The sequence below is a fragment of the Shewanella halotolerans genome (assembly GCF_019457535.1).
Taxonomy (GTDB): domain Bacteria; phylum Pseudomonadota; class Gammaproteobacteria; order Enterobacterales; family Shewanellaceae; genus Shewanella; species Shewanella halotolerans.
In genome coordinates, this window is sequence record NZ_CP080417.1 from 3,111,845 (window position 1) to 3,227,187 (window position 115,343).

The following is a 115,343-nucleotide window of genomic DNA, read 5'->3' on the forward strand; positions in this document are numbered from 1 at the left end:
GGTGCGACCTTCAAGTCCATAGCAAATACTAATACAGGTAGACGTAACGACCTTTAAGGGCTCTTAATCCCCCTTCGCCACCAGCCCGTGCGCCCCAAACACGGACAATAAAAAACCCCGCATTCTCATACGGGGTTCTTAGATTCAGAATTCATGGCTTAATCGTTAAGCTCTGAATCCCTATCCATGTTCTCAGTATTCTCTAACCACAAGGCGTTGATGATACCGAAAGAACACGCCAGCAAAATGCCTAATATCCAAGCAAAATACCACATAGTGTCGGCTCCTGTTAGTAAAGTGACGTCTTGTTGTCTTCGATGTAGCTACGGCTCAAGCGACCAAACATCTTGAAGTAAGTCCAGATGGTGTAGCTTAGCACGATAGGCACGAAAATCGCGGCCGCCCAGGTCATCACAGTCAGTGTCATGTGACTCGCTGTGGCATCCCACATGGTCAGGCTCACGTTTGGCTCAAGTGATGATGGCATCACGAACGGGAACATGGCCGCGCCGCAGGTCAGGATCACCATAGCCACCGCCAGCGAGCTGAACAGGAAGGCGAAACCAGAGCGGTTGAAACGACTCGCCAGCAGCGCCAGTACAGGCATGGCGATACCCAGGATTGGGAACAGCATGGTCACTGGGTACTTGTCGTAGTTGGCCAGCCAGGCACCCGCCTCTACCGCAACCGTCTTAAGGGCTGGGTTAGATGCGCCGTGGGTGTCGATAGTCGAGGTGACAACATAACCGTCGATACCATTGGCTAGCCATACACCGGCCAGGGTGAAGAGCACAGCAACCAAGGCCGCAGCCACTTGGGTCGCCGTCGCTGCACGTACGCGCAGCTCGCCTTCTGTCTTCATCTGTAGCCAAGAAGCGCCCTGCATGATGATCATAGACACGCTCACCAGACCGGCCAGTAGGCCAAATGGGTTAAGCAGGCCAAACAGACCACCGTGGTAGGTTGCACGCAGATACTCGTCGAAGTTAAACGGCACGCCTTGCAGCAGGTTGCCGAAGGCCACGCCTATGATGAGCGGCGGAACGAAGCCACCCACAAACAGCGCCCAGTCCCAAGCCTTACGCCATCTTGGATCTTCGATCTTAGAGCGGTAATCGAAGCCCACGGGACGCAGGAACAGGGCAAACAGCACCAACATCATGGCCACATAGAAGCCAGAGAAAGAGACCGCGTATACCATAGGCCAGGCGGCAAACAGGGCGCCACCGGCTGTGATCAACCATACCTGGTTGCCGTCCCAGTGGGGGGCAATCGAGTTGATCATAATACGGCGCTCGGTATCGTCCTTACCTATGATAGGCAGCAAGGCACCCACGCCCATGTCGAAACCGTCGGTGACGGCAAATCCGATGAACAGCACACCAATCAGCGCCCACCAGACAAATCTTAATATTTCATAATCAAACATAATGAGATCTCCGGTTTAAGCTTCTAGGTTTTCAAAGTGATAACGGCCCGTCTTGAGACTGCTAGGTCCCTTACGTGCAAACTTGATCATCAAGAACAGCTCAATCACCAGCAAGACTGTGTAGAAGAGCGTGATAGAGATGATACTGAACCAGAGATCCGCAGCCGTTAGGCTAGACGCCGACATGAAGGTTGGCAGCACCTCAGAAATGGTCCAAGGCTGACGACCGTACTCGGCCACGAACCAACCACACTCGATGGCGATCCAAGGCAGTGGCAGACTGTATAGCGCCGCCTTAAGTACCCAAGGCTTCTCTTCGATCTGATGACGTGTGCTCTGCCAGAAGGCCGCCGCAAACACGAACAGCATGACAACACCCAGGCCAACCATCACACGGAAGCTCCAGAACATAGGCGCAACCGATGGGATAGAGTCTTTAGCCGCGGCCTTGATCTGCTCTTCTGTCGCATCGACCACATTGTCTGTGTAACGCTTCAGCAGCAGGCCATAACCCAGGTCGACTTTTGCCTCCTCGAAGGCGGCACGCAGCTCAGGGGTTTCCTTGCCGGCGCGCAGCTCGGTCAACATGGCGTAAGCCTTCATACCGTTGCGAATTCGCTCCTCGTGTTCGACGATAAGGTCGCGGATACCTGTCACCTCTTCATCGATAGAACGGGTGGCGATGATACCCATGGCGTATGGGATCTTGATGGCGTAATCGGTATGCATGGTTTCCTGATTCGGGAAACCCACAGCGGTAAAGGCTGCAGGTGCAGGTTCTGTGTGCCATTCGGCTTCGATAGCCGCTAGCTTAACGCGCTGGGCCTCACCCACCTTATAGCCTGACTCGTCACCCAGTACGATGACCGACAGGATAGACGCCATACCGAAGCTTGCCGCGATGGCAAATGAGCGACGGGCAAACGGCAGATCACGCTTCTTTAGGATGTAGTAAGAGCTGATGGCCAGAACAAACATGGCGCCAGCCACATAGCCAGAAGCCACGGTATGAACAAACTTCACCTGCGCAACCGGGTTGAACAGGACTTCGGCGAAGCTGGTCATCTCCATACGCATGGTTTCGTAGTTGAACACACTACCTACTGGGTTCTGCATCCAGCCGTTGGCAACCAAGATCCACAGCGCCGACATGTTCGAGCCCAGCGCAACCAACCAGGTGACCGCCAAATGTTGACGCTTGCTGAATCTGTCCCAACCGAAGAAGAACATACCCACCAGGGTAGATTCGAGGAAGAAGGCCATCAAGCCTTCGATAGCCAGCGGCGCACCGAAGATGTCACCCACATAGTGAGAATAGTATGACCAGTTAGTCCCGAACTGGAACTCCATCGCCAGACCTGTGGTTACGCCCAGGGCGAAGTTAATACCAAAAAGCTTACCCCAGAACTTGGTCATATCTTTATAGATCTGCTTATTGGTCATCACATAGAGTGATTCCATAATGGCCAGCAAGAACGCCAGCCCCAAGGTCAAAGGTACAAACAGGAAGTGATACATAGCTGTCAGCGCAAACTGTAAGCGCGAGAGCTCTACAACCTCTTCAACAATCATCAGTGACTCCTTAGGTGGTGCGATCATTCTTCAAGGTTAGATCCCCATCAACCCGGAAAAATGCCTATTTAGGAATTTTATTATTCAAGTAATTTGTCAGACCCGTGTCTCACAAACCGCCAAATTTTAACTTTTTGCCTCGCTCAAGCGTCGCTGACGCTCAAAAAGGCCCTCTCACCCCGGTTTTTGAGAGGCGGCTCACAAAACCCTTTGGTTTTTAAACCCCCGTCGCAGAAAACGGCCGAGAAAATCAATTTAAATTATTTTTTTCAAAAACTTACAACAAGGCATATCAAACGTACCCTAAGCATTTTATACCATTCAAAATTGATTCAAATCAATCAAACACGGCGCGGATAGTGGGTTTTGCGGACGGCGCCACACTTCACCCGGCAACACGCTTGCCAAAACATTATAAACGTGATAGGAAGTCATTAATTTTTGATAAAAAGGCTATTTTTAGCAAATTTCAGCCCACATCGCGCAAAATGCAATATTTAACAAGATTTAACAAATTCAGAGTCAATATATGTAACCCAAAACCAATACGCGACCAACAACACAAGCCAACAAAATCAATGATATATAAAATTAAAAACATCGACACCACACCAACAATACTTATTACTGATTAAAAATTCTAATGCGAATTTGAAGTTTTAATCGTTTGTTCCCTAGGCGGCATTTGCTTACTATATGCCTGTGTTAAGGAGACGGCTCAATCAACCCGGTGAAGTTGCCCGGCAAGCCACACTCCGCTCACATCATTAATCACTGTGTGGAGAATCCGTTATGAAAAACCTATTTGATCGTCTAGTTAACAGCTACAAGCGCACTTTTGTTGAACTCTATACTGCAAGAGAGCTGTAAATAGCGCCTTAACCCCGTCATTGCTTGAAGTTTTGTTAGCGCAAAACGGCCACCGTTTTCTTCTCGAAGGCGGTGGCTTTTTACTTTCTAACGACTTGGTTTAGATGATTTTAGATTAGTTTAGCAGACGCTAAATAAATAATATCGCCTTTTAGCGATTTTCCGGGCAGATCCCATTAAGCGTGATTTGCGCGAACTAAAGGAAAAAACCGTCGATACCCCTACTTTATGGCTATTTAGCAGTTCAGGATGTAATAAAGTAGGGCTAAGTGCATGTATCTGTGTGGGTTTAAACTAACTCTTTATGGGTATAAAAAAAGGACCTCGAATTTTCGAGGCCCTTTTTGCATCAATTAAACCGCCAAGCTTAGGTTAACCTAATTTAGCGCGAACGTTTCTGAACATTCTCATCCATGGGCTATCTTCGCCCCACTCGTCAGGATGCCAAGAGTTCGCCACGGTTCTAAACACACGTTCAGGGTGCGGCATCATGATGGTGACGCGACCGTCTGTGCTACAGATACCGGTTAAGGCGTTTGGTGAGCCGTTAGGGTTCTCTGGGTACTGCGTCGCTAGCTGGCCATGGCCATCGACGAAGCGCAGCGCGATAGTGCCAGACGCCTCTGCGGCGGCCAGCGCCTCAGGCGATGCAAACTCGGCGCGACCCTCACCGTGCGATACGGCGATCGGCATACGTGAGCCTTCCATGCCTTCGAAGAAGAAGGATGGGCTCTTCTGCACTTCCACCAGGCTGAAACGCGCCTCGAAACGCTCGGAGCGGTTACGCACGAAGTGTGGCCAATGCTCGGTACCCGGAATGATATCTTTCAGGTTAGAGAGCATCTGACAACCGTTACATACCCCGAGGGCGAAGCTGTCGTTACGCTCGAAGAAGCGGCTGAACTCTTCACGGGCACGGCCGTTGAACAGAATCGACTTGGCCCAACCTTCACCGGCGCCCAGTACGTCACCGTAAGAGAAGCCACCACAGGCCGCCAGGCCCTGGAACTCTTCGAGGCTGATACGGCCAGAGAGAATGTCAGACATGTGAACGTCGCGACTCTCGAAGCCGGCGCGGTCGAAGGCGGCGGCCATCTCAAGGTGAGAGTTAACCCCCTGCTCACGCAGGATAGCCATCTTAGGCGCTGTGCCCTTGAGGATATAAGGCGCGGCGATATCTTCGCTCGGGTCGAATTTGAGATCCACGGTCAAGCCTGGGGCATCGGCCACCTGCTTGAGCTTGAACTCTTCCTCGGCACACTCAGGGTTGTCACGCATCGCCTGCATGCGATAGGTGGTCTCGGCCCAGATGGTACGCAGCTCGGTGCGTGATTCGGCCAATACCTCGGCCCCTGCATCACGGATGATGATGCTGTCGCCAGCCACTGGCTTGGCAACCAGATGGCAAGCCACACCGGCCGCCTGATACTGCGCCTTGATAGCCTGGCTATCGGCTGCACGTACCTGGATCACGGCGCCCAGCTCTTCGTTGAACAGACGCTCTAAATGAGTGCCCGTCAGCGCGCTGAGATCCACATCCAGACCTGTGTTACCGGCAAACGCCATCTCAACCAGCGTCGTGAATAGACCACCGTCACTACGGTCGTGATAGGCCAGCAGCGCCTTATCGGCCACCAACGCCTGAGTCACCTCGAAGAAGCCGCGCAGCAATGCCGCATCGGCTAAGTCTGGCGCCTTGTCGCCCAGCTGACCAAATACCTGCGCCAGACATGAGCCGCCCAAGCGACGCTCGCCCTGGCTAAGGTCGACCAACAACAGCTCGGTGTCACCCTTGTCGCTTCTCAGCTCTGGGGTTACCGTCTTACGAATATCTTGCACCGCACCGAATGCAGTGATCACCAGCGACATAGGCGAGGTAACCGTCTTATCTTCGCCGCCGTCCTGCCAGGCCGTCTTCATCGACATCGAGTCTTTACCCACTGGGATAGTGAGATCCAGCTCAGGACACAACTCTTCGCCCACGGCCTTGACCGCCTCGTACAGGCCTGCGTCTTCACCCGGGTGACCCGCGGCAGACATCCAGTTGGCCGACAGCTTGATACGCTTGAGTGAGCCGATATCACTGCCGGCGATGTTCATGATAGATTCGGCTACCGCCATGCGCGCCGAGGCGCCAAAGTCCAGCAGTGCCAGCGGTGTGCGCTCGCCCATAGACATTGCTTCACCGCTGTAAGAATCGAAGCTAGATGCGGTCACGGCGCAGTCGGCCACAGGTACCTGCCAAGGACCAACCATCTGGTCACGATTCACCAGACCGGTAACCGTGCGGTCACCGATAGTGATCAGGAAGGTCTTCTCGGCAACGGTTGGCAGACGCAGTACGCGGCGCACCGCGTCTTTCAGCTCGATGGTCTCTTGTGCCAGCGCAGGCGAATCTGCCTTTTGCGACACCACGTCACGGCTCATCTTAGGCGCCTTGCCTAGAAGAACCTCTAGCGGCAGATCGATAGGCTTGTTGTCGAAGTGCTCATCTGACAGGGTCAGGTGACGCTCCTCAGTCGCCTCACCCACCACGGCAAATGGCGCGCGCTCACGCTCACAGATGGCGGTGAACAGCTCGAGGTTTTCCGGCGCCACAGAAAGAACATAACGCTCCTGCGACTCGTTACACCAGATCTCCAGCGGGCTCATGCCAGGCTCGTCCGATGGCACGTTGCGCAGCTCGAAACGACCGCCGCGTCCACCGTCGTCCACCAACTCAGGGAAGGCGTTCGACAGACCGCCCGCACCCACGTCGTGGATAAATTGAATCGGGTTGGCTTCGCCCATCTGCCAGCAGCGATCGATCACTTCCTGACAGCGACGCTCCATCTCTGGGTTGTCACGCTGCACCGAGGCGAAATCGAGGTCTTCGCTCGACTGGCCAGAGGCCATAGAAGATGCCGCGCCGCCGCCCAGGCCGATGTTCATCGCAGGGCCACCCAGTACGATTAGCTTGGCGCCGACGGTGATCTCACCCTTCTGCACATGCTCTTCGCGGATGTTACCCAGACCACCGGCAAGCATGATCGGCTTGTGATAGCCACGTACCTCGACGCCGTTGTGGCTCGAAACTTCCTGCTCATAGGTACGGAAGTAGCCCAGCAGCGCCGGACGACCAAATTCGTTGTTAAAGGCCGCACCGCCCAGTGGGCCTTCGGTCATGATATCCAGGGCGGTCACGATGCGATCAGGCTTACCATAATCGCCTTCCCATGGCTGTACGAAGCCTGGGATCTTAAGGTTTGATACGCTAAAGCCGGTGAGGCCAGCCTTAGGCTTAGAGCCACGACCGGTTGCGCCTTCGTCGCGGATCTCACCGCCTGAACCTGTGGCCGCACCCGGGTATGGGCTGATGGCCGTCGGGTGGTTGTGGGTCTCCACCTTCATCAGGATATGCATAGGCTCCGTGTGATAGGCGTACACCCCGTTTGGCTCGGGGAAGAAACGACCGGCGACAGAACCTTCCATCACGGCGGCGTTATCTTTGTAGGCAGATAACACGTGATCTGGGGTCTTCTCGAAGGTGTTCTTGATCATCTTGAACAGCGATTTTGGCTGCACCTCGCCGTCGATGGTCCAATCGGCGTTGAAGATCTTGTGACGGCAGTGCTCCGAGTTTGCCTGGGCAAACATCATCAGCTCGACATCATTAGGGTTACGATTCAGACGCTGGAAGTTCTCTACTAGGTAGTCGATCTCATCCGGCGCCAGCGCCAGACCCAGTTTAACGTTGGCCGCTTCCAGTGCCGCCTTGCCTTCACCCAGCACATCGACGCTGGTAAAGACCGCAGGCTCGGTGCGGGCAAACAGGCTGCTCGCCTGCTCGAAATCTGGCAGAACCACTTCGACCATGCGGTCGTGCAGCAGGCCAAGCAGCTGCTTCTGCTGGGCGTCGTCCAGATTATCGGCCTGAACATAGTAGGCGATACCGCGCTCTAGGCGCTTGACCTTGTTCAGGCCACAGTTATGAGCGATGTCGGTCGCTTTCGACGACCATGGAGAGATGGTGCCCGGACGTGGCGTTACGAAGTACAAGTTGCCTTGGGGCGCATGTGCTTCAATCGCAGGTCCATAGGTTAACAGTTTGGCCAGCTGCTGGGTTTCGCCAGCGTCCAACGCTTCTGTTAAATCGGCTAAATGTATGAACTCAGCATAGATATCTTGTACTGGAAGCGCCGCACTCTGACAGGCCTCCATTAGCTTTTGGACTCTAAACGCTGATAATGCAGGGGCTCCGCGGATGATCTCCATCACGTCTTTTCACCTTATTATTTATAATTGCAGGGTCAGATCTGGCGCTATTATAGGGAAATGTGGGGCACAAATCATCCGTAGCATGGCTTCAAAACAGCGTTTCCCTCGATTTATTATCACCATAGCGCGAAAACAGCTTTACGTAACAAAGAAACTGGCGCGGCGCCAAATTCATGCCCCATACTTAAGCTGGCAAAACGCTAAAATCATCCAACAAAAAACAACCAAACTCTGCCGACATAATCGCCATTATTGCCTTTGACCAGCTTGTGATATAATCATCGGCCGCGTTTTATAAAACGGATTAAAAAATAGTAACTTAATGAGAAGTTTCCTGCTGATTCTATTCTGTGTATCGCTACTGACAGCTTGTCAGGGCGAGCGGGTGGACGCAGCAAAAACGGTTGAAACCCAGCCGAAAACCCAGCTCAATGTGGGCACTCTCTACGGCGCGCAGATCTATGTCACCACGGGTCAGGGGCCCGCTGGCTTCGACTATGAGATGGCCGAGCGCTTCGCCAAACATCAGGGCCTCACGCTCAACATGCAGCCCTACCCCACCATCAGCGATCTCTACCAGGCGATGCGAAATGGTGAGATAGACCTGATCGCCGCAGGGCTCGCCGATACCCAGAGCCGCCGGGAGCAGTTCAGGCTGGGGCCGCCGCTCTACTATGTTAATCAGGTGCTGGTCTACAAACAGGGCGCCAAGTACCCAACGGATGTGAGTCAGCTGGATGACAACATTACCGTGATCTCAGACTCCTCCTTTATCGAGACCCTGGCAGAGATGCAAAAACTCTATCCCGAGCTGGTTTGGGATCAGCAGTGGGACAAGGACAGCGAAGAGCTGCTGGCGATGATCGCCCGCGACGAGATTAGCTACACCATCGCCGATTCGACCACCTTCGAGATCAACCGCCGCTACATGCCTGAGCTTAGGGCCGGACCTGTGTTACGAGAGGGACAGGCCGTGGTCTGGCTGCTGCCGCCAAACGGCAGTGATCAGCTGATGAGCGATCTGCTTAGCTTCTGGCATCAGGAAAAAAGAGCCGGCACCCTGGCCCACCTGAACGAGAAATATTTCGCCCATGTGAAGCGCTTCGATTATGTGGACACCCGCGCCTTCCTGCGGGCCATAGATAGCCGGCTGCCCAAGTACCGCGACAACTTCGTCGAATATGCCGGCGATCTCGACTGGCGTAAGCTGGCGGCGACCGCCTATCAGGAGTCCCATTGGAACCCCAATGCCCGCTCGCCCACAGGTGTGCGCGGCATGATGATGCTCACCCTGCCCACCGCCAAGCAGATGGGGATAGACAACCGTCTCGACCCGGAGCAGAGCATTCGCGGCGGCGCCAAATACCTGAGCGACATTCTCAATCGTCTGCCTGAGTCGATTCCGGAGAATCAGCGCATGTGGTTTGCCCTGGCCTCCTACAACATAGGCTATGGCCATGTGGAAGATGCCCGCAAGCTGGCACAATCTATGGGGCTGAATCCCAGTGCCTGGCGCGATCTGAAAAAGGTATTGCCCCTGCTGCAGAAACGTAAATACTACAAGCAGACCCGCTACGGCTATGCCCGAGGCAGCGAGGCGGTTCACTACGTGGATAACATCAGGCGCTACTACGACACCTTGGTATGGATTGACAATCAGAATCAACAATTACAAGATGAGGTGATGGAAGCGCAACAACAAACGGCCGAAAAACAATCACAAAGCGAGATTTCTGCCGCGCAGCCCAACTAGATATGACGCGGCCTGTGATTATCTGGGTAACGGCCTAACGGAGGTTCATCATGAGAAAAAAAACCTTAAACAATCTATCTTCACGGCGAAGAACCCTGCTTAAGATACGCCACCAGCACACCATCAACCGACAGAAGCAGTTCTTCACCTTCATCAAGCAACCTGGCAGCCTGAGTCCAATCGACTAATCAAGGCTCAACCAAAACAAGCGAACAACTCATAAAAAAAACAAGGGCCTATTGCCCTTGTTTTTTTTCTGCCATTTTAAGTGCCTTCTTCTCCTGACGCCGCCGGCGAAAGAAGGCGCTGAGCTGCTGGCCGCAATCCTCGGCCAGCACCCCAGCGGTCACCTCCAACTGATGATTAAATGCGCTGCTGCGCACCAGATCCACCACGCTACCGGCCGCGCCCGTCTTGAGATCCGCCGCGCCAAACACCAATCGACCAATTCTGGCATGCACCATGGCACCAGCGCACATGGCGCAGGGCTCTAGGGTCACGTAGAGGGTGGTATCCAGCAAACGATAGTTTTCCACCACCTGGCCCGCGGCACGAATGCACTCCATCTCGGCGTGGGCACTGGCGTCATGGCGGCAGATACTGAGGTTGAAGCCTGTGGCAATCACACTATCATCTTTCACTAGGAGGGCGCCCACCGGCACCTCGCCCCGCAACTCGGCCTGGGCGGCCAGCGCCATGGCTTGGCGCATATAGGCTTCATCTTTTACCGCCTGCTCATCCAGGCTGGTTTGCTTCTCTATCGGGTTACTCATCTGATCTCTATCGTTTCGGCCCAAAAGGCCGCTGCCTCGTCAGCGTTAACGGCTTACTCTACTAGCTGGAACCTAATGCCACTCAAATAAAAAAGGGCATATCGCTATGCCCCCTTTCTATCTCTCAACACATCTTATCGCGGGATTATTCCCACTCGATGGTTGCAGGTGGCTTACCTGAGATATCGTAAACCACGCGAGAGATGCCGTCGATCTCATTGATGATACGGTTTGAGACTCTGCCGAGGAAATCGTATGGTAGATGTGCCCAATGCGCCGTCATGAAGTCGATGGTTTCCACCGCACGCAGGGATACTACCCAGTCGTACTTACGGCCATCGCCCATCACGCCAACACTGCGAACCGGCAGGAAGACGGTAAAGGCCTGGCTCACCTTGTTGTACAGGTCGGCCTTGTGCAGCTCTTCAATGAAGATAGCATCGGCGCGGCGTAGCAGGTCACAGTACTCTTTCTTCACTTCGCCCAGTACACGTACCCCAAGGCCTGGGCCAGGGAATGGGTGACGGTAAAGCATGTTGTACGGCAGACCCAGCTCGAGACCTATCTTACGCACTTCATCCTTAAACAGCTCACGTAGCGGCTCGACCAGACCCAGCTCCATATCGTCTGGCAGACCGCCAACGTTATGGTGTGACTTGATCACGTGGGCCTTACCGGTAGCACTGCCTGCAGACTCGATAACGTCTGGATAAATGGTGCCTTGAGCCAGCCACTTGGCGTTAACGCACTTGCGTGACTCTTCGTCGAAGATATCGACAAACACCTTGCCGATGATCTTACGCTTGGCTTCTGGCTCGGCTTCACCGGCCAGCGCGTCGAGGAAGCGCGATTCGGCGTCGACATGAACGATATTGAGGCCGAAGTGGTCGCCGAACATCTCAAGTACCTGGTCGGCCTCGTTCAGACGCAGCAGACCGTTGTCCACAAACACACAGGTCAGCTTGCTGCCGATAGCACGGTGTAGCAGCATGGCCACAACAGAAGAATCGACACCACCAGACAGACCCAGGATAACCTCGTCATCGCCGACCTGCTCCTTGATACGAGCAACCGCGTCTTCGATGATAGAAGAAGGTTTCCAGTTGGCCTCACACTGACAGATATCCAGAGCGAAATGCTCCAGCATACGCTTGCCCTGACGGGTGTGAGTCACCTCTGGGTGGAACTGAACGCCGTAAAAACGCTTCTCTTCGTTGGCCATTGCGGCATAAGGACAGGTGTCTGTCTTAGCCACAGTCACGAAGCCTTCAGGGATCTCAGAAACCTTGTCACCATGGCTCATCCAGACGTCAAGCAGCGCCTTGCCGCTGTCGCTGACCGCATCTTCGATGCTCTTGAACAGTTCAGATGCCGCCTGAACTTCTACCTGGGCATAACCGAATTCACCTTCGCCTACGCCTTGGATCACCTTGCCCCCCAGCTGCTCTGACATGGTCTGCATGCCGTAGCAGATGCCGAGTACTGGTACGCCGGCGTTAAACACATATTCAGGTGCACGAGGCGAGTTGTCGGCGGTGACGCTCTCTGGGCCACCGGCCAAGATGATGCCGTTAGGCGCAAAGGCTTTGATCTGCTCTTCAGACACATCCCAGGCCCAAAGCTCACAGTAGACACCGATCTCACGGATACGGCGGGCAATCAATTGCGTGTACTGAGATCCAAAATCGAGTATGAGGATCTTATGATCATGAATGTTGCTCATGCTTTACCTTTTATCTTTCAGATTTTTCGCCAATGTCATTTATTAAGACCCGGCTTAAGAAAAGGCAGTGTATTTTTCAATGACACTGCCTGATTTCAATAATTAAGAACGGCTACGATAGTTAGGCGCTTCTTTGCTGATGGTCACGTCGTGAACGTGGGACTCACCCATACCCGCCGAGGTTACCTTAACAAACTCCGCCTTCTCATTAAGATCTTTAATGGTAGGACAACCTGTGAGGCCCATGCATGAACGCAGGCCACCCATGTACTGGTGGATGATCTCTTTGAGCTTACCCTTGTATGGTACGCGACCCTCGATACCCTCGGGTACCAGCTTGTCGGCGGCGTTATCGCTTTGGAAGTAACGGTCAGAAGAGCCTTGCGTCATCGCGCCCAGAGAGCCCATGCCACGATAAGACTTATAAGCACGACCATTGTATAGCTCAGTTTCACCTGGCGCCTCGTCGGTACCGGCAAACATAGAACCTGCCATGATGCATGATGCACCGGCAGCCAGCGCTTTAGCTAAGTCGCCTGAGAAGCGGATACCGCCATCGGCGATAACAGGAATATCTAAGTGCTTAACGGCGGCTGCAGCGTCAGATACTGCGGTGATCTGCGGCACACCCACACCGGTGACGATACGTGTAGTACAAATAGAGCCAGGGCCAATACCTACCTTAACGGCGTTCACACCGGCTTCGACCAGTGCCAGGGCGCCTTCGGCCGTGGCTACGTTACCACCGACGATCTGTAGATCTGGGTACTTGGCGCGGGTGTCGCGAATACGCTGAAGAACGCCTTCAGAGTGGCCGTGAGATGAATCGATAAGTAGCACGTCGATACCGGCTTTCACCAGGGCGTCGACACGGGCTTCGTTACCGGCACCGGCACCTACGGCGGCGCCGACACGTAGACGACCCAACTCATCTTTACAGGCGTTTGGCTTCTCTTCCGCTTTTTGGAAATCTTTAACTGTGATCAGGCCTTTGAGTCTGAAGTCACCGTCGACGACCAGTACCTTCTCGACGCGGTGAGCGTGCATCAGCTTCTGCACTTCATCCAGCGGCGTACCTTCAGGTACAGTCACCAGACGCTCTTTAGGTGTCATCACCTGGTCGACGGTGCGAGACCAGTCGGTGATGAAACGTACGTCACGGCCCGTGATGATGCCCACCAACTCATTGGCTTCGTCAACCACAGGATAACCCGCAAAGCCGTTCTTCTCGGTCAGGACTTTCAGCTGCTCAAGTGTGGTATTAGGCGTGACCGTTACAGGTTGCTGAACGATACCGGCTTCATAGATCTTTACTTGGCGAACTTGCTCGGCCTGCTGCTCTATGCTCATATTTTTATGGATGAAACCAATACCACCTTCCTGTGCCATAGCGATGGCAAGGCGCGCTTCAGTCACGGTATCCATGGCTGCAGACACGATAGGCATATTGAGTTCGATCTTTTGGGTTAAGCGAGTCTTGAGAACGGCAGTGTTAGGGAGTACGGTCGAGTGTGCAGGAACAAGCAACACATCATCAAAGGTTAGTGCTTCTTTTTTTAAACGTAGCATGGCAACATCTCCCCATGTAGGTGATATAAGAGGTAAAATATTGCGGCGGGATTATACCTTGCATATTGGGCGTGGTAAATGGAAAATAGTAAAAAAGTCGCTTTAGTAGCAAAAAACCTATGAAAATGCCGAAAAATAATGTTTACACCGTGTCGCGCCTCAATGGAGAAGTGAGGCAATTACTCGAGGGTGAACTGGGTAAAGTCTGGCTCGAAGCGGAAATATCCAATTTTTCGGCGCCCAGCTCGGGGCACTGGTATCTCACCCTCAAAGACAATTACGCCCAGATCCGCGCCGCCATGTTTAAGGGCCGCAATCGCGCCGTCACCTTCCGTCCGGCCAATGGCCAGCAGGTGTTGGTCAAGGGCGCCATCAGCGTCTATGAGCCCAGGGGCGACTATCAGCTGATCATCGACTCCATGCTCCCCGCCGGCGATGGCCTGCTGGCTCAGCAATATGAAGCCCTCAAGATGAAGCTGGCCGCCGAAGGCCTATTTGCCGCCGACACCAAGCGGCCGTTGCCGAGCAACATTCAACGCATCGGGGTGGTCACCTCGGCCACGGGCGCGGCCATCAGAGACGTGCTGCATGTACTCAAGCGGCGCGACCCCTCTATCGAGGTGATCATCTACCCTAGCCAGGTACAGGGAGAGCATGCCGATAAGTCTCTGTGTCATGCCATCATGCAGGCCAACGACAGGATGGAAGTGGATGTGTTGCTGCTCACCCGAGGCGGCGGCTCACTGGAAGATCTCTGGTGTTTCAACAGCGAAGCCCTGGCTCATACCATCTATAACAGCGCCCTGCCCGTCGTTTCGGCCGTGGGCCACGAGGTGGATACCACCATCAGCGACTATGTCGCCGACCTGCGTGCCCCCACCCCTTCGGCGGCGGCCGAGCTGTTGTCTCAGGATGCGCTCAGCAAGGCCGACAAACTCAGGATGGCCATGACACGCCTCAAGCAGGGCTGGCAACACTATGGCCTGAAACAGGCCCAGCGTTTCAGCCAGCTGCACCACAGGTTAGAGCGTCAGGATCCCAAACGCCGCCTGCAACAATATGAGCAGCGCTTTGACGAGCTGCAACTCAGGCTCGGCGCCGCCTTAACCGGTAAGCTACACCAGATGGAGCGCCGTCAGCAGTCCCTGCACGCCAGATTAAACCAGGTCTCTCCCAGCCATCAACTGGCCTTGGCCGCCAGCCGTCTGAGCCACCAGAACCAAAGATTACACAGCGCCATGCAGGCCAGACTCAACTCGGCAGAAAAATCCCTGCAATATGCCGCCCATCAGCTGGAGACCGTCAGCCCACTGGCGACCCTGAGCCGTGGCTATAGCATCACACTCGACGCACAGGGCAAGGTGCTGCACAGCGCGCAAGATGTCCGCACGGGCGATCGCCTCACTACTAAGCTGGTCGATGGCGAGGTGCAATCGACGGTAGTTTAACCCTCACATAAAAAACGCCCTTACGGGCGTTAAAATGAGTATTTAGCAACTCAATAAAATCGAAGGCCTATTTTCTCGGCCCCACAGGCACCATGATGTGCGCGTAGGGAGTGCCCTTCCACATCACATAGGGACCACCGGCATAAGGGTCTGTAGGCAGGCTGTCGAGCAAGGCGGGATCCGGCATGATGATCATCAGGTGCGGCCCTTCGACGATCCACTGATTGTCTTTGGTTTCGCCCTCGGCGTAGGGATCGGTATTGCTCGCGCCGCCATCACCGGCCAGCATATAGGAAATACCCACTGCCTTGGCCTGAAACGGCTTCTTGTTCATCCAGGCGTCGGCCCATTCCATCCAGGGCCCATCCATACACATGGGCGCCGTGCCTTGCAGACTAGGCGGGGTGGGGAAACAGGTATAGTCGACACTACCTTTTTGCAGAACATTATTGTCCCAGTCCATCACTGTGACCTTATCCCTCAGGGTTGGCGGCGCGGCATTGAGCGCGTCTTCCAGTAAGGCCTGTTTATCTGCGGCCTGGGCGGCGCCGGCCAAGAGAGCCAGCGTGGCGGCAAGCAGCAGGGGTTGTTGGTGTTTCATAACACTATCCTCAGGTGAGTTAAACTACCTTAAATACTGCACCTTTGAGTATAGTTGGCCTCACTATAAAGACTCGACTTAGTTAACGCCAGACAGCTCAACAAGCTAGATACCACAAGAGAGTAGATATATAACACTAACAAAATAGAATTTAGACGGATAAAACCTTTCTAAGAAAAGATAACAAAAAGGCCAGCACTTTGGCTGACCTTTATTAGTGAGACGGAGAAAATTATTTCTTCTTGTCTTTGATGTGACTCATCATGCGCTTGCGGCGACGCTCCTGGCTCACCGTCAGCTTCTTGGTGTTCAGGCCCTCGAACGGGTTGCCCCCTTCCTGGAAGCGTACCTGAATCGGCGTACCCATCACCTTGAGTGAACGACGGTAGTAGTTCATCATGAAACGCTTGTAAGAATCCGGCAGCTTCTTCACCTGGTTACCATGGATCACCACGATTGGCGGGTTGTAACCACCGGCGTGGGCGTATTTCAGCTTGACGCGGCGACCGTTCACCAGCGGTGGCTGGTGATCGTCCTGAGCCATCTGCATGATGCGGGTCAACATAGAGGTGCTCACGCGGCGTGTGGCGCTCTCGTAGGCTTCCTCTACCGACTCGAACAGGTGACCCACACCCGTGCCGTGCAGCGCCGAGATGAAGTGAATACGGGCAAAATCGATAAAGCCCAGACGACGGTCGAGCTCACTCTTCACGCGCTCTTTCACGTCCTGATCGATGCCGTCCCACTTGTTCACGGCAATCACCAAGGCGCGCCCCGCGTTCAGGGCAAAGCCCAGCAGGCCTAAGTCTTGCTCGGCGATACCCTCGCGGGCATCGACCACCAAGAGCACCACGTTGGCGTCTTCTACCGCCTTGAGGGTCTTGATCACAGAGAACTTCTCGACTGTCTCGTGCACCTTGCTGCGACGACGCACTCCCGCGGTGTCGATGATCACATATTCCTGACCATCGCGCTCCAGCGGGATATAGATACTGTCACGGGTCGTGCCCGGCTCATCGTAAACCACGACGCGCTCTTCACCCAGAATACGGTTCGTCAGGGTCGACTTGCCCACGTTAGGCTTACCGATAATCGCCAGCTTGATCGGCAAGTCCTGCAGACGCTGCTGCTCGGCCTCGGCCTCTTCCTCTGTATATTGACGCTCGTCGGCTTCCTCTTCGCCCTCGCCGTCTCGGGTCAGCCCCATGGCTTCGGCGTAAGGGGTCAGCGCGTATTCGATCATGTTGGTCACGCCGCGCCCTTGGGCGGCTGCCATTTGATAGACCTCACCCAGGCCCAGGGCCCAGAACTCGCCACAGGCAGAGTCGGCGTCGATACCATCGACCTTGTTGGCTACCACAAAGGTGGTCTTCTCGCGGCGGCGTAAGTGCTCGGCGATCGCCTCGTCGGCGGCCGTCAGACCCGCGCGGGCGTCGGTGAGAAAGAGCACCACATCGGCTTCTTCGATCGCCGCCAGCGACTGCTCTGCCATGCGGGTCTCGATCCCCTCTTCGGTGCCGTCGATACCGCCGGTATCCACCACGATAAATTCGTAACCAGATAGATGTGCACGACCATACTTACGATCCCGAGTCAGACCTGGGTAGTCAGCTACCAAGGCGTCTCTGGTGCGCGTAAGACGATTGAACAGGGTCGACTTACCTACGTTTGGTCGGCCTACCAGGGCCACAACTGGAATCATTTTTTTGCCTCTAATCTACAAATCTATCTGAATATCTTAAATAAAAAGCCCCCAGCACAAGGTCCAGGGGCTTTAAAAACTGTTAAAGCTCGCCTTAGGGAAGCGTAATTCTTGCTACCTTGCCGCCGCGACTCTGGACGTAGATCTTATCATCTATTACCAGTGGCTGGCTAAATAAACCTGAACTATCCACTTCGACGCGGCCCACCAGCTTGCCTGACGTGCGATCGATGAAATGCAGATAGCCTTCGAAATCGCCCACCACCAGGTAGTCTTTAAAGACCACTGGCGAGGTCAATTCGCGGTTAGTCAGCTCACTGTTGCTCCAGCTTTCAAGGCCGTTACGCTTATCGACCGCATACACGCGGCCGTGGTCATCGACCAGGTAAAGGTTCAGACCGGCCGAAGCCAACTCGTTAAAGCTAGAATATTTACGGCTCCAGACCACACGGCCTGTACGCAGCTCCATGGAAACTAGGTTACCGTTATAGCTCACCGCATAGATGTTCTCGCCCACGATAAGTGGCTTCATATCCACGTCGGCCATACGGGTAAACTCGTTCCCCCCCTTTGGCGTATAGATAGGCTGCTCCCAGGCGGCCTGACCGTTGCTTTTCACCACAACCGCGATCTTGCCATCGGCGGTGCCGACGAAGAAGCCACCTGCCTCATAGGCAGCAGAACCTGTGCCCCTTAGAGTCAGGGTTGGCAACTTGCTCTCGTAGACCCAAAGCTGTTTGCCGTCATCGACGTTATAGGCTTCAAGGGCGCCAGTGCTGGTGTGAACCACCACCACATCTTCGCCTACAGTTGGCGCCGACAGCAGCTCACCGCCCGCAGTCACATGCCAGACCATCTCGCCGGTTTCGGCATCGACGGCGCCCAGCAGGCCACTCTCACCACCGAAGAACACCTTGTTACGGGCGGCGGTAATGCCTGAGGAGAGACGCGCGCCCTTGTTCTTAGACAAGGCACCCTCTTTAAACCAGGAGCTGATCTCCAGCGACCAGACCTGCTCGCCTGTGGCTTCATCGTAGGCGGCGACTTCACCGTAACGATCCATGACGAACAGCTTGCCGTAGCGCACCGCCGGACGGATCTTAGAGTAGTAATCACCCACACCACTGCCGACAGAGGCACTCCAGCTCACCTCGGGGAAAACGCTCGCCTCAATCTGCGGCAGCGGGCTTACCGGCTCTTCCTCAACATCGTTTGAAGAACAGGCCGACAGCAACCCCAGGCTCAAGCTGCAAGCCAGTAATGTTTTGCACCAAGACTTCATGGGCAGCTTCCTTATGCCTTGTTCAGGTTATCTAGCTTCATCTGTAAGGCTGGGCTTGAAGTTGCTCCGCCATTATCCAGGGCTGACTGATAGGCGCTCTTTGCCTTGTCGGCCTCGCCTTGGCGTACCAGGAAATCACCTTTTAATTCATCACGCTGTACGGCAAACGAAGGCGTGTTAAGCTGCTCCAGAGTTGCCAGTGCCGTTGCCAGCTGACCTTGCTCTGCCTGTACGCGGGCAAGACGCAATGTCGCAATCGCAACCAGACCTTCTTCAGGCTTGCTGACCAGAATCTGCTTAAGGGCCTGCTCGGCCTTATCCAGCTCACCGGCTTCTACCGCGGCCTTAGCCACGATAAGTTGCAGCAGCGCCTGATAGCCCTGCTGACCGTCGTGGTCCTTAGCAAAGCTCTCGGCAGCTGCCAACATGCTCGAATCGGCTTTGACCGAGTTGCTGATGGTTTGGAAGGCTTCAGAGGCTTCTTCTGCCTGAGCCACCTTGTAATCTGAATAGTAGTTCCAGCTGTAAAGGCCACCCAGGCCTACCACTGCACCTATGACAATCGAGTTGCCATAGTCTTTCCAGAACTGTTTGATAGCATCGACTTGTTGTTCTTCTGTGCTATAAATTTCCACGTTTCTCTTCCTCTTTAAATCAGTTCTGCAACGTAAGCTGCTAACGAATCCTGTGCAACCAATTCTTGTTCTTTCTCTTCACGCAGATATTTAAGCGCCACCTGACCATTGGCCAGTTCAGTCTCGCCGATCACTATGGCAAGTTTGGCGCCGCTCTTATCGGCACGTTTCATCTGCTTCTTAAAGTTACCGCCGCCGCAGTGACTCATCACCTTAAGGCCGTCTACTTCACGTAACTGCTGCGCTACCTTGATGGCCGCCACACGGCAATCATCGCCCATGGCCGTAACATACACATCCACCGGGCCGGATACATCGTCGGTCAGCGCCAGTGTCTCCAGCATCAATACGATGCGCTCGAGTCCCATTGCGAAACCTACCGCCGGGGTGTCTTTGCCACCCAGCTGACCGACCAGGCCGTCGTAACGACCACCGGCCAACACGGTTCCCTGGGCACCTAGGCTGTCGGTGACCCACTCGAATACGGTGCGGTTATAGTAATCTAAACCGCGCACCAGACGAGGGTTAATTTCGTATTGGATGCCAACGGTTTCAAGTAGTTCACACAAATGTGCAAAATGGCCGCGACTTTCTTCGCCAAGGTAATCCATCAGTGCCGGAGCATCACCCAGCAGCGCCTGCACATCTGGGTTCTTGCTGTCGAGCACACGTAGCGGATTTGAATACATGCGGCGCTGGCTGTCTTCGTCCAGCTTCTCCTTATGCTGCTCTAGGAAGGCGACCAGGGCGTCACGGTAGGCCGCGCGCTCATCGGCATCCCCCAGGGTGTTCAGCTCCAGCTTCACATGCTTGCTAATGCCTAGCTTCTGCCACAGGCGATGGGACATCATCAGCACTTCGGCGTCGATATCGGCCGAGGCGATGCCATAGACCTCGACACCGAACTGGTTAAATTGACGGTAGCGCCCCTTCTGTGGACGCTCGTGACGGAACATGGGACCCATGTACCACAGGCGCTGCTCTTGATTGTAAAGCAGGCCATGCTCGTTACCCGCACGCACGGTAGAGGCTGTGCCTTCAGGGCGCAGCGTCAGCAGATCGCCATTGCGATCGGCAAAGGTATACATCTCTTTCTCGACGATATCTGTCACTTCGCCGATGGAACGTTTGAACAGGTCGGTACTCTCTACGATAGGAGTGCGGATCTCGCTGTAACCATAGGCCGCAACGGTATCACGCAACACTGCTTCTAGTTTTTGCCATAGCGGGCTCTGGGTCGGCAGAATATCGTTCATTCCGCGAATCGCTTGAATCTGTTTTGCCACTGTATCAACTCGTCCGAAATTTAGCTGTAAAAAATAAAAAAGCGCCTCGCATTATAGGCGCATCAACAATAAACGCAAAACCGGCGCGGCGCGCCAGTGAGCTGCGCCACAAACGGGGCTAAAAGCCCCATCTTCTGCGCAGCAAACAAAGGGTTATTCCGTGATATCGGTAGTCGGAATACGCGCGTCGACGCTGGCGACCTTGGCGCGGATCTTCGCCTCGAGCTGATCGACGATATGCTCATTGTCGAAACGCTCTTTCTGGCGCACGCCATCATCATAGTAGCCGCTCTTACGATTACCGCCGGTCAGGCCAATATCCGATACCAGGGCTTCGCCCGGACCATTGACCACACAACCTATGATGGAGACATCCATAGGAGTCACCACATCTTCCAGGCGACGCTCAAGCTCGTTCACTGTGGCTATCACATCGAACTCCTGACGCGAGCAAGATGGGCAGGCGATGAAGTTGATGCCGCGCGAGCGAATACGCAGGGATTTGAGGATGTCGAAACCGACCTTGATCTCCTCAACGGGATCGGCAGCCAGCGAGATACGCAGGGTGTCGCCAATCCCCTCGGCCAGCAACATGCCAAGGCCAACGGCCGACTTCACGGCGCCGGCGCGGGCGCCACCGGCCTCGGTGATCCCAAGGTGCAGCGGCTGCTGAATCTGTTTGGCCAGCAGGCGGTAGGACTCTACCGCCAGGAAGACGTCTGATGCCTTCACACTCACCTTAAACTGGTCGAAATTGAGTCTGTCGAGAATATCCACATGGCGCATGGCCGATTCCAGCAAGGCCTGCGGCGTCGGCTCCTTGTACTTGTCCATCAGATCTTTCTCTAATGAACCACCGTTAACACCGATACGGATGGGAATATTCTTGTCGCGGGCACACTCCACCACGCTGCGGATGCGCTCTTCGTTGCCTATGTTGCCCGGGTTGATACGCAGACAATCCACGCCATATTCCGCCACTTTCAGGGCGATACGGTAATCGAAATGGATATCGGCAACCAGGGGGATCTTAGTCTGCTGCTTGATCACCTTGAACGCCTCGGCGGCATCCATGGTGGGCACAGAGACACGTACGATATCGGCGCCGACATTTTCCAGTGCGCGGATCTGAGCCACCGTGGCCTCCACATCTGTGGTGCGGGTGTTGGTCATAGATTGCACGGCGATTGGCGCGCCATCACCGATGGGCACATCGCCCACATAGATGCGTGTCGAAGGGCGGCGAATGATTGGGGACTCGTTGTACATCTTAATTCACTCTTTTACTTCAAAGATTGACGGCGCTACCGACCGTCAGTCTGGCAACTCGGCCACTGGGATACTTGGCCAAATCAACTTGTTCACCATTGAGACGCATGGTCAGCGACTGAGGCGCCCCCAATATAACCTTAAACGGCGCCTGACCAAAGACATTCATCTCTTTGCCTGCCAGCTTGAGGCCATTGACCAGCACCTTGCCGTCGGCATCGGTCACCTTTATCCAGCAATCACCGCTCAGACTCAGAGCCAACACGGCATCGTCCGCGCTCTTAAGGGGTTCATCTGCTTGGGAATTTGGGTTAGTCACTTCCAGCGCTACGCCAGTCTCAGCTGTCGAGCCAGCCTCGGATGCCAGGTTTTCAGCCTGTTCGCCTGTCGGCTGTGCACTGGTAGATTGCTCCGCCATTGTTTGATCAGTCACAGCTTGATCAGGCGCAGCTTGCTCTCTTGGCATCTCGATACCTGTGCCTGCCTGTGGGTCTTGAGCTAGCATAGGCTCAGACGAGGCCGCCAGGGTCGAGAGCTCTGCAGTTTCTTCCACCGACGGCTTGGAAAGGTCTAGATCGGCCACCATGGCGGACTTTTGTACCCACCAGAGTACCAGCAGGGCCAACAAGACGAAGATGATGAGATATGTCACCAGCATCAGGCGGCCGTCTCTGGCCTGGCGCGTCGTCTTGCGGGAGAAGCTCTGCATGGTGGGCGCGCTGACCACGGGAAAGCTTTCGGCCAGGTAGGCATCCACCTTGGCCATCTCCAGCCCCAGGATACGGGCATAATTCTTCACATAGCCTTTGACATAGGTCGCCGACGCTATGTTGTCATAGTTGTCCGCCTCGAGATCTTGAACAATCGATGGGCGCAGATTGAGTTGCTCGGCCACGCTGGCTAAAGTCATCTGGCGCGACTCACGCGCCGCCTTTAACCACTGGCCCAGTGTTTCACCGGTTTCCTTTGGTTTCTCAGCATCATCCTTGAGCATATCGATTTGATTATCAGTCATTAGTGCATGCTTGCTCTATATTGCTTGGCCTCATTAGAAGCGGGAAACTTAGCCAGGAGAAGAATGCCAAATTTTCTCATCGCTTCAGGGTCATTTAGGCCTTGCTCAATTTTAATTCCCAACGCCAAACTCTGAGCCGATTCGGGCACTACTCTATGGTAACGCGCCAAGCCTTTCTTGGCGGCGGAGTAGTTCCCCAGATCCAACTCGATCTCAGACAGTTCTAATAGGGAGTTGGCACGACGCGGGTCATAATTAAGTGCCATCTCGAAGTAGCGTTGTGCTTTTTGCAGGTCACCCGACTTGCGGCTACAGATCCCCAGGTTCTCATAGCTGGAGGCCGAACGGGTGTATTTGGGCATTTTTACCGCCCGAAGAAACATCTCTTCGGCTTGATCGTACTTTGCCTGCTGGCAGAGGAACACACCGAAGTTATTCATGGAGTCGCCGCTGGCATCGCTGGCATTGATGGCGTTACGATATGCCTTCTCGGTCAGTTCTAATTCACCAACCGATTGATAGTAATAGGCTAATGCCACGTGTACATCTTCGATGTTAGGCGCAAACTCGAGCGCCTTATCCAGGTTGTACTTGGCTTGTTCGCTGTTGCCTTTCTGCAGATAGGTCAGACCCAGCTGCACCCGTTGGCGGGCGGCAGAAACATTGTCGAAGGTACGCTCTTGAACGGGCACATCTGTGCCACTGTAAGTTCTTTCAGTCACGCATCCTGACATCAGTGCCGAAGTCAGGATGACTAACAGGGTCAGTGTTGGCTTTTTGCTTAACATTCGCAAGCCTATCTAGTAGCAGATACAATAAGTTAGTTTATTGTGACTGAAATCTGACTATCTTGCATGCGTTTTTTCGCTAAACGTTTGGTTCGGTCGCGAATATCTCCGGCTAACTGGCCACAGGCCGCGTCAATATCGTCTCCGCGAGTCTTACGAACGATCACCGTCAGACCATATTCCATCAGCACCTTAGAGAATCTGTCGATACGTGAGTTCGATGAACGCCCGTATGGCGACCCAGGATAAGGGTTAAAAGGGATCAGGTTGATCTTACAAGGGGTATCCTTCATCAACTTGGCCAGCTCATGAGCCTGATCTGTGCTGTCGTTGATATGATCAAGCATCACATATTCCAGGGTCACGCGGCCGCGGTTGGCGTTGGACTTGGCCAGGTAACGACGGATCGCCGCCAGGAACTCCTGCAGCGGATACTTCTTGTTGACCGGTACCAGCACATCACGCAGCTCATCGTTTGGCGCGTGAATACTTACCGCCAGCGCCACATCCAGGTTATCACCTAAGATATCCAGCGCAGGCACCACGCCCGAGGTAGAGACGGTCACCCGGCGCTTAGAGAGGCTGAAGCCGAAGTCATCGAGCATGATGTCGATAGCCGGCATGACGTTTTTCAGGTTCAGCAGCGGCTCACCCATGCCCATCATCACCACGTTGGAGATAGGACGCTCGCCGGTCTCTTTCTGGAAACCGAGGAAGTGGGATACACGCCAGATCTGGCCGACAATCTCTGACACGGTAAGGTTACGGTTAAAGCCCTGCTGGGCGGTCGAGCAGAAGGTACACTCAAGGGCGCAACCAACCTGAGAAGAGACACACAGGGTGGCACGGTCCTCTTCTGGGATGTAGACGGTTTCGACTTCTTGACCATTACCCACGTTGATGGCGAACTTGATGGTGCCATCGGCAGACTTCTGGTAGCTGGAGATCTCGGGCGCCACCACCTCACAACGCGCGGCCAGTTTGGCACGTAACACCTTGTTGATGTTGGTCATTTGCTCGAAGTCACTGACGCCAAAATGATAAAGCCACTTCATCAATTGATCGGCACGAAATGGCTTTTCACCCATCTCGGTAAATAGCGCTCTCAACCCCTTACGATCGAGATCCAATAAATTGATCTTTTTTTCACTCATTTTGACTAACCTCAACACCAAAACCTGCCACAGGGCGGCGAATTATACAGATATCAATAAATTTTAGCCAGTAAGGAAATAGACTATGCTAGAATCCCTCCCAAGCTAATATTGGCTTGCTACCTGGAGTTGTTTTACCTCCCCCATGATAACCCTTATTGTTATTGTCTTTGTCGCTATCGGGATCTCTTTTCTCTGTAGTGTATTCGAAGCCGTGCTTCTGTCTGTTACCCCTAGCTTTATCGCGAACCTGAAAGAAACCCATCCCGCGGCGGCCGAACGTTTGAGCCACCAGAAGGAGAATGTGGAATCGCCACTGGTCTCTATCTTGACCCTGAACACTATCGCCCATACCGTGGGTGCCGCCGTTGCCGGTGCGCAGGCCGCAAAGGTGTTTGGCGATGAGATGCTGGGTGTCTTCTCGGGCGTACTGACCTTCTTGATCCTCTTCTTCTCCGAGATTATCCCTAAGACACTGGGTGCAAACTACTGGCGCAGCCTGGCTCCAAGTGTATCGCTGGTGCTTCTATGGATGGAGCGCATCACTAAGCCGCTGATCTGGATGTCACAGCAGGTGACTCGCAAGCTGGGTAAGGGCGACGATGGCCAATACATTCGCCAGGAGATGAGCGCCATGGCTAAGATAGGCCATGAATCGGGCGAGCTGGACGAGCAGGAATCTATGATTCTAACGCAGATGTTGTCGGTCAAGGAGATGCCGGTTACCGCCATCATGACGCCGAGAACCGTGATGTTCAGCGTGCCAGCGACCATGACCCAGACCGAGTTTGCCAAGCTGCATAAGAAGAGCCCCTTTACCCGTATCCCGGTGTTCGATGGCGATCGCGACAATATTCTGGGTTATGTCAACCGCAACACTATCTTGTTGTCGGAGCGGGACACGCCTCAGGCGCCTATCTCGGCGGTGCGCCGTAACCTGGTTATCGTGCCGGAAACGGCCAAGATCTTGCCACTGTTCCAGCTGATGATTAAGCGCAACACCAAGATCGCCATGGTGGTGGACGAATACGGCAGTGGCCTAGGCATAGTCACCCTGGAGGATATCATCGAGTCCCTGCTGGGCCTTGAGATTGTCGACAGCAACGACCCTGTGACCGACATGCAGCAACTAGCGAGACGCCTGTGGAAACGCCGCATGACTCATAAGGGGATACGCATCTCGGATGAGGGCTCGTCAGAAGACGACGAAGCGCCGAAGAGCGAGCCGCAAGAGGCCAGCGTCTCTGAGACAGAACCTCTGGATAAGGTGAGCAAGTAACTTGAATAAGTAACTCACTCAGCTAGCTCATGTGAGTAGCTTAAGAAAAGTTAACAAAGGGAAGCGAATGCTTCCCTTTTTCATTTAACCCCCGCTGAGGTATACTTGCCCGCCTCACAGATGGAGCCTACATGACCAACAGATATCCGCTCAAGCTTGCACACATCAACGACACCCACTCTCACTTCGATCCTTCACGCGTTCAATTTCTGCTCACCCATGAGCAACAAAGTTATGAGGTCTATAGCCACAGCGGTGGTTATGCCAGGATCGACTATCAGGTGCAGCAGGCGCGTCAGCAAGCGGCAGATGCCGGGCAAGATTTTCTGTTTCTGCATGGGGGCGACAGCTTTCAGGGCACCCTCTATTTCAATCAGTTTAAGGGGGTGGCCAACGCCGATCTGCTCAACCGTCTCGCACCAGATGCCATGGTGCTGGGTAACCATGAGATAGACGCAGGCAATCAACCGGTAAAACGGTTTCTCGATACCATTAACTTTCCTCTGCTCGCCGGCAACATGGATCTCAGCTTGGAAGATCCCTTAAAGCAAGATAGACTCGCCGGGCACCCCAAGCTATTTGATTATATTCCCGAGCGCCAGATGGCCAAGGTGCTGCTAAAGCCCCTAGGCGACAAGCAGATCGCCATCATAGGGATCACCCTGGATCAGATGAAAGAGATCGCCAGGCCAGATGAAGATACCCACTTTGCCAACGCCATAGCGACCACAGCCAACACGGTAGCCAAGTTAAAGGCCGACGGTATAGATCATATCTTGGTGCTAAGCCATCTAGGTTGGGATAAAGATAAAGAATTAGCCCGAGAAGTCCCCGGCATCAGTCTAATCGTCGGCGGTCACTCACATACCCTGCAGGGCGACTTTAGCGCTATCGGCATCAACGCCCTACCCTATGGCTACCGCGTGGAAGACACGCCTGTTTTACATGCAGGCAAGTACGCCGAAACCCTCGGGCTGTGCGACATTGAATTTGACGACAAGGGGCGTGTTACAAAGCTTGCCGGACACAACTACTTCATGCTCGATGAGCATCTGATCATCGAAGGGGAGCAAGAGGTCACCGCCGCTACCTACAACGCGCTGAAGCAGCAGCTCATGTCGCATCCTGGCGTGCTGTGGAATGAGGGATTGTGGGATGAGGAGCTAAGCGAGATTAATCAGGTGATTGCCCAGCGCTATCGCCCGGCCATCGACGCCCTGGAGCATCAGGTGCTGGGATTTGTGCCAAAAAACTTGATCCACACCCGCCTGCCCAGCAAGGCGCTGCCCCATGGCAGCGAAATCGCCCCCTGGGTCTGCAAGAGTATCTATCATGAGACCCGCAGGCTCGATCTTCAAGTGGACTTTGCCCTGCACAATGCCGGCGGCGTCAGGCAGTCCCTCAACAAGGGCACAGTGACCATGGCCGACGTGCTAGGGCGCCTGCTGCCCTTCGCCCTACCCCTGGTGAAATATCGCATCTTGGGCCGCTACCTGTATCAGACCCTGGAGTCGGCCATCAATTCGGCCACCAACAACAGCATTACCGGCACGGGCGCCGGCAGCTTCCCCTACACCTATGGCCTCAAATATTGTTATGACGGTAGGCAGCCGCTGGGCACCCGCATCCTCCAATTGGAGATCTTGACCGAAATTGCCGGCGAGATGCAGTGGCACAGCGTGATGCCTGACCGCATGTATAGCGGGGTATCCTCGGCCTACACAGCGTCGGGCAAGGAAGGCTATCAGGACCTGCTCAGAGCCGAGCAACAGGAATCCATTGAGGCGCTCACCCTGCCCCAGGCCTTCATCCTCTACATGCAGCGCGAAGAGGGGCTCCACGGCATCATGCCGCCCCATGTTTTGTATACCAGTCACCTGGAAGGCCTGTAGCTCGGTTCAAATCAGAATTAAGTTAGGCCTGAAAACTCGGGGACGTTATTAGGTTTATTTAACTGGCTTGTCTCAGTGCATAGCAAGGCTAATGCAGAAAGGCCATATAGGGAGATTAAGTAGAGAGACTAAGTAGACAGACTTAAGTAGGGAGACCTAAATAGGAGAGCTATTTAGCTGGGCTAGGCCTGAGACTTCACCAGATAGTAGGCCATAAATATTTGGCCTGCCTTTTCCTGATATCGCTTGTGGCGCAGAGTAAACCCCTCGGCCAAAAACAGTGGCCGCGACAGGCTAGAGGCATCGACGCTCAGCTCGAGCATCCCCTGCGCCGCCGACCATGACACAAGCTGGCGTAGCAGCTGACGCGCTATCCCCTGCCCCTGATATTCAGGGTGCACATAGAGACTGTCGATATATCCTCTTGAGGCATAGTGAGTCTCCACATTGATAAAACCGACGCAGCGGGGTAACCCGCTAATTAGGCTTTCTGTGTCAACGGCTAACCAGGCCTGTGAGCGGGTCAGGCGTTTATGCCAGTGATAGCCAGAGCGCGGTGCCCTGGACCAGGCGCACTTTTGCACCTCACTGTAATGAGTCTCGTCAATCGCCCGCACCGCCAGATGATAGACCTCACTGACCTGAGTGCTATATCCCTTACGGTAGGGAATTATCTTAATCATCGCCTAATCAAATCTCGCAGAGTGGCTTTTGCCAAGAGATACTGGCCGAATGACATTGGCTGAGTGACATTGGCCACTACCAATCCTTTGCCACCACTTTTAGCAAACTGGCTAGTCGTAAATTGCAGCTTATATTAGTCGCCCATCAGGCAAAAAAATAGTGCCGATAACATGTTAGCGGCACTATCTATTATGTTTAGACTCTTATGTTGAATCAGGCCGCATGGCCATCCGAGTTACTTCTTGTCGATGCGACCCACAAATAGCAGTTCGTCAAAGGTGCGATTAAGCGTCTTGCTGGTAAAGTCATTCATCCACATCTGCTCTTGAACGACAACTACGTCACCTTTTTTCACCTCTGCCTGAGGTCCAGCCGCCCAGAAGGTCTTGTCGGCTTCTTTGATCTGAACATAGGTGTAACCGCCACCGTTCATGGTATCGACCACTGTGCCCTGATGCACTACACCAGCCGCCCAAGCACTCGAGATCCCCAGGGCTAAGGTGGCCGCAGCGGCTAAACGAACTAATTTAGTTATCATTGTCATTCCTTAAGTGTTTGCCTTTAACCCCTGCATTAAAACATGGCCTTTGCCATAAATCTCTACCCGGCGTACCTAAAACAGCATTCAATGAATCAGTTTTAGATCAAGCTCTCATTCCCGAGTTTTATCCTTGAGTGCGCGGAACTAATAACGGCTTGAGCATGCCTTCGAGGCCATTGAGCTTCACCTCATAGATGAGCGCCAGCTGCTGCCCCAACTTGCCCTCAGGAAAGCCTTTACTGTGAAACCAGACTAAATAAGGCTCTGGCAGCTCGAGTAAGCGTAATCCGGCATATTTACCAAAGGGCATTTTTTGATTAATCGCCTCGATTAAGGCCTGTTGATCCATCTTAACTATCCTAACTTAACTATCCTAAATGGCTATCGGAAGGTGTCCTGGGCCCAGCTTACGTGACCTCTGGCGCCAAACCAAGGGACATTAAGTAAAAAGTGCCTTGGATAAAAAGGAGCTTGCTATAACTAGCAGTAACACTTGTTCATTTCCCGCGCGCCGCCTTGAAACATAAGGTAAATTTCCCCAGAGGCAAGCAAACCGAGTTCAAAGTTTTAGTCATTACACATATAACATTTAGAAATATAAAAATTAAATATACAAACCTTTTGAAATATAAGTAAGATGAAAGTCTTACACTTTTAAGGCATAGGCATGACAAACCAGGCAATAAAACCAACAATTAAAAAGTAACCTCATGTTTTAAAACATATTATTCGCAAGACTTTATCCCTCAAGCACTTAGCGTCAAATATCTGCCAAATAGGCCAAAACGTCAACTTAATGACAAACGCCATAATCAAAAAAAACGTCAATTTTCATGTAGTTGACCAACAATTAATTAACACCTAAATTGGAGTCATGCCCAAACAGGTGAGGTCGCGAGACAGCAGTACATCACTTGGGAACCTAACAACAAACATCGGCAATCATTGGCAGTCGAGAGGAAATAGAATGATCATTTTAGTTGGCGGTGAAAAAGGCGGTAGCGGAAAGAGCTGTTTAGCCCAAAACATAGCGGTATTTCTCACAGTAGAATGCGGCGCGTCGGTCATCATGGTCGATTGTGATCCCCAGCGGACCACCTCTGACTGGATTCAAGCTCGTAACAACAATGGTACCCTGGCCAGCATCAACTGCGTACAGCTCTACGGCAAGATACGCAACGATCTGCTCAGTCTAGAGCAACACTATGACTATGTCATCGTCGACTGTGGCGGTCAGGATAACCTGGCACTTCGCGCCACCATGTCGGTTGCCTCCCATGTGTTGATGCCACTGCGTCCTAAGCGCAGAGACTTGAAAACCGTCAGCCACATGGATGATATCGTCGCTACCTGTATGATGATTAACCCTAAGATGCGCGCATCTTTCGTGATCACTCAATGCCCTAGCCTACCAAACCAGGCTAACCGCATCTTTGAGGCGAAAGAGGTGTGTAAGACTTACGACATCAACGTGCTCGACGCCATCACCTACAGCCGAAACATTTATGATGACAGCGAAGAATCGGGTCTGTCTGTCATGGAAACTCAGCCAAAAGGCAAGGCCGCCGAGGAGATCCGCAGCATCGCCTGTGAAATGCTGCAAGCTTCGAGTGCTACAGAAATTCGCAATCGTCTCGCCGAAAAACAGATGGATAAGTTAAGGGGTAACTATGGGTCTGGCCGATCTCAAGAAAAGCTCTACGCAGTCTAGTGCCGCGAGACAAAACCGTAAGCTGCTGAATATTTCGCTCGATGCCTTGATCGATGATTTCATCGAGGATGCGACACACTATGCCGCCGGGCATCCCAGCAATGTGCAGCAGATGGCCGAGGTTATCGCCTTAGAGACGGGCTTCGATGGTGATTTTCTAAATCGCCACGCATCTCAGGCCGCCCCTAAGGTGGTGCCGAAGGGCACTGGGCCCTATCGCAAGGCGACCTTTACCCTGAGCGAGTCTGCCATCGCGCACCTCGCCGAACTAGCCAGCGGCTGCGATGTGGCTAAGTCGAAATTGATCCGTTTTCTCATCGAGCACCATTACTCGTTATCGGAAAGCGAACGGCAACAAAAGGAACAATCCATCATAGTCGATTAAATTAGTCGAATAAATTAGTCGACTAAAACTAGTCGATTGAGTTAGCGATAGCATTAATCGATAAGCTATATCCCCAGACGCGCTGGGCTCATCATCACCCAGCGCGTCGCCATTTTCGCCCCGTCTCCCTAACCTTTCTGGCAGCGACAGATTTCAGTTTCCGAACTTACGGGCTGCCAGCTTTTTTTCTCCACACCTTTTTTCTCCACGCTTTTTTCTGGCCCTAAGATTGAATTTGCAGCAAGCAACACCATATCTTGCTATATCATAGGGAGATTTTTATGTTAGCCATCTTTATTCTTGCGCTGGTCAGTTGCGCCGCCATAGGTTACATACTGTTTAAGCCAAGGTATGTCAGGTATCGCCGCGCGCAGATCGCCAAGCGGCCCTTTCCTGCCAGTTGGCGCGCCATACTCAAGCGCCGTATGCCCTATTTTCGTGCCCTACCGAGCGACCTGCAACTACAGCTCAAGCGTCACATCCAGATCTTCATTGCCGAGAAGCAGTTCGTCGGCTGCCAGGGGATAGAGATTGATGATGAGATCCGGGTAACCATCGCCGCCCAGGCTTGTCTGTTACTGCTCAATCGTGACACGGACTACTACCCTAAGCTGAAACAGATCTTGGTCTACCCTAGCCTGTTTATCGTCAGTCAGACTCAGCAAAATGGCGATGGCACCTTCTGGGAGCGCAAAAACATACTCTCTGGCGAGTCCTGGGAATTTGGCAAGGTGGTGCTCTCCTGGCATACCACCAAGGAAGACGCAGCCCAGCCCTATGATGGCCACAACGTAGTGATCCACGAGTTTGCCCACCAGCTGGATCAGGAAGATGGCCACTCCAATGGTGCGCCCATCTTAGCCGATGCCAACGACTATCATTCTTGGTCTACCGTCATGGCGCAGGAGTTCACGAAGCTGCGCGAAGACGCCAAGTGGCATCAACCCAGCCTGTTTAACTATTACGGCGCCACCAACGAGGCCGAGTTCTTCGCGGTGATCACCGAGACCTTCTTCGAACGCCCCCATGAATTTTACCAGCAGCATCAGGCCCTCTATCAACAGATGAGTCATTTTTTCAAGCTAGATCCGGTAAACTGGCATTAACGACACGAAAAAGGAGTTTTACCATGACCGTCAGACATCCCATGCTGACTTGGCTTTTGGCAGCCAGCGCCCTACTGCTGAGCGGCATTTGCCGGGCCGAGATCCCGCTAGAGGCGACTCAGACCTTAGACAAGCTACACGGCTACGCCGCCAGTGCCGATTGGGACAACTACTTCGCCCTCTATACTGAGGATGCCCACTTTATCGGTACCGATGCCACAGAAAACTGGAACATGCAGGAATTTTCCGCCTATGCCCGCCCGACAAAGGGCTGGCACTACACCCTGGTTTCCAGACAGCTCCAGCAACACGGCGACGTGATAGTCTTCGATGAGCACTTAAGCAGTAAGTCCTACGGCAACTGCCGCGGCACAGGCACTCTGGTACTGAGCCCACAAGGCTGGAAGATATTGCAATACCACCTGAGTTTTCCTATCCCCAACGCCATGGCCAAGCGGATCACGGCGCAGATTAGCGCCGCGAGTAAGGAAGAGTAGAGCTAATGCACAGAGACAGATAGGCAGAGATTGGTCAGCTGCGCGAAGTGGGTAAAGCGCTCGAAATCCACTTCAGCCAGCTTGCGATCCGAGCTGTGTCTGTCGGCGTATAACAGGCCAATCACCTTGTTATCCACCAAGATCGGCGCCAACATGAAGCCCATGGCAGAGGTGTGGCGCCTGAGTTCTTCGTCGGTATAGAGACGCCACTTTTCCGAGCTAGGGTTGTCGATAAACAGCGGTTTCTTGAGGTCGACACTCTCGGCAAACACATTCTTATCGTGATTAAGCTCGACGATAAACTCATTCTTCATCTTATCGCCGTTCTCGCCTAACACCACGCGAGGCTGCAGGCGTTTTCGGTTTGGAGAGAGCAGCATCACGGCGCAGCGATCCATGCCTATACCATCGAGCAGACCGCTCAGGGTAATGGTGATCACCTCATTAAAGTTCGCCTTGTTGATGGCGCAATCTGTGAGTTCCCTGAGCTTCTTCAGCTGCAGGTCAACATTAAACTCACGTACCTTAATGGGCTCGGCTTCGGGCTCCGCCGCCAGCGTCAATTGGTGAGTATCGGGCAAAAAGGCCACCAGCACCTTGGCGCCATAGGTATCGGCCAGCTTTCTGGTGGCGTGGCTACACTGGATCATCCGCCCCTTAAATTCATCCACCTCGAGATCCAGCATGTCTGCCGCCTGCTTGATTCGATGATTCAGCTCGGCAATATCTTTGCTGTCGCTGGCCATCAACTCGCTGATCTTGTTGGCAAGATAGATGGAGCGGATCTCAGGCGTGCGCTCATTGGGGTTAGACAGGGACTTTACCAGCACCTCACCGAGGCCCCAGTTTTTGGCTATGCCCATGGAAAGCTGGGTAAATGAGGTGCCCAACACCTCTCTGACTACGTTATTGGCTTCCTTCTCATCGGCCTGATTGAGGCGTGCATCGAGCTGCTCTGTGGTCTCGCCGCCCATGCTCCAGAAGGCACTCTCCCCCAGGTGATAGAGCAGCGCGGCGATAAACACCTCTTCTTGCAGCTCTTCATCATGGTCTTTAAGCATCATCTTGGCCAGCATGGCTGCCTGGAAGGCTCTGGCCATCAGGGTGAGCAGCCTGTGGTACACGGGCTCAGATAAGCCCTTATTTTCTAGCAGGCTACTCAGGAGTTTGGCGGTAATACAGATGTTGCGTATGGTATCGAAGCCCAGCACCACGGCCGCACGGCTTACTGTGGTGACGTGGGAGATCCCCTTGTTATAGATGGCGCTGTTGGCCACCTTAAGAATTCGCGAGGTCAGCGCATTATCATGCATCACGCTGCGGCCGAGTATCGCCAGGGAGGAAACATCATCTTTGGCTAGTTTCTCTAGGGTTTTCACCGTCGAGCTAAGTGCCGGCATCTCTTGTTCGCTGATGCGTTTGGTCCAGTATTCTGCACCTTTACCTGACATGGCAGTGTTCAATGCGTATCTACTCTTTTATATAAAGAAATAAGGATAGCGCTCGCTTGCCGGCGCCGTCTTTGATGAATTATAGGCAGAAAAACTTATAACATAACAATTACATCTGCCGCCAGTGGCAAATCACGTTTATCACCTGCACCCTATTCACATGGCGAGGATTTCATCTCTTTATCGGCTGCGGGAGCGTATTGATAAGCACAAAATAAAAAAGGCGGCTCAAGAGGGACCGCCAAAGCAAGCAAAAATAAACAAGTAGAAAGGAAAGAAAAACCTCGCACTGCACGTAGGAACACAGTGCGAGGAACAACCGCTGCTAAAGGACAGCAAGTCGAAACTTTAGAACTGCTCCTCTTCGGTAGAGCCAGTCAGTGCCGTGACCGAAGACTCACCGCCCTGGATCACATTGGTCACCTTATCGAAGTAGCCTGTACCCACCTCTTGCTGGTGCGCCACGAAGGTGTAGCCTTTCTTCGCCGCGGCGAATTCGACTTCCTGTACCTTCTCGACATAGTGCTTCATGCCTTCGCCACGCGCATAGTCATAGGCGAGGTCGAACATGTTGTACCACATGTTGTGGATACCGGCTAAGGTGATGAACTGGTACTTGTAGCCCATGTCCGACAATTCTTGCTGGAAGCGGGCGATGGTGGCATCGTCCAGGTTCTTCTTCCAGTTGAAAGAAGGTGAACAGTTATAGGCCAGCAGCTGATCTGGGTATTGCGCATGGATAGCCTCGGCAAAGCGGCGTGCCTCTTCAAGATCAGGCTTAGCCGTCTCACACCAGATAAGATCTGCGTATGGGGCGTAGGCCAGACCGCGAGAGATAGCCTGGTCGATGCCAGCATTCACACGGTAGAAACCTTCTGAAGTGCGCTCGCCTGTGATGAAGTCGCGATCATAAGGGTCGCAATCAGAGGTCAGCAGATCCGCAGCGTTCGCATCGGTACGGGCGATAACCAGAGTTGGTACGCCGCTCACGTCGGCAGCCAAACGCGCCGAAACCAGCTTCTGTACCGCTTCCTGGGTCGGCACCAACACCTTACCGCCCATGTGGCCACACTTCTTCACCGAGGCTAGCTGATCTTCAAAATGCACACCCGCCGCGCCGGCATCGATCATGTTCTTCATCAGCTCGTAGGCGTTAAGCACACCACCAAAACCGGCTTCGGCATCGGCCACGATAGGCAAGAAGTAGTCTGTGTAGCGCTCATCTTGTGGGTCAATCTGGTTGCTCCACTGGATCTGGTCGGCGCGGCGAAACGAGTTGTTGATGCGCTGAACCACTGCAGGCACAGAGTTTGCTGGATAAAGCGACTGATCTGGGTACATGGTGCCCGCTAGGTTAGCATCGGCAGCCACCTGCCAGCCCGACAGGTAGATGGCCTCGATACCCGCCTTGGCCTGCTGTACCGCCTGACCACCGGTCAGGGCGCCCAGTGAGTTAACATAACCTTTCTTAGCGCCACCATTAACCAGCTGCCATAGCTTCTCGGCGCCGCGGGTTGCCAGGGTATTTTCCGGGACAATCGAACCGCGTAAGGCCACTACGTCCTCTGCTGAATAAGGGCGACGAACGCCTGCCCAACGTGGATTTTCAGCCCAATCTTGCTTAATCGCATCAATCTGTTGTTGACGTGAAATCTGTGTAGTTGCCTTAGTCATAATCTTCTCCATCTCAGGTGTTAGCATCCAGCTCCCTCAATACCACTCACATTCAAAGGCGCTAAATAGGTTTGGGTATTACCCTTTCATTTATAAAATCATCTCGCTAGGCGTTATCGCCCTGGGTCAAAATCTCGTAGCCCGGCAGGGTCAGGAAGTCCACCAACTCGTCGGCCGTGGTGATCTCTTCCAGCAACACGGCGGCCTGGGTAAAGCTGCCATGGGTGAAACGATCCGGTCCCACCTCGAGTTTGACGTTAGCCAGCTCTTCCACCAGCATCTCCTTGAACAGCGCCTTGGTGACCAGCTTGCCGTTAGAGAGCTTCTGCTCATGCTGGATCCACTGCCAGATAGAGGTACGTGAGATCTCTGCCGTGGCGGCATCTTCCATCAAGCCGTAGATGGGCACACAGCCATTGCCACGGATCCAGGCCTCGATATATTGCAGCGCAATTCGAATGTTGAGGCGCATGCCCGACTCGGTGCGCTCGCCTTCGCAGGGCATCAGGAGATCCCTTGCTAGAATCGGCGCATCAACATCGCGGGTGATATGCAGCTGGTTGACGTGATCTTCACCTATGTATTCGTTGAAGATCCCCATAGCGGTGTCGGCCAGACCCGGATGTGCCACCCAGGTGCCGTCATGGCCATTACGCGCCTCAAGCTCCTTATCGCCGCGCACCTTGACCAGTACTGCCTCGTTCTGCGCCTGATCCTTAGCCGGAATGAAGGCAGCCATGCCCCCCATCGCCAGGGCACCACGCTTGTGACAGGTCTTGATAAGCAGGCGTGAGTAGGCGCTCAGGAACGGCTTATCCATGGTGACCGCCTGACGGTCTGGCAAGATGCGGTCGCTATGCTTCTTCAACGTCTTGATGTAGCTGAAGATGTAGTCCCAGCGGCCACAGTTGAGCGCGACTATGTTAGAGCGCAGTTCATAGAGGATCTCCTCCATCTCGAACACCGCCGGTAGTGTCTCGATAAGACAGGTACACTTAATGGTGCCCGGTGTTAGACAGAAGCGCTCTTCCACATAGGCAAACACCTTGGCCCACCAGCGCGCCTCGACATGACTCTCTAGTTTAGGAATATAGAAGTAAGGTCCGCTGCCTTTCTCCAGCAATTGGCGATAGTTGTGGTAGAAGTAGAGGCAGAAATCGAATAGTGCCCCAGGGATCGCCTCGCCATTGAAGACGACATGCTTCTCTTTAAGGTGCAGGCCGCGTACACGGGCGATAAGCACGGCAGGATCTTCATCAAGCGTATAATGCTTACCTGTCTCGGGCGCCGTGTACTCTATCTCGCCGCGCACGGCATCACGCAGATTAATTTGGCCTTGAATCACCTTGATCCAGCTAGGCGCCAGAGAGTCTTCGAAGTCGGCCATAAAGACTTTAACGTTGGCATTGAGGGCGTTAATGATCATCTTGCGATCCACAGGCCCTGTGATCTCAACACGTCTGTCTTGCAGGTCTTGGGGAATACCGCGGATCTGCCAGTCGCCGTCTCTGATGGCACGGGTCTCGGGTAAGAAATCGGGCAGCGCGCCCTTATCGATCAGTTCCTGCTTCTGCCTGCGCATCTCGAGTAGCTTAGGTACCTCTGCCGCAAACTGATCACACAAGACCTCAAGCAAACTCAGCGCACCTTCGTTAAGCACTATCTCTTGCCCCGGCACTGGCGCCCCCAGGATAGACAATCCCGTCTCTAGCTGATGTTTATTCATTACCTGTTCAGTCATCCCGATATCTCCCAAGCGCTCACTTACCGTTAATTTCAATTCTTCCAGCCTTTAACCTAAGGCCCGCCATACCTTGTAATGATGGCCATACAGCTTGAAACACCAGCAAGGGGTTACAAATGTACGTTTTGAACAAAATCTACTAACAAACTGTTGGGATTGCAACAATACGATCGTCGAGAAAATCAGCGAAAAAAGCTGAGTTACATCACAAAAAATTGGTAAGACCAAAAAGCAAATACAGACTTAAGCAGTTGTTTTTATAAAATTAATTTAAACAACAACAAATCAAGAAATGACTAAATTTAAAAGTTGTCTGACAAATGAACCAAGTCCCACACACTGAAAGTTATTACGTAAATTTATTACGTACAGTAATTTTATCGATACAGAGATTTCGCCTAGAAGCCTGACAGATAAAAAGGCGGCACGTTTTGCTTTACTTGCAAGTAAGGCCATTAAAGCCCAATAATTTCAATACCTTGAACGCAACTCTGACACACCCAAAATCAAACGCACGTTTCAATTTGACGTTTACGTAAACGACACAAAAGCAAAGCGAAATGACTTGTCACAATTCGGTAACGTTTGTCGATCAACATCACGATTTTTTTTGGTTTGCTGCAAAAAAAATCAAAAAAAAACCGAATAAATTGCATAGCTAACCCAGCAGAGACGCTTATCATGCAGCCAGGACAAGGCATCAAACTCGGCCATTCGACAAGCCTCGCTCTCCTTCTGTCGCTATTCTTCTATCGCCCCCTTCTATCGCTATCCTCCTGTCGCTAAGCAATCAGCGTAAAATGACTAACTCGCACGGTGACTAGCCGCTCAGCTTTAATATCAATAGTAATAAAAGGCAGCAAACCTAAGTTCAAACAACAAAATACTGAAGGCGAACCGCACAAGCCCTAGAGGTAAACGACTGACAACATGGAACTAGAAGCTCAGCGCAAGACGAAAGAGCTAGCCAGAAGAAGTGAACCACTCGGTAAACATCGAGTACCTGTTGCAGGAAGGCCTGATAGGCTCCCATCGATGCAAGAGGGAATCGCTAAGGATGCATAAAGGCAAAAGCTTCACTAGAAGAGAACAGCTTAGACAGCAAACATAGACTAGAGTCACTAACACCAACGAGAAGCGCGAACATCAACGAGAAGCGCTAGCGCAGACAAGAAGGACTTTCGCAAACAAGAAGGATTAGCAGAGTTAAAGACAAGTGTCGGCAAGCCAATGACTCGCCTAGGGGTAACGATTTTGAACTAAATAACGGCAAACCAGTTAGCTAAGGCTAAGCATTCACCGCATTAATGGGGGTGTCGGGCGTAGACTCCATGCTCGGGCGGTACATGACCACGCAGTTACGGCCATTGCGCTTGGCCTGATACATGGCGAGATCGACCCGCTTCATGAGTGGATCCAGGCTAAGATCCTCCTCCACACTGGTACAGACACCGAAACTGGCGGTAATGCTCAGGTCACTATAGTGAGGCTTAGTCTGAATCGACTCTATGGCCAGGCGACACTGCTTGGCGATCTTGAGGGCCGCCTGCTCATCCGTGTACGGCAAGAAGAGCGCAAACTCTTCACCGCCCATGCGCACAAACAGATCCCTGCTCTTGAGGCTCGGCGTCACCGCATCGACTACTCGCCGCAATGCCCAATCACCGGCGCTATGGCCATAAGTATCGTTGATCGACTTGAAGTGGTCTAAGTCGAACATCACCACACTAAACACGCTGCGATGAGCCAAGACATCGACGAAGAGATTTTCGGCAAAGTCTTGCCCCGTGCCTCGGTTTAATACTCCGGTCAAAGGATCTCGCTGAGAGATGCGCTTATATTTGCGCTTCTGCACAAACATGGTTGCACCAAAAATAATGAGACAGATAGAACAACCAAAGGCGATCATCAGCGCCATACTCTCGTTGTATCTCTCCAGCTCAACCACCTTTTGCTGCGCCGTATAGAGCGCCCTATCCTGGTTGAGCATCTTAATTTCACGGGTCTTCTCGGCATTCTCAAACTTGGCCATCTGATACGCATAGGCCTTTGCCTTGGTCTCATCGATATCGGCCTCACTAAGCTGCATATACTCGTCCAGATAACGATAGGCCTCCTGGTAGCTTCCCTCTAAAGCCAAGGCATCGGCCATCATCTTATAGGCGCGTTTCTTGGCGTTGAGCACGCTTGGTTCGTCCTCAACATCTATGACTTGCTGGGCGTATTGCTTGGCGCTTTCAACCTCTTTCTTCATCAAGTAGGTTTCGGCCAGCAAGGCATTAACATCGTTAATCTCTAACTGAAACTTAAATGTCTTGTACTTTGCAAGCGCTGAAAGGAACAGCTTCTCCGCTTGCTCAAGCTCGCCTAGCTTAAGGTGTGAAGTGCCCTTGCCCTTGTCGGCCATGGCAACAATAAGCGGAATATTATGTTCACTACAGAAGGTGCGGGTATCGGCAAATAACTGCTTAGCCTCATTGTAATGAGAGAGCTTTAGCTCCCCTGCCGCCAATAGCACTTGGGCATAACACTGCTCTTTCGGCGATCTGTCGCGGCTGAGTGCATAGGCCAGCGAGGCATAGCGCTTCACCTCATCATAGACTTCGAGATCCAGATAGAGGTTGGCCAACCTCAGATAAGAGGTCATCTTAATGGTCACATCATCTATCTGCTCGATACGGTCGAGATTCTTCGCCATTGCATCCAAGGCGCCCTGATAGTTCTTCATGGCGATCAGCGCTGTGGCCTGATACAGATAGATGGAATTTTGAGTTTCGGGAGAGTGGCTCAGCTGTTCGGCCTGAGTAAGTAGGTTAAAGGCGCGCTCGTAGGCACCGTTATACATCTCCTTGTTACTCTCCAGGGTCAACACCCGAGCCCTCTGTTCGCGGCTCAAGTGCTGGGTATTCTCTTTAAGGTAGGCAATTACCTCAGACGACTTGGCCGGCTCTGCAATTAAGGATGCCTTTAGCTCATCGATAACCGCGTCATAATCGACATCGCTCGCAACGGCAGATCCGCAAAGCGCTATCGAAAAGACACAAGCCAAAAATAGTCTGAGGTAATACATATAGTTTCTACGAGTTACTTGCTGTCATCTGGGTTAGTGATGATCAAATAGGATTGTACTTCGCTGGTGTCACCTGAGAGCGAATCGAGCTGCGCTTTATCACCCGACAACACCGCCTGGATCTCTTCATCCGTTAGGCCATTGGCTTTCATCACACCTTCTGGATCAGCCTTGTAAGCCTCTAACAGCGCGGCATCCGAACCTAACTTCTGAAAAAAATCGCTTAGCTTAGACATATCATTCTCCATTGTTATGTAATAACACTAGTTGCTAGACAAAAGTTTGACCACTCTAGCTTTAATCAAACTCCGTCTCATTTTTTTAACCCAATAAAGCTTCTGAAATACCGAGTTTTGCCAAAACCTTATGGTTCACCTTCAGCGGCGCCGCCGGTGGAATTAGCAAGGTAGTAATAGCAGTTAACTTGGCTTGGGGTAACGCCTTGAGTAATAAGCGTTCAATTCGAGGCGCCTGTGTCGGTAAATTGGGCGCTTCATATAAAATGACCTCATGGTCTAACGGATACCACTCGCTAAGCTGCTCAACCAAGACCTGCAAACAATCCGAGTTAGTATGAAACTTGGTGAGCGTGTGCTCTCCGGCGATGGCTATCTGCCACAGCAGCAGATGGGTGGCGGGATCCGGCGTATGACAGTAGAACATGAATTGACTGGCCTCGAAGCTCTGGTGACCAGATTGTCCAGGGTCTATCCCCACGTCGGCCCATAAGCAGGCCTCGGCTGAGATCCCCGGCTCCATCTTGGCCTCGAAACCTTCTTCGCGCGCCCGGCGAATGGCGATATGGGACACACAGGCAAACACACCTGGATGACCATACAGGGCGCACACGACCCGCTTACCCGCCCTAACCTCGGTCAATATCGCCTCGACCATCTGTTGGTAGGTATCACGACGGCTCTTAACTTCTTCACCCTGGGCATAGTATTGATGCAGTGATCGGACATCATGATTCATGCTCTCAAGCCACTGGAGGGCAAAGGCATCGGGCACCAAAGAAAAAACCACGTCGGCCAGCTCGATATAACTCTTACTCAGCACGGTTATTTGACCGCCCAGGTTAAGACCTGTGCCGACACAAACCAAACTGCCAAGCTTTTTAGATTCATCCATTCTTGCTGTATCCATTATTACCACAGGCGATATATTACCGCTAAATTCCCGGCTAACCCGGCTAATTAGTCACTATTTGCACCTAGGGCAAACCAACGCTTGCAAACAAGATGTAAATAAAATTTAACTTACCACAATTCGGGATAAAACAAATACTAACAATTAATTAGTCTGGCATTTTCATCACGACTCAGAGATTCTCCCGCGCTACTTGGACAAAATTCATTCAGGCTAGTGAAACTAATCCTTAACACACCTGTCTGAACTATTCGCCCTCCCCTTGGGCGCCCCAAACACACAGGCCTAAGCTGATACGCAGGCTAGATCCAGAAAACGGCGATAGCGCTTGTCAGCATGGGGAATGCTTGGGTATCATGGCCGACAGATTTTTAGGGAAGTAGCGCATTCAATGACCATCAAAAAACATAGTATTACTCTATTAGGCGCAGCGGCGCTGTCTCTTTCATTAAGCGCATGTAGCGTGTTCGACTGGCTGATCTATAAGCCAGATGTGCCACAAGGCAACTACATGGAGACGCAGCAGGTCGAGAAACTCAGAATCGAGATGACCAAAGAGCAGGTCGAATATATCCTGGGCCGTCCCGTATTAAGAGACAGCTTCTCGGACGACACCTGGTACTATGTCTATCACTACAAGAGTGGTCGTGACGCCAGCATCACACATAAAGAGCTGGTGCTGCACTTTACCAATGACAAGCTTTCTAAAGTCGATGGCGACTATGAACTAGCTGCAGACTTTAACACCCCGCTGGATCAGAGCTCGCTGCCAGAACTAGGCGCCGCAAAGGGTGACCTGGTTCCACTAAATCCAGAGCAGCGTCCAGATACCAAGCCACTCGTGGAAGAGAAGAAAGCACAAGAACTCAACGAAGTTAAAGAGTTTGAATAAACGCTTTAACTAATGCCAGGCTAAGTCAAACACCTTGGCATCAAGACGAAAAAAGGGTCCTAAGCATTGCTTAAGACCCTTTTTACTATCTAGTGGTTTTTTCTTTATTCTTAACTCTTAACTCTACAATGCGCCTTGCAGCCTATCCTGCCAGACGGCTTATCTGGCCTTACTTAACTCTCGATAATATTCCCAGAGGAAACAAAAACTTAACTAGCTCACCTTAGCGCCAGTGGTCTTGTTGGCGCGGCCCTCGCTCTTAGCCTTTTCGGCGCGTTGACGACGCACATCTTTGGGATCGGCAATCAAGGGGCGATAGATCTCCACTCGCTGCCCGGGTTCTAGCACCTCATCATGCTTCACCGCTCGGCTGAAGATACCTAGCTTTACCTTCTCCAGATCGATCTCAGGAAAGAAACGGCAGATATCGCTCTGCTTTACCGCCTCGATACAACTGGTGCCCGGCGACACCATGACGCTGATACGCTTCTGCTGGGTAGGCAGTGCATAAATCACTTCAACGGCAAACTTATCTTGATCGCTCATCTTACATCCTAAGAAGATTAAAAAGCTGTTATTTGTAAATCACTTTGGCGCGGCTGGTGAAGGCGGTCACCATAGAAGACATCAGCTCTTTGAACACCTTACCGAAGGCCAGATCCGCTATCGAACTGGAAAATTCGAAGTTAAGCTCGAAATCCACCTTACAGGCATCTTCCGTCAACTCGGTAAACTCCCATTGACCGTGCAGATGCTTAAAGGGGCCATTTTCCAGCGCCAGCTCAATTCGCTTACCAGGAATAACCTGATTGCGTGTGGTAAAGGTCTTGCTGATCCCCGCCTTGGAGACATCGACCGAGGCCAACATGGTCTTACCATCAAACTCGAGTACCTTACCGCCAACACAACCCGGCAGAAACTCCTTATAGGATTCCACATCGTTGACTAACTCGTACATCTGCATGGCACTAAAGCGCACTAATACGCTACGGGAAATCTTGGGCATATGACTGTTTAACCTGAAACCTTGGCCTGACACCATAAAGCAAAAAATTGATTTTAACATGCTAGGCAACACCGGTCACCTCACCCAGCACTCATGCCAAGCTCAAAAAAACACCACCTCGACCCATTTACGCAGGCAAATTAAACAAATAATCGCGCGAGCCAATTCCAAATTGGTTTACCGCGCGTATAATAGCCCTCCTATGGCTAAGAAAAACGCAAAAAAATCAAAGAACCCACCGGCGACGATTGCACGCAACAAACGCGCAAACTTCGACTATAAATTTGAAGAGAAATTTGAAGCCGGCTTATCCCTGATGGGATGGGAAGTGAAATCGATCCGAGTCGGAAAGGTAAACCTGTCTGAGAGCTATGTATTCCTCAGAGACGGTGAGGCCTACCTGTTTGGATGCACCATCACACCGCTCAATACCGCATCGACTCACGTGGTTTGTGACCCCATGCGCGATCGTAAGCTGCTGCTCAACCGCAGAGAGCTGGATAAGCTGCAGGGCCTGGTAGAGCGTCAAGGTTACTCTATCGTGCCTATCTCCATGTATTGGCGCAAAAACGCCTGGGTGAAGCTCGAAATCGGCCTGGGTAAGGGTAAGAAAGAGCACGATAAGCGCGACGATACCAAAGAGCGCGAATGGAAGATTGAAAAATCTCGTACCATGAAACATGCTGCACGATAATAATCGCTGTGATTCAGCGACTTGTCTGGCATAAAACGTACGGATAACGAACAAACGATAGTAACCCCTATGATTAATCCTTGGTAATCGAGGACGACGCGGGTTACAATCGACCTTGTACTGGGGGCGATTCTGGATTCGACAAGATTCACGAAACCCTAGGAGCATGCCGAGGGGCGGTTGGCCTCGTAAAAAGCCGCACAGTTATAGTTGCAAACGACGATAACTACGCTCTAGCAGCTTAGGCTAGCTAGCCATCTTGCTCACGTTTCTCAAATGGGCAGAGTATTAAGATGGTCACCTTTACATTTGATAGCGAGGGAACCATGTTCAGGGGTGAACCGCGAAACAGTACTGAACTCGCCAATAACAATCCTGTCTTTCGGAGTGTTGTTGGTTAACCAATAGAAAGACTAAGCATGTAGCGCCGAGGATGTAGGCTTTTTGGACGCGGGTTCAAGTCCCGCCGCCTCCACCAATAACAGAAACGAAGACGTCCTAGGACGTCTTTTTTTCTGCCTTTAAGAAAGTAAAATCAACCATTTAGCGATACCCACCCTTCCAGTAAGGACTTTTTTAGTCCGATTATATCCGGTTGCAATAGATACATCGGCGGGTACACTGAAGGTACACACACTCTATGGTGTACCTAATATGGCTAAGCAGACTACCCAATTAAGTGACACAGAAGTTAAGAACGCGAAATCTCGAGATAAGGAATATCACCTTTTCGATGGTCATGGTTTAAGATTGCGCATTAAACCGAACGGCTCGAAACTTTGGCTTTTCAACTACACCCACCCTCTTACTAAGAAACGTAATAATTTAGGCCTAGGCTCCTATCCCACAGTGTCGCTTGCTCTTGCGCGAAAAAAAGCCGTTTCAGCCAGAGAACTGCTAGCTGAAGATATAGATCCAAAAGCTCATCGCGAAGACCAAATAGCTAAAAAAGCAGCAATCATAGAGCACACACTTATCAATGTCGCCAAAGATTGGATGGAGTGTAAAAAAGAAGCTGTAACTGAAAAACATGCAGCGAAGACTTGGAGTTCTCTCGAACTGCATATTTTTTCCGATCTTGGCAAATTACCCATCAGTCAAATTACTGCACCGAAAGTCATTACAATCCTTCGGACGATAGAAGCCAAAGGACATTTAGATACAGTGAAACGCTTATGCCAGAGGCTTAATGAGATAATGGTATTTGCAGTAAACACAGGCTTGATCCACTCGAACCCATTAAGTGGTATTAAATCCGTATTTAAGCAGCCAAAGAAAAATCACCTATCGGCGATGCAGCCTCATGAACTACCGGAGCTAATGCAAGCCATAGCAAACGCGAGTATTCAAAGGTTAACTAGGCTGTTACTTGAATGGCAACTTCATACTATGACTAGGCCTAACGAAGCTGCTAGCGCAAGATGGGATGAAATTGACCAGGAAAATCGACTTTGGACTATTCCAGCCAGCAAAATGAAAATGCGACGTGCTCATCAAATCCCACTAACCGATGAAACCATTACGTTACTTGAAATACTCAGACCAATAAGTGGACACCGCGAGTACCTGTTTCCTGCAGCTCGTAATCCCAAAACTCATTACAGCGAGCAAACAGCAAACGCTTCTTTGATTCGTATGCAACTCAAAGGTCGCACTACCGCTCATGGTTTTAGGTCCCTTGCGAGTACAACGCTTAACGAACAAGGCTTCGATCCTGATGTTATAGAGGCCGCGTTAGCGCACACAGATAAAAACCAGGTTCGCAGTGCTTATAACCGCAGCGTTTATTTGGAAAGAAGAAAAGTCATGATGGCTTGGTGGAGTGAGCATATCACTCAAGCTGCGCAAGGTAATTTAAGCCTTGCTCAAAACAACACAAACTTGCGATTAATTGCCAATTAAAGAGGGATTTCATGGCTAGATATCAACTTAAAACAACGCTTACAGCCCTTCAGGCAGTTGAATTAATATTGGATAGAGACTTCGACTCAATATTAAGAAACGATCCGGATTATAAAACGGCACAGGAACTATATGAATGTTTAATTGAAGAATATGAAATTGCCATAAATTGTGCTGAAAACAGCATAATTAAGATAAGCTTACCACCGACCTTGGGGGTCTCAGATGCACAGGCATCAAAACAAAGCCTCGCAGCTTTTTTTAGACAAAATGACAACCCCAACTATGCCAAACTTATCATGCCCCAAGGAAAGAATGGTGTGACGGATGATAATGGGCTTTCACATAAACCTCATGGCAATGCACTACGAAATAATAAAGTTCGAGAAGAGGTACTCGAATTCGCACTCTACGTAATCAAGAAGTTTCCTGACCAATGTGAATCTGCGGCAAAATGGGCACAAACCATAGACGAAAAAGCTCAACTAAAGTGGCCTAACACTGCTGAACCCCCTCTAAGTCGAGCGACCATCGAAAAGTTAATAGGTAAAGCATTAAAAATCTGAAACTAAATTTAGTTTCAGAAACTAAATAAATACCGTCAGAAATCAGCGATATGTCCATCGTATTCTTCATCCGTCCAAGCAAAATTGCTAACATACGGAGAAGACCATGAAAGTATTAAGATTGAGAGATGTCATTCAGTTAACGGGCTTAGCGCGTTCAACAATTTATGACTACATAGCCAAAAAGCAATTCCCTAAGCCGATAGATCTTGGTGAACGAGCTGTTGGTTGGCTTGAGCACGAAATCCAAGATTGGATCCAGCAACGTATAGAAAAACGAGATGCATAACCCAGTAAGTCACTAATGTAGCCATTTGGTAAAGTTAGTGACTTTGATTGGCAAGCGTATAGCGCACACACAGGCATTGTTGGTGCGCTATAGCTTACGCTAGATGCCGCTGGATGAAAATTGCAGGTTTTTTACCCCCCTAATTTTAAGCGCGTTTACAGTAACCCTTAGGCTCAATAGGCATTCGCGCCACTCGGCAGCCTGAGGGTTTAGGGGATATTGATAATATCTTATTAGGTTTTTTATTTAGAAATTCTTGTAAGTGGATATTGCTATGTATGCAACAACGTCTAAGTACTATGAGTATCAAGGGATGTTCTGGAAAATACAAAGCGCACCATCTGGCTGTTACACACCAATGCTGAGATCAATCTGTCAGCTTTTCTTTAATATGCACAGCTACCACGCTCGACTTCTAGTCTTTAGGTTTGATTTAAGACAATCCAGCTTTACCGACAGCAACCAGCGCATCACTCGGTTTTTCAGGCGACTCAATCGTCGATTAATGACAAAGTATAAGCTTCAGCGACTGGGTTATTTTTGGACTCGAGAACAAGATAGCGCTAAAGCACAGCATTACCATTGTGTACTATTTATCGACGGCAAGTGCGTCAACTTCCCTTCAACCGTTTCGGCTATGTGTGAAGAAGTCTGGGCAAACATGAGCGGTTCATACTGGCGACCAGATAATTGCTTTTACCTAAGCCACCGGCATAATCATCAAACCATTGGCGAGGTAATTTATCGCTTAAGTTATCTTGCAAAAACACGTGGCAAAGATAAAAAGTCGCCTCAAACCAAAAACTATGGTTCAAGCCGAATCACCGCTAATCCCAAATCAGTATCGCCACGAAAAGATGTGACCCGCGCGCATTAGGATGACTCGCGACACCTGCGCAATTAATACCAAAGCACTAATGCATTACCAAGGGTCAGATTTGAAATCTGACCCTTTTAAAACAACACTCGCCTGGAACCTCCATGAGCCGCCAATGGAATTAAAGCAAACAACTGGAAAGGTTAGCTTGAATCGCCTCTACAAAGGGGCTTTCAAGGGGCTTTCAAGGGGCTTTCAAGGGGCTTTCAAGGGGCTTTCAAGGGGCTTTCAAGGGGCTTTCAAGGGGCTTTCAAGGGGCTTTCAGCCAATGATAACTATGAAACAACTCAGGTAAACTGCCCCTCATATAAACCTTTCCCTGAAAACTCAGGATATGTTGTTAGGGCTATTGGCAACAACTCAAGTTTTTGAATTTACCCGAACAAAATCTCTAAACGCCTGCCTGTGATCTCCAAATCCAGAGTCCATTAAGCCTTGTTCGTGATACTCTAGCCATCTATAAATAGCACTATCAATACCAATCTGGCCATCCAATAAACCACTTACGTAAGACTCAGGATTTGTAGTTAGATCTTCCGCATAAAACCTTTCGGCTGTTATCGCAGTCTGTTCTAACTCGCTATCAGGTATATGCTTAAGCGCAATAATTTTACTGAATACATTGGGCTTCAAATGCCTCCCTGACACATAACAATTTTGCTTCCAGGCTTGCGCGACACACGCTGCAATGTCAGCTCGACACTTCCAATATCCATAAACCCATTGTTCACAAAAGTGATATCGATAAATAGGCTTTCCTGACAGCTCACCAATTCTCTGTCTCATTAAAATGAGTGCATCATATTCATCAGCTTTATATTGAGTTGTCAGCAAAAAACCATCCACGCTATTCCCATCAGTTGACAACAATAGAGAATCCAGCCAATCGCCAAATAGCTTAGGACGTTTATAAAAATGATTTAACTCATAAAGTTCATCTGAGGCACCTTCAAGCCATTCGAGTTGGACATTAAATAATGCAGCCGCAGATTCTAATAAGTCACCGGTTAACATCTTTAGGAGTTCAGCCTCATCTTCGACTTGATGAATGGTCAGATTATGGCCAAAAAAACGTGGGATCTGGGCTCGGGCTACGCCATGCTCTTCAAAAAGTCGTATGAAACGCTGGACAGTATTAGTAACTACGGGCTCAGGCTTGCGCCATTTTTTATATCGTTCTTTGAGGGCAAAGAATGCTTCAATATCACCTAATCCAACCATGGATAATCATCCTTTTTTACTCGGTAAAATAGCCTAACTGGCAATGTGATGAAAACTGTATGCAGAGCTTAAAGCTGCCATATCACAATAATCCATCTCAAGGTCAAAAGGCACGACATGGAGCTTTAACCCCGGTTTAAACTCAAAATGAGCCAGAGATTCTGTAAAACCAATATGCTTGGGGTAAATCAGGTACAGGTCACCTTGCCCACCTATGTACTTTTCACCATAAGCATACAGCTGATACATATCCGCTTGATTTAGATTGTACTTATCTTTAGCTGTATTAAGCGACGAATCAAGCAACTTCCATTTTGTGTCCATCACGGTGATCACCCGAAATTTATCATAGACGACCAAATCAGGCTTTAGCCGGAACCAATCGCTACCATTGTGAAGAGTTAAACATTGGCTAGATGCCTGTTCTTTTAACTTTAACGCTGATGGCAGTTGTCGTCGTAATTGTTTGGCAACATAGCGTTCAAATAGCTGTTCCATCGGGAAAAGAAAAGATAAGCCATCATGCTTACCGACCATTGCTACCGGTGATTGATAACTTAAAATCAGTTCACACCATGGTTTTAAAGGACGATAGTGAGCAAGTCCTCTATCTTCCTTCCACAGCCTAAAATCTAAAGCATAGTTAGCCGATAACTCGATATCGTTAAATACGAATAACAGTTCACGAGCGAGGCGTTGATTAGCAGTCGATTTAGACCACTTCAGCACTTGCTTCAATGAAGAATTCAGCAGACGGTTTTCTGATCGATTAGCGTTATAGACATCATGAGCTACATGAAAATAATGTTGCCTACCTGGTCGCTGCCTCAATTGTTTCGCGACCTGCAGTTGTCCCTTTAAATAAGGAGACTCACGCTCAATACGTTGATACTCATTTCTAATACCTTGGCGCACCAATTTTGAAACAGCTTTTAAGAAATGCGTAATAAGTAACTCATAAAGAGGTTGTTTTAATAGTTGTAGTTGAGATTGTTGGAACTCTTCTAATGTTAACTTTTCAACAAGAGCTAACATCTTTATCAAGATTTTACGGGCCGATACGGGATCACAAGTATCAGTTGATGTTTTGGGTAAAATTTCGATTCGCGTTCTACAAGGGGTTTCTAGTACACCAACAAAATTTATAACCTGAAGTGCTATTGTGGAACCGTATCGCTTAGCTTTAACTAATTCACGCTGACTATCGCCATTGCTAATACCATTAGCCAATAACCACTCGAATGCTGACTTAGGTATTGAATGGCAATCTATGCTGTGGTTATCACCACCATTAGTTAATAGTGCATACTCCCTGACGGTGACATTATTAACCTTGCTGAGATTCATAAATGCCTTTATATGCTTCAGGGTTAAGCAATGCTGCATTGTTTCGTTGGTAAAGTCTAATGCCATCTTGTGACCAATCATTACCCATCAATGCCAATACTGAAGCGTCAGTAAACTTCTCCTCAATAAACTTCAAGCTGATATCAGATTTGAGATGATCACCTAGTGCTTGCCCAACACGCTCCCAGTCTTCAAAAAAGTATTCTTCTAACAACGGCAGTATTTCTAGCTCAAAAATACGAGCCAAACGCTCAAGGGTGGGATCATCTTTTAGTGGTAAAAAGAAGCTATGACCAATGGTATGCTCACGGTCATATAGCAGCTCGATGCGCTGATTTATCGTTTTAAGCAACTTCGCGACATCAATGCCGTCGATAACAATACCTTCAAGCAACTCATGGTTTGGCATCATCTCTACAAACTCAAACCTACGACGCAGCGCAATATCAACTTGAGCTAATGATTTGTCAGCAGTGTTCATCGTACCTATGATATGCAAATTAGACGGGACTGAAAAAGACTCTTTTGAATAAGGCAACTTCACTGATAAAGCTTCAGCGCCACCAGCACGCTTGCTTGGTTCGATTAGCGTGATCAGTTCGCCAAAGATGTTTGAGATATTACCACGGTTGATTTCATCGATAATCAAGACAAACTGTTTAACAGGTAAATTAATAGATTGAGATTTATAATCTTGAAGGCCGCAATTGCTTTTTAAATACCGCAACACGCCATCAACATACGATGGATTATAAATTCCCTTTTTACTACCAGTCCGATATAGCTGCCTTACAAGTGCAAGACTAGCAGAATAGCCATTTTGCAATGACTGATTGCTTTTGGGATAAACTAATAATGTATTCCCTCCACCATATTCTACATCAAACTCTTTTCCTGTAATCGTCTTTAATGTCATTAAACCGTCGTGACTGGCTAAGGCATCGGTAAAAATTGTTAATGCTTGATCAAAAGGATCATCAGTCTCAGTTACGCCTTCACTAGCACGTTCACAAATCTGCTTAAAAACTCCAGATTCAATCTTGTAGTTTAATTGACCACTTTCAGATTCAGCTCGCAGTCCCTCAACAAAATCTTCATAGCTAAAACTCTGGTGAAAAGTTGTAAAAACTATCTGACCTGAAGACACAAATTCATCAAATTTTGCTTTCAATTGAGTACGGGATAAACCCTTTTGTAAAAAATCGGCTTCTACAATAGTAAGCGCTTGATTGATGGTATTATAAGTTTTACCGGTACCAGGAGGACCGTACAAAATTTTATTAGTGGGGAGACTTTCAAACTTCATTTTGACTGGTTCCTCAATGAGAAAATTACTTGAGTTACTAACCCATAGCTTTTCTAGTTCTTCAGTTATCGATGGATTAATTTCAATGCCAGAGCTCTGTGGGCTCCATTGTTGTTGAGGAAAAAAACGGATCAATTCAGACTGTCTCAGCAGCCCTCTTGCTAAATCAGGTCGATGTTCTTCAACTTCAAACTCAATGTAATTACGCTTTTTTGAGCTATCGCGCCAATCTTCGTCATCAAATGATGTGCGGATAATTTCACCTGATGCAATAATACCCTTAGGTTCAACGCCTAGGCGTATTAAAAAGATACGATCACCTAATTGCGGCTGTTTTGAACTACTGGTCCATCTATGTTTATCACCTGGGTTTAAATCAAGCTGATAAGAATCAGAACCCTCTCCACCATCAGAAAAATGTTTAGGGTTCCAACTTAACAACCATGTTCGATTGACATATTCATCAGGCCATTTAGGAAGAGTTTTATGCTTCAGAGGAAACCTACTCAAAAAGCTAGCAACATAATCAGCTTCATTAAGTTCAACCAACAATTCATCAGTTAACTCTCTAGCGCTTTTAGATATGCCTTCATGATATGTTGAAGAAATAAGGACCTTGATGCCAGTTGTCTCTGGTGTTTCCAGTCTAATCAATACCGCTAAAGCTGTATTGTTACCAACAGATTTTCGTCCGCAACGGATAGGTCCACTTTTCTTACCTCTTATACAAAACCAATCAAATCCTTTTTGATGTAACATTTGAAACAATTGGCATAGTCGATATCGTGAAAGTTCATCTTGCACGTAAGCCGATATTTGAGGTTGAGCGGTAAAATGATTGAGTAAAATAGCGCATTGAAAGTTAAGCCAAAGCTTTAACCCTGCGATAGCAGCACCGTTATATGATTGACCTATATCTGCATTTTTGCCTTGAGGACTATAAAGCTTCACTAGGCTACATAACTCTGTAATTGAAGAAATAGCATAAATACTATTTCCCAGATGATCACTGATTCTGTTGAGCCCTGATTGATAATTTCTAAAGCTATTAGCAGATATACCTTTCTTTTTGAAAGGCCAATCGAGCTCTGTTTGTACCCACTCTTTGAATTTTTCTTTATCTGTCACAGCAGTCCTCCATCCACTTGAAATAGCTCTAATTTAGTTAACCTTTCAAGAGCTGAAGTTCGTCTTTATATGGCATTAAAGGCGCGTAAAGCCTGTGGTAAGCATTTCCCACTGCGCCTATGAATTGGGTAACTTTTGGAGGGTGATCGCCTATTGCAATGATATGATCACGGGCAATACCTGGATAAGGATCAATATAAACAATCTCCTTTATCCCTAATTGATATGCCTTTTTAGCACAAAGTTCACATGGGCTTGCTGTAGTAAATAATTTACCGCCTTCGATTCCCATACTGCCACTTTTGGCTAACTGTAAAAATGCATTTTCCTCCGCATGCAGTGAACGTGTATGAACCTGATTTTTTTCACCTTCTACTTCATTTTGAATACTTTTAAAACAATAGGATAAATTGTAACCTTTTAATGCATTTTCACTTTTAGCAAGGCTTCTCTCAAAATCACTAAGCTTTTGTAACGCAATAGTTCTAAATTTTTCATCTGTTCTTTCGTATTTACTATAAATAGCAGGATTAAAGTTAGCCTTTAATCCATTTAAAGATCTCAAGTTACAAGGTACTTGGCCATCTGCAACATCATTCCAACCTATAGATTTTATTGAAAAATCAGAATTAGTAACTGCTGCACCCACTTGTCTAGATATACAACCTGAATTTAACTTAGCAGAATAGGCAATTTGCATTACTCGCTCAGTAGATGTGGGAGTAACAATCCCAGGGTGTTGCATTAAACTGATATACCAAGCCAGTTGCGCCTTTAAAACATTATTATTTTGAGGTTCTTTTCTTGGATTGAACAAATGAATATCAGATATTTCTAAACATGCTTTCACGTTTTGAGTGAATAGCTTTTCGACTTCATCTTTATCTGTTTTAAATTTAGAACCACATGCACCACACTTTGTCACAGACTCTTTTCCTAGATCCCCTGACTCTTTACTATCTATACGTTTAATTTCATCATCAGTAAATTTATGCACTTTTCTTAAGTAACTAGTTCTATCTTCATTTGGCGCATTAACTGAAACTAAGTAGAACGAAGCATATCGATCTTGAAAATACTTTGCTTCATATTGATTTCTAATAGCATCAATTACAATACACGTAGATTTATTAGTCTTTTTGTGTGACCGGCGAAGAACCTTTACCACTCTATTAATTATTTCTGGTAGATAATGAAGAAATCTAATTTTGAATGGTTTACTATCATACCCTATCGATATATTACCAGCTCTTCTGATTGAATTACCTGCGGCCTGATAAAGCTTTACATATGAACCTACTCCAAAATGCTGATCGATCAGCTCTTTGATCTTTTTTGAGAAAGAGGAGTACTTTAACAGCAATGCACGAAACTCAGCCTCATCAACACATGGAATATCATTCAATTCTTGATCAAAAATATAATCAATCACTTCACTATATCTTTTCAAACTTGAAGCCCAAGAAGAAAGATTGAATTCTTTAAAAAAATTTTCAGCCTTGTCTTTTTCTATATCTAAAATAGAAACAAAAAAACTTACACAATCATCTTCTGGAGTCCGCATAAAGCTAGCAGAAATAAAATCACTAACCTTTATCGCGTAAAATCTAGGGAATTTTTCATCAGCATATTTCTTTACAATTTCATAACGATGAGTATCCATTCCCTTAAAAAATTGAGCATCATCATTACTAAGATCTTTTATTTCTGGAAATCCAGGCGATTTACTCGACAGAATATTTGCTGTTGTTGTACAGCCACTACCTGTTCGGCCAGTTAAACCAAGAAAAATAAAATCACTTCTTTGACTGAGTAATTCTTCCATAATATTTTGAGGTTCGTCCATGTAGCTCTCCTTTAAATTACTTAGTTGTTAAATAGCCTGTTCGACGAAGGCGTCGGTGAGGTGGATCTGGGTTATTTGGGCGTCACTTAAACGGGCTTTGAGCCGGTCACAAAGCGCCATTAGCTCATTGACTCTGTTTACTATAAGAGCTTGTTCTGCAGTTGAAGGGACAATGATTGGTATTGACTCAACTATTTTTTTGCTAATCTTCGGCATAGTACCTGATGTCCCAGTCATACGGTCCCACATGAATTGTCGGGACTTTGGAGAAGATAACCATATTGATAAAAACTCAGGATTCAAATTTTCCACAGTCCTTAGCTTCATCATCAAATCCGGATAAATTACACCCGCTACATCCATTTTTACTAAGCAATTACAACCTACGTAATTAGCCGAATTACCACGTTGAATTAAAATATCGCCTTTACGAAGCCAAAGGTGCGAATCGTCCCTAACTTTAATGTCTACATACTTTGTTTGGCCTAAATCAAGATAACCATATGTGGTGGCGCCCAATTTTAAGACACTAACATCAGTTTCTGTTGGAGCTTCTTTAGGTGAAAAACCATTTCTTGGACCAAAAGATAAATACTTTTTCAACTCATTTTCTTGAGCATCTACACTCCATGGCACCAACTTGCCTATGACTGCGAGTTGCAGGATGGTTTGTTTTAACTGCTCAATACTTTCTTCTGTGGTGAACAGCGTATCGAAGTGATCCGCAATCATCTGCCAGTTTTGCTCGAAATTTTTTCCTGCATTTACGTTTTTAATATCAGTGACATTTCCGCCACTCTTGGCGGTCACATTATCTTCTGCGTTTGCAGAGTTGGTTAGAGAGCCCTCAGCCGTTGTCGCAGACAACAGTAAAGAGTCTAACAGCGTTGTCACCAACACCTGATGCGCTTCAATGCTGGCTTCGGTTTGTTGCTCTAGCTGGTCGCAGAGTGCCATTAACTCATCGACTTTGGCGACGATGCGGTGTTGTTCCTTTAAAGGTGGAATGGAAACAACTAGAGGGTTTAATTTCTCAAGAGAGATATTGGCTATGTTTGTAGTTTGACTGGAGCTTCCTACTAATTCATCACGTACACTAGGAGAGCGCAAGACCATCATCAAAAAAGCAGAGTCCAATTGATATGGCCTAATTACGCTAAGAAACCCACCGAAAGATACATCGAGATTCTTCGGCAAAAAATATGTGTAAGATACTTTTCCGACTAGTTCTCGACTGTTTGCCATAGACATAACAATATCACCCACTGCGAGCATTTGCTCTTCACGCTTAACATAAGAACGCTCAACATATATCAAGTCATCCCAGTCTAGTTGGGTCTGAACATTCGCCGTTCTCAAACATGCAATTAAATTAGATTCAGGTTCATTATGTTTAGCACTTGCGGGAAAAGTAATACCTCGAATAATTGATACAAATTCACCAAGCCTTGATACTTGCCAGCCCAAGGGCAAATCATCTTTAAGGTCTTCCTCTGCAACGGGTGATAGCTTTTTACTACGTTTAATCTTCTTATCTTTGATTAACTGCGCTTTTTCTTGTGCAATACGCTCAAGCAACACTGAAGCAGGCTCATCACTTGGATCTTGAGGCACAAGCTTTCCTCGCACCGCTAACTCTAGAATTAGCTCACGCAACTTCTTAACACCGTAAAGCTCCTGTTTTTTGCTGCTACCGCGTCCAGAGGTCGATTTGGTCTTAACTGCTGAAGTCCAAATATCAATATGTTCGGTAATTAGCGTATTCATAGGAGATTGGTCTACAGCCATTATTGTTCTCCACCTTGCTTTTTATCTTGAACGGTAGAGCTAAGTGCATCACCGAGAATGCCTTTCAGTTGGTCACGCAGTGCTTTAATGTCTTGCTGCTGCTGCTGATAGTTCGCCAGTAACTCTTCAGGATCATGGCTGACGACTTCGCCTTGGTACGGATTTTTAATATCTAGGTTAAAGTTGCGTTCGATGATCTCTTCAATTGATACTTTCCAGGCCTGATTGTTTTCTAAACGGCTAGCAAAACCGTCTTCTTCGCTGCCCCACCAATCGATCTCTTGCTGGAACTCCTCAAACTTCATCGGTTTGGTTTTGCTGTAGTTCTTCACGCCTTCTGGGTAAGGGTGCTCATAGAACCACACTTCTTTGGTCGGTTGGCCTTTGGTAAAGAACAGAATGTTGGTCTTAATACCTGTGTATGGGTTGAACACGCCATTAGGTAAGCGAACAATCGTGTGCAGGTTACACTCTTCCGTCAGCATCTTTTTGATTTTGGTTTTTACACCTTCACCAAACAAGGTGCCATCAGGCAACACCACACCAGCGCGACCATCTTTATCCAATACTTCGACAATAAGCTGCAAGAACAGATCGGCGGTTTCGCGGGTTTGCATATCGCTTGGGAAGTTCTTTTCAATCCCGTCCTCTTCTGTGCCGCCAAACGGTGGGTTAGTCGCAATCACGTTGATATTGCTGTCCCAGTTTGAAAGCGGCTTGTTTAGCGTATTACCGTGCTTGATTTGTACTGGCACTTCAATACCGTGCAGCATCATGTTGGTGATGCACAGTAAATGCGGAAGCTGCTTCTTCTCGACACCGTGGATCTGCTGTTGCAGTGTTTGATGGTCGCTAGCGCTCTTCACGTAGTTATCTTTAACGTGATCGAACGAGCAAGCTAAGAAACCACCCGTGCCGCAAGCTGGGTCCATAATCTGCTCACCCAGTTTTGGATCAAGGCGATTAACGATAAAGCGGGTAACCGCACGTGGCGTATAAAACTCCCCCGCATTACCTGCGCTTTGCAGGTCGCGCAGAATTTGCTCGTAGATATCGCCAAATAGATGACGCTCTTTAGAGTCGGTGAAGTCAATTTCATTGAGCTTATTGATGATTTGACGCAGCAGTGTGCCATTTTTCATGTAGTTGAAGGCATCACTAAAGGCCTCTTTCACTACGAAGCCGCGAGGGTTGGTATCGCTTGGCGCGGTAAAATTTTTCAGCGTTTGGAATAGGTCATCGTTAACAAACTCAAGTAGTTCATCGCCGGTAATACCCTGGCTATCTGCCGCCCAATTGCGCCATAGGTATTGGCTTGGGATTGGCTCTCGGTAATCATCCAGTTCAAGCTCTAACTCTTCCTCCTGGGCATCAAACACTTTTAAGAAGAGCAACCATGACATTTGCCCCAGACGCTGGGCATCGCCATCGACACCGGCATCTTTACGCATAATATCTTGGATAGATTTGATAACTGAACTGATTGACATAGTATTCTCTTATTTGGAAACAGGCTGAGTTAGTGGATAATCAGCCCTATAACATAGCGACTTTGGTTGGCGCTTCACCTGCTGTATTGTTAAGCAGATTGCTGGTGAATTTGATAAATCTCAGCTTCTAATTCACTAATGGCTTGCTCGTATTGTTTTTTACCACCGAAGCCTTTTTTAACGATTTCACTTAAGCTGCCAATTTCGTTAAATGGCTGTACTTTGAGCACTTGCATGGATTCGATTTCTTGCACGCCAACGTCGGCATACTTTACCAGAAGATTATCTAATACAGCTTGCGCGGTTTCAGAGTATTTAGTGAAATAATTACGCTTTTTGACGTTATTTGCGCGCTCCTTGCGCGTTAATGGTGGTTGGCCGTAAACAACATGACAAATCATATCGAAGGGGTCTAGCTCTTTGCCAACTTCATCCTCTAGTGCTTGCCAGATGATACCTTCGTTGGCGAGCTCATCTATGATGGCTTGTTTACGGTCAGATTCATTCCAGCGCTTTACAAACTCATCGAGTGAAGCAAACTGCTTCGCCATGGTTTTTCGAGTGTAATCTTTAAAAGATTCGGTAACTAATTTGCCGTCGCTATCATAATATTGCACTCGCTCGGCGACTTTACTGACCGTAACACCTGATACACGGTATTTATGTACTTTGCGTGACTCGTCATCGCCCTCACTCCATTCACCATCGTCAAAACCAGCATTACCAATGTCATGTTCGTCAATGGAATCATTAATGGTATCGTCAGGCATGTCATCAGAAGTATCAGTATCGTCGCCAGGAAATTCATCGCCAATTGTGTCGATATCAACATCTTCATCTTCAACATCGGATGGCGTGACTTTAATGACTTTTTCGGGAGTGCCGTCGAATCGTTCGTCAGCAAATAGCTCAGTGGCTTTTTTGAAATCAAGAATGGTAAACCAAAGCTTGCCATATTTGTCGTCGATACGGGTGCCGCGACCTATGATCTGTTTAAACTTCGTCATTGACTGGATATTTTGATCAAGCACCACCAGCTTACAGGTTTTCGCATCAACTCCAGTTGTCATAAGCTCTGAGGTTGTAGCAATGACAGGATAAGCTTTCTTCGGGTTTATAAAGTTATCAAGTTGGGCTTTGCCTATTTCATCGTCCCCCGTAATTTTCATCACGTACTTGTCGCTTTTAGCCATTTGATCTGGGTTGAGATTAACAATAGCCCTGCGCATGCGCTCTGCATGGTCAATGTCATTACAGAACACTATGGTTTTTGCCATGGGGTCGGTGCGCTTTAAGTAGTTAGTAATGGTCTCTGCCACTAGCTGAGTACGTTCATCAATAACCATGGTGCGGTCGAAATCTTTTTGGTTATAGATACGATCTTCAATCACTTCACCATTGTTATCAATTTGGCCTTTAGTAGGCCGCCAGCCTTGTAGATCGATATCTATATCTACCCGTACAACTTTGTAGGGTGCCAAGAAGCCATCTTCAATACCTTCCTTTAATGAGTAGGTATAAACAGGATCACCGAAATAGTCTGAATTTGACACTTCCTCAGTTTCTTTGGGGGTAGCCGTTAATCCTACTTGGGCCGCACTTTTGAAATACTCGAGAATTTCACGCCAGGCGCTATCGTCAGCGGCGCTTCCTCTATGGCACTCATCGATGATGATTAAATCAAAGAAGTCTGGATCGACTTGTTTATAGGCTTTTTGGCTTTCTTCTGGGCCAGTGAGCGCTTGATATAGTGCTAAGTGAATCTCATAGGCTGGGTCAACAGTTCTACCTGTTACCTTGGTCATTGATGTTTCAAAGGGTTGAAAATCATTTATACGGGTTTGATCAACCAGAATATTGCGGTCGGCCAAGAACAAAATACGTTTCTTCGCGCGAGACTTCCATAAACGCCAGATGATTTGAAATGCGGTATAGGTTTTACCCGTTCCAGTAGCCATGACCAATAGCACGCGGTCTTTACCCGATGAAATTGCTTCTACGGTTTTATTGATAGCTTGCAGTTGATAATAACGAGGATGTTTACCACTGCCGTCGTCATAGTATTCTTGATTGATTATTGGAAGCTGCGCTTGGGTATAACCTTTCCAGGCACAGTATTTAGCCCATAAATCTTGTGGTGATGGAAAATCTTCTAAACGGATTTCGGACTCTAGGTTGTGCTCTTCGGACGTTCCAAGCTTGGTCTTATCGTGAAAGATAAAGCCATCACCGTTTGATGCAAAGATGAAGGGCACTTCGAGCAAACGAGCATAATCTAGCCCTTGCTGCATCCCCTTACCCACTTCATGCTTATTGGCTTTCGCCTCAATAACGGCAAGCGGCATACTGGGTTTATGATAGAGCACTATATCGGCCGACTTTACGGTCTTACGGACGCCTAATTGACCACGTACAATCACCTTGCCATCACGCAATTTCACCTCTTGGCGTATTTGCGTCATATCATCCCAACCCGCACTGGTAATGGCTGGCATAATGAATTTGGTGATAATGTCCGTTTCAGTCAGCTTTGCTTTGTTGATGCTCATTGTCAATCCAGGTCCTTCTTAGAAGATAACAAACACTTACAGACGATTTAGTGCCTTTCAAGATTGTGCCACAACGATGTAAGAAAACACAGGATTTGGATCAAGATAGCAAGAACAAGCAGTTACCGGCACCGAAGCGAAACATATTTTTGAGCTAGCGATTTAAGTAACAAAAAATGGGGCAACAATAGCACTTATCGTACCTGCGCGAACTTGCGCGGAAATCATGGCAGGTAGAGTTGAGTAGATTATTTAGTTAAAGCAATCACAAGCAATTGACAAAGGGCTAATCAATAACTAGGTTATATCTGAACGCGATTCACCAGTGTGATACTGAATTGGCATTTATGGAGAGTATGGACAGAAGTCCGAAACCCAAGCTTGGCCGCTTTGCTAAGAACTACACTCAGAAGAGGTAGTTGTGAATCCTGATTGAAAGCATTCCGTGATGGGAGCTTTCGGCCATAGTCATGCAGCCAATAGCAGACCAGTGGCATAAACTCAGGATCATAATTATGCCTATCAAACAAACTAAAGCAAAACCCGAAACCGCTAAATTTTACAAAAGCCTTTCTTACGAAACACTCGCTGCATCTTGGTTCCAAATGGATGGCTGGGAAGTATTTTTCCCCATGGCTGACCATGGTAGTAAAACCGACTTGGTTATTTCAGATGGAACAACCTTTCATCGAATTCAGGTGAAATCTCTCGAAACAAAAAAAGAAGACATAATGGTCCAATCTCAGTGGGAGGGTGCCGACATTGATTATGTCCTTTTCTTTTCAAGGTACGGTCAATGGGGTTACATCACTCATCCATTTTCAGGAAAGGTTAAATTGAATCAAAATGGTCATCTACGTTTCCATCAAAACTGTAAAAATTTTAATAGGATGTTTGCGCGCATTTAGCGCAATTCCCATGCAATTAAAATTTTAGGTACACCAATTGGTACACATTTTATTTTAATAGATATTAAAAATCTTAAATATCAATCAAATACCGACCAAATTCAGATGACGCCGCCCCACCAACATCAGGTTAGCGATAACCTTCAAAGGCCGCTAAGCCCTTACCATAGGGGTTTAGCGGCTTTTTTGTATCTATCGCTTTTTAAGCGCGTGCAGTAAGTCGATTTAGCGGCTTAAAATCAAAGATAAAAAAGCCCCGGCATGTGTTGTCGGGGCTTTCTCGTTATTGGTTTAAGACGCTTAGAAGCTAGATCTTAGATACCAATATCATACTTGCACATGAATCACTTAGCCTAGCACTTCACCAGCGACTGCTCGACGCTTTGCATCTGGCTGGCCAGTTGGGCGTAGTCATCCAGCATGAAGTTGATGTGTCCTAGCTTGCGGTTGGGCTTGGCGGCCTTGTTGTACCAGTGCAGGCTGGCATTGCTGCTTAGGGCATCCATTGGCGGAGCAACTACGCCAAGTAAATTCAGCATGCCGGTCTTACCTATGGCCGAGGTTGCTCCCAGGGCGAGTCCGGCGACGGCGCGAATGTGGTTCTCAAACTGGCAGGTCTGGGCCCCGAGCTGAGTCCAGTGACCACTGTTATGTACCCTAGGTGCCAGTTCGTTCACCAGCAGCTTATCGCTCACCACGAACAGTTCCATGGCGAGCACGCCCACATACTGCTGTGCTTCAAGCAGCTTGGTCATATAGCTTTGCGCCTGCTGCACCATCTCGGCACTTAATCCTCTGGCGGGCGCCATTGAGCGCACCAGAATACCGTTTTGATGTTGATTCTCGGTAAGGGGATAACAACTCACCTCACCGCTTGCACTACGCACACCGATAATAGACACCTCAGCATCGAAAGGGATCCATTGCTCGGCTAAGTAATGACCTTGTTTAAGATCAGGTTCAACGCTAGCAAGATCCTCATCACTGCGCACCACCCATTGGTTCTTACCGTCATAGCCTTCGTCGAGGGACTTTATCACCATGGGATAACCTAAGGTCTTGGCACTCTCCTCGAGGCTGACATCACAGGTAAAGGGGGCGCAGGGAATACCAAACTCGGCTAATAGCTGCTTTTCATGAATACGGCTCTTGCACTTGGCGATGCTGTCGACATTCGGTCTGATGGTGCAGTGGGCTTCGAGGGCGCGAACAAGCTCGAGATCCACCTGCTCTTTTTCGACCGTGATCACCTCGGGTTTGCCCAAGGCTTCATAGAGTGCTCTGACACTCTGCCCAGGCTGCCAGGACGCCACAGGGCCGAGGCCCTCGACGCAGCTGAGATCCGTATCAGGGCCACCATCGGCGACGAAACTGAATTTCAGCCCTAAGGGAATGCCCGCCAGCGCCATCATGCGCGCCAGCTGACCACAACCAATAATGCCGATGCGCATTATTCCACCTCCACTGGCACACCTGAGGTTTGGCTGGCACGCCAGTCACATAGACGCTGGGTCAGTTCGCTATCACCCAGGGCTAGAATTTGCGCCGCCATCAGCCCAGCGTTGAAGGCGCCTGAATCGCCAATCGCCTGGGTCGCCACCGCAACGCCTTTTGGCATCTGCACGATAGACAGCAGGCTGTCCATCCCTTTTAGCGCCTTGCTCATCACAGGCACAGCAATCACAGGCAGATGCGTCATGGCCGCCGTCATGCCCGGCAGATGCGCCGCGCCGCCGGCACCAGCAATGATCACCTCAATTCCCTCATCGGCCGCACCATGGCTGAAGCTCACCAGACGCTCTGGGGTGCGATGCGCCGAGACCACCTGTTTGCTGTAGGCGATCCCCAGGGCATCCAGGACTGTGGTGGCATTTTTCATGGTCGGCCAATCGCTCTGTGAACCCATGATGATTGCTACTCTTGCTTTATTCATACGTGCCTCTTAATTTGATAACCAATAGGTGAACAGCGCATAGGTAGGTATGCCCACCAATACGTTGAACGGAAAAGTAATTGCCAGTGAATAGGTGATAGACAGACTCTGATTCGCCTCGGGAATCGCGACCCGCATGGCCGCAGGCACCGCTATGTATGAGGCGCTCGCCCCCAGCACTGCCAGCAGAGTGGCGCCGCCGCTCGACAGCCCCATCTGTAAGCCAAGAATACTGCCCAGCAAGCCACCTATCAGTGGCATGAAGACGCCGAATGCCAACATGAAGTTGCCCATCTGCTTCAGCTCTTTTAGACGGCTGGCGGCAAGCATCCCCATCTCCAGCAGGAAGAGGGCCAGCACACCATGGAACAGGTTAAAGAAGAGCGGGGTCACTCCCTCGATGCGCTCAGCCCAGAGATAGCCGATGATCAGTGCGCCGACCAGCAGCACCAGGCTCTGGTTGCAGAACACCTCATGGATAAGCGTGCGCCACTTAAGGTTGGTGCCCGAACGTCTGGCCAGGGCGATACCCACGGCGATGGCGGGGATCTCCAGCAGAACCACAAACAGCGGGAAGTAGGCCTCATAGCTTATACCTTGCGCCTCGAGAAACGCCACGGCCACCGCATAGGTGCCTATGCTGACCGAGCCATAGTGGGCGGCAATTGAGGCCGCATCTTCAAGTTTGAGCAGACCGATATAGCGCAGAATGGGAAAGGCGATCAGCGGAATAATCAGCCCCATACCAATCACTAGCAAGGATTGTGGCAGCAGTGCCATGGAGCCATATTTTGACAGTGCCACGCCCCCTTTGAGGCCGATGGCCAGCATGAGGAACAGGGTCAGACTCTGATAGAGCGCCTTGGGAAACTGAATGTCTGAGCGGATCAGTGTGGCTAGCGCCCCCAGGATAAAGAAGGCGATGGTGATATCTAGCTGCATCTTAGGCGCCCTTTACTTGCAGGCGAGTGGTAGGCTTTACAACGCGGCGCCTATTCGAGAGCTTAGAGGACAGCTTGGCGGCGATGCAGACCAAGGTCAGTGACATCAGGCCAAGACCGACAACCAGCAGCCCCATACCGTTGTGCCCTTCCCTCATGGTGGCAAACGCCAGCGTGGTCACCACCAGGCCCACGACTAGGCTAAAGAGTGATTGTTTTTCTGCCAGGACAAGCTGAGTTAACTGTTTCATAAGATCCCCCATTTACGACTGATACCGCGAAAATTTCGGTGTTCTTTTAACTGGAGCGATCTTGCCAAAAACAATTTATATATAAAAATAGATATTTTTGTGTTTTTATATAGACAAAAATCTATATATGGAGCAACTATGTCCCTCAGACTACAGGCACATCTTGGTACCCTCAGGCAGATGGAGATCTTGCTGGCGGTCTATGATAGCGGCAGTGTCAGCGGCGCCGCCGAGACCCTGCATCTCACTCAGCCTACGATCTCTATGCAACTTAAGAAGCTCGCCGATGTGATAGGTTTCCCCCTGTATAACATAGTGGGTCGCAAGGTGGTGTTTACCGAGGCGGGGCTAGAGGTAGTTAAATCGGCCACAGAGATCCTCGACAGCTTTGCCCGGCTGGAGATGTCGCTGTCGGACATGGGGGAGCTCAAATCGGGTACCCTGCGCCTGGCGGTGGTGACCACCTCGAAATACTTTATTCCCCACCTGCTCGGCCCCTTCTGTGAGCGCTACCCCAATGTCGCTGTGCAGCTCAATGTGGGTAACCGCCAGCAGATCATCGAGCGCCTCAAACAGGGCATCGACGACTTCTACGTGTTCAGTCATCCACCGGCGGATCTCAACACAGAGAGCATAGAGTTCTTCAACAATCCTCTAGTGGCCATAGCCCAGGAGAATCATCCCTTAGTCAGTCAGGATGGCGTCTCGTTAGCCGAGCTCTGCGAGGCGCCCTTCTTAATGCGTGAAAATGGCTCGGGCACCCGCTTGGCCATCGAGCGTTTCATGGCGAAACAGGGGGTGAAGCTTAAGGTAAAGATGACCATAGAGAGTAACGAGGCGATCAAACACTCGGTCATGTCGGGGCTGGGGGTCAGCATACTCTCGGCCCATACCCTCGCCTTTGGCGGCAATACCGGACTGGCACAACTGAATGTGAAGGAGCTGCCCATCAACTCCAACTGGTATTTTCTCTGGCTTAAATCAAAACGTCCCTCGGCGATCGCTCAGGCCTTCTTGACCCATGTGGAAAGCGAAGGACGTGAGATGCTACTCACCGAGCTGGCAAAACACAGGCTTTAGGGTGTTCACACTATCATCTGGGGCTGCCAGCCTGGAACTAGCTAATAAGCTAGAATAGCTAGCTAGTTACAGAGACTGGCCATTCACAGTTAACGCAACATCTATGTTGTTGCGCACTGCGTTAGAGTATGGGCAGACCTGATGGGCCATTCTTACCAGCTCTAAGGCTTGCTCCTGAGATAACTCCTCTGATAGCGCTAACTCAACACTCAGGCCCACGGTTAGGCCGAAGCCACCTTCTGCGCGAGCGCCTATGCCCACCTTAGCGGTAACCGGCGCCTGCGTCAGCTTCACCTTGGCTTCTCTGGCCACATGCAGAACTGCATTGGAGAAACAGGCGCTGTAGCCCGCCGCAAATAGCTGCTCAGGGTTGCTCGCCTCGCCGCTGCCCCCCATCTCTTTAGGATAGCTAAGGGCAATAGACAGCTTACCGTCGTTTGTCGTCACCAGTCCGTTACGTCCGGCGCTCGCAGTGGCTTGAGTCTCATATAAAGTCTTCATGGTCTTTCCTCATTTCGAATAGGTTCATTGAAAGCAAAGTGCTTTTTGCAATTTAGAGTGCACTCTTGATTACGACTCTTGATTACGACTCTTGAGTACGACTCTTGAATACGAATAAGAATGTAATTTAAATTGCGCGCAATTCATTTTTGGTAGTTATACCTATAATTTAAATTGTGCACAACTTATTTTTTCAATTTTTCCAAAAAGGACTCGAATCAAAGACGAGCCCAAGAGGTATTTAACCGCGTGTGATCGGAGCTGAGATGGGCAGTTATGACTTGGAAAATCTGCTAAGGAGAGGATTAGAGCAACGCTTGGCCATGGCAGCTAAACGGCTGACGTTGGGATAGCCAATTTCCTGTCGTTAGTCAGATAAAGTACATTGCACTAGCCAACTTTAGTTATTCAAAATAAAGCTCCAATAAATGCTTGCTATTCAAACCTTAATTTGATTAAACTCCAAAATGTAACAACTGAGTAACATTTGTTAACACTATAAAAATAACCTCAATCAAAAGGACAAATTGATGAGCAAGCTATTCAAATTATCAACACTCGCTATTGCCACCACCTTACTGAGTCAATCGGCCCTCGCCGAAGGGATCGCCGCTAAACTGCAGATGAGCCAAGACAGCTTCAGCAGCGATCAGGACGTGATGGTCACCCTAACCCTGACCAACGAAGCAAACGTTCCGGTGAAACTACTCAAGTGGTTTACGGCGGCAGACGGTGTTGAAGAGTCGCTATTTAAAGTTACCGCTGACGGTCAAGAGCGCCCTTACCTTGGCGCCCACTACAAGCGTCCAGCACCAAGCCATAAAGACTACATCAAGCTAAAATCCGGTGAGAGCATCTCTTATCAGGTAGAGCTATCGTCACTGTATGACATGTCATCTACGGCTAACTATGAGATCAGCTATGATGTCAGCTCTATGCAGCTGTTTGCGCCAAACCCAGGCCAGGCTAAGAAACTGGCCCGCCTTGGCGTAGAAGGCATACACTCAGCCCCAGCGAGCTTCTACCTGGAAGGCCGCGAATTTAAAGGCAGCGCTAACAAGGGCAAGCCAGGCACCGGCGATGGTGGCGGCACCACACCTGACGGCATCTCTTTCACCGGTCGCTGCAGCAACTCACAGCAGAGTGATATCCTTGCCGGCCTAGCCGCGGCAAAGACAATGTCAGCCGACGCTAACCAGCACCTGGCCACGGCCAGCAGCAACTCACAACGTTACAGCACCTGGTTCGGCGCTTACAGCTCGTCTCGCTGGAACACGGTAAGCAACAACTTCAGCAAGATCGATAGCGCGCTCAACAACGAGCCACTGACCTTCGACTGTAGCTGTAAGAAGCAATACTACGCTTATGTTTACCCAACTCAGCCATACAAGATCTACATGTGTAATGCCTTCTGGTCTGCCCCAACGTCGGGTACTGACTCTAAGGGCGGCACCATCATCCATGAAACCAGCCACTTCAACGTAGTAGCGGGTACAGATGATATTGTTTACGGTCAGAGCGGTGCTAAGTCACTGGCGATCAGCGATCCTTCACAGGCGATTCAAAATGCTGACAGCCATGAATATTTTGCTGAAAACACGCCTAACTTAAACTAATCTATTTCTTATCTTTCTTGTCAATCTAAGGGCGGAATTATCCGCCCTTTTTTTTGTTTAGCTAATGCCAAGGTTAACGCCTATGTTTACGCCTTTAAGGTTTCTGTCAATTAGTCTCTTGCTACTTTGGACCATAAGTATGAATAGCCTCGCACATCAAACGCTACCCACGTGTCGCCTCATAAAGGCGGAGCAAGACAATACCCTCACCTTCGAGATAACTGCGCCGGCAAACACTAACTGGTACCTGCTGAGCTGGCACAGCCCCTTCGATGCCTGGTTTAGCAAGTTTCTGACCCTGACCGACCTGAATAACCAACAGACGCTTGAATATCAGGGCGCACTCGCTAAACGCGGCGAGCCGACTGATGAGGACTATCTGCTGCTGCCTGCGAGCGAGTCCTTAAGCGTCTCGCTGGAACTGGCGCAGGCATTTGTTATCCCTCCGGGTCGTTACCAGGCTATGCTTCGTCCCTTAACCCTCTATCAAGACCTGAGTGACAAGACGCAGAGCACTGCCCTTGAATGCCCGGCGCTCGAGGTCGACCTGCCTTAGCCTCAGATACGCATCAGCCACTATTCGCAACGGCCCTTCACAAGAGCCCTTATCTACAAAAGCACTTATTTACAAAAGCACTTATTCAAAATAGTCCAGATGCAAAAAAGCCCAGATGCAAAAAAGCCACCCTAAGGGTGGCTTTCTCGTCTCTTATGCCTTTTAGGCTTAGACCAACTTCATCTCCTGGATGATCTCATGGGCAATCTCAGGTGTGGTACTTACCGGCTTTTGATGCAGATCTGCCTTCAAATGGCCTTTTCTGTGCTTTAACGCCGCATCCAGTTTTTTGGCGGCATTAGTGATAGCAGGATACATGATATCGTCACTCCCAGAGGCTGATATCCGGCTACCTTCGTAATTGGTACTGAGTTCGACCTGAAACTCTCCGTGCTCTTTAGCAATGATGACATCGAGTGAAATGAGCGTTGGGAAATGGGTCGCGATTTTGGAAAACTTTTGATTCACATGCTCTTTTATTGAATCGGTAATATCTACGTGATGACCAGAAAGATTTATTTTCATAGGTTTTCCTTTTTAGGATGACTTCAATAATGAACTTGGGATGAGTGAAAGAAAAAACAAGGGGCTGAAGCACTTTTTTTTCAATTGACGCCTATATAAGCATGGGCGAAATCCAAGTAAATCTCCATTCAGTGTCTACTAATATGTACTCTCCATGCTGGTTAAAAGCAAGCGGCTAAAACAGGATATCAGGCATAAACAGGCGGTTTTGGCCATAAATCCCACAAAGTAAACAAAATTTAATCAATCTGTCTTTATGACGTCATCTTCATGCTAGCCCGCAAACCTAAGAGTAATTTTAGGAAACAGCTTTACATGTAAATACGAATGAGAACTTATCGCAACAAGTATAGAATAAGCTAACCCTTAGTTCATAAATTTATCCATAGTGAATACAAGCATTTCTCCACGCCTATCGTCATTCGAGCGAGACCTCTCTCCCAGAGCTTCGGTCATCGTGCGCCTGTTGGCCTCCCTGCTGGGTGGTTACGGCGTGGCGGCGCTCGTCTGTATGCTGCTGGCACAAACCCTGCCCCTTAGCCGTCTCGATGCGGTGCTTGTCGGCACTATGGTCTCCTTTAGCATCTTCGCCATGATGATCATCCGCCTCTTTAGCCTCAGGTCTCACCTGCGTGTGGTGCTGGAACCTGTGGCGCTTTGCAGCCTGCTCTACGGCCTCACACTCGTTTTAGGTTAATCCCATGAAAGAGACTTTTTTCCGCTCCATGACCTGGCTGCACACCTGGGCCGGCCTCACCGTTTGCTGGCTACTACTGCTTATCTTCTTCGCCGGCAGCCTGAGCTATTTTCGTCATGAGATCAGCCTGTGGAGCAAACCCGAACTACACCAATCTGTCTTTCAAGACTATGACCAGCAGCGAATTGGTCAACAGATCGCAGAGGGCCAGGCCTATCTGGCCGACAAGGCCCCCGACGCCGCGAGCTGGACCATCTCCTTCCCGAGTGAGCGCAAGCCTTACCTCAGCTTCGGCTGGGCAGACGAGCCTAAAAAGGGTGAGCGGCGCGGCAAGTTCCATGAGCATGTGGTCAGCCAGGATGGTCAGCAGATGATCACCGAGATCCGCAACTCCCGAGGTGGCAACTTCTTCTACCGCCTGCATTTTGATCTGCATTACCTGCCGGTGGTAGCCGCGCGCTGGATAGTGGGGCTGGCCACCATGGCGATGCTGATAGCCCTAATAAGCGGCGTGGTGATCCACAAACGGATCTTTAAAGACTTCTTCAGTTTCAGGCCGGCTAAAGGCAGTCGCTCCTGGCTCGACGCCCACAATGTCAGCGCCGTGATGGCCCTGCCCTATCACCTGATCATCACCTATACGGGTCTCATCACTCTGATGTTCATGTTCATGCCTTGGGGCGCATTGCAAGAATACGATGGCGACGTGCGCGCCTTCAGGGCCGACCTCAACCCCGCCCGCATTCAGACAAAACCCAGCAAAGAAGCGGCGCCGCTCATCGAGGCCGCTAGCCTGTTACCTCAAGTAGAACAGCTGTGGGGCGCGGCGCCGCTTAAGCAGGTAAGCATCAGCGCGCCAGGGAAAGATAACAGCCACATCAGCTTTACCCTCAACAGCGAGCAGACGGTGACAGATAGACGCAACCTGTTGATTTTCGACGGAGTAACGGGTGAACTGATATCTAAGGCTAATCCGGACAGCGCCACCTACAAGACCTACGACACCCTGATGGCGCTGCATACGGCGCGCTTTGCCGACTGGGCCTTACGAGGTTTCTTCTTCCTCTGCGGCCTACTCGGCTGCGCCATGGTCGCCACAGGCACGCTACTGTGGGCGGTAAAAATCGCCCAGAAACAACAAAAGGCGATTCAATCTGGCACCAAGCCGACAATCGGCCTCAGGCTAGTGGACGGGCTCAACATCAGCTTCATCTGCGGCCTTCCCCTCGCCACCGCAATCTTTTTCTACGCCAACCGTCTGTTGCCACTCGATATCGGCGACAGGGCCCAGCGTGAGGTGGACACCTTCTTTATCACGCTGGCGATCATCGCCCTGGTCGCCCTGTGGGATGGCCTTCGCGGCGCGAAGTCCTCACGTCGCTGGTGTCAATGGCTGTTGCTGGGTGCCCTGGCCTATGCGGCGCTGCCGCTGGTAGGCGCCGTCACCTCGGGGCAGAGTCTGCTCGCTAACATAATTGATAATCAGTGGACGCTGGTAGGCTTCGATATGGTCAGCCTGCTGTTTGCCCTGGCACTGGGATTTGCCGCCAGGCAGGTTAGGCAGTCAAAGCTAATCAATCCGCGCCAAAGTGCCACCAGCCCGAGAACAGGCACGGCAAGAGCTGGCAGGGCCAGCAGGCCCAATACAGCCGCTGCTATTCGTGAGACAAGGGACGCCAGCTTAGAGGAGGCGCGCTAATGAATATATCCATCGGCCTAGCCCTTTGCCTATCCCTTTGTTTGGCCTTTATCGCCTTTGGCGCGCTGGCACTGGCCATGTTCAGCCACTTCAAGAGCTGCTTCAAGCGCCCACCCACACAGAGGCAACAGAGGGCGCTTACCCTGACAGGCTGGGCCTCACTCGCCTTAAGCTTTCTCGCGCTGCTCGGCCAATATGAAACCGCCTACGCGACGATTTTGCTATTCGGCGTGATGAGCGCCGCGGCGCTGGCGGTTATCTTGCTGCTTAGCTATCAGGCAAAACGCCTGCCCGCTAGCATGGCCGTTGCCGCCGTACTGGCGCTGGGTGACTTTAGCCTACTTGTTTAAATTTCATTCAGCCTGGATACAGCAGCATCTGTTTATTATCTGCTCAGCAAACACTATGGCGCCTGATGACACTCCTGATAGACAGGCGCCAAACAGCAAGGGCAGATACCATGCGAATTTCACCTGCGGCGGCCTATCAGAGATGGACGCGCCAACTCCCCAGCGATAAGGCTGCGATGACCAAGAGTCGTGGTGACGATCACCATAGACAACTCGCAAACGCCGCCGAACTAACTCAAGACAGAGTCACGCTATCGCCACTCGCGCTAAAGCTAAGCGCTCTCGACCAGAGTGCTCTTAATCACAGCAGTCTTGACCACAGCACACTTGAAAAAGCGGCGCAGCGAGATGCGGCATAGCGCCTTCTAAGGTTTTCAAGCTTTCCCCAAACATATTCAAAGTTTGCTATAGTGGCCGCATTCTATTTGGCATTCCAGTGGGCCCGACAGCATGTCTTTTTCGGTTACCGTCTCTTGGCCACCAGCCACTCATGGTAGCCATCACACTGCACAAAACTCAAAGCCTCTGCAAAGAGAGCCTCTAGCTAGCGACTCTGGTACAGGCGCCAAGCAGATCAGCCGTGATCACCAGCTTAGCTTCGCCAGCGGTCAAGTCGTCGCAGGTTCGGCCGCCCCCGAGTATCTGGGTAGCCAGGATAAGATCAATCCTGAGGAGAGTCTGCTTAGCGCCCTGGCGGCCTGCCACATGCTGAGTTTTCTCACCATAGTGGAGAAGAAGCGTCTGACGCTGCTGAGTTATCGCGACGAGGCAAGGGCCGAGCTGGGAAGAAATGAAAAGGGGCAGATGGCTATCACCCACATAGCACTTACCCCTGAGGTTAAAATGGCTCATCCACTGAGCGATGAGCAGCTAGCTAAGCTGCATGCCCTCGCCCACAAACACTGCTTTATCGCCAACTCACTAGCCAAAGAGATAGCCATTGAGATAGCGCCTCGCCAAAAGTGCTAGTGCTAATGTCTCTAATGGCTAGTATCGCTAAGGGCTAGAACTGATAAGTTAGCGACAAAGCCGGGCCTTTGAAACCATAATAGATATCGAAATCGGCCAGATCTTTCTCGACCTCGACATCTATCTTGTAATACTTATAGCCCAACTCCACATCCAGAGAATCACTCAGCTGGTAATTGACCCCGGCGCTGAAATCGAACAACTGCCCCTTGGTATCCCCCAGGCTGACATAGAAATACTGCGCCCAACCAGAGAGGCTCCAGCGATCGTTAATACGGTAGCGCCCTTGCAGGCCGAGATCGGGTAGCGGCGCCGTCACCTCGGTAAGGGCGTCACTCTTGGGGTTAACGTCCACCACCTGGCACTCGTCGTCGACACAGGCGCCAATTTCACCTACAAACTGCAGCTTGAGCCACATGATATGCAGACCGGCAAGCAGAGTCAGATCGACATCCTCGCCACTGTAAAAGTTATAGCGATAGCCCAGACGCAGAATATCCACGTTAAAGATGGTGCTGATATCCGCCCCCGCCTGCACCAGGTAGGTCTGGCCCGAGTTCACCTCGGTATACTCGTAGGGCTTAGAGATGGAGCGATTGCGGGCCTCGCGATCCAGTCGTTTCCAGTCGAGATAGACGCCGTGATCTTCATTAAACCAGTAGGCCAGCTCCAGCGTAGGCAGGAGATCCTTCTCGACCAAGGCCAGATCGTTCTCGAAATCTAGGGTGAAGTCTTTGCCGAGATCTGGGTTTTGCACCACAATGCCGGAATCTGAGTTAGCGTAGAATCCGCCCAGGGTAACGGAAAATCCCTGCTTTTCGGCATAGGCTAACTGTGCTGAACCTAAGGAAATCGTACTCAATAATAGAGCGCCCAGTCGCAACAAGGCACCTGTGACGGTGCGAGCTTTGCTAACTCCATAAGTGGTTTTCATGTTCACCTTCCTGATATTCCGACCTAGCAACCTAAACTATGGCAGCGACATACCTATAAGCTAATACAATTTTTGCAGTTTGTATCTGATATAGCAGAAAAAACAGCAACAGCCGCCCATAAAAATGGAGGTTACCGACCTGGGAACTGCTTGGTCGGTAACCCCCTAAAATGGTTTGGGTTAACTTAAAGGCAAATCAAAGTGTTATTTGACGTCTTGAGCCATCCCGCTGCTTGGCATAGGCTGCGCCTTAATGGGTAGCACAGGCTCTAACTCCAGCTTCTGTTTAAGGTAATTCAGCGCCTTATTCAGCTGCGCATCCTTGCCCTTAAAGGTGGCATGTGGCAGGTTATCGACCTCGATATCAGGGCTGATGCCGCGGCCTTCCACTATCCAGCGTCCGTCCATGGCGTACTGAGGATACTCGGCAACCCGCGCCATCCCTTTATCGGTCAGCGAGTTACGACCCGAGAGCCAGACACCGGCCCCGGCCGTCTGCTTACCGATGAGCGGTGCCAGGCCTAGTGCCTTGATACCGGCAGAGAAAGTCTCGCCATCTGAATAGGTCAGCTGATCGGTCAGCACCACCAAATGACCTCGGAAGGTCTGCTGCATATTGGTGCTTGGTGTGCCTTGGGTTGGCTGCCAGAACATCCAGGCGCGGCGCAGCAGTTTCTCTATGATCCAGCTGTCGATATTGCCGCCACGGTTGCGGCGCACATCAATGATCAGGCCCTTCTTCTCTATGTTGGCGTAGAACTCACGGGCAAAGTTAGCGATATCGCCCGAGCCCATGGCATAAAGGTGCAGATAACCTATCTCACCGTCGGCCGCCTTAGCCACCTTCTGGTTATTGTTGTTGACCCAGTCCAGGTATCTCAGCTTGGCATCGACGCGGTTAGCCACCGGCAGCACGATTGTCTTAAGCGTCTCACGCTCGCGCTTGAGGGTTAGCAGCACCTGCTTGTCCGCCTGGTTGCGCAGATGGCGGGCCACATCGGCAACGTTTTCAACCGGCTTGCCGTTGATAGCCAAGATGATGTCGCCCACCTTGGCATCGACATCGACTCTGGCCAGCGGCGAAGCCTGCTGCGGCAACTCAGCATCGTTTTGATAGATATGGGCTATCTGGACCCCTTGCTTGGTCTGTAACAGGCGGGCACCTAAGTTAGCGCCCTGAGGCTGATTAGGATCCTGCGGCAGATCGCCGCCGCGCACCTGAGAGTGCAAGGCATCGAGCTCGCCCATCATCTGCATGAAGATATCGTTCAGTTCGTGACGGTCGGTCAGTCTGGCCAGCAACGGCTGATACTTGGCCTTGGTCGCCTGCCAGTCGAGGCCGCGCATCTTTTTGTCGAAGAAGGAATCTCTGTGCATCAGCCAGGCATCTTCAAACATCTGCTGCCACTCGAGCTGCGGCGAGATCGCCAGTTGCCACTGCTCTGTCTGTACCTTGGCATGGGCAAGATCTTTTGGCAGCGATTCGCCCGCATCGACGATCAGCATCTCCGCGCCGCCTTTGCTGTGGCGGCGTAGGAAGAGCTTGCTGTCATCGCCAGAGAGCGCATAGCTGGCCACATCTTCGCTGAAGGTTTCCACCTTAGGGCCGAGGGGATCAAACTTGACCCACATCAGATTGGGGGCCTGGGCGCCATCGACAGAATTTGCCAGCATATAGAGCCCCTTCTCGGTCACCTGTAGCTGGCTGTAGTTGCCAGAGGCTACCGGCACCTGCCACAGGCGCTTGCTGAGCCCCTGCCACTGAACCTGGGTCTTAGCGGGCTTTTTGGCCGCTTCTTCCTCTTTGGCCGCTGGCTGATTTAACTCATTTGGCTTACTGAAGGGGAATACCGCCTTTGGCGTCAGCGCCAGGGCGAAGATCTGCCCGCGCTTATCGAATACCGGCCCCATGTTGCGATCGCCCCAAGGCGAGGTTGGGGTGGCATTAAACTCACGGTTAGAGATGAAATAGAGCCACTGACCATCATCGCTAAAGGCCGGCGAGAAAGATTCATACTTGTCGCTGGTCAGCGCCTCAGCTCTCTCCTCTTCCAGAGAATAGAGCACTATCTGTGGTCTTAGCTGACCTCTTTCATCCTTAGTGACGGCGATGAAACGGCTGTCATTCGACCAGACCACATCGCCATAGGAGCCGAGTCCCTGACCATTGGTCAATATCTTGCTATTACGCCCCTTCTTGAGATCCAAGAGCCAGAGGTCGCCGTTGTAATCATCATGGGCAATGTAGCGTCCATCCGGTGAGAGGCTCAGCGCCATACGCAGGGCCTTGCCATCTTGGGTGAGCTGTTTAGCCTCATCGCTGCCATCTGCACTGTAGCGCCAGATCTCCTGCTCGCCCGAGGCGTCGCTGATCCCATAGACCCATTTGCCATCGGGGCTCATCACGGCGCCGCGAACCCGGTAGTCTCCAGGCAGGGCCAGCTCGACCAGACGCGATCCATCTGTGCCCGCCAGCGCCACATGGCTGCGGGCGGTGATCACCACCTTGTCGCCGCTGGGCGCCAGGCTGGTGGAGGTGGCATATTTCATCGGCTTGTTGACCCAGTGCTCACGGCGCTCAGGAAAATCTGAGGTCAGGTGAATATCCAAGGTCGACACCTGATTGCTGGCGATATCATAAAGCTTGATGTCGGCGCCCTGCTGGAACACCACACGTCCCTGCTCGAGACGAGCACCGCGTACCTTCCAGTCGCTAAACTGAGTCAGCTGACGCAGGTCTTTGCCATCTAAGCTCATGGACCAGATATTATCGTTACCGCTGCTGTCGCTGACGAAATAGAGACGGTCTTGCCACAACATGGGCTGGCGCACCGAGCCTTCATGCTCGGCGGTTAAGGGCTGAGCCTCCTGATCGCTGCCAAGCTTATAGCGCCACAGCTCTCCCTTGGCGCCGCCGCGATACACCTTGGCGTTATCGCCGGTGGCCTGCAGACCGAAGCGGGTAAAGTAGACATATTCACCGGCATCATCCACCACGCCTTCGATGGCATCGGCCAGCGGCAGATCTTGAGTGGTCAGGCTCTTAGGGTCGACGCTTCGCAGCACCCAATAGTTGGCTGGGCCGAAGGCATTATCGGTGGCGTAGAGCACCTTGCCATCTGGCGTCCAGCCTTGCACCCGCACGCGGCTGTTTTCGAAACTGACTCGCTTGGCGACGCCGCCCTGTATGGGCATCACATAGACCTCGCTCGCCCCTTCATAGTTGGCGACAAAGGCAAGCTGCTTGCCATCGTTTGAGATGGCGGCGCCTAGCTCCTGCGCCGGCAGGCTGGTAAGTCTTCTCGCCTGAGCATCGCCTAACTGCTGAACCCAGAGATCCCCTTCTGCGGTAAATACCAGGGTATCGCCATGAATCGCAGGCGAGCGGTAGTAGCCTACGTTCTGCTCGGCAGCCTGACTTTCAGCTTTTACATTTTCAGCTTGAGCGGCAAAAAGTGGTGCGGAAGAAGCGGTGCCCAATGCAATTGCGCAGCAGGCAAACAGGTGAGAGAGTTTCATAAAGCGCCCATAATTAAGTCGGATTTATTCTTATGGGGCAACAAGGTAGCAAACTTTCCTTAAATCTACAGTAATTTGTGGCTAAAGAAGTATTAGCAAATGTGTACAACTATACTTAGGCCAAAATTCCTTCTATCTCGGGTGGCTATGGGACAGGATATCGACACTAAGGTGACAAAAAAGGCGCCAGCCTCCAGTGAGCAGAGTCGGCGCATCGCCCAGTTTCTGGCGAGCCAACCCAAGGCGCTGGCGGCAAGCTATAGTCAGGCACAACTCGAGGCGATAGATAACGCCTTGCAGGGACGCAGCTGGCAGCGACACGCCATAGACAGCCGAGGCACCTTTTCCATCCCCTTTATCCCCTGGCGTTTCTACTATGTGATGCTGCTGGGGCGCAACCGCCGGGCTTTCACCCGGCGCGAGAAACGTCTCTCCAGCCTGGCGCTGTTTGGCGTCATCATCGCTTTTACGCTGGTCAGCCTGAGCCTGGGATTACTCCTCCTCTATCTGCTGAAATCCGCGTTGGGGATAGAGCTGTTCGAAGGCCACTCGCTGGGAATTTGGGATGCGGTAAAATCTTGGTTTGAATAACAAAACGGGGCACTAAGGCCCCGTTTTCAATGCTATTGTTTGTTGCTATCACTCTTTACTCTGCCGGTGAGCCTTAATCTGCTTCACTAACGCTTGCCACTGCGCATGCTGAGGATGGCTGTTATCTTCCAACCTTGGACGCTCCTTGAGCAGTCTCTGGTACAGGGTATCGGCATCACTCCACAGCTTGCTATCGACCAGCTGCTGTAGATGGTTCACCGCCTGAATATCCGATATCACCGCCTTGGCCTGAGTCGCTGCCTTTGCATCTGTTGCTGTATTAAGTTCAGTAGCACCGACTTGCTGCGCGGTTAACGATTCGAGCTCACCTTGCCCATCGGCCTGGTTCTCTGTTTTCAGATCAACAGGCGCTTTACGCGCCATCATAGGCACGGCCTGAGGGCTTACCATCTCAGCCTCTCCCGCATCAGCCTGGGCACTCAGGCCCTGCTGCACTTTCGGCTCTTGCTGCTCAGTTGGCGCTTCCTGCTCGGGCGGCGCAGCCATGCGCATCGCCTGTGGCTCGCTAGCTAGCATGGGCCGGACTTGATCATCTATGGGCGTGGGTCCATTGAGATTCAGCAGCAAGAGGCTGGATAACAGCAGCACTGAGGCGGCCGATGACAGCGGCCAGCGATAGCGGCGCCAGAAGCTGACCTGAATAACATTGGCTGACCCGCTCTGCCCGCTCTCACCAGCATGTTCAGTTAGACGTTGCTGGGCCATCGCCAGGATACGGGCATCAAGCTCTGTTGATGGCTGCTCTGTGGCCTTAGCCAGATAGAGCGCCTTTAGCTCGGCATCCGAGAGCATTTTATCGTTTTCATCTGACATTAGACTGCTCCTGCCATTTTCTGTTGCACACAGGCCTTGAGCGCCTGATTAGCATAACGAATTCGACTCTTAGTGGCCTCCATGCCAACCCCGGCGATCTCACCTATCGCCGCCGCGGTAAACCCCATCTCCACATTCAGCAGAAAGGCTTCTTTCTGCACATGGGGCAGTAGGCTGATGCAATGCTTTAAGATCAAGGCCTTTTGCTCATCCTCGAGCCGACCGTCCGGGCCGCTCTCATCGCTTGGGATGACAGCCTCCAAGGACTGCTCCTCGCCTGCCGGGTCGCTTAGGCTGTCCACAGGTTTCAACGCCCTGACATGATCGATCAGCAAGTTATGGGCGATGCGATAGAGCCAAGTAGTAAACTTGGCGCGCAGCTCATAGCCCGCGGCGGCCTTAATCACCCGGCTCCAGGTCTCTTGATAGAGATCTTCGGCCAAGGCACTGTCGCCTAGTTGACGCTTGAAATAGCGATACAGGCCACCCTTGTGTTTATGATAAAGCTGCTCAAAGGCGCCTTGATCTCCTTGGGCGTATTGCGCCATCAGGATTTGATCACTATCTGCTGTTACTTCAGATACCTGTTCCACGCTGGGACTCCCTTATACCGACTCCTCGAGCGGAGTTAGACTCATGCAATAGCTGAGTCTGCATCCCTCGACGGGGTTTGTCCATGCTTTGGCAACAAGTTGCTTCGCTTTTCAGCAATTTACGGGTATCTATCCGGGCAAGTCGCGACGCCTAGGGCGAAATCTATCCCACGCCTCAGTCATCCTAGTAGCCTTTCATCCAAGCTGTTTATCCAAGCCACTGAATAAAAGTGCCCTTCACAGCTATAGACGTTAGGAAAATGAAAAAGGGTTAAGCCTCAGTAAAAAATGAAAGCACCAAAAAAGTAATGAGAGAAATGAATCAGAGATGAGCAAGAGATAGACAAGAGGCGAGATAAAAAAACGCCACCCGAATAGGTGGCGTCTCAGGCTGATGAAGTCCCTTTATACAGGCATCAAACAGCCATTAGGCAGGCATTAAGCGTTAGCCAGCTTCTCTTGCAGCTTGGCATCTTTTGCCTGTACGGCTTCGGCCGACTTGGCGCGCTCTTCTTTTACCGCAAGTGCCAGGGCGTCATCACCAACGGCCAGCATCTGCGCCGCCAGGTAACCCGCGTTCTTAGCACCCGCACTGCCGATAGCTACGGTAGCCACAGGCACGCCGCCAGGCATCATCACTGTCGATAGCAGAGCGTCATGGCCCTGTAGTGGACCGCAATCTACTGGCACACCGATAACCGGACGTGTAGTGATACCGGCTACAGCACCTGCCAGGTGAGCCGCCAGACCCGCCGCGCAGATAAAGACCTTACAACCACGCTCTTCGGCATCGTGAACGTAAGCGTGGGTCGCTGCAGGCGTACGGTGCGCCGAGGTCACCTTGGCTTCGTATTGAATACCGAAAGTTTTAAGTACATCTAAGGTGGCTTGCATTGTTGGGAGATCAGAATCCGATCCCATGAGTACGGCAACAAATGGCTTAGTCATCTTTTATCCTTTTTGTAGGGTAAGGCTATTGTTTTGCGCGCATTATAGTCATTTTTAAATGCAGATAACAGTGATCGCCGGGATTAACCTAAGTAGAACAAAAAGGCTTAAGCAGCATTGACTTATCCTCAAAATAACCGCTCGTTATTGTACGCTGATAAAAACAGTGAGTTCTTGAGTTTAAGATAGGCAATATTTCGAGGAACAATGAGGGCATAACGGCCCCGTAGAGGCATTAACGATAGGGCATGTACCTTATTTGGGCTTCGCCCGCAGCTTAAAAAGCTGACGAAGCCCACATCTAGGGTTAACCGAAGAAGAGGCGCCACAACCAGGAGGAGTCTAGGTCTTCCTGACAGCTGCGGTACTGAGCGGCATAACGCTTAGAGCGCTTGTCGACCTTGTCGGCCACTTTGATCAACCAAGGCTTCTGCCTGTAGGTGCCTCGCTTATATCCGCCCCACCCCTCGTGATAGTTGAGATATTGATTGCGGGCATCCCACTTGGAAACCCCATTGATCTTGTGGGTCTTGTAGATAAACCAGCCCATGAAATCCATGGCATCGTCGAAGTTACTGCGGCTCGACCAGGAGTTGCCCGTCTCGCGTACATAGTCATCCCAAGTCAGCGTCTTAGCCTGGGCGTAGCCATAGGCGTCACTGGCACGGCCGATGGGGATAAAGCCCAAGAAGTACTCCATCGGCGGCGCCGCGTTGTGTTTAAAGGAGCTCTCCTGATACATCATGGCCAGGGGCACATGTACCGGCACGCCCCACTTCTCGCGGGTATCGACCGCGGCCTCATACCAGTCTCGATTCTCTTGATAGATGGCGCAGAGGTTTTCAGGGTCCTCTGGCGGTGAGGTGGCGCAGCCCTCCAATGACAGGAAGCTAACGGCAAGTAAGGCTAAGGAAATCTTTCTCATCAACAGACCGAAAACATTAAACACATTGGGCTAGTTTCACATCCTTGCAGTAGAGAAGCAATCGCCAGGCGGCAAATTTACCCCATGCTATCAATCCATTAGTTTGATTCGTTGAGGAACTCACACTCATGAGACTCCTGGGCCCACACCACGGGTTGCCAGTAGTCGGTATCCAGGCCGCGATAGATCTTGTCCTGATTAAACTGAGCCGCCAGGTGATAACGCTGATTCGCCTCCAGATGCAGCGTCAGCGTCTTGGTCTGGCGCGCCGCAAGCTTCACCTTGAGCCGCGGCGAGTCGATGAGTTCGGCCAGGGTAAACTGATACTCCCCAGGCGCGAGGCGATAGTTGGGCCTTGAGATCACAGGCTTACCATTTAGATGGGTCACCACGGCGCGGTACAAGCCCTGAGACTCATCGGGCATCTGATAGCCAGACACGGTCGCGCACAGCGACTCATTATCGGGCCCGGAGGCGCAGCCCGACAGCATAGACAGTGTCAGCAGACCAATTGCGATGCCAAAGCCTCGGCCGAAACCAGAGCAAATAGCGCGAACCTTCATGCTTATACCACTTGCTCTACCGGCGCGGGCGCCTCGGCAAAATAGTCGGCAAGATACTGCTCGAAGTCCTGCACAGATTCCGCCTCGAGCTTGGCCTGGGCCGCCAAGGATTGCTCGGCCGCCGCCTCATAGGCCGCCTCAACCTCAGGCGTCAGCGGATAATCACGCAGGGCATGGTAATAGTCTTTCGCCAGGGATTTCACCCACTGGCTATGATCTATCCCCTCGGCCAATAGTGCCGACATCACACGGCCAGATAGGGTCTTGGCCGGATCGCGCACCGCCTCAAGCCAATGGGCCAGGCTATCTTGATAGGCCTGTCCCTCACCATCGAGCAGCTTAGCCAAGGTGCTTAGCTCACCAAACAGGGACTCGAGCCAGGCCTGTAGCGTGACTTCCTCGCCCCCACGATTCAGGGTCAATCCAGGCTCACGGCCACGGGTGATCACCTTACTTAGGTTAGCGCCGATGGCGGCCTCATCTGTTGCATCGCTCTTTGGCGATGGCTTCAACAGGCAGAGCAGCAGGAAGAGGTCAAGGAAACGCACCTGATCGGCATCTATCCCCACAGGGCTGAAGGGGTTAACGTCCAGTGCCCGCACCTCGATATATTCGACCCCGGCGCGCGCCAAGGCCTGAGAGGGTTTCTCTCCGGCGAGGGTTACCCGCTTGGCCCGAATGGGCGAGTAGAACTCGTTCTCTATCTGTAGCACGTTGGCATTTAACTGACGGAACTCGCCGTCGACCTTGACGCCAATCGCCTCGAAATGGGCCGATGGCATCTTGATCGCCGCATTGATCCCCTCGAGGTACTCAGCCAGAGAGTTGTAGCTGATGTTGAGCCGCTCCTGCTCCTTGTTGGTGTAACCCAGATCGCTCATGCGCAGCGAGGTGGCATAGGGCAGATAGAGGGTGCCTTTGCCTAATTTCTCGAAGGCGAGATCAGTTTGTTGATCTTTGATGAAGGAGCCACACAGCGCCGGCGAGGCACCAAACAGATATGGCAATACCCAAACCAAACGGCGGTAGTTACGGATCAATCCAAAATAGGATTCAGAGATGAAATCGCCTTTGCTCAGGCGTTTATCCGAGCCTTGATAGAGCAGCTCCCACAGGGCATCGGACACAGAAAAATTAAAGTGCACGCCAGAGATGATCTGCATCTGGGCGCCATAGCGATAGGTGAGGCCTTTGCGGTACAGACGCTTTAGCTGCCCGGTATTAGAACTGCCATAATCGGCAATGGGGATATCGGCCACATCGCCAACATAACAGGGCATGCTCACCGGCCAGAGTTGCTGCTGGCCCAGGTGCCTTACCGAAAAGGCGTGGGTCTGGGTGAGATCCGTCAGCAAGGCTGAGATATCTTGATAGACAGGGGTGATAAACTCTAACAGGGATTCACTGTAGTCTGTGGTGATCCGCGAATGGGTCAGGGCCGAGCCGAGCGCCTTAGGATGTTTATCCATGGCCAGATGACCATTTGGTTCAATACGCAATGCTTCGCGCTCGATACCCCGTTGCATACCTGCCAGTGCGGCGCTTCCCTGCTCGTTGTCGAGTAGGCCTATCACTTCATCGAAAGAGTTCAAATTCTTCGTCTCTCATTGCTTCAACCGTTTGCCTTGCAAGTCAGACCTGCAAAAAGCGCGTTTGCTTTCGCCATCACCACAAAATAGCCGCTGTGCTAGATCCTTGGCAAGGGAAAAAATAAAGCGGTGAGCAGAGTTAATGCTCACCGCTAGGGGCTATATTGGGGCGCAACCTACAGATTACAACTGCAAATTTTTCACCCGGTAGCCCAGGGCGTTAATCTCCTGTTCGATTTTCGCCCTGTCGCCGACAATCAGCACTATCATCTTGTCCAGGTTCAGCTTCTCCTTCGCCAACTGGTTCAGCTCATCCTTGCCAACGGCCTTGATGATATCGGCCTGCTGCTGGGTGTAATCGGCGGCAAGCTTGTAGCGCTGGATCTTACGCATGAAGCCTGCCTTCTGATATGGCGTCTCATAATCCAGTGCCTGCCCCTGAGAGATAGAGCTGCGCAGGAAGGCCAGTTCCTTGTCTGTCATCCCTTCAGCCTGATAGGCGTTGATCTCCTTGGCAAACTCTGTAAGCGCCTGCGCCGTCACATCGCTGCGCACGCTGGCCGAAGCCTCGAACAGACCAAGCTCGCTGCCGCCGCTGAAGTAGCTGCGGGCACCATAGGTGTAGCCCTTGTCTTCACGCAGGTTGAGGTTGATGCGGCTGTTAAAGGCGCCGCCCAGTGGATAATTCATCAAATATGACTTGAAGAACTCGCCGGTGGCGTCATAGGGCATGGCGCGCTTACCTATCTTGATCACCGACTGGGCCGCACCCGGCTTGTCCAGGATATAGACGGTGCCGGCATCGAGGGCTGGCATGGCGGCCAGACTCGGCAATGGCGTCGCCTCCCCTTGCCACTGAGCCAGGCCCTTAAGCTTAGGCATCAGCTGGGCCTTGGACAGGTTAGTCACGGCTACTATCTGGGCGTTCCCCGCGCGGAACTGCTTGTTGTAGAAGGCTTTGACATCATCCAGGGTCAATTGAGACACGCTGGCTGGCGTGCCCATCTCACTCGCCCCAAGGGCGGTGTCTTTGCCGTAGAGCAAGGCAGCGAACTGACTGTCGGCGACATAATTAGGATCAGACTGCATGTGTTGCAGGCTCTGCAGATGTTGCTGCTGCACCCGGGCAAAGTCCTCGGCCTTAAAGCCAGGATGGAACAGCTTCTCCTCGACGATCGCCAGGGTCTCATCCAGATGCGAGGTCAGGGCCGAGACCTTGATATAGCTCTGATAGATGCTGCTGCCGAAACTGACGCTACTGCCGAGCATCTCCAGCGCCTGGGCCAGCTCTTCTGTGCTGCGCTTGTCGCTGGATTCGTTCAGCATGGCCGCGGTCAGACCGGCTAATCCTGCCTGCTTCACGTCGGCTAGACGATGGCCGCCGTTAAGATAGATGAGCAACTCGACGGTTGGGGTCTCATCGCTCTCAGTGCCCATCACCTCTATGCCGTTGGCCAGCTTATCTGTCCAAAGGCTTGGCGCCGTGATAACCGGTGCCTGTTGGGCACTCGGCATCACGCTGCGATCGAAGCTGCTACCAGCCTTGGCCACATCAACCATGCCAGTCACGGCCTCAGCGGCCACCCGCGGCGCTGGCGCGACAAAGTTATCTTCATGGGCGATCAGCTGCTGTTGCCCCTGGGGCACCACACTCATCACCACAGACGGCTTGCCCTTGATGTAGGTGTTAAACACCCGCATCACATCTTCCTTGGTGACGTTAGCGTATCGCTTGAGATCGTGGGCAATCATATCGGGATTGCCGAAGAAGGTCTGATTCAGGGCCAGGGTCGATACCTTGCCCTTGACGCTCTGCAATCCGAAGATGGTGCTTGCCTCAAACTGCACCTTCACCTTCTGTAGGTCATCATCTGTCACGCCGCGCTGTTCAAACTCGGCGATAGACTCGCGAATACGACGCTCAACATCCGCCAGTTGACCACCTCTGGCAGGGTTTGCCAGGGCATAGATAGAGAACTGACAGGCCAGCTCCTGACAAGGGTGGCTCACACCGGCCTGCACGGCATAACCATCTTTAACCAGGTTCTTGTACACCAGTGAGGTAGGTCCGCCGCCGATGATATTGGCCAACAGATCCAGCGCCGCTTCATCTTCGTGGCTGGCGTAGACAGTTGGAAATGCCATGCGCAGCAGCGGCAGATGTACCCTGTCTTCCATGGAGATGTAGCGGGTCTTGTCTAACGTGACCAGCGTCTTGGCCTCAGGCTTCACCTCAGGGCCTCTTGGGATCTCACCAAAATATTTGTTCACCCAGGCCAGTGTCTGCATCTCGTCGAAATCGCCGCCTATGGTGAGTGTGGCGTTGTTCGGGCCGTACCAGCGCTGGAAGAAGTGTTTCACGTCATCGAGCTGGGCACGATTGAGATCGTCTGGCCAGCCGATGACGGGCCAGGAATACTGATGTCCGCTGGGGTAGAAGGCCTGATTGAAGCGCTCGTTCATACGGCCATAGGGCTGATTGTCGATACGCTGGGCGCGCTCGTTCTTCACCGTCTCGCGCTGCACCTCGAACTTGTTGTCTGTCAGCGCGGGCAAGAAGTACCCCATGCGATCCGACTCCAGCCAAAGCATCTTCTCCAGCTGATTGCTGGGCACTGTCTCGAAATAGTTGGTGCGGTCTGTGTTGGTGGTACCGTTAAGCGTACCGCCGGCCTCGGTTACCGTCTTGAAGTGCTGCTCGTCGCCCACATGCTCTGAGCCCTGGAACATCATGTGCTCAAACAGGTGCGCAAATCCCGAGCGTCCTGGCAGCTCTCTTGCCGAGCCCACATGATAGGTAACATCCACATGCACCAGAGGATCGGAATGATCTTGGTGCAGGATCACCGTCAGGCCATTGGCCAGTTGATATTTCTTGTAGGGAATGCCGACGCCCGACTCGGCCAGGGTCACATTTTCGATCAGCGAAACGCCCTGGGGCAGCGACACGTTTGCCGGTGCGTTGGCACAGGCACTTAGCGCGGCCGTTATTGCCGCAGCCAATATCCATTTTTTCATTCTTTGCTCCTAATTTGAAACAGTGAGGCCAGCCTTTATCGAGACAGCTATTGCCAAAATAAGTTCGTCCCTAAAGACCACACCGCTTACAACCAATGTAACGCCAACGCCGCAACCAGCAGGTAGCGCACTCCTTTCCCTATAAAAATCATTATGCTGGACTTGACCAGTGGCATCTTGAGCCAGCCTGCCAGCAGGCATAAGATATCGCCGATGAGGGGCGCCCAAGCGAGCAGTAGGCTCCAGTAGCCGTAGCGCTCGACAAGCCGCAGCCCATGACAATAACGGCCGCTGGCCATCTCCTCGGGCGCCTTGGCGAAACGCCCCAGGGCGCCCAGATAGTAACTGGTCAGAGACCCTAAGGTATTGCCCAAAGTCGCCATGACCACTAAGGAGACCCAGGTCTCGGGCGCCTGATTGATCAGCGCCGCCAGCAGTACCTCAGATCCACCCGGTAACAAGGTGGCGGCTAAAAAGGCGCCACTAAAGATCAACCATAACGCCGTCATGATCCCTTACCTAATGAAAAAAAGTAAATTTTTATGTGTGCTGATTTCAAGGTGATCATGTTACCTAAAAGTAAAAATTTAATCTTATTAAAACAAACTCTTATATCACAATAAGTTATAACAAAATCGCTTTGGTAAGCAAGGCATCAGCCAGATACAATATCTGGCTCACTCGCTAAGGTTGAAATACCTGGATGGCTCGTGCTAGAACAAGCAATTCATTTTTGATTCGAAACGCCATCCACAATAACGACTTAATAAAATTTGGAATAGATCCCATGTGGCAAACAATTAAACAGATCCCCTTTTGGCAGAAGGTTCTCGCCGGTTTCATCTTAGGGGTAGGCCTGGGCGTTGTCCTAGGCGAGCAGGCAACCCAACTCAAGCCGCTGGGCGACCTCTTTATCGCGGCAATCAAGATGTTGGTTGCGCCGCTGATCTTCTGCGCCATCGTCGTCAGCATCACCTCTCTGGGTAACGATGTTAGCCTCAAGCGCCTGAGTATCAAGACTCTGGCCATGTTCATGCTGACCGGCACCATAGCCTCACTCATCGGCCTGGCGATCGGTTCGCTGATCGACATGGGCGGTTCGCTGGAGCTGGCCACCACAGAGGTGCGCGAACGTAACGTGCCAGGCTTTGCTCAGGTACTGCTGGACATGATCCCGGTCAATCCTTTTGCCTCCCTGGCCGAAGGTAAGGTGCTGCAGATCATCGTCTTCGCCGCCTTAGTCGGCATCGCCATCAACAAGATTGGTGAGAAGGCCGAGCCACTCAAGCGCACCATAGAAGCGGGCGCCGAAGTGATGTTCCAGCTAACACGCATGGTACTGCAACTGACCCCTATCGGCGTATTCGGCCTGATGGCCTGGGTAGTAGGTGAATATGGCCTCTCTACCCTGTTGCCGCTGGGCAAGTTTATCGGCGCCATCTATATCGCCGCGCTGATCCACATGATCTTCGTCTATGGTGGCCTGGTCAGATTCGGCGCCGGCCTGAGTGCTGTGCAGTTCTTCAGAAAGGCGATGCCAGCCCAGCTGGTTGCCTTCACCACGGCGTCGAGCTTCGGCACCCTGCCCGCCAGCACCCGTGCCACTGAGACCATGGGCGTATCGAAGAAATATGGCGCCTTCGTGTTGCCACTAGGCGCCACCATGAATATGGACGGCTGTGGCGGTATCTATCCGGCCATCGCGGCCATCTTCATCGCACAGATCTATGGTATCCCACTGGAGATAACCGACTACATGCTGATCGCCGTTACCGCCACTGTGGCCTCTGTGGGTACGGCAGGCGTACCCGGTAGCGCCATGGTGATGCTCTCTGTCACCCTGGGTGTGGTAGGTTTGCCCCTCGAAGGCATCGCCTTTATCGCCTCAATCGACAGGGTGATCGACATGATACGTACCGCGACTAACGTGACCGGCGACATGATGACAGCCGTGGTGGTGGGCAAGTCTGAGGGTCAGCTCGACCAGGAGCAGTTCTATCGCAACGAAGAGAGCGACGCCCCTGAGGTTGCCAGCTAATCTCAGTTCTACCCGATAAAAAAGAAGCCGCTTAATGCGGCTTTTTTATTGGCAATCTGAAACCACCTCCTATGGAGGTGGTGATCGTTCCTTCTGGGCTATGCCCGTATTTTCCCTTGGACAGTATCTCTCGTATTTTCAATCTTTCCATATTTACTCAAAACACCTTTGTTATTAAGTGTTTGAGTGGTTAGGTGATTTTGCTGGTTTAAGTATCGCCAGTGGTGGATTGAATCAGGAAGAGTGAAAACTAAAATAATATTGCTGGAGACGAGATTAGGTCATAGAGAACACTAAAATCGCTATCGATATAAAAGGCACCCTTATAGGGTGCCTCAAAAGCAAAGCCACCTGCTATGCAGGTGGATTTTTACTGCTAATTGCTTGTTAAATCTGAAATAGTAAGTTTAAATCATATATTAACTGCACCCAGCAATAAGGTATCAATTAACCGCCATGGCTCGCCTGTTTTTACTGCCAATCATCTTAAGTTTGTTCTGGGCGCTGTTTCTCTATCTCAACGGCGTGCCGCTGAAACAAGGCAAGAAGGGCTTTATCTATATCATAGCGATCAGCGCTACCCTCATGCTCTCACTCGGCTTTCTGCTCTGGCTCACCGCCGGGCAAAACCTGCGCGGTTAACTTAACCTCGTTAGCCCTGGCGGGTAAAGCTTTCCAAGTGCGCCTCAAGCTCGGCTTCTGTGGTGGGCAACTCACTCAGCTCGAAGGTTAAGGGATCGCCGCCGTTTAACATAAACACCGAATGATCGCCGTGGTCATAATGAAACCATTTACCGTTCACACAGATATCGGTATAGCAATTGGGTCGTAATTCCATCCTCTACTCCTCACTAATTGGGTCATGGCTCACCAAAACAGACGTACTGAGAGCTGCATCACACTATAAGACACTAATTCGGTAAGTCAGGCGTTGATCTGCATCAAGCGCTTTAGCATTAGCTTGATTAAGGGAAGCCGAATGGATAGCTATCTTTGAGAAAGCTATCTTGCAGAGGAGACCCTTGGCTCTCAATAAAGGCAGGCTTTACAACAAGAGTTAACAACAGAAGTTAACGACAGGGCTTAGCAACTGAGTCTAAAAGCAGCACTTAAATACCGTCCTAAAATACCCAGCCAAATACTTAGTCAAAAAAAACGGCCGACACTGGTGTCGACCGCTTCATCAGCTCAATGTATATGTAATCAGCTTTAACTAGTTACCCAGTACCGCCAGCAAGACACCGGCGGCGACCGCAGAGCCCAGCACGCCGGCCACGTTCGGCCCCATGGCGTGCATCAAGAGGAAGTTTTGCTGATTGGCCTGCAGGCCCACCTTGTTAACCACGCGAGCGGCCATAGGCACGGCCGAGACGCCGGCGGCGCCTATCAGCGGATTGATCTTACCTCCAGACAGCTTGCTCATCAGCTTAGCCATCAACACGCCAGCCGCGGTGCCAATACCGAAGGCCACGGCCCCCAGCACCAGGATGCCCAAAGTCTCCAGCTGCAAGAACTTATCGGCCGAGAGCTTAGAGCCCACCGCCAGACCCAAGAAGATGGTCACTATATTGATCAGCTCATTTTGCGCCGTGTTGGAGAGTCTATCGACCACGCCTGATTCACGCATCAGGTTGCCCAGACAGAACATGCCCACCAGAGGCGTGGCCGCCGGCAGGAAGAGGATGGTCAGCCCCAGCACCGCCAGCGGGAAGATGATTTTCTCGAGCTTACTCACCTCACGCAGCTGCTCCATCTTGATCTGACGCTCAGCCTCAGTGGTCAGCAGCTTCATGATAGGCGGCTGAATGATGGGCACCAGCGCCATGTAGGAGTATGCCGCGACCGCGATGGCACCGAGCAGCTCAGGCGCCAATTTAGAGGCGAGGAAGATGGCCGTCGGGCCATCGGCGCCGCCAATGATGGCGATGGCCGCTGCATCCTTCATGGAGAACTCGAAGCCCGGCACGGCGTTAAGGGCGATGGCACCGATTAGGGTGGCAAAGATCCCAAACTGGGCCGCAGCACCCAGCAATAACATCTTAGGGTTAGCGATAAGGGCCCCGAAATCGGTCAGGGCCCCGACCCCCATGAAGATCAACAAGGGGAAGACCCCGGTTTCGATCCCCACATGGTAGGCGTAATAGAGCATGCCGCCCTCTTCGGTGAAGCCCCCGTTGGGAATGTTGGCCAATATGGCGCCAAAACCGATAGGCAAGAGCAGCAGCGGCTCGAAGCCTCTGGCGATAGCGAGATAGAGCAAGAGCACACCCACTGCCATCATCAACAACTGGCCGCCGGTAAAGTTAGCAATACCCGACTCGGCCCAAAAGGCGATTAATCCGTCCATCTTAGCTCCTATGCAATGGCAAGCAATTGATTGCCAACGGCAACAGAGTCGCCTTCTTTGACCCACACCTTGGCGACTACGCCATCGGATTCGGCGCGGATCTCTGTCTCCATCTTCATCGCCTCAAGGATGATCACCACATCCCCCGCCTTAACGGCATCCCCTGGCTGCACATTCACCTTGAAGATGTTGCCAGACAGGGGGGCGTTCATGGGGGAGCCTTCGCCCACTACAGGCGCGGCTGGCTCTGGCGCCGCAAAGGGCACCACATTCTCACTCGGCACTATCTGGCTGATATCGCCGCCGGGAGAGACCTCTACCACGAAACTCTGGCCCTGAACATTGACCGTATAGGTCTCCTTGCCCTGTGGCTGACGCGCGCTAGCTGGCTCGCTCACAGTCGCGGCTTGAGTTTTGGCTTGAGGGGCTTCTGGCTTAGGCTCGAAGGCATCCGGATTATCACGGTTCTTGAGGAACTTGAGGCCGATCTGCGGGAAGAGCGCATAGGTCAAGACATCATCGTCCAGTTCAGCTGCCAGGCTTATCTGGTCACTGGCGGCCTTTTCGCTCAGCTCGGCTCTCAGGCTATCCAGCTCGGCAGGCAGCAGGTCTGCGGGGCGACAGCAGATCGCCTCAGCGCCAGCCAGCACGCGAGCCTGTAGCTCACTATTTACCGGCGCAGGCGTGGCGCCATACTCACCCTTGAGCACACCTTCGGTTTCCTTGGTGAGAGACTTGTATCGCTCACCTGTGAGCACGTTGATCACCGCCTGGGTGCCAACGATCTGTGAGGTCGGGGTAACTAGCGGAATAAAGCCAAGATCTTCACGCACCTTAGGGATCTCTTCGAGCACCAGATCCAGCTTGTCGGCGGCACCCTGCTCTCTCAGTTGATTCTCCATGTTGGTGAGCATGCCTCCTGGCACCTGGGCGCGCAGAATACGCGAATCGATCCCCTTTAGCTCCCCTTCGAAGGCGACATATTTCTTACGCACCTCTCTGAAGTAGGCGGCGATCTGCTCGAGCAGCGCCATGTCGTAACCCGTGGCCCTGTCGGTATCTTCCACCATGGCCACCAGAGTCTCTGTAGCGCTATGACCATAGGTTTGGCTCATCGAAGAGATGGCGGTGTCGAGCACGTCGATGCCAGCCTCAATCGCCTTTTGATAGGTCGCCGTACTCAGGCCCGTGGTGGCGTGGCACTGCATAGAGATGATCAGGTTAGTCTGCGACTTGAGCTGGCTGATGAGGTCGAAGGCATCGAAGGGCTTGAGCAGGCCGGCCATATCCTTGATACAGAGCGAGTGACAGCCCATATCTTCAAGACGCTTAGCCATGTCCACCCAAGTCTCTAAGGTGTGTACCGGACTCGTGGTGTAGGAGATAGTTCCCTGGGCGTGACCGCCCACCTCGACCACTGACTTAACCGCAGTCTCCAGGTTACGCACATCATTCATGGCATCGAAGATACGGAACACGTCCACACCATTTTGATGCGCGCGCTCAACAAACCTGTGTACCAGGTCGTCACCATAGTGGCGATAGCCCAGCAGGTTCTGTCCCCTAAGCAGCATCTGCTGCGGCGTATTGGGCATGGCCTTCTTAAGCTCACGAATACGCTCCCAGGGATCCTCCCCCAGATAACGAATACAGGCGTCGAAGGTGGCACCGCCCCAGGATTCCAGCGACCAGAAGCCCACCTTGTCGAGTAAGGGGGCGATAGGAAGCATGTCGTCGATACGAAGACGCGTGGCAAGAATCGATTGATGCGCGTCGCGCAGGACGACGTCGGTTAATGCAAGTGGCTTGCTCATAAAAACTCCCTACTTCTATTTATGCTTTGGCGCGATATTGATGGACGGCGGCGGTGATCACGGCGACCATCTTAGGATCGACGCCTGGAAAGCGTGAAACTTGCGCTTCGCTCGCTTCGGCTAGTGGTGCAAGTTTAGGTTTAGGCGCACATTTCCATGCCACCAGATTAACGGCCCCAATGAGTATAGTTAGGAAGGTAAACACCAACCCCATTCCCAGCACCATGATCATCAGTGCTTCCATTATCTGTTGAGCCATTGAATCCATACTATCCTCTCAGGTTAATCGAGCACATCAGACTTACGGTCTAGCCGTAGGACATGCTATTTATTCAGGTAATACGCATTAAAATCGACAGGTGACATGACAGGTGTCGTCGATTGAGGCGCAAAAAGATCGCCTTTAGCCAGGAAACCTTAACCAATCTATAACAAAAAGGCGAGCGCCTTGTAAATTGGTCTTACCAAATTACGACTAATTGATAAGGGGCTTTCGGTAATTTCACAATAAATGGCGACTATTTTTGACGATCACATAAAAAATTAGCCATCAAATCTAGGATTAGATTAAAAACCCCTAACCTGCTTGAAAATTGAATTCACGAAAACGAACGAGATCTGATGGGAGATGCAAGATTATGCACTCTGCCTAGCAATTGGTAGGGCAATATTGAAACATGAGCGGGATTGGCATAGGTATGAGCCAGATGGCGATAGACTTTGAGCTTTGAACTTCTAACGGCATGGGGAAACAGGCATAAAAAAACCCGCAACCTAAGTTGCGGGTTTTAATAATGGCGGAGAAGGAGGGATTCGAACCCTCGATGGGAGATAAAGCCCATACTCCCTTAGCAGGGGAGCGCCTTCGGCCACTCGGCCACCTCTCCGTCTAAAATGGTACGCGTGAGAGGATTCGAACCTCTGACCGCCTGGTTCGTAGCCAGGTACTCTATCCAGCTGAGCTACACGCGCAAAATTCTAGGCTTTCAAACAAAACGACGGCCAAAAACCGTCGATTTTTAAATGTGGTACGCGTGAGAGGATTCGAACCTCTGACCGCCTGGTTCGTAGCCAGGTACTCTATCCAGCTGAGCTACACGCGCACAGAATTTTAGGTAAGTTAGGAGATGGTACGCGTGAGAGGATTCGAACCTCTGACCGCCTGGTTCGTAGCCAGGTACTCTATCCAGCTGAGCTACACGCGCATCTTATATCTATAACCTACTTTTACTGAAAAACAAATGGTACGCGTGAGAGGATTCGAACCTCTGACCGCCTGGTTCGTAGCCAGGTACTCTATCCAGCTGAGCTACACGCGCCCTGTTTTGTCAGTTAAGAAATGGCGGAGAAGGAGGGATTCGAACCCTCGATGGGAGATAAAGCCCATACTCCCTTAGCAGGGGAGCGCCTTCGGCCACTCGGCCACCTCTCCGTTTTCTTGGCGCACATATTACTGTTTGAAGAAAATAAGTCAAACCATTTCTCCTAAACAAATTCTGTTTGAGCTGTTTTTAAGCAGTTATCCCTATTTCCCCTAAGCGCCTGTATGCTATGTCGCCGTTATGGTTAAAAAGCTGTCAGCCAAAAACAAAAAAGCCAGCAAACTTGCTGACTCTTATAGTGTAACGCCGGTTAAATCTATCGCTTAAAAATTGCCGCCTTCAGAAGAGCTACCTGACTTTTCAGACTGAATACGCTGATAAATCTCTTCACGATGAACTGAAACTTCTTTTGGTGCATTGACACCAATACGAACTTGATTACCCTTTACGCCTAAAACGGTGACAGTAACTTCATCACCAATCATCAGTGTTTCACCAACACGACGAGTCAATATCAGCATTTTTTGCTCCTTTAGTTCCTAATTCTGCTTATACGGCATTATTCCGTTATGACCTTATTATACGGTCAGCTTAGTACAAATTAATAGTGTTCTGATAAAAAACACCCTTTTATTGCATGTTAATTCGTTTAAATGTGCCGCACATCGCTGATTTATCGGGATCAGGCATGACAGATAACCAAGATAGTAATGGCAGTCAGTTAAACCAGCATTAAATTTAACACTTTAAACTGTACCTCAGCTTAAGCTTCAATCAATATGGCACAAAAAAAGCGCTCATGGAGCGCTTTTTTCTATTGAAGCAACTTAGGCTAAACGTTCTGACAACCAAGGGATAACAGAATCCAGTGCGCCCGCTAACTTCTCGGGCTCGCTGCCACCGGCCTGGGCCATGTCTGGGCGTCCACCGCCCTTACCACCCACCTGAGCAGCCACCATAGCCACTAGCTCACCGGCCTTGACCTTACCAGTCAGGTCTTTGGTGACGCCGGCAATCAGGTTCACCTTGGCATCTCCGGCGATGCCAAGCACAACTATGCCAGATTGCAGCTTCTGCTTAAGCTCATCCTGCAGGCCACGCAGTGCACCGGCCTCAACACCTTCCAGCAGCTTAACCAGTACCTTAACGCCAGCAAGCTCCTGAGCCTCCCCGGCCAAATCGGCGCTGGTCGCGGCCGCTAGCTTATCTTTAAGCTGAGATAGCTCTTTCTCGAGTTGCTTAGTCTTATCCAGCTGGGCTTTGAGCTTAGCCACTACCGAGGCGCTGTCGCCCTTAAGTAACGCGGCGGCTTGTTCAAGCTGCGCCTGCTGCTCACCCACATAGGCGATTGCAGCCGCCCCTGTGACCGCCTCGATACGACGGATACCGGCTGCGATACCGCCTTCAGAGGTGATCTTAAACAGACCGATATCGCCAGTGCGACCCACATGAGTACCACCACACAGCTCGATAGAGAAATCACCCATGGTCACCACACGAACCTGAGAGTCATATTTCTCACCAAACAAGGCCATGGCGCCTTTCTCTTTCGCCTGGTCGATATCCATCACCTCGGCCTTCAGCTCGTGGTTGCGACGGATCTGAGTGTTAACCAGATCTTCGACCTGCTTGAGCTCTTCACGCTTAACTGCCTCGAAGTGAGAGAAGTCGAAACGCAGACGCTCAGGCTCAACCAGAGAGCCCTTCTGGCTCACGTGAGTGCCCAGCACCTGACGCAGCGCGGCGTGCAGCAAGTGAGTCACAGAGTGGTTCAACTCGGTGCGATGTCTGAGCTTCTTGTCTACTGCAGCGTTAAGGGTTTGACCCATAGCGATACTGCCGGCCTTAACCAGACCTATATGACCCATTGCCTGACCATATTTTTGCGTGTCCTTCACCTCGAACTCGACACCTTCTGCGCTCAGCTGGCCCTTGTCACCACACTGGCCACCAGATTCGCCATAGAATGGCGTGCTATCGAGCACCACCACACCTTGGTCGCCTTCGGCTAGCGCGTCGACCGCCTGACCATCGACATAGAGGCCGATGACCTTGGCTTCGCCATTAAGATCGCTATAACCGCAGAACTCGGTCTCGGCATCGATCTTCAGGCTGTCGTTGTAATCCGTATCGAACTGACCCGCCGCCTGGGCGCGACTGCGCTGCTCGGCCATGGCCGCTTCGAAGCCAGCTTCATTGACCGTGATGTCACGCTCGCGGCAGACGTCAGCCGTCAAATCAACCGGGAAACCATAGGTGTCGTACAGCTTAAAGGCGGTCTCGCCATCAAGCTCCTTACCCTCTAGCTGGCTCAGGGCATTGTCGAGAATACCAAGACCACGTTCGAGCGTACGCGCAAACTGCTCCTCTTCCGCCTTAAGCGCCTTTTCGACGATTGCCTGGGTCGCCACTAATTCTTTAGCCGCATCGCCCATCACTTCGATCAGTGTAGGGACCAGCTTGTAGAAGAAGGCCTCGGTAGCACCTAGCTTGTTACCATGACGCACGGCGCGGCGGATGATGCGGCGCAATACGTAACCACGGCCCTCGTTTGATGGCATCACGCCATCGGCCACTAAGAAGGCGCAAGAACGGATATGGTCGGCCACAACACGTAGCGACTTGTTCTCCAGATCGGTCACGCCGAGGATCTCGGCGGTCTTCTTGATCAGTGACTGGAAGATATCGATCTCATAGTTTGAGTGGACGCCCTGCATGATGGCAGCGATACGCTCGATGCCCATGCCGGTATCGACAGAAGGCTTAGGCAGCGGATCCATGGTGCCGTCGGCTTGACGGTTGTATTGCATGAATACTATGTTCCAGATCTCGATAAAGCGGTCACCATCTTCTTCCGGTGTGCCGGGACGGCCGCCCCAGATGTGTTCGCCGTGATCGTAGAAGATCTCGGTACAAGGGCCGCAAGGACCGGTGTCGCCCATCTGCCAGAAGTTATCAGAGGCGTATGCCGCTCCCTTGTTATCGCCGATGCGGATGATGTTCTCGGCCGCGACGCCAATCTCTTTGTTCCAGATCTCGAAGGCTTCATCGTCTGTCTCATAGACGGTGACACAAAGGCGCTCTTTTGGCAGCTTGAGTTCTTCGGTCAGGAAGGTCCAGGCGAAGCGAATCGCATCTTGCTTGAAATAATCACCGAAGCTGAAGTTACCCAGCATCTCGAAGAAAGTGTGATGACGTGCGGTGTAACCGACATTATCCAGGTCGTTGTGCTTACCACCGGCGCGCACGCAGCGCTGTGCCGTGGTGGCGCGGCTGTAGTCGCGCTTGTCTTCCCCAAGGAAAACATCTTTAAATTGATTCATCCCTGCGTTGGTAAATAGCAAGGTGGGATCATTGCCAGGTACCAGTGAACTGCTGTCCACAACCTGGTGACCGTTTCTGCGGAAAAACTCCAAGAAAGCACTTCTCAGCGCTGCAGTGGTTTGATACATGAAATCATCCTGAATTTGATTATTTTAGCGATGAAAGCAAAAGGCTCACCGACGATGCTCAGTTAGCCCAGCATTATAAGCAGTCTATAGATGAACAACCAGTGCTTTAGCCGAGGATCCCCAAAGAAAGCGTAAAAAGCCTGAGTTTCAATTGGGTCTTATAGAGGCTGAGTACTAATGGAGATAAAACGAGATCAGGATAGTGAACTAGAGCCCAGTATTGGTCCTGGTAAGGATGAGGATATTAGTCGAAGTCTGGGTCGACCTCTAAGGCATAGGCAACCTGATCGAAGCCAAAGCCTTGGGAGAGAAGATAACGCACTCGTTTGGCGCGCTCTTTCTGATCTTGGATGGGGCCGCTAGTGGCATATTTCTTAGCAGCCTTCTGTCTCGCCAGTTCGAACCAGTCGCAGTCGCTCTGATTGAGGCTAGACTCGATAATCTCTTTGGTCAGCCCCTTCTGGGACATAGATTGGCGTATCTTGTTCTGACCATGGCCTTTAGCGATATGAGAGCGCAGCAAGAGCCCGGCAAACCTGGCATCATCGAGATATCCTTGGCTTTCACATTGACCAAGAACAGCCTCTATCTCGCCATCCAGAAAGCCTTTCTGAGTCAGCTTACTCTTTATCTGATAGCGGGAATAATCGCGGCGGGCCAGCAGGCTCACCGCGACTTGCATCGCCGACATAGTCATTGAGAAACCATAGTCATAACAAAATCATTGTCATTACAAAGCCAGAGTCTTAAGGCAAGGCTTAGTTGACTCAGCGAGCTTAAAATACTTCACCGGTTTCCAGGTCGACGTTCTCATCGCCTGTGGCCGACTGAGCCACCGCTTGACCACCGCCAAGCAACATGGCACGTAGTGCCTGGTCGATTTCGGCGCCAATCTCTGGGTTCTCTATCAGGTATTTACCGGCATTGGCACGGCCCTGGCCAATCTTGTCACCCTTGTAGCTGTACCAGGCGCCTGACTTTTCAATCAGCTTGTGCATCACACCAAGGTCTACCAACTCACCGGTACGGTTAATACCTTCACCATAAAGGATCTGGAACTCTGCCTGTTTGAATGGCGCGGCAATCTTGTTCTTCACCACCTTAACGCGAGTCTCGTTACCAATGACCTCTTCACGATCCTTGATGGCGCCGGTGCGGCGAATATCCAGACGAACAGAGGCGTAGAACTTAAGTGCGTTACCACCGGTAGTGGTCTCAGGGTTACCGAACATCACGCCTATCTTCATACGGATCTGGTTGATGAAGATCAGCAAGGTGTTTGATTGCTTGAGGTTACCCGCTAGCTTACGCATCGCCTGGCTCATCATACGCGCAGCAAGGCCCATGTGAGAATCACCGATCTCACCCTCAATTTCCGCCTTAGGCGTAAGGGCGGCAACCGAGTCGACGATGATCACGTCGACGGCACCAGAGCGAGTCAGGGCGTCACAGATCTCAAGCGCCTGTTCACCTGTATCAGGCTGAGAACACAGCAGGTTATCGATATCCACACCGAGTTTTTGTGCATAGATAGGATCCAGTGCGTGCTCGGCGTCGATGAAGGCACAAACCTTACCTTCACGCTGGGCAGCGGCAATCACTTCCAGTGTCAGGGTGGTTTTACCCGAAGATTCAGGACCATAGATCTCAACGATACGACCCAGTGGCAGACCGCCTGCACCCAATGCAATGTCAAGCGACAGAGAACCCGTTGAGATAGTCTCAACATCCATAGAGCGGTTTTCACCTAACTTCATGATAGAGCCTTTACCAAACTGCTTCTCAATCTGGCCAAGGACCGCGCTCAGGGCTTTCTCTTTATTCGCATCAATCTTCATTCTGCTTTCCTCTCAATCACAGACGCTGCGCTGTGGGGTATCCGTTAAGTTAAAGCCCGCAGACCGTTTCCGCATCGCTTTAGGCTGTCTCAATATGCAACCTAGTATACTGTACAATCATACAGTATCAAGTACTGTATGCGATTATTTTTATCCGGCCTTAACCAAAGCCGGTCAAATTTTCCCGAGCGCATTAGCACTAAATTTATCCAAACAGACAGGATAAATGCGCAACCGCCATCAATTTATTGTTAGTATTGTGGCCATTCATTCTGTGCTGGCCGCAGGGCTATGACAGACATTTTTGTAGCAGGATACCTTGGTTAATTCATGAACGCCGTCGATACTCAACATCTTGAAAAGCACACCCCCATGATGCGTCAATATCTGACGCTGAAAGCCGAAACACCCGATATGTTGCTTTTTTATCGTATGGGAGATTTTTACGAGCTCTTCTACGACGATGCTAAGCGGGCCTCAGAACTGCTGGGGATCTCCCTCACGGCGCGTGGCAAGAGTGGCGGCGATCCTATCCCCATGGCAGGCATCCCCTACCATGCGGTGGAAGGCTACCTGGCAAAGCTGGTGCAGCTCAGGGTATCTGTGGCGATCTGCGAGCAGATAGGCGATCCCGCCACCACCAAGGGGCCGGTAGAACGTAAGATTGTTCGCATCGTCACCCCGGGAACTCTTACAGATGAGGCCCTGCTGCAGGAGCGGCAGGACAACCTGCTGGCCGCCGTCTATCACGGCAAGGTGGGTTTTGGTTATGCGACCCTGGATGTCTCATCCGGACGCTTCGTGGTCACCGAACTGGCCAGCAAAGAGGCGCTGGAAGCCGAGCTGCAACGCACCAATCCAGCGGAGCTGCTCTACAGCGAAGATTTCAGCGAGCCGGCTTTGATCGCCTCACTGTCGGGTAAGCGTCGCCGCCCCGAATGGGAGTTCGACTACGACACCAGCTACAAGCTACTGCTGGAACAGTTCGGCACCAAAGATCTCTATGGCTTTGGCCTGGGAGAAGTCAGGCTATCGCTACAGGCGGCTGGCTGTCTTATCCAGTATGTGAAAGATACCCAGCGGACCGCCCTGCCCCATATCAACGCCATCACCCGCTTCAATCAGTGCGACAGCATAGTACTGGACGCGGCCACCCGTAAGAATCTGGAGCTGACCCGTAACCTGCAAGGCGGTAGCGACAACACCCTGGCCTCGGTACTGGATAACACGGCGACCCCCATGGGCAGCCGTATGTTGCAGCGCTGGATCCATGAGCCGCTGCGCAACCATAACATCATCCGCGCCCGTCATGATGCCATTGACGAGCTGCTGGACAACGGCTATCACGAGAACCTGCATGAACAGCTAAAAGCCCTGGGCGACATAGAACGTATCACGGCGCGTCTGGCCATTCGTAGTGCCCGCCCGCGTGACTTTGCCCGTCTGCGTCAGGCACTAGCCCTGCTGCCCGAGATACAGCAGCAGCTGGCTGACTGCAACAGCCTGCACCTCAAGGCGCTCTCGAGTCACCTGGGAGACTTCCCCGAGGAGCATGCCTTGCTCAGCCGCGCCATCGTCGACAATCCGCCTATGCTGATCCGCGACGGCGGCGTGATCAAAGAGGGCTATCACAGCGAGCTAGATGAATGGCGCAAACTCAGCCAGGGAGCGACCGACTACCTCGCCGAGCTGGAAGCCCGGGAGAAGGCTGCCACCGGCGCCTCGACTCTGAAGGTGGGCTACAACCGGGTGCACGGCTACTACATAGAGGTGAGTCGCCGCGAGTCGGATCTGGTGCCTATGAGCTACCAGCGCAGACAAACCTTAAAAAATACCGAGCGTTATATCGTCGCCGAGCTTAAAGAGCATGAGGAGAAGGTACTCTCCAGTCAGGGCAAGGCGCTGGCGTTAGAGAAACAGCTATGGGAAGAACTGTTCGATCTATTAATGCCCCGCCTGCACGAGCTACAGGCCTTCGCCCGCGCCGCCGCCGAGCTTGATGTGATCACCAACTTTGCCGAGCGCGCCGAGCAGCTGGACTATCACAGGCCAGAACTCACGGCCCAAAGTGGCATAAATATCGAGGCGGGAAGACACCCAGTGGTCGAGCGCGTCAGTCAGACGCCATTTATCGCCAACCCTGTCAGCCTCAACCCGGCGAGGCGCATGCTGATCGTCACCGGTCCTAACATGGGCGGTAAGTCGACCTATATGCGCCAGGTGGCTCTGATCACCCTTATGGCCCATATAGGTAGCTTCGTACCGGCCCAGAAGGCCGCCATAGGCCCTGTGGATCGTATCTTTACCCGTATCGGCGCCGCGGACGATCTCGCCTCCGGCCGCTCGACCTTCATGGTGGAGATGACGGAAACCGCCAACATACTACACAACGCGACGCCCGAGAGCCTTGTATTGATGGATGAGATTGGCCGCGGCACCTCGACCTATGATGGCTTATCCCTGGCCTGGTCCGCCGCCGAGCATCTGGCGCAGAACTTAAAGTCTATGACCCTGTTTGCCACCCACTATTTTGAGCTAACCCAGCTGCCGGAACAGATGGAAAATGTGGCCAACGTGCACCTCGATGCCATAGAGCATGACGACACCATCGCCTTCATGCATGCGGTGCAGGAGGGGGCGGCGAGTAAGAGTTACGGCCTTCAAGTCGCGGCGCTGGCTGGTGTTCCGGCCAAGGTAGTTCAGGCCGCCAAGCACAAGCTGCATCATCTTGAGAGCCGGGATAGAGAGGAGGGGCTCCCTGAACTGAGACAGGCCCAGCTGAGTCTGGCCATGCCGGAGACCTCACAGGCGCTGGACAGGTTAGATACCATAGATCCCGACAGCCTGACGCCGAGACAGGCGCTGGATCTTCTCTATGAGCTCAAGCAGCTACGCTAAGCTTTCGAGCACCTATAAGCTAAGCTATTTGAGCACTTAAAAGTAGCTAGAGCTAAAGCGAGTTACAAAATCTAGACAGCAAAAAAGCGCACCATTTTGGATGCGCTTTTTTTAATTCTGGGGTCGGCCCTTCAAGACACAGGTTTACACCTTAAGGCGCTTTCCGCGAGTTTCTCCATAAGACGCTAGCATTGCTTATCCACCTTTCAGTCTCTACCGACCGCTCACAAAGGCGATAACAAGAAAGCCACGGCAAACCTTTAGCCTACACCCCGATACACTTTTACACTCTGAAGATAGCTTCTACCGATAATCCTTGAGCACTGAGCAGATCTCGAAGCCGCTTCAGGGCTTCCACCTGAATTTGGCGTACTCTCTCTCTAGTCAGGCCTATCTCTTTACCGACATTTTCCAGGGTCGATGGCTCATAACCAAGCAGACCGAAACGACGGGCAAGTACTTCTCTCTGCTTACTGTTCAGCTCGTCGAGCCAGCGCACAACAGACTTAGACATATCGTCGTCTTGCACCTTGTAATCCGGACCCACACAATCGTCATCGGCTAATACGTCAAGCAGTGCCTTATCGTTGTCACCACCCAGTGGGGTATCGACCGAGGTGATACGCTCGTTAAGCTTGAGCATCTTACTAACATCGCTGCTTGGCAGGTCTAACTGCTCGGCGATCTCTTCTGCGGTTGGCTCATGATCTAGCTTGTGCGCGAGTTCCCTGGCGGTACGAAGGTAAACATTCAGCTCCTTCACCACATGAATAGGCAGGCGAATGGTACGGGTTTGGTTCATGATGGCACGTTCTATGGTCTGGCGGATCCACCAGGTGGCATAGGTTGAGAAACGGAAGCCGCGTTCGGGATCGAACTTTTCGACGGCGCGGATCAAACCTAAGTTACCTTCTTCAATCAGATCCAGTAAAGCTAAACCACGATTGTTATAACGACGTGCAATTTTTACGACGAGTCTGAGATTACTCTCAATCATACGGTTGCGAGATTTTTCACAGCCTTTTAGGGCCTTACGTGAGAAATAAACCTCCTCTTCCGCACTCAATAGGGGGGAAAATCCAATTTCACTTAAATACAGCTGAGTGGCATCTAAGTTCTTTTGTAAGTCATCTTGTACTTGCTGTTCTAGTTCTGCGTCTTTCAAAACCTCCTTGCTGTTGGTCACTGATAGATCAGACTCATTCTTCGACAAGTCCACTAAGGGCTCCGCCACGGCGGTAGATTGTTTACGACCCATAATATGCTCTCCCAAATTTTACATGCTAATTTACTGCACTTTACTGTCCTCCAATTGCCAAAATGGCGCCTATAAAATTATGATTTAGGCAAAAATTTAAGTGGGTCGACGGATTTGCCGTGATACCGTATCTCGAAATGCAGCATCACCCTATTGGTACCCGTCTGTCCCATTTTCGCCACCGTTTGTCCCGCGGTAACGAACTGCTTCTCTTTTACTAAGATCTTATCGGCATGAGCATAAGCACTGAGATAGTCATCGCTATGCTTAATGATCACCAGATTGCCGTATCCCCTTAGCGCATTTCCTGCATACACCACTCGCCCATCGGCGGCTGCCTGAATGCGATCGCCTCGGGATCCTGCGATCTTAATCCCTTTATTACCTTGTTCCTTGGTAGAGAATGTGCCGATCAACTTGCCTTTAACGGGCCAATGCCAGCGCTGGACCTTCTTTGGTAGGGTGCTACTGGGCTTGTGGATAACGCCGTTAACATTTTGTTGACCAGTTGTTACAGCGTACGCAGATTTATCGCCCCGATCAAGCGATTTTTTCGCCGGTGCCATTTTACTGACGCTAGCCTGCTGACTATAATTAACTGTTTGTTTAGGTTGATTTTTAGCTGTATTTTGTTGCGTTTTTTTACTCAATACCTGAGTGCTACGCTGGGTCTTGCTATTTGTAACAGCGTTTGTCGATTTAAGCTTTAAAACCTGCCCAGGATAGATGGTATAGGGCTTGCGAAGCCCGTTATATCGGGCAATTTCGGAAAAATCTTTGTTGGCCGCCCAGGCGATCGAATAGAGGGTATCGCCGCGCTTGACCTTGTAGTGGTCGGAGGTGAGGCCACCCTTTTTATAAGCTTTCTTCACCGGCGAGTTAACGTTCACCACAGGAGCAGGTGTATGGGCCTGAAAACTACAGCCGCTCAGCAGACAGCTAAGCATTAAAGCACACAGTATACCTACTGGCTTTTGACAAAACCTCCACCGACTCGGGGCGCTTAGCATAGCGGCTCCCCTATTCCCTTAGCGTCGGCGCACCAGATGACAGCCACTAGGCAAGTTCACCATTGACCAAAGGCACAAACTTCACCATCTCTATGGTCTGGGAATGAAATTGATCGCCCTTACGAACCACACGCATCAGTTGCTGTGTCTCCTCGCCGACAGGGATCACCAGCACGCCACCATCGGCCAGCTGTTGCAGTAGCGCCTGTGGCACACTGCTGGCCGCCGCCGTCACCATGATGGCGTCGAAGGGCCCCTTGTTGGCCCACCCTTTCCAGCCGTCGCCATACTTAAAGGAGACATTATGCAGGTCGAGTCGCTTGAGACGCTGTCGCGCCTGGATCTGCAGACTCTTGATCCGCTCAACCGTGCATAGCTCATCCACCAGCTGCGCTAAAATAGCCGCCTGATAGCCAGAGCCTGTGCCTATCTCCAGCACCCTTTTGGGACGCGACTCTAACAGGAGTTCTGTCATGCGCGCCACGATATAAGGCTGAGAGATGGTTTGCCCCTGTCCTATGGGCAGAGCAGTATTTTCATAGGCCTTATGGCCCAGGGCCGCATCGAGAAATAGTTCTCTTGGCGTTTTCGCCACCACTGCTAAGACATCGGCATTAGCGACTCCCGCCCCCTGAAGGTGACGTGCCAGATTCAATGCCGCCGTAGTGGCTACCCCATTCATAATTGCTCTATCCATTGCTTTATCTTTGATACTTGTTCAAACGCGGTCAGATCCACCGTTAAGGGGGTCACCGACACATAGCCGTTGGCCACGGCATGAAAATCTGTGCCTTCGCTGGCGTCTTGCTCTTCACCCGGCGGGCCGAGCCAGAATATCTCCCGTCCGGCAGGATCTTGCATACGCACCATGCCTTCGGCCCTGTGTCTGGCGCCCAGACGGGTCACTCTAATGCCCTTGATCTCATCGAGCGGCAGATCCGGCACATTCACATTTAAAATCTGATCCGACGCGATAGGGCTATCGATCAGACCGGCGACTATTTTACAGGCGTAGTAGGCCGCCGTGTCATAGTGCTTCAGCTCTCGGCCCACCAGAGAGATGGCAATCGCCGGCAAGCCCAGGAAACGCCCCTCCATCGCCGCGGCGACGGTGCCGGAATAAAGGGTATCATCCCCCATGTTCGCACCGGCGTTGATGCCAGAAACCACGATATCCGGTTCATGGGCATAAAACTCGCGAATCGCCAGATGCACACAATCGGTCGGCGTACCACTGACGGAAATATAACCATTATCTAACTTATTAATTCGCAAAGGGTTAGTCAAGGTTAACGAGTTGCTGGCACCCGAACAGTTGCGATCCGGACCGACCGTCATCACCTCATAGTGCTTCGCCAGGGCATTGGACAGCGCCGCGATCCCCGGCGCAGTGATGCCATCGTCATTGCTTACCAATATCTTAATCATGGGCTTGCTCGCTCGCTGCGGCCTTTCTGGCCTGATATTCCCGCTCTTTGACATCTTGATAATTCACCAGTTCCCGCAGCACTGAGGTGGCAAAGCTGCCAGCCGGCAGGGCGAACTTTATCACTAAGGTGTCTTCCTGGATCTCATAGCTCAGCTGCTGCGGCTCGAGGAGCAGCGGGCGGCGCTCCTGATTGAGCCCCGCCTGCTCAAGGCCGGCAAGATCTTCAGGATACTGACCACAAACGCCCTGCTCGAAGGCTAACGCCTCGGCCTCACTCAGCGCCTGGCCCCGACCCCACATGGGCGCCGAGAGTTGAATATCGTTTTCCGCCAGACGAGCATAAAGCGCTTCATCCCAGGGATTGGCCACGAAGTAGCTCTTGCTGCCAGCCAACATCACACAGTCACCATCGAGTGTATTGAGCTGGTGTAGACGAAGTCGCTCACTCACTACCTGATTAAAGAGATGAGAGCGCACCGCCGAGAGGTAGATGCTACGCTTATTTCTGTCTTTCACCTTCTTTTTGCCCGAGAGCATCTGACGACCGAAAATCAGGTTCTTTCCGTCATGGCCGAAACGCTGCTCGCCAAAATAGTTAGGCACGCCTGTGGCTTTAATCAGCTCGATGCGCCGCACCAGTGCGTCCATGTCAGACACGGCCCTTAGAGTCAGGATAAAGCGGTTACCGGCCAGGGCGCCGGTGCGCAGCTTCTTACCATGACGGGCGCTTGATAGCACGGTAAGCTGCTCGCTATTGAGCGACTGCCAGTCTGGCATGCTCTTACCGGGAATACGCACCCCAAACCACTGCTCAGTGATGGCGTGTCTGTCTTTCTGGCCGGCAAAGGTCACCTCTTTCGGGTGCACGCCGGCAAAGCTTGAGAGCATGCGCGCCACATCGGCGGTATTTAACCCCTCCTTGCGAATGTGCAGCATGTGATGCTCGCCCTCGCCCGTCGGAAGAAATGGCAAGATCTCCTGCACGATAAAATCGCTATTGAAGGTTCTTAGGTCGGCGCTCGCCTCAGGCTCGCCATGCAAATAATGTAGTGGGGTCATAACTCTCTCTTATCTCGGGGCGGCGCACATCAGCACCACGGCTTCCACCGCTATCCCCTCTTTGCGTCCGGTAAAGCCAAGCTTCTCTGTGGTGGTGGCCTTGACGTTGATCGCCTCTATGTCACTTTCAAGATCCTTGCTCAGACACTCGCGTATCGCCTGAATGTGTGGCAGCATCTTAGGGGCCTGGGCAATTATGGTGACGTCCAGGTTACCCAGCCTATAGCCCTTATCCAGCGCCAGCTGGTAGCAATGACGTAGCAGCACGCGGCTGTCGGCCCCCTTAAAGTCTGGGTCGGTATCGGGGAAATGTTTACCTATATCTCCAAGCGCCATGGCGCCGAGAATCGCATCTGAGATGGCATGCAGCACCACATCGCCATCCGAATGGGCCACCAAGCCAGTGTCATAGGGGACTTCAACGCCGCCTAAGATCAGCGGCAACTCGCCGCCAAATTTATGCACATCGAAACCATGGCCGATACGTATATTCATCTGTCATTCACCTGTTCTGGAATTGGGGTCACTGGCGGCCGCTTGTAGATAGAGCGCCGCCAGTTGCAGATCCTCTGGATGGGTCACCTTGATGTTATCGAAACGCCCGCTTACCAACAGCGGCTGGCCACCGGCCCACTCCATCGCAGAGGCCTCATCGGTAATGGCGACCTGCGCCGCCAGCGCATCAGTCAGATTCTGCTTAAGGCTGATCACGGGAAACAGCTGGGGAGTGAGCGCATGCCAGAGGTTCTCGCGGCATACTGTCTCTTGTATCGCGCCGCCTTTACCCGAACGCTTCATGGTGTCGCGTACCGGCATGGCGAGGATGGCGCCCTGCTGATTACCTGTTTCTGTCTCACAGGCGGCGATCAGCTTATCGATATCGGCCGCACTTAAGCAGGGACGGGCCGCGTCATGCACAAGCGCCCAGGCAGATTGAGATGCGACATTGAGGGCGCTCAGCACAGAATCGGCGCGCTCTTTGCCGCCAACAACAGTCATCAGCTGGGGGTGGCTCGCCTGGCTCAGCTTGGCGAAATGGGTATCTTCAGGGCTTAGGGCAATAATCACCTTGTCGATGCGTGGATGTTCCAGTAGGCGATCTAGGGTGTGCGCCAGGATAGGTTGATGATTTAACATCAGATATTGCTTGGGGATCTCGGCGCCCATTCGCGCGCCGATCCCGGCGGCGGGCACAATAGCAACCAGCTCTTGTATGCGACTAATCATAGATGTTAACTCGTGTCACTTTTTAGGCGAAACCGGCTGAGCCTACTGCTCGCCAATCTCGGCTTTACGCTGAGGCTCACCCACTACACGAAAGAAGGTCTCTCCCTGTTTCACCATCCCCAGCTCGTTACGGGCGCGTTCTTCCAGCGCCTCGGTACCGCGTCTAAGGTCGAGAATCTCTTCTTTGAGTACCTGATTTCGTTCGATGAGTTTGGCGTTACTCTCGCGCTGCAACTTGATCTGTTCCTGCAGCTGAAAAGATTCGGGAAGGCTATTTTGTCCCCACCAGAGTCGATACTGGAGCAGACCAAGCAGCACAAACATGGCGATAAGAAGTCGCTTCATCCTTAATGGGCTTTATCTCTGTTAAAAGGCTGAACTGATATTACAACAAAAAAGGCCACCAAGTGGTGGCCTTTTACCAAATTAACCGTAAAAACTCGGTTATGCTTGGCCTTTGATCTCGCTACGACCCTTGTAAGGTGCTTTTTCACCTAACTGCTCTTCGATACGTAGCAGTTGGTTGTACTTAGCAACACGGTCACTACGACACAGAGAACCCGTCTTGATTTGGCCAGCCGCAGTCGCTACCGCCAGATCAGCGATGGTCGCATCTTCGGTCTCGCCGCTACGGTGAGAAATAACCACAGTGTAGCCTGCGTCTTTCGCCATGCGGATTGCCGCCAGCGTCTCGGTCAGAGAACCAATCTGGTTGAACTTGATCAGGATAGAGTTAGCGATCTTGTTCTCGATACCACGGCTCAGGATCTTAGTGTTGGTTACGAACAGATCGTCACCTACTAGTTGGATCTTGTCGCCAAGGATTTGAGTCTGGTAAGCCCAGCCATCCCAATCTGACTCGTCCAGACCATCTTCGATAGACACGATTGGGTACTCTTCGGTCAGAGACTTCAGGAAGTCAGAGAAACCGTTTGAGTCAAATACCTTGCCTTCGCCAGACAGGTCATATTGACCGTCTTTGTAGAATTCAGAGGCTGCACAGTCAAGGGCCAGTGTCACGTCTTCACCCAGCTTGTAACCGGCTTTTTCTACCGCAACTTTGATAACCGCCAGTGCATCGGCGTTAGACGCTAAGTTAGGCGCGAAACCACCTTCATCACCCACTGCAGTGTTAAGACCCTTCTCTTGCAGAACCTTCTTCAGGTTGTGGAAGATCTCGGCGCCCATGCGTAGCGCTTCACGGAAGCTCTTAGCACCAACAGGCTGAACCATGAACTCTTGGATATCAACGTTGTTGTCGGCGTGCTCACCACCGTTAAGGATGTTCATCATAGGCACAGGCATAGAGTACTGGCCAGGAGTACCGTTTAGCTCGGCGATGTGCGCGTACAGCGGCATGCCTTTGAAGGCAGCAGCGGCTTTAGCAGCAGCCAGAGACACGGCTAAGATAGCGTTAGCGCCCAGCTTGTCTTTGTTTTCAGTGCCATCCAGGTCGATCATGATCTGATCCAGCTCGGCTTGCGCCGTCGCATCTTTACCCATTAGGGCATCACGGATCTGACCATTGATATTAGCCACAGCGGTCAAAACGCCTTTACCCATGTAACGGCTCTTGTCACCATCACGCAGCTCTAGTGCTTCGCGGCTACCGGTAGATGCACCAGATGGAGCAGCTGCCATGCCTACGAAACCACCATCTAGATGCACTTCCGCTTCAACCGTTGGGTTACCGCGTGAATCCATGATCTCGCGACCAATGACATTGATAATTTTAGCCATAATTTCCTCGACTTTAAGTTTAAGATTTAAGTTTAAAAGTTAATGCAAAACTAAAATTCTTATCGCTAAATTTACATCATCTGAAACAAAAAAGCCGCCTCCGAGAGTCGGAAGCGGCCCTTGTATATAGATTAGCCTAAATCGCGTTTTTGGTACGCAACGGCTGCAGCAACGAAACCTTGGAACAATGGCTGACCATCGCGAGGCGTTGATGTAAATTCAGGGTGGAACTGACCCGCCACGAACCATGGGTGGTTAGGGAGTTCAATCATTTCAACCAGCTGACGATCTGTCGACAGACCGCTGAATACCAAGCCGGCTTTCTCTAAACGTTCTCTGTATGTGTTGTTCACTTCGTAACGATGACGGTGGCGCTCTACACAGGTCAATCCCTTGTAAGCTTCCGCCGCCTTAGTACCTTCGATCAGATGACACAGCTGCGCGCCTAGACGCATGGTGCCACCGAGATCTGATTCTTCATGACGTTGTTCGATATTACCTTTTTCGTCAATCCATTCTGTGATCAAGCCCACAACTGGATGCGGCGTATCCTTGTTGAACTCGGTTGAATGCGCATTTTCTAAACCAGCCACGTGTCGCGCAAACTCGATCAGTGCAACCTGCATACCCAGACAGATACCGAAATAAGGAAGGTTGTTCTCACGGGCATACTGAGCCGCCATGATCTTGCCTTCGACGCCGCGCTCACCGAAGCCGCCCGGTACCAGGATACCATCAAGGCCTTCCAGCACTTCAGTGCCCTTGGCTTCGATATTTTGGGAATCGATATACTTGATGTTAACTGACACGCGGTTAAACAGGCCGGCATGTTTCAACGCTTCGTTCACCGACTTGTAAGCATCTGGAAGTTCGGTGTACTTGCCCACCATACCTATAGTGACTTCACCGGTTGGGTTGGCTTCTTGATAGATAACGTTTTCCCACTCAGACAGATCGGCTTCTCTACACTCAAGGCCGAAACGCTTGGTGACCAGATCGTCCAAACCCTGCGCCTTCAGCAGTGCAGGGATCTTGTAGATGCTATCGACATCTTTCAGCGAGATCACGGCGCGCTCTTCAACGTTACAGAATAGCGAGATCTTTGCCTTCTCGTTAGACGGAATCGCACGGTCACCACGGCAAACCAGTACGTCTGGCGCGATACCGATTGAACGCAGCTCTTTCACCGAGTGTTGTGTCGGCTTGGTCTTCACTTCGCCCGCCGCGCCCAGGAAAGGCACCAGGGTCAAATGCATAAACAGGGTACGATCACGGCCAAGTTCTACGCCCAACTGACGAATAGACTCAAGGAAAGGCAATGACTCTATATCACCTACGGTACCGCCGATCTCAACGATCGCCACGTCGTGCCCTTCTCCGCCCTCAAGCACTTTCTCTTTAATCGCATTGGTGATGTGTGGGATCACCTGAATGGTGGCCCCTAGGTAGTCGCCACGACGCTCTTTGCGCAGCACTTCCTCATAGATACGACCCGTGGTGAAGTTGTTACGACGGTTCATCTTGGTACGGATGAAACGTTCGTAGTGACCCAGGTCGAGGTCAGTTTCAGCGCCATCTTCGGTGACAAATACTTCACCGTGCTGGGTTGGGCTCATGGTACCCGGATCCAAGTTAATATAAGGATCCAGCTTCATAATGGTTACGTTAAGGCCCCGAGCCTCTAAAATTGCCGCCAATGATGCTGCTGCAATGCCTTTACCTAGTGATGAAACCACGCCACCAGTAACGAAGATATACCTTGTAGTCATGCTGAACCTGAGAAAATGAGTTGGAAATATGTGCTTGTAAGAAAGCACTAGGACGGGGCGTTATTATATCAAAGCCCTTTGGATTCGACAAATAGGTAACAGCAACTATTTTAGCCTTTTAGGGGATCATTTCGCTTGACTTGCTCCCAATAGGCATCCAGTTCAGTGAGGCTATGCTCCTGCATCGCTTTACCCGACTGGGCTGCTAAGGTCTCGACGCCGCGAAAGCGATGTTCGAACTTATTGGTCGCCCGGCGCAGCGCCTGCTCTGGGTCCAGCTTGAGGTGTCTGGCCAGATTCACCACGGCAAATAGCAGGTCTCCCAGCTCATCTTCCATCTTGTCTCTGTCCTGGGCGGCAACCTCCACCATCACCTCGTCAATCTCCTCATGGATCTTGGCCACCACAGGCCCTAAGTCATTCCAGTCGAAACCCACGGTCGCCACTCGGCGTTGCACCTTGGCGGCGCGGGTCAGGGCCGGCAGTGAGCGCGGAATATCATCAAGCACCGAATGTAGCGAGCGCCCGGCGCGCTCCTTGGCCTTGATGCTCTCCCAAGTTTCACGTACCGACTCGCTGGATGCCTGAGTCATCTCGCCAAACACATGGGGATGACGCTCAGTGAGCTTAGTACAGATCTTCTCCACCACCAGATCGAAATCGAACCTGCCCTGCTCCTTGCCCAGCTGGCAATAGAAGATCACCTGAAACAGCAGGTCTCCAAGCTCACCGGGTAGTTCATCCAAGGCGCCGCGCTCTATGGTATCGGCCACCTCAAAGGCTTCTTCCAGGGTAAAGGGCACTATGGTCTGATAGCTCTGGGCCTTGTCCCAGGGGCAACCTGTCTGTGGATCTCTGAGCCGCTCCATGATGGTCAGCAGTCTTTGGATATCTGATTTACTCTGCATCGCTTACCTCATCAAAAAGGCGGCCTGGGCCGCCTCTTACTCTTATCATCTGTGAACTTTGTGATTTCTATCTGCGCTTAGATATTCGGGCTCACCAAGCCACTAGAGACGTCGCGCCTCGATGACGCCGCTCACCTGAGACAGCTTGGCGATCACTCTGGATAGACCTTCCAGGTTATACAGCTCAAGTTCCAGCTCGATAGCCGCCGTCTGGGTCTTCACATCCGACGATGAGCTCATGGCCAACACGTTGGATTTCTCCGCCGCCAGCACAGAGGTGAGATCTCTCAGCAGACCGCTACGATCGTTAGCCAACACCTTGAGCTTAAGTTTATAGCCACCTGAGTAGTTCTCGCCCCAGACCACATCGACGCTGCGCTCGGGATGCACCCGCATCAGTTCTTTAACCTGCTCGCAGTCGGCCCTGTGCACAGAGATCCCCCTGCCTTTGGTGATAAAGCCGAAGATCTCATCTCCCGGCACCGGCTGGCAACACTTGGCGATATGGCTGAGCAGATTACCGACACCGTTAACCTCGACCTGGCCCTTGCCTTTTCCGGTTGAGCGCGCCTGGTTTTTCTTCAGCAGATCTTCAAGGGCCTCCTCTTCGGAGACCTCGTTGACCCGCATCCGGCTCTGTACGTGGTTGACCACCTGGTTGAGCCTGACGTCCCCGCCGCCGATACCGGCCAGTAGGTCATCCATCCCCACCATATTGAAACGCTCCACGGCGCTGTGGGCATCTTTCAGGGTCAATCCAGAACGTGCCAGCTCGGCCTCGAGCATCTCGCGCCCGGCGACGATATTCTTGTCCCTGTCTTGCTGCTTGAACCAGTGCTGGATCTTAGAGCGTGTACGCGACGCCTTGATATATCCCAGGTTAGGATTGAGCCAATCCCGCTTAGGGTTAGGGTGCTTGGAAGTGATGATCTCGACCCGCTCGCCGGTCTCCACCTGGTAGGTGAAGGGCACGATGCGACCGTCCACCTTGGCGCCGATACACTTATGGCCTACCTGTGAGTGAATATAATAGGCGAAATCCAGCACGGTGGAGCCCATGGGCAGATCCACCACGTCGCCGTTCGGGGTGAAGACATAGGCTCTGTCTTCAAACACCTGACTGCGAACCTCATCCACCAGGTTGCCACTCTCGGCCACATCTTCCTGCCACTGCAGGATCTTACGCAGCCAGTTGATCTTCTCTTCGTAGCCGCTCTGCTTACCCGTAGTGCCCTCTTTATACTTCCAGTGGGCGGCCACCCCCAGCTCGGCATCTTCATGCATCTGCTCGGTGCGGATCTGGATCTCCACCGTCTTGCCCTCTGGGCCCACCACTATGGTGTGAATCGACTGATAACCATTGGGTTTAGGGTTGGCGACATAGTCGTCGAACTCTTTTGGAATATGGTGCCAAAGGGTATGCACCACACCCAGGGCGCCGTAACAGTCCTGCAGGCGCTCGGTGACGATACGCACGGCGCGCACGTCAAACAGCTCATCGAAAGTGAGATCTTTGCCGCGCATCTTCTTCCAGATGCTGTAAATATGTTTAGGCCTGCCATAGACCTTGGCGCGGATCTGCTCCTCGTCCAGACGCTGCTGCAACTGATTGACGAAGTTCTCTATGTAGATCTCACGGTCCATCCGCTTACCATCGAGCTGCTTGGCAATCTCTTTATAGGTATCAGGATGCAGATAACGGAAGGAGATATCTTCCAGCTCCCACTTGAGCTGACCTATGCCCAGGCGGTTGGCCAACGGCGCATAGATGTCCGCAATCTCCCGCGCCAGCAGCACACGGGTCTCTTCGTCGGCATTTTTCACTTCCCGCAGCAGGCAGATACGCTCGGCCAATTTGATCACCACGGCGCGGACATCTTCCACCATGGCCAGCAGCATCTTACGTATGTTGTCTATCTGGGGCTCGGCGTTGCGGCTCTGCTCGTTGACCTTGAGGGCGCCGATGGCGTCCATGGTCACCACACTGTTCACTAGCGTGGTGAGCTTGTCGCCAAACAGCTCCAGCATCTGCTCCTCAGTCAAGAGGCCGGCATCGAACACCACGAAGATCACCGCCGCCTGCAGGGTCTCGATATCCATGTTGAGCGGCGCTAAGATCTCAATCAGCTCGCGGGCGCGGCCAATCAACAGGGTATCGTTAGCATCATGTTTCGCCACCAGGGCCTCGACCTGCTTTATTAGCGCAAGTAAGGTGCTGGCGTCATCGGCGTCACTCAGATAACGATTAACCCATTCGGTCAATTGAAAATCTGTGTCTTTAAAATGTGCTTCTCTAACAGATACCATCTACTGCATGTCCTTAAACTTAAGTGCTTGCCCCTAAATATTGCTCGACCTGTTACGTCATCCAAACCTTGCTGGCTGACATCGCCAATACCAAACTCACTATCTTGGGGATTCCCCCGCCAATGTCAATTGATATGCGTCGACTATTTGGCCGCTTAATCGACTTATTTCTCCAAC

The 115,343-nt window shown here is 51.4% G+C and carries 99 protein-coding genes, 6 tRNA genes and 1 other RNA gene (1 of these 106 cut by a window edge); 29 read left to right on the plus strand and 77 right to left on the minus strand.

All coding sequences use genetic code 11. The features are described from left to right. Window positions 1–158: 158 nt before the first annotated feature. The 4 genes from cydX to purL form a co-directional block, all read right to left on the minus strand. Window positions 159–275, minus strand: coding sequence for a cytochrome bd-I oxidase subunit CydX (gene cydX / locus K0H81_RS13525; protein WP_041510590.1), 117 nt, complete (start codon window positions 273–275; stop codon window positions 159–161). Between the two features lie 14 nt (window positions 276–289). Next, complete coding sequence (cydB, locus tag K0H81_RS13530; protein WP_011865105.1) at window positions 290–1,429, minus strand: cytochrome d ubiquinol oxidase subunit II; 1,140 nt, start codon at window positions 1,427–1,429, stop codon at window positions 290–292. 15 nt (window positions 1,430–1,444) lie between these two features. Then, window positions 1,445–3,001 (minus strand): cytochrome ubiquinol oxidase subunit I, encoded by a 1,557-nt coding sequence (locus K0H81_RS13535; protein ID WP_011865104.1) that lies wholly within the window; start codon window positions 2,999–3,001, stop codon window positions 1,445–1,447. A 1,242-nt stretch (window positions 3,002–4,243) separates the two neighbouring features. Continuing rightward, complete coding sequence (gene purL / locus K0H81_RS13540; protein ID WP_220060862.1) at window positions 4,244–8,125, minus strand: phosphoribosylformylglycinamidine synthase; 3,882 nt, start codon at window positions 8,123–8,125, stop codon at window positions 4,244–4,246. A 325-nt stretch (window positions 8,126–8,450) separates the two neighbouring features. Here purL and mltF point away from each other — a divergent pair, with 325 nt between their 5' ends. Further along, on the plus strand, window positions 8,451–9,881 hold the full coding sequence (gene mltF / locus K0H81_RS13545) for a membrane-bound lytic murein transglycosylase MltF (protein WP_220058663.1): 1,431 nt from the start codon (window positions 8,451–8,453) through the stop codon (window positions 9,879–9,881). 50 nt (window positions 9,882–9,931) lie between these two features. Next, entirely contained in the window at window positions 9,932–10,069 is a 138-nt protein-coding gene (locus K0H81_RS13550) for a hypothetical protein (protein WP_186300638.1), read from the plus strand. Between the two features lie 48 nt (window positions 10,070–10,117). Here the strand turns inward: K0H81_RS13550 and tadA are convergent, their stop codons facing one another. From tadA to guaB, 3 genes are all read right to left on the minus strand, one after another. After that, window positions 10,118–10,654 carry a tRNA adenosine(34) deaminase TadA gene (gene tadA / locus K0H81_RS13555; protein ID WP_220058664.1) on the minus strand — a complete coding sequence of 179 codons (537 nt, stop codon included), beginning with the start codon at window positions 10,652–10,654 and terminating at the stop codon, window positions 10,118–10,120. 145 nt (window positions 10,655–10,799) lie between these two features. Beyond that, window positions 10,800–12,377, minus strand: a complete 1,578-nt coding sequence (gene guaA, locus K0H81_RS13560) for a glutamine-hydrolyzing GMP synthase (RefSeq protein ID WP_011865100.1) — start codon at window positions 12,375–12,377, stop codon at window positions 10,800–10,802. Window positions 12,378–12,479: 102 nt separating this feature from the next. Continuing rightward, window positions 12,480–13,946 carry an IMP dehydrogenase gene (guaB, locus tag K0H81_RS13565; RefSeq protein WP_011865099.1) on the minus strand — a complete coding sequence of 489 codons (1,467 nt, stop codon included), beginning with the start codon at window positions 13,944–13,946 and terminating at the stop codon, window positions 12,480–12,482. Between the two features lie 119 nt (window positions 13,947–14,065). Between guaB and xseA the strand changes: the two genes are divergently transcribed. Then, complete coding sequence (gene xseA / locus K0H81_RS13570) at window positions 14,066–15,394, plus strand: exodeoxyribonuclease VII large subunit (protein ID WP_220058665.1); 1,329 nt, start codon at window positions 14,066–14,068, stop codon at window positions 15,392–15,394. Between the two features lie 67 nt (window positions 15,395–15,461). Here the strand turns inward: xseA and K0H81_RS13575 are convergent, their stop codons facing one another. The 9 genes from K0H81_RS13575 to rlmN all read right to left on the minus strand — a co-directional run bounded on the left by K0H81_RS13575 (window position 15,462) and on the right by rlmN (window position 25,126). After that, window positions 15,462–15,995 (minus strand): hypothetical protein, encoded by a 534-nt coding sequence (locus K0H81_RS13575; protein ID WP_011865097.1) that lies wholly within the window; start codon window positions 15,993–15,995, stop codon window positions 15,462–15,464. A gap of 232 nt (window positions 15,996–16,227) precedes the next feature. Continuing rightward, window positions 16,228–17,697 (minus strand): ribosome biogenesis GTPase Der, encoded by a 1,470-nt coding sequence (gene der / locus K0H81_RS13580; protein WP_144203480.1) that lies wholly within the window; start codon window positions 17,695–17,697, stop codon window positions 16,228–16,230. Window positions 17,698–17,791: 94 nt separating this feature from the next. Next, on the minus strand, window positions 17,792–18,979 hold the full coding sequence (gene bamB / locus K0H81_RS13585; RefSeq protein ID WP_220058666.1) for an outer membrane protein assembly factor BamB: 1,188 nt from the start codon (window positions 18,977–18,979) through the stop codon (window positions 17,792–17,794). A gap of 11 nt (window positions 18,980–18,990) precedes the next feature. After that, window positions 18,991–19,614: a tetratricopeptide repeat protein gene (locus K0H81_RS13590; RefSeq protein ID WP_220058667.1), complete on the minus strand. Its 624-nt coding sequence runs from the start codon at window positions 19,612–19,614 to the stop codon at window positions 18,991–18,993. A gap of 14 nt (window positions 19,615–19,628) precedes the next feature. Continuing rightward, window positions 19,629–20,900, minus strand: a complete 1,272-nt coding sequence (hisS, locus tag K0H81_RS13595) for a histidine--tRNA ligase (RefSeq protein ID WP_220058668.1) — start codon at window positions 20,898–20,900, stop codon at window positions 19,629–19,631. Between the two features lie 153 nt (window positions 20,901–21,053). Continuing rightward, window positions 21,054–22,169, minus strand: coding sequence for a flavodoxin-dependent (E)-4-hydroxy-3-methylbut-2-enyl-diphosphate synthase (gene ispG, locus K0H81_RS13600; protein ID WP_144203471.1), 1,116 nt, complete (start codon window positions 22,167–22,169; stop codon window positions 21,054–21,056). A 19-nt stretch (window positions 22,170–22,188) separates the two neighbouring features. Further along, on the minus strand, window positions 22,189–23,184 hold the full coding sequence (locus K0H81_RS13605) for a RodZ domain-containing protein (protein WP_220058669.1): 996 nt from the start codon (window positions 23,182–23,184) through the stop codon (window positions 22,189–22,191). Continuing rightward, complete coding sequence (gene pilW, locus K0H81_RS13610; protein WP_011865090.1) at window positions 23,184–23,972, minus strand: type IV pilus biogenesis/stability protein PilW; 789 nt, start codon at window positions 23,970–23,972, stop codon at window positions 23,184–23,186. The genes K0H81_RS13605 and pilW overlap by 1 nt, the downstream gene beginning before the upstream one ends. A 32-nt stretch (window positions 23,973–24,004) precedes the next feature. After that, window positions 24,005–25,126, minus strand: a complete 1,122-nt coding sequence (gene rlmN / locus K0H81_RS13615) for a dual-specificity RNA methyltransferase RlmN (RefSeq protein WP_144203467.1) — start codon at window positions 25,124–25,126, stop codon at window positions 24,005–24,007. A gap of 145 nt (window positions 25,127–25,271) precedes the next feature. Here rlmN and K0H81_RS13620 point away from each other — a divergent pair, with 145 nt between their 5' ends. Together K0H81_RS13620 and K0H81_RS13625 are read left to right on the plus strand one after the other, a co-directional pair. Next, the gene (locus tag K0H81_RS13620) at window positions 25,272–26,405 is read left to right on the plus strand and encodes a CNNM domain-containing protein (RefSeq protein ID WP_220058670.1); all 1,134 of its coding nucleotides are present in this window, start codon (window positions 25,272–25,274) and stop codon (window positions 26,403–26,405) included. A 131-nt stretch (window positions 26,406–26,536) separates the two neighbouring features. Next, a complete protein-coding gene (locus K0H81_RS13625) occupies window positions 26,537–28,297 on the plus strand; it encodes a bifunctional metallophosphatase/5'-nucleotidase (protein WP_220058671.1) in 1,761 nt (586 codons plus the stop codon). A gap of 182 nt (window positions 28,298–28,479) precedes the next feature. On the opposite strand, the gene K0H81_RS13630 is transcribed toward K0H81_RS13625, so the two are convergent. The 3 genes from K0H81_RS13630 to K0H81_RS13640 form a co-directional block, all read right to left on the minus strand. Further along, a complete protein-coding gene (locus K0H81_RS13630) occupies window positions 28,480–28,980 on the minus strand; it encodes a GNAT family N-acetyltransferase (protein ID WP_220058672.1) in 501 nt (166 codons plus the stop codon). 236 nt (window positions 28,981–29,216) lie between these two features. Continuing rightward, window positions 29,217–29,519 carry a hypothetical protein gene (locus K0H81_RS13635; protein WP_011865085.1) on the minus strand — a complete coding sequence of 101 codons (303 nt, stop codon included), beginning with the start codon at window positions 29,517–29,519 and terminating at the stop codon, window positions 29,217–29,219. Window positions 29,520–29,646: 127 nt separating this feature from the next. After that, window positions 29,647–29,871 carry a DUF3820 family protein gene (locus tag K0H81_RS13640; RefSeq protein WP_011865084.1) on the minus strand — a complete coding sequence of 75 codons (225 nt, stop codon included), beginning with the start codon at window positions 29,869–29,871 and terminating at the stop codon, window positions 29,647–29,649. Between the two features lie 618 nt (window positions 29,872–30,489). Between K0H81_RS13640 and K0H81_RS13645 the strand changes: the two genes are divergently transcribed. From K0H81_RS13645 to K0H81_RS13660, 4 genes are all read left to right on the plus strand, one after another. Continuing rightward, a complete protein-coding gene (locus K0H81_RS13645) occupies window positions 30,490–31,233 on the plus strand; it encodes an AAA family ATPase (protein ID WP_011865083.1) in 744 nt (247 codons plus the stop codon). Continuing rightward, window positions 31,193–31,618: a CopG family transcriptional regulator gene (locus tag K0H81_RS13650; protein ID WP_144203457.1), complete on the plus strand. Its 426-nt coding sequence runs from the start codon at window positions 31,193–31,195 to the stop codon at window positions 31,616–31,618. The genes K0H81_RS13645 and K0H81_RS13650 overlap by 41 nt, the downstream gene beginning before the upstream one ends. 281 nt (window positions 31,619–31,899) lie before the next feature. Beyond that, a complete protein-coding gene (locus K0H81_RS13655; RefSeq protein ID WP_220058673.1) occupies window positions 31,900–32,724 on the plus strand; it encodes a M90 family metallopeptidase in 825 nt (274 codons plus the stop codon). Between the two features lie 23 nt (window positions 32,725–32,747). Further along, window positions 32,748–33,221: a nuclear transport factor 2 family protein gene (locus K0H81_RS13660; RefSeq protein WP_220058674.1), complete on the plus strand. Its 474-nt coding sequence runs from the start codon at window positions 32,748–32,750 to the stop codon at window positions 33,219–33,221. A gap of 2 nt (window positions 33,222–33,223) precedes the next feature. On the opposite strand, the gene K0H81_RS13665 is transcribed toward K0H81_RS13660, so the two are convergent. The 6 genes from K0H81_RS13665 to K0H81_RS13690 all read right to left on the minus strand — a co-directional run bounded on the left by K0H81_RS13665 (window position 33,224) and on the right by K0H81_RS13690 (window position 42,291). Further along, on the minus strand, window positions 33,224–34,672 hold the full coding sequence (locus K0H81_RS13665) for an HDOD domain-containing protein (protein ID WP_144203451.1): 1,449 nt from the start codon (window positions 34,670–34,672) through the stop codon (window positions 33,224–33,226). A gap of 348 nt (window positions 34,673–35,020) precedes the next feature. After that, complete coding sequence (aceA, locus tag K0H81_RS13670; protein ID WP_144203449.1) at window positions 35,021–36,346, minus strand: isocitrate lyase; 1,326 nt, start codon at window positions 36,344–36,346, stop codon at window positions 35,021–35,023. 106 nt (window positions 36,347–36,452) lie between these two features. Next, on the minus strand, window positions 36,453–38,087 hold the full coding sequence (gene aceB / locus K0H81_RS13675) for a malate synthase A (protein WP_220058675.1): 1,635 nt from the start codon (window positions 38,085–38,087) through the stop codon (window positions 36,453–36,455). Between the two features lie 1,291 nt (window positions 38,088–39,378). Next, a complete protein-coding gene (locus K0H81_RS13680) occupies window positions 39,379–41,160 on the minus strand; it encodes a tetratricopeptide repeat-containing diguanylate cyclase (protein WP_220058676.1) in 1,782 nt (593 codons plus the stop codon). A gap of 14 nt (window positions 41,161–41,174) precedes the next feature. Further along, window positions 41,175–41,396 carry a hypothetical protein gene (locus K0H81_RS13685; RefSeq protein ID WP_011865075.1) on the minus strand — a complete coding sequence of 74 codons (222 nt, stop codon included), beginning with the start codon at window positions 41,394–41,396 and terminating at the stop codon, window positions 41,175–41,177. A gap of 85 nt (window positions 41,397–41,481) precedes the next feature. Beyond that, window positions 41,482–42,291 carry an SAM-dependent methyltransferase gene (locus K0H81_RS13690; protein WP_220058677.1) on the minus strand — a complete coding sequence of 270 codons (810 nt, stop codon included), beginning with the start codon at window positions 42,289–42,291 and terminating at the stop codon, window positions 41,482–41,484. A 409-nt stretch (window positions 42,292–42,700) separates the two neighbouring features. Here K0H81_RS13690 and K0H81_RS13695 point away from each other — a divergent pair, with 409 nt between their 5' ends. Further along, a complete protein-coding gene (locus K0H81_RS13695; RefSeq protein WP_041406523.1) occupies window positions 42,701–43,201 on the plus strand; it encodes an outer membrane protein assembly factor BamE in 501 nt (166 codons plus the stop codon). A 213-nt stretch (window positions 43,202–43,414) separates the two neighbouring features. Here K0H81_RS13695 and K0H81_RS13700 read toward each other — a convergent pair whose 3' ends face one another. Both K0H81_RS13700 and K0H81_RS13705 read right to left on the minus strand, forming a co-directional pair. Further along, a complete protein-coding gene (locus K0H81_RS13700; RefSeq protein WP_220058678.1) occupies window positions 43,415–43,747 on the minus strand; it encodes an RnfH family protein in 333 nt (110 codons plus the stop codon). Window positions 43,748–43,775: 28 nt separating this feature from the next. Beyond that, on the minus strand, window positions 43,776–44,207 hold the full coding sequence (locus tag K0H81_RS13705; protein WP_220058679.1) for an SRPBCC family protein: 432 nt from the start codon (window positions 44,205–44,207) through the stop codon (window positions 43,776–43,778). A gap of 202 nt (window positions 44,208–44,409) precedes the next feature. On the opposite strand from K0H81_RS13705, the gene smpB reads away from it, so the two are divergent. The 6 genes from smpB (at window position 44,410) to K0H81_RS13735 (ending at window position 48,535) form a co-directional block, all read left to right on the plus strand. Further along, a complete protein-coding gene (gene smpB / locus K0H81_RS13710; RefSeq protein WP_011865070.1) occupies window positions 44,410–44,901 on the plus strand; it encodes an SsrA-binding protein SmpB in 492 nt (163 codons plus the stop codon). Window positions 44,902–45,023: 122 nt separating this feature from the next. Further along, window positions 45,024–45,379, plus strand: a transfer-messenger RNA (tmRNA) gene (gene ssrA, locus K0H81_RS13715). 176 nt (window positions 45,380–45,555) lie between these two features. Beyond that, entirely contained in the window at window positions 45,556–46,803 is a 1,248-nt protein-coding gene (locus K0H81_RS13720; protein WP_220058680.1) for an integrase domain-containing protein, read from the plus strand. A gap of 11 nt (window positions 46,804–46,814) precedes the next feature. Next, window positions 46,815–47,369: a hypothetical protein gene (locus K0H81_RS13725; RefSeq protein ID WP_220058681.1), complete on the plus strand. Its 555-nt coding sequence runs from the start codon at window positions 46,815–46,817 to the stop codon at window positions 47,367–47,369. A gap of 106 nt (window positions 47,370–47,475) precedes the next feature. Then, window positions 47,476–47,658, plus strand: a complete 183-nt coding sequence (locus K0H81_RS13730; RefSeq protein WP_220058682.1) for a helix-turn-helix transcriptional regulator — start codon at window positions 47,476–47,478, stop codon at window positions 47,656–47,658. A gap of 274 nt (window positions 47,659–47,932) precedes the next feature. Further along, window positions 47,933–48,535 carry a YagK/YfjJ domain-containing protein gene (locus K0H81_RS13735; protein WP_220058683.1) on the plus strand — a complete coding sequence of 201 codons (603 nt, stop codon included), beginning with the start codon at window positions 47,933–47,935 and terminating at the stop codon, window positions 48,533–48,535. A 360-nt stretch (window positions 48,536–48,895) separates the two neighbouring features. On the opposite strand, the gene K0H81_RS13740 is transcribed toward K0H81_RS13735, so the two are convergent. The 7 genes from K0H81_RS13740 to hsdR form a co-directional block, all read right to left on the minus strand. Further along, entirely contained in the window at window positions 48,896–49,756 is an 861-nt protein-coding gene (locus tag K0H81_RS13740; protein WP_220058684.1) for a hypothetical protein, read from the minus strand. A gap of 33 nt (window positions 49,757–49,789) precedes the next feature. Further along, window positions 49,790–51,103 carry an McrC family protein gene (locus tag K0H81_RS13745; RefSeq protein WP_220058685.1) on the minus strand — a complete coding sequence of 438 codons (1,314 nt, stop codon included), beginning with the start codon at window positions 51,101–51,103 and terminating at the stop codon, window positions 49,790–49,792. After that, on the minus strand, window positions 51,084–53,537 hold the full coding sequence (locus tag K0H81_RS13750) for an McrB family protein (RefSeq protein ID WP_258406295.1): 2,454 nt from the start codon (window positions 53,535–53,537) through the stop codon (window positions 51,084–51,086). Before K0H81_RS13750 ends, K0H81_RS13745 begins: the two co-directional genes overlap by 20 nt. Window positions 53,538–53,574: 37 nt before the next feature. Further along, window positions 53,575–55,383 carry an anti-phage dCTP deaminase gene (locus K0H81_RS13755; RefSeq protein ID WP_220058686.1) on the minus strand — a complete coding sequence of 603 codons (1,809 nt, stop codon included), beginning with the start codon at window positions 55,381–55,383 and terminating at the stop codon, window positions 53,575–53,577. A 27-nt stretch (window positions 55,384–55,410) separates the two neighbouring features. Then, window positions 55,411–57,171, minus strand: coding sequence for a restriction endonuclease subunit S (locus K0H81_RS13760; RefSeq protein WP_220058687.1), 1,761 nt, complete (start codon window positions 57,169–57,171; stop codon window positions 55,411–55,413). Beyond that, a complete protein-coding gene (locus K0H81_RS13765; protein WP_220058688.1) occupies window positions 57,171–58,661 on the minus strand; it encodes an N-6 DNA methylase in 1,491 nt (496 codons plus the stop codon). The genes K0H81_RS13760 and K0H81_RS13765 overlap by 1 nt, the downstream gene beginning before the upstream one ends. A gap of 89 nt (window positions 58,662–58,750) precedes the next feature. Continuing rightward, the gene (gene hsdR, locus K0H81_RS13770) at window positions 58,751–61,210 is read right to left on the minus strand and encodes an EcoAI/FtnUII family type I restriction enzme subunit R (protein WP_220058689.1); all 2,460 of its coding nucleotides are present in this window, start codon (window positions 61,208–61,210) and stop codon (window positions 58,751–58,753) included. A gap of 515 nt (window positions 61,211–61,725) precedes the next feature. Here hsdR and K0H81_RS13775 point away from each other — a divergent pair. Beyond that, a complete protein-coding gene (locus K0H81_RS13775; protein ID WP_220058690.1) occupies window positions 61,726–62,118 on the plus strand; it encodes a group I intron-associated PD-(D/E)XK endonuclease in 393 nt (130 codons plus the stop codon). A 353-nt stretch (window positions 62,119–62,471) separates the two neighbouring features. Here K0H81_RS13775 and K0H81_RS13780 read toward each other — a convergent pair whose 3' ends face one another. From K0H81_RS13780 to K0H81_RS13795, 4 genes are read right to left on the minus strand one after another with little or no spacing between them, the layout of a single operon-like run. After that, the gene (locus K0H81_RS13780; RefSeq protein ID WP_220058691.1) at window positions 62,472–63,569 is read right to left on the minus strand and encodes a 5-(carboxyamino)imidazole ribonucleotide synthase; all 1,098 of its coding nucleotides are present in this window, start codon (window positions 63,567–63,569) and stop codon (window positions 62,472–62,474) included. Further along, the gene (purE, locus tag K0H81_RS13785; RefSeq protein ID WP_144203387.1) at window positions 63,569–64,051 is read right to left on the minus strand and encodes a 5-(carboxyamino)imidazole ribonucleotide mutase; all 483 of its coding nucleotides are present in this window, start codon (window positions 64,049–64,051) and stop codon (window positions 63,569–63,571) included. The genes K0H81_RS13780 and purE (K0H81_RS13785) overlap by 1 nt, the downstream gene beginning before the upstream one ends. 9 nt (window positions 64,052–64,060) lie before the next feature. Next, entirely contained in the window at window positions 64,061–64,993 is a 933-nt protein-coding gene (locus tag K0H81_RS13790; protein ID WP_220058692.1) for a sodium-dependent bicarbonate transport family permease, read from the minus strand. 1 nt (window position 64,994) lies between these two features. Then, on the minus strand, window positions 64,995–65,243 hold the full coding sequence (locus K0H81_RS13795; protein ID WP_220058693.1) for a hypothetical protein: 249 nt from the start codon (window positions 65,241–65,243) through the stop codon (window positions 64,995–64,997). A 138-nt stretch (window positions 65,244–65,381) separates the two neighbouring features. On the opposite strand from K0H81_RS13795, the gene K0H81_RS13800 reads away from it, so the two are divergent. Then, entirely contained in the window at window positions 65,382–66,323 is a 942-nt protein-coding gene (locus K0H81_RS13800) for a LysR family transcriptional regulator (protein ID WP_220058694.1), read from the plus strand. A 66-nt stretch (window positions 66,324–66,389) separates the two neighbouring features. Here the strand turns inward: K0H81_RS13800 and ohr are convergent, their stop codons facing one another. After that, the gene (ohr, locus tag K0H81_RS13805; RefSeq protein WP_220058695.1) at window positions 66,390–66,824 is read right to left on the minus strand and encodes an organic hydroperoxide reductase Ohr; all 435 of its coding nucleotides are present in this window, start codon (window positions 66,822–66,824) and stop codon (window positions 66,390–66,392) included. Window positions 66,825–67,354: 530 nt separating this feature from the next. Between ohr and K0H81_RS13810 the strand changes: the two genes are divergently transcribed. Beyond that, window positions 67,355–68,440, plus strand: coding sequence for a M35 family metalloendopeptidase (locus K0H81_RS13810; RefSeq protein ID WP_220058696.1), 1,086 nt, complete (start codon window positions 67,355–67,357; stop codon window positions 68,438–68,440). A 139-nt stretch (window positions 68,441–68,579) separates the two neighbouring features. Continuing rightward, complete coding sequence (locus tag K0H81_RS13815; protein ID WP_220058697.1) at window positions 68,580–68,996, plus strand: hypothetical protein; 417 nt, start codon at window positions 68,580–68,582, stop codon at window positions 68,994–68,996. 168 nt (window positions 68,997–69,164) lie between these two features. Here the strand turns inward: K0H81_RS13815 and hpf are convergent, their stop codons facing one another. Further along, window positions 69,165–69,521, minus strand: coding sequence for a ribosome hibernation-promoting factor, HPF/YfiA family (gene hpf / locus K0H81_RS13820; RefSeq protein WP_011865043.1), 357 nt, complete (start codon window positions 69,519–69,521; stop codon window positions 69,165–69,167). A 388-nt stretch (window positions 69,522–69,909) separates the two neighbouring features. Between hpf and K0H81_RS13825 the strand changes: the two genes are divergently transcribed. The 5 genes from K0H81_RS13825 to K0H81_RS13845 all read left to right on the plus strand — a co-directional run bounded on the left by K0H81_RS13825 (window position 69,910) and on the right by K0H81_RS13845 (window position 73,236). Further along, window positions 69,910–70,218 (plus strand): hypothetical protein, encoded by a 309-nt coding sequence (locus K0H81_RS13825; RefSeq protein WP_220058698.1) that lies wholly within the window; start codon window positions 69,910–69,912, stop codon window positions 70,216–70,218. Between the two features lie 4 nt (window positions 70,219–70,222). Beyond that, entirely contained in the window at window positions 70,223–71,917 is a 1,695-nt protein-coding gene (locus tag K0H81_RS13830) for a PepSY-associated TM helix domain-containing protein (protein ID WP_220058699.1), read from the plus strand. Then, window positions 71,917–72,267: a DUF3325 domain-containing protein gene (locus K0H81_RS13835; protein ID WP_144203371.1), complete on the plus strand. Its 351-nt coding sequence runs from the start codon at window positions 71,917–71,919 to the stop codon at window positions 72,265–72,267. Before K0H81_RS13830 ends, K0H81_RS13835 begins: the two co-directional genes overlap by 1 nt. A 110-nt stretch (window positions 72,268–72,377) precedes the next feature. Then, the gene (locus K0H81_RS13840; protein WP_144203369.1) at window positions 72,378–72,626 is read left to right on the plus strand and encodes a hypothetical protein; all 249 of its coding nucleotides are present in this window, start codon (window positions 72,378–72,380) and stop codon (window positions 72,624–72,626) included. Between the two features lie 91 nt (window positions 72,627–72,717). Continuing rightward, window positions 72,718–73,236 (plus strand): OsmC family protein, encoded by a 519-nt coding sequence (locus K0H81_RS13845; protein ID WP_258406296.1) that lies wholly within the window; start codon window positions 72,718–72,720, stop codon window positions 73,234–73,236. Between the two features lie 34 nt (window positions 73,237–73,270). Here K0H81_RS13845 and K0H81_RS13850 read toward each other — a convergent pair whose 3' ends face one another. Further along, window positions 73,271–74,098, minus strand: a complete 828-nt coding sequence (locus tag K0H81_RS13850) for a DUF2490 domain-containing protein (RefSeq protein WP_258406297.1) — start codon at window positions 74,096–74,098, stop codon at window positions 73,271–73,273. A 276-nt stretch (window positions 74,099–74,374) separates the two neighbouring features. Beyond that, complete coding sequence (locus tag K0H81_RS13855; RefSeq protein ID WP_220058701.1) at window positions 74,375–77,689, minus strand: S41 family peptidase; 3,315 nt, start codon at window positions 77,687–77,689, stop codon at window positions 74,375–74,377. Window positions 77,690–77,836: 147 nt separating this feature from the next. Here K0H81_RS13855 and K0H81_RS13860 point away from each other — a divergent pair, with 147 nt between their 5' ends. Next, window positions 77,837–78,280, plus strand: a complete 444-nt coding sequence (locus K0H81_RS13860) for a hypothetical protein (protein ID WP_258406298.1) — start codon at window positions 77,837–77,839, stop codon at window positions 78,278–78,280. Window positions 78,281–78,328: 48 nt separating this feature from the next. Here the strand turns inward: K0H81_RS13860 and K0H81_RS13865 are convergent, their stop codons facing one another. The 8 genes from K0H81_RS13865 to K0H81_RS13900 all read right to left on the minus strand — a co-directional run bounded on the left by K0H81_RS13865 (window position 78,329) and on the right by K0H81_RS13900 (window position 87,259). Continuing rightward, a complete protein-coding gene (locus K0H81_RS13865) occupies window positions 78,329–79,114 on the minus strand; it encodes a hypothetical protein (RefSeq protein WP_220058703.1) in 786 nt (261 codons plus the stop codon). Further along, entirely contained in the window at window positions 79,114–79,662 is a 549-nt protein-coding gene (locus K0H81_RS13870; RefSeq protein ID WP_220060865.1) for a sigma-70 family RNA polymerase sigma factor, read from the minus strand. The genes K0H81_RS13865 and K0H81_RS13870 overlap by 1 nt, the downstream gene beginning before the upstream one ends. A gap of 483 nt (window positions 79,663–80,145) precedes the next feature. Continuing rightward, window positions 80,146–80,655 (minus strand): 5-(carboxyamino)imidazole ribonucleotide mutase, encoded by a 510-nt coding sequence (gene purE / locus K0H81_RS13875; protein ID WP_041510500.1) that lies wholly within the window; start codon window positions 80,653–80,655, stop codon window positions 80,146–80,148. A 307-nt stretch (window positions 80,656–80,962) separates the two neighbouring features. After that, the gene (locus K0H81_RS13880; RefSeq protein ID WP_220058704.1) at window positions 80,963–81,580 is read right to left on the minus strand and encodes a transglycosylase SLT domain-containing protein; all 618 of its coding nucleotides are present in this window, start codon (window positions 81,578–81,580) and stop codon (window positions 80,963–80,965) included. Between the two features lie 98 nt (window positions 81,581–81,678). Beyond that, complete coding sequence (locus tag K0H81_RS13885) at window positions 81,679–82,143, minus strand: hypothetical protein (protein WP_220058705.1); 465 nt, start codon at window positions 82,141–82,143, stop codon at window positions 81,679–81,681. A 2-nt stretch (window positions 82,144–82,145) separates the two neighbouring features. Then, entirely contained in the window at window positions 82,146–83,735 is a 1,590-nt protein-coding gene (gene gshA, locus K0H81_RS13890; RefSeq protein ID WP_220058706.1) for a glutamate--cysteine ligase, read from the minus strand. Window positions 83,736–83,915: 180 nt separating this feature from the next. Continuing rightward, on the minus strand, window positions 83,916–86,750 hold the full coding sequence (locus K0H81_RS13895) for a M16 family metallopeptidase (protein WP_220058707.1): 2,835 nt from the start codon (window positions 86,748–86,750) through the stop codon (window positions 83,916–83,918). A gap of 86 nt (window positions 86,751–86,836) precedes the next feature. Continuing rightward, window positions 86,837–87,259, minus strand: coding sequence for a YqaA family protein (locus K0H81_RS13900; protein WP_220058708.1), 423 nt, complete (start codon window positions 87,257–87,259; stop codon window positions 86,837–86,839). Between the two features lie 278 nt (window positions 87,260–87,537). Between K0H81_RS13900 and K0H81_RS13905 the strand changes: the two genes are divergently transcribed. Continuing rightward, window positions 87,538–88,788 (plus strand): dicarboxylate/amino acid:cation symporter, encoded by a 1,251-nt coding sequence (locus K0H81_RS13905; RefSeq protein ID WP_220058709.1) that lies wholly within the window; start codon window positions 87,538–87,540, stop codon window positions 88,786–88,788. A gap of 456 nt (window positions 88,789–89,244) precedes the next feature. Then, the gene (locus K0H81_RS13910) at window positions 89,245–89,430 is read left to right on the plus strand and encodes a hypothetical protein (protein ID WP_011865025.1); all 186 of its coding nucleotides are present in this window, start codon (window positions 89,245–89,247) and stop codon (window positions 89,428–89,430) included. A 10-nt stretch (window positions 89,431–89,440) separates the two neighbouring features. Here K0H81_RS13910 and K0H81_RS13915 read toward each other — a convergent pair whose 3' ends face one another. From K0H81_RS13915 to recA, 14 genes are all read right to left on the minus strand, one after another. Continuing rightward, window positions 89,441–89,626, minus strand: a complete 186-nt coding sequence (locus K0H81_RS13915) for a hypothetical protein (protein WP_144203348.1) — start codon at window positions 89,624–89,626, stop codon at window positions 89,441–89,443. Between the two features lie 375 nt (window positions 89,627–90,001). Then, a complete protein-coding gene (locus tag K0H81_RS13920) occupies window positions 90,002–91,135 on the minus strand; it encodes a sodium ion-translocating decarboxylase subunit beta (protein ID WP_220058710.1) in 1,134 nt (377 codons plus the stop codon). Between the two features lie 8 nt (window positions 91,136–91,143). Continuing rightward, window positions 91,144–92,949: a sodium-extruding oxaloacetate decarboxylase subunit alpha gene (gene oadA, locus K0H81_RS13925; RefSeq protein ID WP_220058711.1), complete on the minus strand. Its 1,806-nt coding sequence runs from the start codon at window positions 92,947–92,949 to the stop codon at window positions 91,144–91,146. A 19-nt stretch (window positions 92,950–92,968) separates the two neighbouring features. Then, window positions 92,969–93,217: an OadG family protein gene (locus K0H81_RS13930; RefSeq protein WP_144203344.1), complete on the minus strand. Its 249-nt coding sequence runs from the start codon at window positions 93,215–93,217 to the stop codon at window positions 92,969–92,971. A 527-nt stretch (window positions 93,218–93,744) separates the two neighbouring features. Then, window positions 93,745–93,836: transfer RNA gene (locus K0H81_RS13935), tRNA-Ser, on the minus strand. Window positions 93,837–93,844: 8 nt separating this feature from the next. After that, window positions 93,845–93,921 (minus strand) — tRNA-Arg (locus tag K0H81_RS13940). 54 nt (window positions 93,922–93,975) lie between these two features. Further along, window positions 93,976–94,052: transfer RNA gene (locus K0H81_RS13945), tRNA-Arg, on the minus strand. Between the two features lie 25 nt (window positions 94,053–94,077). After that, window positions 94,078–94,154, minus strand: a tRNA-Arg gene (locus tag K0H81_RS13950). A 37-nt stretch (window positions 94,155–94,191) separates the two neighbouring features. After that, window positions 94,192–94,268, minus strand: a tRNA-Arg gene (locus K0H81_RS13955). Between the two features lie 21 nt (window positions 94,269–94,289). After that, window positions 94,290–94,381: transfer RNA gene (locus tag K0H81_RS13960), tRNA-Ser, on the minus strand. Window positions 94,382–94,594: 213 nt separating this feature from the next. Beyond that, on the minus strand, window positions 94,595–94,792 hold the full coding sequence (gene csrA, locus K0H81_RS13965) for a carbon storage regulator CsrA (protein ID WP_011865020.1): 198 nt from the start codon (window positions 94,790–94,792) through the stop codon (window positions 94,595–94,597). A 306-nt stretch (window positions 94,793–95,098) separates the two neighbouring features. Next, the gene (gene alaS, locus K0H81_RS13970; protein ID WP_220058712.1) at window positions 95,099–97,723 is read right to left on the minus strand and encodes an alanine--tRNA ligase; all 2,625 of its coding nucleotides are present in this window, start codon (window positions 97,721–97,723) and stop codon (window positions 95,099–95,101) included. A 244-nt stretch (window positions 97,724–97,967) separates the two neighbouring features. Then, the gene (gene recX, locus K0H81_RS13975; protein WP_220058713.1) at window positions 97,968–98,420 is read right to left on the minus strand and encodes a recombination regulator RecX; all 453 of its coding nucleotides are present in this window, start codon (window positions 98,418–98,420) and stop codon (window positions 97,968–97,970) included. Between the two features lie 79 nt (window positions 98,421–98,499). Next, window positions 98,500–99,561, minus strand: coding sequence for a recombinase RecA (recA, locus tag K0H81_RS13980; protein ID WP_220058714.1), 1,062 nt, complete (start codon window positions 99,559–99,561; stop codon window positions 98,500–98,502). Window positions 99,562–99,891: 330 nt separating this feature from the next. On the opposite strand from recA, the gene mutS reads away from it, so the two are divergent. Next, a complete protein-coding gene (mutS, locus tag K0H81_RS13985; RefSeq protein WP_220058715.1) occupies window positions 99,892–102,459 on the plus strand; it encodes a DNA mismatch repair protein MutS in 2,568 nt (855 codons plus the stop codon). 283 nt (window positions 102,460–102,742) lie between these two features. On the opposite strand, the gene rpoS is transcribed toward mutS, so the two are convergent. The 13 genes from rpoS to rlmD all read right to left on the minus strand — a co-directional run. After that, the gene (gene rpoS / locus K0H81_RS13990) at window positions 102,743–103,717 is read right to left on the minus strand and encodes an RNA polymerase sigma factor RpoS (protein WP_011865015.1); all 975 of its coding nucleotides are present in this window, start codon (window positions 103,715–103,717) and stop codon (window positions 102,743–102,745) included. Between the two features lie 77 nt (window positions 103,718–103,794). Then, the gene (locus K0H81_RS13995) at window positions 103,795–104,727 is read right to left on the minus strand and encodes a peptidoglycan DD-metalloendopeptidase family protein (protein WP_434086865.1); all 933 of its coding nucleotides are present in this window, start codon (window positions 104,725–104,727) and stop codon (window positions 103,795–103,797) included. Window positions 104,728–104,773: 46 nt separating this feature from the next. After that, window positions 104,774–105,409 (minus strand): protein-L-isoaspartate(D-aspartate) O-methyltransferase, encoded by a 636-nt coding sequence (locus tag K0H81_RS14000; RefSeq protein WP_220060866.1) that lies wholly within the window; start codon window positions 105,407–105,409, stop codon window positions 104,774–104,776. After that, entirely contained in the window at window positions 105,406–106,155 is a 750-nt protein-coding gene (gene surE / locus K0H81_RS14005) for a 5'/3'-nucleotidase SurE (protein WP_220058717.1), read from the minus strand. Before surE ends, K0H81_RS14000 begins: the two co-directional genes overlap by 4 nt. After that, window positions 106,148–107,215 carry a tRNA pseudouridine(13) synthase TruD gene (truD, locus tag K0H81_RS14010; RefSeq protein ID WP_220058718.1) on the minus strand — a complete coding sequence of 356 codons (1,068 nt, stop codon included), beginning with the start codon at window positions 107,213–107,215 and terminating at the stop codon, window positions 106,148–106,150. The genes surE and truD overlap by 8 nt, the downstream gene beginning before the upstream one ends. A 9-nt stretch (window positions 107,216–107,224) precedes the next feature. After that, complete coding sequence (gene ispF, locus K0H81_RS14015; RefSeq protein WP_220058719.1) at window positions 107,225–107,710, minus strand: 2-C-methyl-D-erythritol 2,4-cyclodiphosphate synthase; 486 nt, start codon at window positions 107,708–107,710, stop codon at window positions 107,225–107,227. 3 nt (window positions 107,711–107,713) lie between these two features. Further along, entirely contained in the window at window positions 107,714–108,442 is a 729-nt protein-coding gene (ispD, locus tag K0H81_RS14020; RefSeq protein ID WP_220058720.1) for a 2-C-methyl-D-erythritol 4-phosphate cytidylyltransferase, read from the minus strand. A gap of 42 nt (window positions 108,443–108,484) precedes the next feature. Next, a complete protein-coding gene (ftsB, locus tag K0H81_RS14025; protein ID WP_144203330.1) occupies window positions 108,485–108,787 on the minus strand; it encodes a cell division protein FtsB in 303 nt (100 codons plus the stop codon). 99 nt (window positions 108,788–108,886) lie between these two features. Continuing rightward, window positions 108,887–110,182 carry a phosphopyruvate hydratase gene (gene eno, locus K0H81_RS14030; protein WP_011865007.1) on the minus strand — a complete coding sequence of 432 codons (1,296 nt, stop codon included), beginning with the start codon at window positions 110,180–110,182 and terminating at the stop codon, window positions 108,887–108,889. A 131-nt stretch (window positions 110,183–110,313) separates the two neighbouring features. After that, entirely contained in the window at window positions 110,314–111,951 is a 1,638-nt protein-coding gene (gene pyrG / locus K0H81_RS14035) for a CTP synthase (protein WP_011865006.1), read from the minus strand. 110 nt (window positions 111,952–112,061) lie between these two features. Further along, complete coding sequence (gene mazG / locus K0H81_RS14040) at window positions 112,062–112,859, minus strand: nucleoside triphosphate pyrophosphohydrolase (protein WP_220058721.1); 798 nt, start codon at window positions 112,857–112,859, stop codon at window positions 112,062–112,064. Between the two features lie 102 nt (window positions 112,860–112,961). Beyond that, on the minus strand, window positions 112,962–115,166 hold the full coding sequence (gene relA, locus K0H81_RS14045) for a GTP diphosphokinase (RefSeq protein WP_144203326.1): 2,205 nt from the start codon (window positions 115,164–115,166) through the stop codon (window positions 112,962–112,964). A 164-nt stretch (window positions 115,167–115,330) separates the two neighbouring features. After that, on the minus strand, window positions 115,331–115,343 hold the end of the coding sequence (gene rlmD, locus K0H81_RS14050) for a 23S rRNA (uracil(1939)-C(5))-methyltransferase RlmD (protein ID WP_220058722.1). Its footprint extends 1,322 nt past the window's final position; 13 of the gene's 1,335 nt are visible here — the last part of the coding sequence; its start codon lies beyond the right edge, outside the window; the stop codon is at window positions 115,331–115,333.

Coding starts and splice junctions, on each gene's coding strand:
- cydX (WP_041510590.1), bottom strand. CDS start 275: ATGTGGTATTTTGCTTGGATATTAGGCATTTTGCTGGCGTGTTCTTTC.
- cydB (WP_011865105.1), bottom strand. CDS start 1,429: ATGTTTGATTATGAAATATTAAGATTTGTCTGGTGGGCGCTGATTGGT.
- K0H81_RS13535 (WP_011865104.1), bottom strand. CDS start 3,001: ATGATTGTTGAAGAGGTTGTAGAGCTCTCGCGCTTACAGTTTGCGCTG.
- purL (WP_220060862.1), bottom strand. CDS start 8,125: ATGGAGATCATCCGCGGAGCCCCTGCATTATCAGCGTTTAGAGTCCAA.
- mltF (WP_220058663.1), top strand. CDS start 8,451: ATGAGAAGTTTCCTGCTGATTCTATTCTGTGTATCGCTACTGACAGCT.
- K0H81_RS13550 (WP_186300638.1), top strand. CDS start 9,932: ATGAGAAAAAAAACCTTAAACAATCTATCTTCACGGCGAAGAACCCTG.
- tadA (WP_220058664.1), bottom strand. CDS start 10,654: ATGAGTAACCCGATAGAGAAGCAAACCAGCCTGGATGAGCAGGCGGTA.
- guaA (WP_011865100.1), bottom strand. CDS start 12,377: ATGAGCAACATTCATGATCATAAGATCCTCATACTCGATTTTGGATCT.
- guaB (WP_011865099.1), bottom strand. CDS start 13,946: ATGCTACGTTTAAAAAAAGAAGCACTAACCTTTGATGATGTGTTGCTT.
- xseA (WP_220058665.1), top strand. CDS start 14,066: ATGAAAATGCCGAAAAATAATGTTTACACCGTGTCGCGCCTCAATGGA.
- K0H81_RS13575 (WP_011865097.1), bottom strand. CDS start 15,995: ATGAAACACCAACAACCCCTGCTGCTTGCCGCCACGCTGGCTCTCTTG.
- der (WP_144203480.1), bottom strand. CDS start 17,697: ATGATTCCAGTTGTGGCCCTGGTAGGCCGACCAAACGTAGGTAAGTCG.
- bamB (WP_220058666.1), bottom strand. CDS start 18,979: ATGAAGTCTTGGTGCAAAACATTACTGGCTTGCAGCTTGAGCCTGGGG.
- ispG (WP_144203471.1), bottom strand. CDS start 22,169: ATGTACAACGAGTCCCCAATCATTCGCCGCCCTTCGACACGCATCTAT.
- K0H81_RS13605 (WP_220058669.1), bottom strand. CDS start 23,184: ATGACTGATAATCAAATCGATATGCTCAAGGATGATGCTGAGAAACCA.
- pilW (WP_011865090.1), bottom strand. CDS start 23,972: ATGTTAAGCAAAAAGCCAACACTGACCCTGTTAGTCATCCTGACTTCG.
- rlmN (WP_144203467.1), bottom strand. CDS start 25,126: ATGAGTGAAAAAAAGATCAATTTATTGGATCTCGATCGTAAGGGGTTG.
- K0H81_RS13620 (WP_220058670.1), top strand. CDS start 25,272: ATGATAACCCTTATTGTTATTGTCTTTGTCGCTATCGGGATCTCTTTT.
- K0H81_RS13625 (WP_220058671.1), top strand. CDS start 26,537: ATGACCAACAGATATCCGCTCAAGCTTGCACACATCAACGACACCCAC.
- K0H81_RS13630 (WP_220058672.1), bottom strand. CDS start 28,980: ATGATTAAGATAATTCCCTACCGTAAGGGATATAGCACTCAGGTCAGT.
- K0H81_RS13635 (WP_011865085.1), bottom strand. CDS start 29,519: ATGATAACTAAATTAGTTCGTTTAGCCGCTGCGGCCACCTTAGCCCTG.
- K0H81_RS13640 (WP_011865084.1), bottom strand. CDS start 29,871: ATGGATCAACAGGCCTTAATCGAGGCGATTAATCAAAAAATGCCCTTT.
- K0H81_RS13645 (WP_011865083.1), top strand. CDS start 30,490: ATGATCATTTTAGTTGGCGGTGAAAAAGGCGGTAGCGGAAAGAGCTGT.
- K0H81_RS13650 (WP_144203457.1), top strand. CDS start 31,193: ATGGGTCTGGCCGATCTCAAGAAAAGCTCTACGCAGTCTAGTGCCGCG.
- K0H81_RS13655 (WP_220058673.1), top strand. CDS start 31,900: ATGTTAGCCATCTTTATTCTTGCGCTGGTCAGTTGCGCCGCCATAGGT.
- K0H81_RS13660 (WP_220058674.1), top strand. CDS start 32,748: ATGACCGTCAGACATCCCATGCTGACTTGGCTTTTGGCAGCCAGCGCC.
- K0H81_RS13665 (WP_144203451.1), bottom strand. CDS start 34,672: ATGTCAGGTAAAGGTGCAGAATACTGGACCAAACGCATCAGCGAACAA.
- aceA (WP_144203449.1), bottom strand. CDS start 36,346: ATGACTAAGGCAACTACACAGATTTCACGTCAACAACAGATTGATGCG.
- aceB (WP_220058675.1), bottom strand. CDS start 38,087: ATGACTGAACAGGTAATGAATAAACATCAGCTAGAGACGGGATTGTCT.
- K0H81_RS13680 (WP_220058676.1), bottom strand. CDS start 41,160: ATGTATTACCTCAGACTATTTTTGGCTTGTGTCTTTTCGATAGCGCTT.
- K0H81_RS13685 (WP_011865075.1), bottom strand. CDS start 41,396: ATGTCTAAGCTAAGCGATTTTTTTCAGAAGTTAGGTTCGGATGCCGCG.
- K0H81_RS13690 (WP_220058677.1), bottom strand. CDS start 42,291: ATGGATGAATCTAAAAAGCTTGGCAGTTTGGTTTGTGTCGGCACAGGT.
- K0H81_RS13695 (WP_041406523.1), top strand. CDS start 42,701: ATGACCATCAAAAAACATAGTATTACTCTATTAGGCGCAGCGGCGCTG.
- K0H81_RS13700 (WP_220058678.1), bottom strand. CDS start 43,747: ATGAGCGATCAAGATAAGTTTGCCGTTGAAGTGATTTATGCACTGCCT.
- K0H81_RS13705 (WP_220058679.1), bottom strand. CDS start 44,207: ATGCCCAAGATTTCCCGTAGCGTATTAGTGCGCTTTAGTGCCATGCAG.
- smpB (WP_011865070.1), top strand. CDS start 44,410: ATGGCTAAGAAAAACGCAAAAAAATCAAAGAACCCACCGGCGACGATT.
- K0H81_RS13720 (WP_220058680.1), top strand. CDS start 45,556: ATGGCTAAGCAGACTACCCAATTAAGTGACACAGAAGTTAAGAACGCG.
- K0H81_RS13725 (WP_220058681.1), top strand. CDS start 46,815: ATGGCTAGATATCAACTTAAAACAACGCTTACAGCCCTTCAGGCAGTT.
- K0H81_RS13730 (WP_220058682.1), top strand. CDS start 47,476: ATGAAAGTATTAAGATTGAGAGATGTCATTCAGTTAACGGGCTTAGCG.
- K0H81_RS13735 (WP_220058683.1), top strand. CDS start 47,933: ATGTATGCAACAACGTCTAAGTACTATGAGTATCAAGGGATGTTCTGG.
- K0H81_RS13740 (WP_220058684.1), bottom strand. CDS start 49,756: ATGGTTGGATTAGGTGATATTGAAGCATTCTTTGCCCTCAAAGAACGA.
- K0H81_RS13745 (WP_220058685.1), bottom strand. CDS start 51,103: ATGAATCTCAGCAAGGTTAATAATGTCACCGTCAGGGAGTATGCACTA.
- K0H81_RS13755 (WP_220058686.1), bottom strand. CDS start 55,383: ATGGACGAACCTCAAAATATTATGGAAGAATTACTCAGTCAAAGAAGT.
- K0H81_RS13760 (WP_220058687.1), bottom strand. CDS start 57,171: ATGGCTGTAGACCAATCTCCTATGAATACGCTAATTACCGAACATATT.
- K0H81_RS13765 (WP_220058688.1), bottom strand. CDS start 58,661: ATGTCAATCAGTTCAGTTATCAAATCTATCCAAGATATTATGCGTAAA.
- hsdR (WP_220058689.1), bottom strand. CDS start 61,210: ATGAGCATCAACAAAGCAAAGCTGACTGAAACGGACATTATCACCAAA.
- K0H81_RS13775 (WP_220058690.1), top strand. CDS start 61,726: ATGCCTATCAAACAAACTAAAGCAAAACCCGAAACCGCTAAATTTTAC.
- K0H81_RS13780 (WP_220058691.1), bottom strand. CDS start 63,569: ATGCGCATCGGCATTATTGGTTGTGGTCAGCTGGCGCGCATGATGGCG.
- purE (WP_144203387.1), bottom strand. CDS start 64,051: ATGAATAAAGCAAGAGTAGCAATCATCATGGGTTCACAGAGCGATTGG.
- K0H81_RS13790 (WP_220058692.1), bottom strand. CDS start 64,993: ATGCAGCTAGATATCACCATCGCCTTCTTTATCCTGGGGGCGCTAGCC.
- K0H81_RS13795 (WP_220058693.1), bottom strand. CDS start 65,243: ATGAAACAGTTAACTCAGCTTGTCCTGGCAGAAAAACAATCACTCTTT.
- K0H81_RS13800 (WP_220058694.1), top strand. CDS start 65,382: ATGTCCCTCAGACTACAGGCACATCTTGGTACCCTCAGGCAGATGGAG.
- ohr (WP_220058695.1), bottom strand. CDS start 66,824: ATGAAGACTTTATATGAGACTCAAGCCACTGCGAGCGCCGGACGTAAC.
- K0H81_RS13810 (WP_220058696.1), top strand. CDS start 67,355: ATGAGCAAGCTATTCAAATTATCAACACTCGCTATTGCCACCACCTTA.
- K0H81_RS13815 (WP_220058697.1), top strand. CDS start 68,580: ATGAATAGCCTCGCACATCAAACGCTACCCACGTGTCGCCTCATAAAG.
- hpf (WP_011865043.1), bottom strand. CDS start 69,521: ATGAAAATAAATCTTTCTGGTCATCACGTAGATATTACCGATTCAATA.
- K0H81_RS13830 (WP_220058699.1), top strand. CDS start 70,223: ATGAAAGAGACTTTTTTCCGCTCCATGACCTGGCTGCACACCTGGGCC.
- K0H81_RS13835 (WP_144203371.1), top strand. CDS start 71,917: ATGAATATATCCATCGGCCTAGCCCTTTGCCTATCCCTTTGTTTGGCC.
- K0H81_RS13840 (WP_144203369.1), top strand. CDS start 72,378: ATGCGAATTTCACCTGCGGCGGCCTATCAGAGATGGACGCGCCAACTC.
- K0H81_RS13845 (WP_258406296.1), top strand. CDS start 72,718: ATGTCTTTTTCGGTTACCGTCTCTTGGCCACCAGCCACTCATGGTAGC.
- K0H81_RS13855 (WP_220058701.1), bottom strand. CDS start 77,689: ATGAAACTCTCTCACCTGTTTGCCTGCTGCGCAATTGCATTGGGCACC.
- K0H81_RS13860 (WP_258406298.1), top strand. CDS start 77,837: ATGGGACAGGATATCGACACTAAGGTGACAAAAAAGGCGCCAGCCTCC.
- K0H81_RS13865 (WP_220058703.1), bottom strand. CDS start 79,114: ATGTCAGATGAAAACGATAAAATGCTCTCGGATGCCGAGCTAAAGGCG.
- K0H81_RS13870 (WP_220060865.1), bottom strand. CDS start 79,662: ATGGCGCAATACGCCCAAGGAGATCAAGGCGCCTTTGAGCAGCTTTAT.
- purE (WP_041510500.1), bottom strand. CDS start 80,655: ATGACTAAGCCATTTGTTGCCGTACTCATGGGATCGGATTCTGATCTC.
- K0H81_RS13880 (WP_220058704.1), bottom strand. CDS start 81,580: ATGAGAAAGATTTCCTTAGCCTTACTTGCCGTTAGCTTCCTGTCATTG.
- K0H81_RS13885 (WP_220058705.1), bottom strand. CDS start 82,143: ATGAAGGTTCGCGCTATTTGCTCTGGTTTCGGCCGAGGCTTTGGCATC.
- K0H81_RS13895 (WP_220058707.1), bottom strand. CDS start 86,750: ATGAAAAAATGGATATTGGCTGCGGCAATAACGGCCGCGCTAAGTGCC.
- K0H81_RS13900 (WP_220058708.1), bottom strand. CDS start 87,259: ATGACGGCGTTATGGTTGATCTTTAGTGGCGCCTTTTTAGCCGCCACC.
- K0H81_RS13905 (WP_220058709.1), top strand. CDS start 87,538: ATGTGGCAAACAATTAAACAGATCCCCTTTTGGCAGAAGGTTCTCGCC.
- K0H81_RS13910 (WP_011865025.1), top strand. CDS start 89,245: ATGGCTCGCCTGTTTTTACTGCCAATCATCTTAAGTTTGTTCTGGGCG.
- K0H81_RS13915 (WP_144203348.1), bottom strand. CDS start 89,626: ATGGAATTACGACCCAATTGCTATACCGATATCTGTGTGAACGGTAAA.
- K0H81_RS13920 (WP_220058710.1), bottom strand. CDS start 91,135: ATGGACGGATTAATCGCCTTTTGGGCCGAGTCGGGTATTGCTAACTTT.
- oadA (WP_220058711.1), bottom strand. CDS start 92,949: ATGAGCAAGCCACTTGCATTAACCGACGTCGTCCTGCGCGACGCGCAT.
- K0H81_RS13930 (WP_144203344.1), bottom strand. CDS start 93,217: ATGGATTCAATGGCTCAACAGATAATGGAAGCACTGATGATCATGGTG.
- csrA (WP_011865020.1), bottom strand. CDS start 94,792: ATGCTGATATTGACTCGTCGTGTTGGTGAAACACTGATGATTGGTGAT.
- alaS (WP_220058712.1), bottom strand. CDS start 97,723: ATGTATCAAACCACTGCAGCGCTGAGAAGTGCTTTCTTGGAGTTTTTC.
- recX (WP_220058713.1), bottom strand. CDS start 98,420: ATGACTATGTCGGCGATGCAAGTCGCGGTGAGCCTGCTGGCCCGCCGC.
- recA (WP_220058714.1), bottom strand. CDS start 99,561: ATGAAGATTGATGCGAATAAAGAGAAAGCCCTGAGCGCGGTCCTTGGC.
- mutS (WP_220058715.1), top strand. CDS start 99,892: ATGAACGCCGTCGATACTCAACATCTTGAAAAGCACACCCCCATGATG.
- rpoS (WP_011865015.1), bottom strand. CDS start 103,717: ATGGGTCGTAAACAATCTACCGCCGTGGCGGAGCCCTTAGTGGACTTG.
- K0H81_RS13995 (WP_434086865.1), bottom strand. CDS start 104,727: ATGCTAAGCGCCCCGAGTCGGTGGAGGTTTTGTCAAAAGCCAGTAGGT.
- K0H81_RS14000 (WP_220060866.1), bottom strand. CDS start 105,409: ATGAATGGGGTAGCCACTACGGCGGCATTGAATCTGGCACGTCACCTT.
- surE (WP_220058717.1), bottom strand. CDS start 106,155: ATGATTAAGATATTGGTAAGCAATGACGATGGCATCACTGCGCCGGGG.
- truD (WP_220058718.1), bottom strand. CDS start 107,215: ATGACCCCACTACATTATTTGCATGGCGAGCCTGAGGCGAGCGCCGAC.
- ispF (WP_220058719.1), bottom strand. CDS start 107,710: ATGAATATACGTATCGGCCATGGTTTCGATGTGCATAAATTTGGCGGC.
- ispD (WP_220058720.1), bottom strand. CDS start 108,442: ATGATTAGTCGCATACAAGAGCTGGTTGCTATTGTGCCCGCCGCCGGG.
- ftsB (WP_144203330.1), bottom strand. CDS start 108,787: ATGAAGCGACTTCTTATCGCCATGTTTGTGCTGCTTGGTCTGCTCCAG.
- eno (WP_011865007.1), bottom strand. CDS start 110,182: ATGGCTAAAATTATCAATGTCATTGGTCGCGAGATCATGGATTCACGC.
- pyrG (WP_011865006.1), bottom strand. CDS start 111,951: ATGACTACAAGGTATATCTTCGTTACTGGTGGCGTGGTTTCATCACTA.
- mazG (WP_220058721.1), bottom strand. CDS start 112,859: ATGCAGAGTAAATCAGATATCCAAAGACTGCTGACCATCATGGAGCGG.
- relA (WP_144203326.1), bottom strand. CDS start 115,166: ATGGTATCTGTTAGAGAAGCACATTTTAAAGACACAGATTTTCAATTG.